Raw genomic sequence first — 115,343 nt, forward strand, 5'->3', positions numbered from 1 at the left:
TATCATGATGAATAATACCTTCAAGTAAGAATTCAAATCGTGAACCGCTTACATATTCTTGCTTTAAAAAGGCATCGTCTTTTTCATTAAGAAGAGTAATTAATTCCTCATTGCTTGATTCAAAAGCGTCCAATAAATTCTTCCATCCAATTGGTTTGAGCAATTCATTTGATTTCCAGTTATCCGGACTTTCCATCGTAAGTGTATTGGAAATCCCCTTTATTGTATTGATTGTGTATTGCCGCCAAGCGAGCATGTGAGAAACGATTTCAGCAATTGAACGCATGTCTTTTACAGGTTGGATAAAGGCATTGGTTTCATTAATTGCAGATACTTTCTCTTTTAGATTTACATCTGCCCACAGCTTGCCATCCCAAATAGCTTTTAGTTGGGCGATAATTCTAGTGAGTTGAATGGTATTGAATTGTTCCATAAACATGAAAGGATGAAAGACAGTTATTTCTGCTGTTGAAATTACATTATTCTTTTTCTTGAAATTATTGATCTGCTCTATTCTTATCTAGCACTAAAGATTTAGTCAGTTATCAAAACGATAATACTTTTGTAATCTTATCAGGAGCTACAATTTTGTTCTTCCATTCCAAATCAGGTCCATATAAGATAGCAGCAACAGCTCCTGTAAGTGCACCAACAGTATCTGTGTCCTCACCAAGATTAATTGCAGTTAACACCGTTGATCTGAAATCAGTACCCTGCAAAGCAGACCAGATAACAGCTTCCAGTGTATGGACTACATAACCTCCTGATTTTATTTGTGTAACCGGAATGGTAGAAAAATCTGCTTCAAGTAGTTGCTGCATCTTGTTAGTCACAAGTTCTTTGTTTGGATCCTGATCCATCGCTGCTATTGTATGCTCCCGTGCAGCAGTAAGTGCCTCCAACAGTGATTGGCCGTTTATTAACTCTTTAATCAACTCCACATACAGGAAACTACAGAAGTGTGGTATTACATGCGCATGCGTAATCGAACCAGCCTTACTGATCTGAGAAAACCTGGTTGGAGTATCGGCCTGAATATAGGAATCGAAAAAAGCATAAGGTAAGATCCTCATTAAACTCCCGTTACCACAGGCAGAACGTTCCTCTGAATTCCCGGATTGAAACCAGGGATCGCCTTCCTGTAAACGCTCCATGGCAAGCCTGGTGGTGATTCCGATGTCAAAAAGCTCCTCATGCGCTGCCAGGTAGCCATCTTGGTACCAACTAAGAAACAAATTGGCCAGGTCGGTCATGCTGCCACCCTTTTTTAAACACTCCAATGTACAAAGCATCATAGAGGTATCATCACTCCAGGTTCCCGGAGGCTGGTGATGTGAACCCCAGCCGGTTAGCTCCTGAACAGGATATTTCTGAAGGAGCTCGCGTGATTCAAATTCAACCGGAACACCGAGGGCATCCCCAATAACAAAGCCCCAAACTGCATCGGATAAAATCTGCTTGTTTTTTTCTTGTATCATCATTTGTTTTTTTCTCTGGCACTTTCAAACATTACAATAAACAGGACCGTGAAGATCCAGATCGTAATGGTAGTAAGGATCGCGATTAGTTTCAAGAGGATAGCAATGGTATGTCGCAGCCAGGGTTTTTGAATGCCAGAAACTCCTTCATTAATCCAGTCGTGCAACTGAGCATAGGCAAACATACAGGCTGCAGTGAAGATCATCACAATCAGAATATACATATTACATTATTTATCCGGTTAAAAATGCCTCAGCTGCATTGGCGATAAGCCTGAAAGCCAATGACAGTCGGCCGGTCGGAACGTTCGCGATAGAGTTCTTCGGCTGCCCATTGGTGTAAGGAATCCGCATCCGGTTGTTTATTACCAACAACCTGCTGGATGGTGAACTTTCTCTGGATATTGCGGATTTGTCCACCCGTAAGGGCGTATTGCTGATCCAGTTCTACGAGGGTTTTGTGATTCACAGCAGGGAACGCTGCTTTCCAGATTTGCAGGCGGGCAGCCTGGGTAGGTTTATCAAAATAGAGCTTATAGAGGAAGCGGCGGTCAAAAGCGGGATCGAGTTGTTTCGGCAGGTTGGTGGTAGCAACCAGGATGCCCTTGAAATCTTCCATCGCCTGCAGCAGGATATTCTGCAGGTTGTTTTGCACCTGGTCAACCGATCTTTCAACCTGTAGCCGGCGACCAAAAAGTGCATCGGCTTCATTGAAAAGCAAAACCGGCAGCTGCGTATACTCACGGCAGGCTCTATCGTAGTCGGAGAAAACACGTCGCATGTTTTTTTCAGAATCGCCCAGCCATTTGCTGCGGATCTGGGAAATCTCTACCTGCAAAACCGTACGACCTGAGCGTTGGGCCCATTGCAGCACAGAAGCCGTTTTACCGGTACCTGGTTGTCCGTGCAGGAGGATGGAAATGCCAGGTTGCAGCCCATTGCTTTTGAGGGCAGCCTGAAGGGAAGCAAGTTGATCCTGTTGAAAAACGCTGCCGATCAGACCCAATTGTTCCTGTTGGGCAGGTTCAAAGAAGAGTGCTTCGGGTGTAATGGCATCCGGTAGGATGACCCGCAGCAAGCTGGATTGGAAAGCAGCGGGAACCGGGATTTCCGGAAGCAATACCTGAAACGCGTAAGCAGTAAGCTTAACGTGTTGTTCATCGGCGATCTCTGGGCTATAGGGCTGGATGAAACCCTCCCGGAAGAGCTGCCATTGCCCCATTCGGAAACGGCAAAGAACTTCATAGGCTTCCAGGCTGTTGGGTGCGCAGTATTTTAAAACATCGGTAAGGTCGATCCATTTGTGGTCCTGCTGAACAGAATGCTCCAGCAAAACGAGCAGGATAAGTCGTTGCTGAAAGTCGGGGATCAGCTGCCTGAGCTGTTGAATGGCAGGCAGGTGTGTGTTGTGGTTTTCTGCCTGAAGCAGGGATTTGTGAAAATTAGCAGCATTCAGCTTGTCGGCTTTCACCAGCCCGATCAATTGAAAGGCGAACTGCAGGTAGGATTGAAAACGGGCCAATTTTACTGGCAGGAGTAAACCTGCATTTTGGTGTAGTGCAGCCAGCAGGACCTGAGTGGGGAGCTTGAATTTGGCGAGCAGGAAGCTGTTATCAGTGGGGTCTACATCAGCCTCCAGGAGATTCATCTGGCAGAGTGCCTGCAAACTGTGCAGGAGCAGATCAACCTGGTGCAGGTCTTTTCCGAAATCATCAATAATATCCTGCAGGATGAATTCGGAAACCTGGATACCCCGGCCAAACGCCCAGGCCAGCAGGACAGCTTCTTCCGGTGTTGTGCAACCGAAGAATTCAATCATAGCCTTCAGGGCGGGTTCTTCCTTGAGTTCCTGCAGTGCCTGCGGGAGGGAATGTCCATCTGAAAGTTCACAGATCAATTGGGCTTTTTGGAGGAGTGAGGTGGATGAATGCATGGTGGGGATGGTATAAGGCAAAACTAGGCGGGAAGTCTGCAGCCTATTTTCAGGGAGGGTTTGCAGATAGGTTGCAGAGGAAGGGGGTATTTTCACCCAAATACATGTATATGTATTTGAATTTCAAATTATTATATATATGTTTAGGCAGGTGATCTTGAAAACTTGTATTAATCATTCAGACGAATTACCTTCGTCTTAACTTATAAGTTAAGTTGCAGCTCGAAATAATTAGCATAGACGGTCTTCAATTTGAAAAAGTGGCATTTTATACTGTCCAGAAAGTTGGCCATCCCAGTTCGGAATTTGCTGATTTTATGAACAGAATGAAACAGGACCCAAAGGATTGGAAACAAGCTGGAGAACTCAACAGATTTATTGAGAATATTGGCAGGCTGTATGGAGCCACTGATCAATGGTTTAAAAGAGAGGGAAATGCAGAGCGGTTACCACCACCGAATTATAGGTTTGTCGACAGTGATGGAGACGCAGACTTTGGACTACGATTGTACTGCATTGTACTTTCAGAAGAAGTGGTGATTTTATTAAACGGTGATAGAAAAACAGCACAAAAGATTAAAGACTGCCCCAACTGTTATCAGCATTTCTTATTGGCAAATGAAGTGTCTGATGCCATATATCAAGCAAAAATAGATGACCAGCTGGAAGTTTCGGGCAAGGATATACTGACAGAAGAAGATTTCATTATAACGATTCCAGATAAAAGCTTTTGAAATGAAAAAGAAAATTGAACGATCTGAGAAAATAGTGGAAATAAATGAATCTGTTACCCAATTGTCAGATGAGGATAAACTCTTTGTTGACAAGTCAATGGAGATCGCGCATTTCATTTCGGTACTGTTAGAAACGAAAAATTTGAAACAGAAAGATCTAGCAGTATTAATGGGAAAGTCGGAAGCTGAAATCAGCAAATTATTAGGAGGGATGCACAATTTCACCCTGAGGACTATTGCCAAAATAGAAGCTGCACTGGGAGAAAAAGTAATATATACACCGAGAGAAAAACTGGTACAGATCAAGTTTACAGAGCATTTCAGTCCTGTTGGAATTACTAAAATGAATATACATGCAACAGTTTCGGAAGGGCTCAACTATTCCAACTGTAAGGTAATCCCAATGATGGGTCAGTTATCCGAAAATGCCGAACAAAAAGTTATATGAAAGAAGGACGTCAAATAGATCCTGAAAAAATTTCAATGCTGAGCCTGAAAACAAAAAAGGGTAGTATTGAAGAAGGTGAAAATCCAATAAGCAGACAAATCAATGGATACACTTTTAATTTTCAGGTCGGAACAGGAATGCGCCTGGAAGAACAAATAATAGGAATTGAATTGGGAATAGAAATTATTGCCATCGATGATTCTAAAAAACCGATAGGGGCGAAAGGTTCATATACGCATGAAATCATTTTCAGAGTAGAGAATCTGGAGGATTTTATTGAAAAATCAGAAGATGGATCTGTTAGAACAGTAGATGTCAATATTATTAGCACTTTAATGGGAGTCTCCTATTCCACAATCAGAGGAATTATTTTTACCAGAACGCAGGGCACTTCTCTGGGCGCTGTACTCTTACCTGTAATCGATCCGAAAAAATTAACCCAGATGGCGAGCAGATAGAATTTCTATGAATTACGAAAAAGCCTTATCCCTCTATCGAAATGATAAAACAAGATTTAATTTAAAGGCTTGAAAGCCCTTTATTTAATAATTGACAAACCAAATAGAATAGTCTTCTAGCAACTGTGCCGCAACAGAATTATTATTAACAGCCTTAAAATCAGCCAGCGGAAGCTCAAATCTCTTTTTGTCTGCTATACGGGTAAAATGACCAAACAATCCATAGTCTATCTCACAATGGGCAGAGAACCTGGTCATTCTTAGAATATCCGTATAAGATGCCCTTGTACGTTTTAACGACTCATATTCTCGTTTATCTCCCGGTCCAAATATGTAAAATTCTTCCCAAGAGAAATCTTCCCGTCCGCACACTTCTATCGGAAACATCAAATGTTCTGACAGGTATGATCTGAAGTATTCCAGCGTTTCCATCCGCTTCGACATATCACTAAACTTCCCATCAAATATTTTTTCTATCCGTATATATGCCTTTTTAAATCTCTTACTCATTTAAGAAAAGATACTTATTTAACTTTATTGTGCTCCCGCTAAGCAACTTTGTAATTTCGTCCCAGCCCTTCGCTTTCATTTCATCGTAAATGGTAGCTGCCCGCAGCATCTTTTGATCTATTTGGAATTGTTCTTCGGGCGTGATTTGCTGAAGCATTTCATCCAACAGCTCGCTGTTGTAATTTTCCGCTTTAGTATTTTTATTGCTCTTCATGCTGCCTGAAAATTAACAATTAATAACCAGCTACGTCCCCCTACCTCAAAAACCGCTGCGTACTGGCCCGGAAATCCTGCTTAAAATGTTCGTCCATGAGCTGTTTGGAGAACTCCAGGTGGAGCTTCCGCAGCGAGAGGGCTACATCGTCGAAGATCTTCTTATAAGCCAGATCACGGGTGTAGGAATCAGGGTTATTGACATACTTAGACTCATAATCCGGGTGGCTCTGGATGCGCTCGGTAAACGTGTAATACAACTGGCGCTTATCATCTGGGGTGGCATTCCAGTTGGAAAACCACTTCTCATTGAAATCGGAAATGATTTTCTCCAGTTCCGCTTTTTCATCATCCGGATGGGCACTACGGGGATTGGAATTCACTCCCTCGAGAGCCGATTCCGCTGGATCCAGTACAATCTTTTCATTCAGATGCACGCGCTCCAACCCATAGGTGGAAAGATCCACGGAATTTAATAGTCCGTCCAGGGCATCCTTTTCCTTGTCTTTGATGACCATCTTGGGTATCAGGAATTTCAGGAACCAGAATAGCTTCTCCCATTTGATATTTTCAAATTCCAGAATAGCCGCAACCTGTCCATATACTTTTACAAAATGTTTGGCCTTGATTTTGAGATCGGCCTTCTCCTCCTCTCCCATCCCCAGCTTAGCATTAAATCTTTCCGCTGCCACATCTATTATTTTACTCAGCTCAGTTGCCGGCAGTTTTTTGAAAAAATGCTCATTCAGCTCATCCACCTCGGCCTGCTCATAAATACCGGAATCATCCAGGGCAGCTTTCAAATCATGCAATACATTCACATCTGTTGCTTCATTCAAAGAAGTTGATGTGTAGAACGGATCGAAGGAAGCTTTGATTTCACTGCTTTCATTGAAGAAATCCAGCACAAATAAATCCTCTGTGCGCTTATTCAATTTCTGTGCGGAACGATTCAACCGCGACAAAGCCTGTACACACATAACCCCCTGCAACTTTTTATCTACATACATGGTGCAGAGTTTGGGTTGGTCGAAACCAGTCAGGTATTTATTTGCTACAACCAGCATCCGGTACTGGTCTTCATCAAATTTGTCCTTGGTATCAGCATCTGAAAAGCCATTCATGCCAGCTTCTGTATATTCAATTCCGGCCAGCATTTTCTTACCCGAAAAAGCAATCAGGATCGCAAAAGGATTGCCTCTTTCCTGCAATAATTTTCGCAATGCCTGGTAGTAGCGGATAGCAGACTCAATACTTTGGGTAACTACCATGGCCTTGCCCTTGCCTTTCAACTTCTTTTTTTCAAACACCTGCCGGATAAAATGATCCAGCATGATATCAGCCTTTGCCTGGATGGTACGTTCATCGCGCTCGACATAGGCTTTTAAAGCCTGTTGTGCTTTTTTGGTATTGAATTCCGGATTATCCTCAATCGATTTTTCTAATTGATAGTAACTGCGATAGGTGGTATAATTCGCAAGTACATCCAGGATAAAGCCTTCCTCGATGGCCTGTTTCATTGAATACAGGTGAAACGGTTTAAAACTACCATCGGGCTGCTTTACACCAAAGCGTTCAAGCGTTGCATTCTTAGGAGTTGCCGTAAATGCAAAATAGGATGCGTTTTTGCGCATCTTGCGACTGTTCATTGCCTTTAGGATAAGATCCTGGGCATCGATTTCGCCTTCTTCATTGGTCTCTATTTTACCAAGCACCTGGTTCATATTATCAGCAGCTGTACCACCCTGACTACTATGCGCCTCATCAATAATAACAGCAAACTGTTTGTCGGCCATTTCACTGATATCCTTAATTACATATGGAAATTTCTGGATGGTGGTAATCACAATGCGTTTACCATTTTCCAGCGCCAGTTTAAGGTCTTCGGAAGTATAGGCAGCGGCGATGATATTCTTTATTTCAGAAAAACTCCTGATATTATCGCGGAGTTGTTTGTCGAGCACCTTTCTATCAGTAACTACCACCACTGAATCGAAAAGATTTTTACCTGACTTATCAGCTACTTCAATAAGCCGGAAAGCTGTCCAGGTAATAGAATTGGATTTCCCCGAACCGGCTGAATGTTGAATCAGGTAGCTTTGTCCCACTCCTTTAGAATAGGTATCGGAGATCAGTTTATTCACCACATCGAGTTGGTGATACCGCGGGAAGATGAAGTACTTTTTAGGAAGCGGATCACTGTCTTTACCTTCCAGCAGTACAAAATGCTGGACAATATTTGCCAGGCTATCTCGCTTAAGAATTTCTTCCCAGAGGTAGGCTGATTTATGGCCATTGGGATTTACGGGATTGCCTTTACCGAAATTATCCCCCTTATTGAAAGGCAGGAAGAACGTATCATCGCCCTGCAATTTAGTGGTCATATACACTTCATCCGTATCCGCGGTGAAATGCACCAGGCAGCGACCAAACTGAAAGAGAGGCTGGTGACTATTGCGTGAAGTCATGTATTGCCTGATACCATGAACCGCAGCCGTTTGACCCGTCCAGATATTCTTGAGTTCCATCGTTGCAACAGGGATCCCATTGATGAAGAAAACCATATCCACTTCTTCCAGGGGATTGTTCTGGTTGTAGCAGAGTTGTCGGGTAACTGAAAAACGATTCTTCTCGAAATTCTCAACAATGCTATTGGCGCTGGAGGCAGTTGGGAGTTCATAAAACAAGGTAAGATGGGCATCATCCACTTCCAGGCCTTTTTTGAGGAGGCGGAGCAGGCCATGTTTTTTAATCAGGCGGTCGTATCGTTCCAGGATTTTCAGTTGCCAGTCGGGACTGCGTTTTAGTTTTTCGAGTTCTTTAGGCTGACTATCCTGGAGGAAGCCCCAGAACATATCGGTATCGAGGGCGTATTTTTTATCAAAAACTTTAGGGTTGCCGGTGAAGTAACCATGACCGGTACGGTAGAGCGCCTGCGATTCCTGGAAGGCGGGAATATCCAGTCCTTCGGCTTTGAGATCTTCCAGGCTTTTGCCGGTGAGTGTTTTTTCAATCAGCGATTCGAGTGCTTGTTCGTTGTACTGTGAGGGCATACGATAAGGTTTATTAGGCCACGCGCACTTTTCCGATTACTACATCATTATCTATAAATTAAATAAATTGGCTCAATTTACTTTTAATAATTATTTGATCGTTTTCAATATTCCGGAGTAATCTTTTTGATCTGTTATGCCCAAATTCAGAATAGTCAAATTCAATAAGTACGATATTGTTTTGTGGAAGTAATACTCTTCTTCGTTCATCATACTTTTTTCTCTGTTCACCCCTTGAAATACCTGATGCAGTTATCCTTTTATCAAAAAATCCTACTGCTTCAGTATGTTGTTTCTCACAGTATTCAACTACTAAATTTAGTCTTTCATAAAAAGCATCTACCGGTAACTTTCTACCAGTATCGCCGGTTAAAAAATCAAAATAATGCTGACGGCTTGCTTTTGCACCTAAAATTTCGTCACACAAATCAATAATATATGCTTCATCACTTAAATCTCTTGGGCGGCTGGCTTTGTTTGAGGTATTTTTTAAGATAGGCTTAGATATAGTTGTTGGTGACCCTCCCTCAACCAATTTTACAGCACGGATAAAATCATCAACCGTATATCCATCACGCAATCCAAAATCTGAAGCATAAAAACCCAGTTTTCGAATTTTTGCTCTGATGCCTTTTTGTTTAACTGTATCAGATTTCAGCTTTTCCTTTATAAGAGCAATAATCATTTCTGATTCATGTTTAGAGAAAACTGCTTTTCCTTTCATAAAATAGTAATTCTAATACACTCTTATTTTTCCAGTAACAACCTCATTAATAAGGGTGTTTTTGTAATGTTTAAGTTGGTCAATTTGTTGCTCTTTGAGGCGGATAGCCTCATCAGTTTTGATATTAATCACTTCCACATGCGCAACAATTTTTGCTTGTTCGGATAGGGGTGGGATTATTGTTTCTAGTTGCTTGAATTCATTCCAATACAATCTCTTTCTAAAATCTGTAATACCTTTTGAAACCCGATTCATTATTTGAATATATCTGATAGTTCTGAACTCATATTCAAGAAAATCTGAATTAACCGATTGAATTGGACGAGCTACTACATATGCTGGGCTTACCATTCCTTTAGTACGAACAACTCCAATTGCTCCTTGCCAAGCACGCATCATATTGAATACTACATCCCTTTTCTTCACTAGCTTATAGTTTGATTTATCTTCAATTCTTATTTTCCCTCTGATATTTTCATCTTCATTAAGTTCATCATTAGAAACGGCAGTATGTATTGAAACCGATAATATTGGTAATTCAGCATTACCAGGTTCATTAATTTCTGTAAAAAGTTCTTTATTTTTCTTCACCTCCCAATGTTCCGGAATTTCCCCAATCCAGTCAATACCAGAGTCTTTCATTTTCACTTGATCATTCAACCCCTTGGTAACAGCCTGGTGGATGGCGATTTGCCGGTATTCTTTGAGTAAATCGATTTGCTTTTCCTTGATACGAACAGCCTGATCGATCCGGGCGCATTTATCATCTAAAAATTGGGCGATGGCTTCTTGTTCGGGGAGAGGGGGGAGAAGAAATATACTATTCTCTAACTCCAAGCTACTGACATGTGGGATGCCCATTCCTACAGTTGACCGCCTTAATTGAAACTCTATAACTCTTGAATATAATTTCCCAAATGATTTAATGATTACCTCATTAAACTTTATGTGAGCCATCGTTGATGATAAAAAACCTCTTTTTGAATTCAAAAATTCACCAGCATTTGCCCCATCCCACAATAACAACAACTCATTATTTTCAACAAAATACAGATCTTTTGTTTCTTTGATATATTGTATAGAATTATTTCGATTGCGTAAATAATCCATACTCAAATAAATATTATCACTTTCACTATCGGAGAATGATTTTGGGTTTCTGCCCTTGGAGTATGTAAAGGCATATTTACTCTTCCTCACCACCCAATGCTCCGGAATCTCCCCAATCCAGTCAATTCCGCTATCCTTATATTTTGAATATCGTTGTGTCATGATTGCTTTCCCTTTTTCAGTGCCTTACTTGTGGTATCCATAAACTTTATGAAATCCTTTTCCACTGCAGACAATTCATTCTTAGTTTTTTCCCGGAATTTGTCATATTCCAATGCCGCCTTCCGCAAGGCCTGCTCGTGACTGATACTGCCAGCATGCTCTAATATATCATTGCCCGTCATCCGCAGGAAATCATCTAACCGGCTGATCCAGTCCTGCATATACATCGCCTTGCGATTCAAGGCCTGCAGTTCAGCCATTTCCAAATAGGCTGTTACCATCCGGTTCAACAAATTCAATTCCTTTTCTGTCAGGTAGTTTTTCGCCGTTTGAACTTCCTGCCTGCTGGGTTTAGCTCCTTTGAAATGGGTAAGTCCCAGATTCGGCTTTTCCGCATCTATGCGTTGATAAATTACCTCTGCTGCAGTATGACCATGCGCGGCCCAATGCATTTTGTTCTGCACGGTTTTAAAAAAGGTCTGTGATAACTCAGACTTAGGGTCATAGTCAATACTCGTGGCATAGATATCCAGCACCTTTCTCCAGAACACTTTCTCCGAAGACCGGATATCCCGGATACGTTCCAATAATTCATCAAAATAATTGCCCCTGCCCCCCTGTTTCAGCAACTCATCATTCATCGTGAAGCCCTTCACAATGTACTCCCGAAGGCGGGCTGTGGCCCATTGCCGGAAACGGGTACCCTGTTGGCTTTTAACCCGATATCCCACCGAAATGATGACATCCAGGTTGTAATACTTAACCGGCTTGTCGGAATTTGCAATGTGCAAATTTTGCACATTGCTATCTGCATCCAGCTCACCCTCCTCGAAAATGTTAGCTATATGTTTGGTAATGACAGACCTGTCTTTCTGAAAGAGTTCGGCCATCTGCGCCTGCGTCAACCAAACCGTTTCCCCCTCCAGACGCGTTTCGACCCGGATTTTCCCATCCTCCGATTGATATAGCAACAAATTAGATTCCTGCTCCATCACTTAAAAATTTAAAATATCGTGCAACAATCCATCTGCCTGCTTCTCCAGGTTCAGCAACTCCTCCTTTACTTCTTCCAGGCTACGCAAGGGCGTATGTTTGTAGAAGTACTTATTAAACGAGATTTCATAGCCAATTTTCACACTATCCAGATTGATCCAGGCCTCTTCCACATGCGGCTTCACTTCCCGCACGAAATAATTGTAAATCGATTCCCGCAAGGGTATCTGTTCCGTATCGCGAAGATCACTCTCCGCTTCATACGTAATGTACTCATCATTCCTAGATGTAGGATAATAACCAAACTCCGGTAATTGTGCCTTCTTGCATCCCAGGTAATCCAACAGTTGATTCAGTTTATCGCCAGATAGTTTTTCTATTTTACGAATCACCTTCTCCGCGGCAGGATCATAGACCGACACTGCATTCAGAATGGCCTTTTTCTCCGCGGCTGAAAGAGACAAATCCAAGGCTTTCGCTTGCTTATCCAGTTCCTCACTAAATGCATTGAAGTCCATATAAACGCGATCCCCCATTTGCTTCCACAATTTAGTAGCCGCGAGGTACAGGTTATAAGGCTTATTCCAGGTTTCAGCATCCAGCAGACGCTGCAACTGTTTTTTATTAAGGTCCCAACCCTCCTGTTCATTTAGGCGGGCAATACCCTCCGCCTTAGCTTCTAGTCCGTCATAGACCAGTTCTCCGTATTCCCGGAACAGGGTCTGCATTGGTTGGAACAGGGATTTCTCAAAACGCAGGGGCTCCAGGGCTTCCTGAGAAAATTGTGATCGCAAGCGCTTAGGCCTTTCAATATTCACCTTGTAATAGCCGAAATCGGAATTATCAAAAACTTTCACCTCCAACTGCGAGCCCTCTGAAGGAGCGGATTGAAAACCAAGATAAGCCTGCACGATCTCCCGGATATGCTCAGGCGCAAATTCGGAGTTCTTGTTTCCGAGATTTTTGCGCAGCTTTCGGAATAAATTATTGGCATCAATCAATTGCACTTTACCCCTGCGATGATCCGGTTTATGGTTGTTCAGTAACCAGATATAGGTAGTAATGCCAGTATTGTAAAACAGGTTGTTCGGCAATTGTACAATCGCATCCAGCCAATCGTTCTCAATGATATATCGACGGATATTACTCTCACCGCCCCCGGCATCCCCGGTAAACAAACTACTGCCATTGTGAACAGAAGCGATCCGGCTGCCGATCCTATTTTTTGAGGCTGGCTTCATCTTGTCCACCATCTCCATGAGGAACAGGAGCTGCCCATCAGAGGAACGAGGTGTAGCATCTTCTACCTGGTCATTTCCCCAGTAGTCCTTCAGGGTAACAAGGAACCGACTATCAATAATTTCCTTGCCATCCTTAATGAATTTTTGTTCCGAAGCCCATGACTTACCATAAGGCGGGTTGGACAACATGAAATCAAATTTCTCCTCCGAGAATTCATTGGTAGACAAGGTAGAACCTACGCGGATATTCCCCGGATTCTTACCCTTGATCATCATATCTGACTTACAGATAGCATAGGTTTCGTCGTTGATTTCTTTACCATACAGGTAAACATCGCCGTTATACTGAAAGCCTTCCTCATCCACCAGGAAGTTTTCACTTTCGGTGAGCATGCCCCCGCTTCCGCAAGCCGGGTCATAAATGGTGATGATATTCGGAAGATTTCCTCTCAGCGGTTCAAAAACCAGGTGTGTCATTAACTGGATTACTTCCCTGGGCGTGAAATGTTCACCCGCCTCTTCGTTGTTTTCTTCATTGAACTTGCGGATCAGTTCCTCAAAAACATAACCCATACCCAGATTGCTGAGGGCAGGCATGGGCCGGCCTTCGGGATCTCTTTTTTCGTGGGGCGTCAGGTTAATATAGGGGGAAGTGAATTTCTCGAGCACATCCAGCAGCACATCTTTGGAAGCCATGTGCCGGATCTGGGCGCGGAGGTTGAATTTATCAATGATCTCCTGGATATTGGCGCTGAAGCCATTGAGGTATTCCTCGAAATTGGCAATCAGTTTTTGTTGGGAGTTGGTAGCAGTACCCTTGAGTTTCTCCATCGTCCAGGTACTGGTATTGTAGAAAACATAACCGGAAGCTTCCTGTAGTCCTTTGGGATCCAGTTCCACCTGTTGGAGGTCGTTACGCTGAAAGCGGACCTCTTCCAGGACAGCCTCTTTAGAAGATTCCAGGAGGGCATCGATGCGCCGGAGCACTACAAACGGCAGGATAACATCGCGGTATTTACCTCTGACATAGACATCCCGGAGGCAGTCGTCGGCGATACTCCAGATAAAACTGACAAGTTTATTGTGAGATTGGTGGTTCATTGTTGGAAATGAGAGATTTAGAGAAGAGCGAATATACAAAATGGGATGGGGAGATGGAAGGGGGGGGATATTTCTATTAAACTCTCGTAATTTTCACCAAGGAAAAAAATAAGAATCGCCTGCAATTATAACAATGAGTGAACAGAAAAATAATATTAATCACCCATTAATTATTACAGCTTTAAATAAACAAAAATAAAACTTGTGATAAATTACATTAAACAATTTTTGAAAATTTGTTTTGGTTATTGTACCTTATTCAATAATGACGGAATTTTCATAAGATCACGAATAAATAAGATTGAGTCATTTTTCGCTGAATTACGACGCATTAAAGACTTAAAAATATTGAAGTTTTTATTCTCTCATTTATTTTGATCATATTATTAAATAATCTATCAACTATCCCCATTAAGTATAAGTTTTAAATATTTTTTAATTGTTGGATTATCGATTCTTTTGATACTACACCAATCTGATTCATAATTGTTGCAAATAATACTAAAAATAATGCTGTAACAACATTATTATTTTTTCGGTCCGAATTATAAAAGGCAACTACAGGGACAAATTCTCCAGAGTACTCTAAAATAGATTTAGATTCAAAATCATAAGGTAAGGATGCAACAACAGTTACAACAAAATTATTTAAACTAACAACAGGGTCATGAGAGTTAAGAATATGTATTAATTCTTTTGACGCTAGTATCTTTGACTCTTTATCTGTAAATGATCCAATTATTTCGTTTAAACAAAAAAATGCAGCCCGATAAATAAGTATGGGATGTTTCATATCAATCAAATAATGATCAAACTCATTAATTCTTGGATTATCGGAATTACATTCATTTCCAGATATTTCGACACAAAATGTAAACTCACTTTTTTGTATCGGATGTTTTGATATACAAGATTTTGGATATGTTGCTCTACCACTTAAAAGTCCAAAGGAAATATTTACAATGCAATTATCGCCATCTATATCTTCAAGGAAGAAATCAGTCAATGGATTGAAATCATTATTCTTTATTATTAGGCGGTCTCCTTTCAGTAATTTATTTTTCATTTGGTGGTTAAGGATTTATTATAGCTTGAAGTTAAATGAATAATCTTTTGCCTCAATAAATAGAACGATTATTCCAGAGATAGATAAATAATTTATTACAAAACTCTTCTTCTCCACATAAATTTAAATTATCAACAATTTCTCGCCGATGTAAATTTTGATCAATAAATTCCAGATCTCTCCGAAGTAAAATCAAGATATTCACAGTATTAAAATCAGGTACGCCAATATTTAGTCTCTCATATATACTTTTACATAAGTTTTTGCAAATAATTCTTGACTCATTATCAACCATTTCGCCACTATAAAACTTACAAATATTTACTTCAACCAGAATAATATTTGATTTAAAAATTGCAAAACCCAGATCAATAGAATCATATTTTAAATATTTGTTTAAATCATCAGAAGGATCGATTTTCAACAAAGACGCTAATTTAAAACGTCTAGTTATATTGAATTTTTCATTAGCTGTTGCTTTCCTCTTATCCTCTAACCAACTCCTGTCTTTCTGGCTCAATCTAGCCTGATCAACATTTCCAAATAAATCAAATTTATTCTTACTTGATAAACACGCATGATTCTGCAAATCAGAATTTTTAGACAATGCGATATAAAACTCATCTGGTCTATTTCTGATCCATTCTGATACTACCATTGAACGTCCATTAAGGACAATTGAAGGATTATTTTGGAAATTATCTGAATAATAATCCAAATAATACATTCTAAGATTTTCCTTTAAAGCTTTATAACACGCTGAATCTATCATAAAACCTATTTGAGATAAATTTCTATGCAATAGAACAGGATCGATTCTAATCCATTCATCTATTTTACGAGTGCTAAATTCATTATCAACAATAAAGGTTAGTTTTTCATCAGCTAAATATGTATGGTTTCTTATAGGTGTAAATTTAGGACTAACATTAGATGTTGTATTATCATGAACATAATCAGTACATGAAATGCCATCAAAAATATTATCGATTTTATTTCCATTTGAAACATAGTTTTGTTTAATGTAATTAAGATCTTTACCTAAAAAATAATCCTCAATAACATTCCACCTATCATAGTCATTAATATTTTCAGTAAAAAAATAATTAAAGAATTCATTAGATGAACAATGACGTTCGTATTGCTTGCTAGCAATTGAATTTTGGTAATTTACTGAAGTTGCTTTCTTATTAAATCGATTAATATCGTTTATATACAACGCTAACACTTGAGACTCGCCCCCCGAAATTTCAACAGTACCAACATCCAATATTTCAAATAACTGCAAAGACAATTTAATCAGTTCTAAACTTGGTTCAGAGTATGAAATAAATATATCGCAACTACTTTTACCGCAGACCAGAAATGAATTATTAAAATGGTTAATAACTGAAATAATATTTTCCTTCAATTTAGAAATACCATTATTAGATTTTTTATATTGAATTTTACCATCAACCTCATTGGAGTAAAATAGGTGAAAATCAGTATTTATTTCAAATCTATAATTATATGAAATTGAAAAACGATTGACCAGAAATGAGGTTAATAAGGAGCTATATTTTGAGTAACCGTTATTAATAAAGCACTGATTCAGGTCACTCCAGAACATCCAGACATCGTCTAAATTTGTGATAATATCGAATAAATTATTAATCTTAATTATTGCCCTATCAAAAGGTACATAGTTCTTAAACGTAAACTTTAACTGTGGGTAGATCGTTGCTTCATTAAGAATAATTTCAGAATTATAAAATTTACTTTTTACTTCATACAAAGACTTATCATGATATTGTTGCTTCCATAATCTATCAAGACTTACCCGTACATAAATCCAATCTTCATCTTTTTTGATAAGTTCAGTAAACTCATTATTTATGCCAAAATAATTTTCGCCATTTCTTATCTTCCCATAAGCCTTTGCATACATTTTTTGAGGTCTTGCTAAAAAGACCGGAAATCCATAATCTTTTATAAAGTCATTTTCAATCATCAGCATAGCAGATAATACTTTATTCTCTGTATTATCTTTTCTATCATTGTTAGTCTTAAATATAAATTCGAAATCATCTGTAGAAATAAATAGTTTCTTACTTGCATAATTATTAAATAGCTTTTTCAATTTGTCCAGGATAATTTGCAATTGCCATTTTTTTATTGACGAAAGCTGGAACAACAATTTTGAATAATATAAATCAGATGATCCAAATTGAATCATAGCATAGCCCTTTTTATCATCGGCTCTTGCTACTCTGCCAATTTCTTGAATATAATCTGAGACACTTCCAGAAGGAGCAAGATGATAAATAATCTCAATGTCACTTATGTCAACTCCCATTCCAAATGCTTTTGTCGCAAGCATTATGGATCCTGGAATATTTTTAAAATTTACATAACTATCATTTTTTTCTTGTGCTAGCATTTTTGAGAAGTACCTGAAAACTTTTGTACCTATATTATTTAAACAATCGTTATTCCTATCAGTAGCAACTAACAAGTTGTATACAGTATCTATATCCTTAGCAAAAGGAAAATAAATTATTGCTTTTTTATTTAAACCAATTGCCTGATTAACAAATTCAATAACCTGATTTCGCTTGAAATCGCTTAATCGTGTCCCTACAACATTTCCATAATTTTCAATTCGAAAATCTATACTTTTCCTTTTTATACTACCTAGGTATATTTCTGGATTGATTAACCTCAAGTAAAGAATGATATCTTCAACCATATCCATTTTTCCACTGAAAATGGCGGTTGCCGTAAGAGTAATTATTGGAAATCGATTAATCTCGTTTCTGATTTTCTTTAAATAATGCCCAAGATACCAATACTCCACTCTAAACTCCTGACCCCATGTTGTAACTGTATGTGCTTCATCAACAACTACCATTGCAATTTTTCGATCACCAACAATTTCCAGAATATTGAGGCTGCCTATTAATTCAGGGGATAAATAGACCAGATCAATATTCCCTAATTTAATATTTTGAAAAATCTTTAATCGTTCATCGTAACTTAATTCACTATTTATATAACAAACTTTATTAAAGCCTCTATCTAATATACCCTGTACCTGATCTTTCATTAAAGCTATAAGAGGGGAAATTACAATTGTAATTCTTTGTTTATTTATTGAATTATAAAAAGAAGGTAGCTGAAAAAGTAAAGATTTACCTGAACCAGTTGATGCAGTAATGAATATATCTCTAAATGATTGTCCTTGTTCAGATTTATCACATTGGTCAATGATGTTTTGTACAATAATTCCTTGATTTATTTCTACCAAATCTTTATTAACATACGCATTCCTATAGCATTCAAATTTTCTAAAATTAGCATCTTCGCCCCAAAATTTTCTTAGCAAATCATATACAGCATCTGAAATATTTTCATCTTTTTTTAATTCATTAAACTCAATAGGTCTAATTCGGATTTCACATCCATATAGTTTCTTTAGAATCCAATTACTGATTTGAGAAAATGGAAATGTTTTTGATAAATCGTTTTGTTCCTGGTAGTTTATAATTATATCAGCCGGGTTCAATTCCTCATTTACTATTTTATAAAAATTTTGATCTAATTCAATTGGAGTACTACAATATAATACATCACCAAAGTTTGGAACCTTTTCTATATTATTTAACACCAATGAATCATTAAATAACTTGACAACCTCTACATTATCGCATAAAGGACTTTCATTATACAGAATAAAAGAATTTGATTCGTTTTGGATAAATTCTTTATACGGAAAATAATTTACATCAAGTGTATTTTCAATATTTTCGTCATCAATTTCAATTTCCCCTCCATTAAATATCAATAGGTTTTCATTCCCTTCATTTGGATAATATTTCCTTGAATTATCTTCTATTATTCGAAAATATTTTCCTGACGACCTTATTTCTAATATCTCAATTAGATACGCAAATTCTTCCCATAATAACACAAGGTTTTGCTCAGAATAAAGTCTGGGTATGATTGTGTTATTACTGCATATCTTCGTATGTGATAATTTATTACCATCAATAATAGTAGGAAAAAATATTCCTAATTCATTAAGTACTTCCAAAGAAATACCTTTCAATACTATCACTACATTATTTTCCCTATCTTCCTTTAGAATCTTAGAAAGTTTTTCCTTTACTAATTCATTGAATCTATTCATCTAAATCAATAATTAAATTCTATACTTTTCTTTCTGTTAGACTAATCTAAAACAACCTATTTAGTCTTTTCTATTTCGTTGTTGTGATTTAGTTTCATACGCCTGCATCCCTTGCTCATACATAGCCTGCATTTCCTTGCGCAGTGATTGAGGTTCCATTACCATTAGTTGTGGCCCCAGCCCCAGCAACTCTGAACGCAACTCATAATTATTCACCACGCAGAGCTCCAGGGTGATGTCTCCGTTAGCGGCAGTTTTGATCAGTTTCTGGGAGGCGTGGATCGGTTTGGTCAGCACATAGGGCGCGAGCTCCTGTTTCACTTTGAGTACAATTTTTTCGGGCTCGGCATCTGTGGGCAGCGTTACACCAACCAGGGAGTCGAAATAGGTATCCGGGTTCAATAGATCATTCTCATGGAATATCCGCGAGCTGGCTTTTAATTTCTGTATCCGGTCCAGCGCCAGGGTGGTTAAACTGTTATGACCATCCTTCCGGCCAATCACAAACCAGCGATTCCTGTATTCCTTCAATAAATAAGGATGGTAATAATATTCCCTCGCCTCCTTGTGGAAGGGCTGGTACCGGATATGCAAAACCGTCCTCCCTTTGATGGCCTGGAAAATATCATCCAGCCAGCTACTGCCAGATGTCAACTCCGTATGTTCAAACTGAATGATTGCATGCCGTTTCTCCGCTGTTGTAGCAAGGGTATTCTCCAGCTTCCCAATTACTGTCTCCATTTCCTGGGTCAACTGAAAGCCATTGATCTGCATCAATACATGCAGGGCATCCCGCAAATAACCTACCTCCTCCTGCTGGAGTGGCAACTGCCGGATGCTGAATTCAGGATTCGAATAACGGTAACATATGATCCTGGCATCCCGATAGGTTTCAATGGGTGCAGCATATTCTGCTTTCAGGGCTTTCAGGTCCGCATATAAGGTTCTTTGCGATACTCTTTGCGCTCCCAATCCCTCCAGCTTCTCATTCACTTCCTGCAATAAAGAATCGATGGTCCACTTGCGCTGCTTCCTGCGCAGACAAGCATCCAACACCTCAATGCGCCGCTGAAATGATTTGTTCAGGGGCATGTTGATTCGGTTTAGGGGTCAGCATTCACTAAAATAGGTGCGCCTTATGCAGCCTATCTGCAATGACTGTAAGACCTTGAGAATGAATATATTTGTTCAACTGAGAAGGACCAACAATCACGTGATGATTTAGGTGATTCAATTGGTGATTTATAGTATCACCAACTTTCAATCTCAGAAACCAATTGTTTTCACCACTAAATCCTTCATATCTACCGGAAATGCTTAGGGTATTTTTTGGAATACTGTTTTTTTACTCAACTGTTCTTCATGCGCAGGTCACCGGCCCTGTACCTGCTATTCTGAAAAAAATGGCGCAACAACCTGGTGCTGTAAATAGCCTTTTCCTCCACAATGAACCCTTTTTTAAGGGATTACCCTATCCCTTCGAGAATGCCGGTTGCAGCTTTGTAAAAACACCTGAAGGGCTCTATGCCCTGGTGAATGGAACCGGCAGGATCTATACACTTGATACCCTTCAGCAGCCTGCCCAATGGACACGTATCGACTCCACCTATTTCACCGGTTATAATCTTGGCTGCCTGAATTTCTATGCCGACAGCACCTTATATAGTTATGGTGGCTATGGTTTATGGAATAATAATGGACATCTTCGCTATTATGCGTCCAATAAGAACGAGTGGGAGATCAGACCCCTGAACAGGGAGATTCCTCATATCTTTCAAACCAAGGATCTGTTTCACCTGGATACAGCCAACGGTTTTTTATACCTTCAGGGGATTCATGCTATCAACGATGCGCTGAAAAGCAATAAAGCACTTGAAGCTGAAATTGGCGGAAGAACCTGGCGACTCAACCTGCACTCCGGCAATTGGGAAGTACTGGGAACCAGTAAGGATACCAGTTTACTGATTCTGGCTGTCAGTCCCTGGGGAGCACTTACACTTGTGAATGGGAAAGCCGGACTGGTTGACTTTGCCCATAACCGGTACCTGCATGCAACTGATCGGGGATTGAAGAAATTCAGTCAATATACCAACAGCACCCGTGATAAAAAACTGGTCTTTTTTGCTGATTCCACTTTGTACTTTGGCGACCTTAATCAATATGTTGACTCCATCCAGCTTAGCATAGCAGATTTTACGGATACAGGAATTGCAGTTTATAATCCTCCCATTCAGCAATCAAAATGGTCGGCCTGGATCTGGTGGTTAGTTGCTGTATTTGGAGTGCTTTCATTACTGGCCTGGTTTTGGCTCCGGCGCAAACCCAAGCCAATTGAAAGCTCCGCAAAAAGTCTGGATTTGGAAGAACGGGATCGGATTTTGTTGCAGACTTTCCTGGATGCTGCAAGAAATGGGAAGCCCTGCGATATTGAAACCCTGAATTCCTTACTAGGCGTAAGTAACAAATCACTGGAAGTGCAAAAACGTCAGCGCAGTGATGCGTTGAATGCCTTTCAGCAGAACCTGAGCATACTGCTGGAAACAGATCAACCATTTATTATCCGCACCCGATCAGAACAAGATCGAAGGAGTTTCTTCTATGAAATCAATCCTGATTTGTTACCGCTGCTGGAACAATTTATGGCTGGCAAGCGCTGATTAAACTAGTCTTCCGACTCATCCTGGTTGAATATCATGGGATCAATACGGATACGGTATTGTTTTCCGGGTACCGCCTGCTCATGCTGCATATCTGTACATTCAAACATATCCAGTACCCGGCCGTCCTTTACTTCAAAAATCATGGCTAAATAATGCGGAGTTGATTCTCCTATAAAGCAATAACCAATCATATCAGGAAGGCAGCCACTGCAGGTATCATTTGCGCAGGTACCAGGATAGACCAGCAATTGCGTATTGCCTTTCTTTTTAAATATTTGAAAGACAGTCCCCAACATGCTCAGAAATTTTTTACGATGCATAGACTGATAGGTACGATGTTCATCCAGGATGAGATCCAACAATACCAGGTCCATCTGCCTGAAATAGTGCAGGACTTGTTCAAATTGAGTGTAACTGGTTTCGCTCATAGAAGCTTAAAATTAGGTGCCAACCCTGCAACCTATTTGCAGAAAAAACCATGGAGGGAGGATCCAGCCATGGTTGTAAAGACAGACACCCACTGCTCATAGAATAAGGCGTCAAAATTTTCAATTAATCAGTTATGATAAAATCAAATCGTTCTAATATCTCTTCTAATTGCTCCACCAGTTCCTTTTCATTCGAACCTCGGAGCAGGTTGGTTACCCTGAGCAAACACTGCAGGTCTTCTTCCAATAACCCGGCTTTTAGAATGGAATATCCAGGTTGTGCATACCGGTAACAGATTTTATTTCCATATTTATATCGTTCTATCGGCGCATTGAATTCATGCCGCATGGAGTGTATATCTGCATATAAGGTTCTTTTTGAAATTCTGGGGATATCCAGGATATGAAGTCTTTCATTAATGGAGTTCAGGAGTGCGTCAATCGTCCATCTTTTGCATTTTCTGCTAAAACATGCATCCAGTACTTCAATTCTTCTTAGAAAAGACTTATTTAATGGCATGATGAATCTTCTTTTATTTCTACCCGAATTCCTACCTCGTATGACATTCCCGGCAGCAATAATAACAGCCATCGGATTTCAGATATTTGTTCTTTGCCGCGGCTACTGCCTCCCGGCAGGAAAAATATTCGCCCAAAGGAATCCTGTTATGCTGAGTGGGAAAAAACCGGCAGTCGGATGTATGTACTTCCCGATAGCCATCAATCTGTGGCACCAGATTCAAATAAAAAAACTGCTTCATAAAACTGGATGATAGACTCAAAACTAATAAGTGCCCTCCAGCCAATTTTCCGGGAAACCGTAAAGCCACATTAAATAATGCCCAACTCCTTGCAGAATCCGATCAGTTGTTCATTGGTGGAGAAAGCATGCTCTTCTCTTAGCAGGCTCAATCTTTTCTCTACGCTGCTCAGGCCGGCCGGACGAATATTTTGCTCCTGCAGATACGCAGGGATATCTTTCTGGCGAACGCCATCCGCCAGTAATTTTAATAGCGCGATATCAAAGCTGCTGAACTCAAAGGTGTTTTTGCTATTCAGTATTTGCCGCAGGTGCCTTGGAAAATAACGCTGGTTATTGGAAAGGCTTTCCATGGCGAGGCGCAGTTCCCTTGCATCACTCCGGGCTTTCCGTACATAACCATCCACCTCGAATTTTTTGAAGAGTTGTTGGATGGTAGCGGGTTTGTTTTCCGCTGAAAATACCAGGATCTTTAAATCAGGCTGAAGCACTCTTGCGGCCGGAATGAGTTGGAGTCCGCCCGTAAGCTGTTGAGGTTGTCCATCGTCCTCGAAATACAAATCCGTAATCAGCAGATCATAAGAGGGTTTGCGTTCAACCGCCTGCCTGATCTGTTTCAGGGCATCATCGCAATAGTATACATAGTCGATCTGATCAATGCCCAACTCCTCCATCACTTTTTGAATGGAAAGATTGGAGGTTTCATGGTCTTCGGCTATTAATACCTTATTTATCATACGCAGGCGTCAATGGTAAGTGAATCTCGATTGTCAGTCCGGTTGGCTGATGTTGCCCAAAACTAATACGTCCGTTTAACTGAAAAATCCGGTTTTCCGTATTCTTCAGGCCATTGCCGAAATGGGGGCTGGCAGGCATCCCGATACCATTGTCTGTATAAATGATGTGCAGGCCATCCGGACCCCTCTCAAATTTCACCACCACCAGAGAAGCCTGGCTGTGTTTGCGCATATTGACCATCAACTCCTGCAGTACCTGGTGCAGGTTGTTTTTCGCAGTTGGATGCATAGTTTCCCAACAGCCGGATTCATTGCCTACAATCACAACTTTGGTGGTTTCAGAGGCGAATCCCTTTAATAATTCGTTTATAGATTGCTGATAGTCGGATACAGGGTGGGATTCCTGCCCTTCATAGGAGATATCCCTCGATTTTTCATACAATTCCTCAATGTTGTCCAGCAGTTCATTTTTATCCAGCTCTTCTTTGTATTCGATGGTGGTCATGATACGATAGAGCCCATTCGCGACTACATCATGTACTTTCTGCGAGGTCTTTAACTGGTTTTCGCGGAGGGATTGTTCATATTGCCATTTAAGTTGTTCTTTCTTTTTGCGTTGCCGGTTTATTCCGAAAACCATCAGTCCAAGCAGGCCCAGCACCAGAACACCGCCAATCAGTTGTTGGCGAAACAGCAATAATTCTTTTTCAGCATTTGCATTTAAGAGTTCCAGATTTTCTGCTTTGCTTTTTGCTGCTTCATAACGGATCAGCGCATATTGGTTTCTGGCGGTGTTGCGCGCAGTTTGCAGGCTGTCCGATAAACGCATGAAGGTTGCCGCATATGACTTTGCCTGATCAGGAGCCGCTAAAGGGATGAGTTTCTGCAGCGCTTGCAGTTGATCATCGGCACTATTCAGCTTTTTGGCTATCGCGTACATACGGGAAGCATAGAACAAAGCAGAATCAGGTCGGGTTGCGGAATAATAATCCGCCAGGTGCGAATAACTTGCATTCAATCCCCATTGATCCTTTTCCCTTGATCTTATACGAAGTGCCGCCCAAAAATCAGGCAATGGATTATAGGCATTGTTTTGCAGCCAGCGGGTTCTGGCCAGGTTGGATTGTACTCTTGCCCTGTTAACCGGATTAGAAGCCGTATCCTTCTGAATGGCAGTGAGTAACTCTATTGCTTTCGCATAATCACTCTGTTTCTGGTAGGCCACAGCCAGGTTATTACGCGCAATATTTTTAAAGTTGGGGTCGGTAGTTAGTTCAATGGTTTGCTGATAATAGAGAATGGCATCCACATAATTGCCCAGAGTGAGGTTGTTAGAGCCCAGCAGGTTATAAACTGCCTGGTAGTAGGGACGTTTGTCTTCGGTTTCTTCGTACAGATAACCCAATGCAGCCAGCAGGGTTTCAATGCTTCCAAAATAATCACCGGCATTGTGCTGGATGATGGCCATATAATTCAGGGCGGAAGCGATTTCCAGGGAATCGGTGGATTGGGTGGCCACTTCATTGAAATAATAAAAGGCGGAATCGGGTTGGGCGTTGAGCAGGTCCATTGCAGTGGAGAAATCTGCATCCTCCTTCGGCGAAAGCGAAGCCGTTGATTGATCTGGTTGATTACAACCAACCAGCACTACGATCAACAGGAAAAGGCATTGAATTCTTGACAGCAACATGGAACAGGAAAAATAAAAAAAATAAGGCAAGCTTGCACTTGCCTTATCGTTTCTTATCCTTTTCCTTTGGGAGGTGGCGGTGGAATATGTCCGGTTTCTCCCCCGGTATCGCTGGTGGTAACTACACCAGGATCTTCGAGGATAGGATCATTGACAGGTTGAGTCGAGGAGGCCAATCCCAAAAAGAGGGATATCAATATGTAAAACATTTTGATTAAATTTTGAAATGATGAGATCTTGCACCGGGAGCTTTTTGATCCGGCGCGGGGTTTTGAAAATGGCCCAGGAAGCGCTTCCTGGAGTTGTTGGGAAGTGGGTGAGAGCAGGAGCAATGGCGACCGGAAACTGCTTCCCAGGTCAATTATCCGATACCACCGATCCGACTCTCTGAAATCAATGCTGTACAGAAATCCAATTAGCCAGAAAGGAATCAATTGATTTCAGGATCGAAAATAATTGGCGATAGCAGGCTGATTATCAAATGATTCCGATAATTCCGGCAATTCCGATGAGATTCCGAAAATTCCAGTTAATCAGTTATTTTTCGATATGTTTCCTGATTACAAAAACCTTATTCTTGACGAGTACTATACCAAACTGGGGCAGAATAAGCTCCCACCGAGTCTGCTGCATCTTCGTCCGGCCAGGTTAAGAGACGAGTGTTTGAAAGTTTGTGAAGAGCGATTTCAACCCCGCGATCTAAAAACACTACGCGATTTTTTCGGCGTATTTGATGGAAAGGAAGAATGCCTTAGAGTTATCGCGAAAGTTGATGTAGATAAGTTCAAACCACTGATCAATTATCTTAACGGAGATACAGAATCCACGAATGAGAGGAATATTGAGTTGCTGGCCTGGTTGATAAATTTTGAGCCGAGGCCATTTGAGTTGGGAAGGAAGTATGGAAGACGAGATAATGGAGGAATGGAGGAGAGAAGAATGGAGGAGGGGGGTATGGAAGATGAAACTAAGGAGACGGGAGACGGGAAGCAGGAGACGAAGGAGAAGGGAGGAAGGGAAGAGGGAGTAAAAGAAGAAGGAGAATTGGAAGAGGGAGCACTGGAGGGTAAACCAGTGGATGCAGTACAACGATTGACAAGCACCCCTCAGATAGAACCTGTGGGTAGTATGCCTAGGAAAAAACAAGGACTCGTAAGGTGGTTGATGCCCGGAGCGATTGCTGTTGCTACTGTTACTGGTTTCTCCATAATGAAACTCAGGGAGAAGCCACCAGCTGAAGTTACCAACCTGGTGCCACTAATTAACTGTATGTACTGGACAGGAGAACAGTACAAAGTTGTACCCTGTAATACACGTCCTGGTTCTATCATCGTCATTGCGCTTGACACCTTTCAACTCAATAACTTTAAAAGAGTACTTCAGATTGATACAATAACCCTAAAATCTACCGGCAAACTCTGGTATTTAAAACGTAATAAATCTTTGGAAATCTTTACTGCTCCGGGTAATCATCCTGAAGAACTGAACAAGCAACTGAGACCGCTTTCGGCTTATATGATTAAGAAATACATTCTTAAAAATGATAAATGAACTTGTCATATCCCTTCGGCCAACAACTGTAGAAGATTTAGAATGGCTCTTCCAATTCCAGTTAGATCCTGAGGCCAACTATTTAGCAGCATTTATTTCAGGTGATCCGGCTGATAAAACTGCCTATATAAATAAGTATCAAAAATTGTTGGCCGACCCTGCCATAAACAATCAAACGATTCTGGTTGGGGAAGTCATTGCCGGCAGTATTGCCAAATTCATGGTGCAGGGAGAGGCAGAAATAACGTACTGGATAGACCGAAAATTTTGGAAACAGGGAATTGCTACTCAGGCATTGCAACAATTCAAACTGCTTGAACCAGCCCGGCCTTTGCATGGAAGAACTGCATTCGATAATATTGGCTCCCAGCTCGTACTGGAGAAATGCGGATTTGTAAAGATTGGAACAGATAAAGGTTATGCGAGAGCCAGAATGGCAGAAATTGAAGAATATATTTATCGGTTGGAATAATATATGTCGCATTGTGCCTATGAGTATGTCGCATTTACCTAAGCTCCTGCCATCAAAAAGTTCTTAATCTTGAGAAACTGTTAGTGAATGTCAATTCCAGCCGATGTTGCAGACTATTTTCTGAAACTACCAGAACCTGAGCGAAAAGCATTAGAAGCCATCAGCCAGCAAATTCAAAAGCTGGTGCCATCCGCTCAACTGCAACTCAGCAGAGGAGTTCCCTTCTTTTATTACAAAGGGAAAAGAGCTGTCGGGTTTCGGTCCAGCAAAACCCATTTGTCTTTTTTTATCATGGAGGGAACGGTGTTGAACCGATTCAGAGAAGAGTTAATAGCGTATGATAATTCAACTACGGTAATCAGGTTCAAGCCGGATAAGCCACTCCATCCAACAATTATTAAAAAACTGGTACTGGCCAGAATTGAAGAAATCGATGCAAAAAACGATTACAAGAAGTGATTCAATTTATAATTTTCAAAAACCAACCGTCATGCGCCTGACAAACCTACTCTTGCTTTTGACATTTACTACACTGTTTAGTTGTAAAACAAGTCTACCCTCTCTGCAAGCAAATCCAGAAAAAGGTATGATAAAGGTTGCTATTCTTTATCCCAATGAAGAAGGAAAATCCTTTGACATGGACTACTATGAAAAAACACATATGCCCATGATGGCCAATTTTCTGGGAAAGAACCTGAAATTTTATGAAATCGATAAGGGCCTAGCTGGAAGAACAGCCAATGACAAGATTCCTTTTATCGCTATTGGTTATTTCTATTGTTACAATATGTCTGAATACAATGAAGCCATTGCAAAATATAGAACTGCTATTGTCAACGATATACCGAAATACACCAATATCCAGCCAATTGTACAGATAAGTGAGATACGATATTTAAGTAAGTAATTAGATTACCTTATAATAATTATAACAAATTGTATTTAGTAAAGCAGTACCGATTGCCGAACTTAGAAGCAATTAATATAATATCGTATGAAGTGTCCATCCTGTAACGTAAGCCTGGTTATGACAGAGCGGAGTGGAATTGAAATTGACTATTGCCCGGAATGTCGCGGGGTATGGCTCGATCGGGGAGAATTGGATAAAATCATTGAGCGTTCTTCACCAACACAAGCTCCAAGTACCAGGCCGCAGGAGCAATACCCGCCAAAGCAGCATTACAAATCTGATAAAGACTATCCATACAAAAAGAAAAAAGGCATTTGGGAAGATTTATTTGATTTCTAATGTTGCAGGGTGCTAGAAGTATGGTAATCCCATAACCTGGCATAGTGACCTTCCTGTTCAAGCAATTCAAAATGCCTTCCCTGTTCAACTAATTTGCCCTTATTCAGCACCAGTATCTGATCACAATTCCTGATGGTGCTAAGTCGGTGTGCAATGAGAATGATGGTTTTACCCTGGGCTTTAAACCAGCTCAGGGTTTCCTGTACTTTTTGCTCACTTGCCGGATCCAGACTGCTAGTTGCTTCATCCAGGATTAAAATCTCCGGATTTCGATAGAGTGCCCGGGCGATGGCCAATCGCTGTTTCTGTCCGCCTGAAAAGTTGGTGCCTTGTTCCACCACTATGCTGTTATATGTATTGGGCAGCTTTTCAATAAACTCATCTATCCCCAATAGTTTGGCCAGGAATAAAATGCGACCCAGGTCAGGTTCCGGATCTCCAATTGCAATATTCTCCAGGATCGTTCCACTGAACAGATCAATTTGTTGAGGCACCACGCCTACCAGCTGCCGAAGGCTCCGGTTACTGATGTATTGCAGATCCAATCCGCCTATGGTAATAGTTCCACCCTGCAATGGATATAAGTTCTGCAGCAGGGAAAGCAGGGTTGATTTGCCACTGCCGCTTTCCCCAACAATGGCGGTACTGGTAGCTTTTTTAATCCGGAGGTTGAGGCCATTAAACACCGAAGTCCGGTTACTATATCGAAAACTGAGCTCATTACATTCAATATCACCTATCTGATCGCGACTGAGCTCCACCTTACTTTCATTCGTCGCTTCTGTTTCCAGATCAATGATTTCAAACAAACGATCCGCAGCAATCAAGGCATCCTGAATACTTCTGTTAGCGGTGATCAGTGAGCTAGCCGGACCAGTAAAATAACCGATCAATGCATAAAAGGACAGGAGTTCACCGGTTGAGAGTTCATTGCTGATAACAAAAAAACTTCCTGCCCATAAGAGAAGGATGGTAAAAAAGCGGGTGACGAATTCCGAGCCTGTTCCTATATACAACGAGTACATGCTCATTTTATAAATGGTTTGCAGGAGAGTCAGAAACCTGTCCTCAGTTTTTTCATTGATGAAGCGCTCCAGGCCAAAACGTTTGATAGTGCCCACTGAATTCAGACTTTCCACCATCTGGCTTTCCAATTCAGCACTTTCTTCCATCAATCGTCTTTGCCATTTCTTGTTCACCCTGTTGGTGATCCAATAGATGGCCAGGTAAAAAGGAAGTATCGCTAACATGATCAAAGCCAGTTTCCAGTAGTAGAAGAACATGAGCAGGATGCTGAAAACAACAATCAATCCATTCACGATAAAACTGAGCGCAACGCTGTTGATAAACTCCCTGATCTTGACAGCATCGTTTACCCTGCTCATAATTTCACCCACCCGCATGGTATCGAAAAAGCGTTGAGGCAGGTTCAGCAAATGTTTGTAATAGCCCATTATCAGTCGCACATCAATCATCTGCCCGGTTTGCAAACCAAATATGGTTTTATACCCGCCGATTACCAACTGAAACAAAAGAATCGCGATCATTGCTACACTCAGGAGATTCAGCAATCGGATATTACCTTCCACCAATACAAAATCAATGATTTTCTGCATATAAATGGAAGTCGACAAACCCAGGATAGTGTATATAACAGCACCAATCAGTGCCTGCAGCATGATGCTAACATGCGGATTTATCAGGTTCCAGAAACGCTGCACATTACTGATCTTGTGTTTGCCTGCAACAAAATCAGTTCCGGGCAAAAGCAATACCAGCACACCGGACCAGATCTCTTTGAATTTATCAAATCCCAGCTTATGAAATTCTCCGTCGCCGGGATCCATGTAGACAACTGTATTTTTTGAAACTTTATAGAGCACCACATAGTGATGCAATCCACTCTTCAGAATAATATGAGCGATAGCAGGAAGTGGTATACTGGAAAGATTCTCCAGTTGGCCTTTTGCGCCTTTAGCCTGAAAACCGAGTCGCTCTGCTGCTTCAAGCAAACCCAGCACATTGGTGCCTCGTTTATCTGTACCCGCATACTGACGGATTCTGCTAATCGGGTACTGCAATTTGTAGTGAATGGAAATCGAAGCCAGGCAAGCTGCTCCACAGTCACTGATATCCCGTTGTTTTATTTTTACCCTTCTCTTCATATTCTCTCTCACTTTTTGACAAAACCGGCGCCGTTGGATTGAGCCAGTCGTCCACTTTATCAAATAACAATTGCCATAAGGAACGTTCTGCCACCACAAACCTGGACTGGAAACTCAGTCCTTTTTTAAGTTCTCCGCTGTATCCATTTTTAAGCACCAACCGGGTAGTATCAAAACTGCACCTGACTTTAAACACCGGACGATTTTCAATAATGGAGAAATCATCTGCGATGTAAACTACCTTACCAGTTAGCATACCAAAATAGTTGTAGTGAAATGCATCAATCTGAAAGCGGGCAGGCAATCCGACTTTCAGAAGTCCCACATCCTTCGCAGTAACAAAACATTCCCCCACCAATCCTCCTATTGGAGAAAGTAAACAAATGGTTTCCCCGCTTGAAATGAATCCACCCTTGTAACGGGTATTGATGTTTTGAACTACACCTGAAACAGGCGCATAAATAAAATGATTATTAGTTTCTGTTTCCAGCTGTTTCTTATGAACAGCATATTGTGCATTCTCCTGTCTGTATCGTTGTAGCTCTAATTGCCAGTTGCTCAGTTGTTCATTTTTAAACGCATTATAGGTTGCGACAAGTGTTTCTGCTTCGATCTCTTTATCGAACTGTTCTTTAGGAGCAATAATCTTGTCTTTTATCAGCTGTTGATTGATTTCCTGTTCGCGGTTGACTTTTCGGATGGCTGCTTCCAATCTTTCTAATTCATATACTACCTTGTTTAATTGTTGCCGGTATAGGGGCGATTGCAAGGAAAGGGTTTTCAGATCCGGTGAGGAAGTCAATCTTTCCAGATCACGTATAAACAGCATTCGCTGGCTGAATTCAAAATCCTGCTGAACTTGTTTAGGCTGGGTGATTTCATTTCTCAGGACGGCAATCAACTGTCCTTTTTGTACTGTTTCACCTTCTTTAACTAAAATTGAATCAATGGTTCCAGAGAGCACAGGCTTCACTTCCGTACGTTCATCTACCGGCCTTACAATTCCCCTGGCTGTAACAGACACGGTGGTTTTAATAAAAGGTAAGATCGCAATTGAAAGGATCACTAACAGCAGGATCAACCGATAGATGGCGGAGCCGGATGGGTTCATGCCAGTCAGTTTAGATGTTATGTACTTAGTTTCAGGAGCGCAGCAGTAGGGTGATGCAGAAACCCAGGCCATTAAAAACAGCATGTGCTATCAAGGTAGCCAGGAAAGCATTTTGATCCTTTTGTTTTACTGATATGTAAAGCGTGCCATATATAAAGCCGGATAAAAAGGTTTTTAGAATATAAGGTATCGAATAATAGTGAAAGGCTGCAAAAACAAGGGAAGAAATCAAACAAGCCATCAACAATTCAGTTGGCCACTTTTTAAGTATATAATTGATAATACCTCTTTGAACAAAATAGGTTTCAAGAAAGGGGGCAAGTATAAAAATTGTCAGAAAAAAGTAGATATCAGGTTCAGTAACAGGACCTGCTTTATGTCCAGGGAATAAGACAAAAGAAAAAAAGGACGTAATCAGCAAATTCACAACTATAGCCAGCAATACCAGGAATACTGTCTGCCAATTGGAAAACTGTTTTGTGAGCTGGGCATAGCCGTTGCTAATGCTTTTTAAACTTGCTACTAACATTTCAGTAAAGATCTAAGTAATAAAAAAATAGCACCTATAAGAACCACCCATTGAAAGGTAGTCAGTTTGGATAATTCCTCTTTCATATCAAATTATTGAAAGGACCGGGCTTGATTCCACCCGGTCCTTTGATTTACTTTTTCAAGTTTGGCGGCAAGGAGCTTTGATAGTCCATTGCAGTTTTTGCAAAGGTGATAATCCCTTTCGCGGTTGCACCAATGGTGTAAAACACATCATACCAGAAGCTTGTACCCTCATCGATACCACCTTCAATACACTGCAGTTGCTCCATAGACAACTCGCTCATCCCCTCAAATCTTGACACATCAATTGCTGTCTGTTTCATAAAAGTTGTTTTTTTATTTGATTGAATTCCATCCATCCACCAGGCCTTTTTTGACATCTTCCCAATTTTCAATGATCTCATTGCCAATGGATACCCATGTCACGCCTTTGAGCCATTTTGGCCAGGCTCCTCCTTCCGTTTCCTGCAGCTCCTGTTCCTCCAGGGAATCAAGTCCCATCTGCATCAATTCTAACGTCTGCATATTTGGATGTTTGTTAATGATCCTCTTCTTTGTTTTTCTTTGGGTCAATCGAGGAAAAATATCCCGCAATTCGTAGCTACTGAATGATACTACTAAACTAGACATTGGAAACTTAGCATTCAACCGTGAAATCACCCTATTTGCCCAGAGGAAAACAACAGACAAAAAAAATCCCCGTGTGAAGTACACACGGGGACCTGCTTACTATTCTACAATCGTACTTTCAGAACAAATAACCTACTGTCAACCCTACTTGCATATGGTTCACATTAGACCGGTAAGGATCATTTGCAGCATCATTACGTCCATTTTTCCATTGGTAATTCAAAGAACGGATGAGTGATAGATTTGCTGTGTACATAATTCGGTTTTTTACCCAGGAACGCGTTCCTGTTAGTCCTATATCCACCCAATGTGAACGATAATCTCCTGAACCACTGAATGCCAGGAAATAAAAATCATTGTTGCGCACAATCCGCTCCAGGCTTACTCCGGTTTTGTTAACCTGCTTATCTATCCAGTTGACTCCGATGGTCTGGCTATTACTCCCTGGCCCAATACCAGCTCCCAATACCTGTCCTCTGTTGGTATATCCATGCTGAACCTGGTAATGCGCATACCAGGGTTGCAAGGCTCTTACCAGTTTGGTAGGTGGTGTTTCCAATTGGGTTAATTCTGTAAAAAATTCCAGCTCCCGGTCTTTTCGTAACTTGAATAATTTCCGGAATCCCAGAATATAAGCCCTGCTATGCTCGGGCTCCATCAGCAGATCACTCAAATTTCCTGAATGATCATTCCTTCCCCATTCACCATAAATTTCCATCTGCTCTTTTGGAAATTTCCATCGGAAGAAGAGAGATAATAACTGGTCTCTGCCAAAACTCATTTCATCCCGTGCATTGCCTTTAAAAAAGGCACTGAACACAGGCAGATATCCATTTAATCCACCAGGTATGTTATCACTGTACTGGAAAAAACTCCGGGCAAAACCAAGGTGCAAGCCCCGAATCCATTTCGGTTGCCAGGTAATAACAACCGCATTGATATACCGGTCGCTGTTTTTCTTTGGTTCATACAAAGGCTGACCATTCAATCGCCTGGAAGTATCTACAGGCAATATGCCTGAATTTTCAAGCTTACCCGCAATCAGTTGCCATTCAAATTTTCCGAGGAAGGTCTTGTGCGGGCGGGTAGAGTTAAAGCTCAGGTGATAAAATCCCGGGGCTGTATTACTCATCAGGAGGGAATTGCGGTACCCAGGTCCCCACCAGAGATTTTCAGAAGATATGCCCAGGGACATGCCTTTATAGTTCAAGCGAACGCTCGACTGACCCGGAAACATACGTGTCAGTGCACCATTCCCAAAACGTTCCGGCATGTCTATATCATTCTGGAATTGATAATAATAATACCAGGTGCTATCAGAATGATACGGGGAAAAACCTTTGAAGGAAGGATTGGCAGCATACACAAATTCCGGTTGGAACTGTACACTCAGTATACCATAACTGGCTGCAATTCCTGCGCTGGCTCTAAGCTGGTATCCCTTGGCGGGAAACAGGCTTCCATCATTCCAGCCATAAGAATGATGCGAATTGTATTGCTGCTGGAAAGAAGCAGGAAGTAATCGCACAGTGCCTTTTCCATTGAAGATGGGATACCTGTTTGCGGATGCCCCACCACTGAAGCGGCTGAGCAAACTATCATAGTCTGAAGCCTTCAGTTGAGTAACCGGACGAATCAGCAAACCTGCTCCATCCCCGGTACTGTCTTTAAGATCTGACCTTCGAATCCATTCTTCAAGCGCCGACTGGCCAACCTGTATGGTTTGAGCCTGCGATACTGAAACTATACAACTAACAAATACCAATAAACGAAAAGCAATGCTGCACATATCCTTAAAACGCATTTTTCTCTCCCTTGACCATATTAACCAGGGTCTGAATAATAATTTGAAGATCTAACCAGAAGGTCCAGTTTTCAAGATACCAGACATCATGCTCAACCCTTTTTTTCATTAAATAGGAATCACGTGTTTCACCACGATATCCGTTTACCTGCGCCCATCCGGTAATACCAGGTTTAACCAAATGCCGCATCATGTAATTTTCAATACTTTCTTTTGACTGCAGGTTCAGCGGAACCGGGTGGGGTCTTGGACCAACAACAGACATGGTACCAATCAATACATTGAAGAATTGCGGTAACTCATCCAGGTTGGTCTTGCGTAGAAATGCACCAATCTTTGTAATCCTGGGATCGTTTCTTTTGGCTTGCTGATAAACACCTTTTTCATCCACATCAGCACTGCTAGGCACCATGGATCTGAATTTGTAACAGATGATGGGTTTATTGTTTAATCCCCATCTTTCCTGGCGAAACAAAGCAGGCCCCTTTGAACTTAAACGAATAAGCAGTGCGATAATCGGAAACAGCCAGCTCAGAACAAATACAATCACCAACGAGGAGAATACTATATCAAAAGCACGTTTGATGATTTTACTATCCATCAAATCCAGGGGCAAGGATCTAAGTGTGATGATAGGCATTGATCCCATCGTGCTTACCCTGATTTTACCTGTACTAAAGCGTTGGTATTGTGGAATGATCTTCACTCTTTTTCCTTCCCGCTCGCCGGCAATAATGATTTTCTCCAGCTGAGAATCATCCTTAAGGGTAGTTGCAACTACGATGTCTTCAAATTCATGACTCGCAATTACTTTATCGATATCAGATGTTTTACCCAGATACTGTCCATTAATAGAGGGATTAACCGTATCATCCACAAACCCTGCTAATGAGTAACCATAGAGGTTGTCTTTTACATAGTTTTTGTAAAACTGTAATCCGGAATCATCAGCGCCCACAATCAATACTTTTCTGCTCATCTGGCTGCTGTTGCGGATCCTTTTCATAAAGAGCCGGATGGCCAGTTTTTGAATCGGGAAACTGATGAAAATAAGCGTGACCTGCGTCAGCAATTGCATCATCCGGAAAGGATAACCATTCACCAATAAGGTTAAAACAAATGAAATGATCAGGGAATACAATAGCAGGCTCTTGACGAAGACCGTCCATTCAATGGAAAATACAATAGCACGAAAGTCTTTGTACAGTCCCATTGATCGTCCGGCTATAAACCAGCTAAACAGACTGAGACCCAAAGCTAACCAGCTGGTGTTTGATAACACATCAATTCCCGGTTGAAAATAGCTGTGGGTAATAAAATAAATGACTGAAAGAAAGCCCAGGTCCGCCGAAATTTTAAGGCGGGTGGAAGGATTGTAAGTACTTGGCATAGGAAGGTTTTTAAGGTTTGTTTTGTGTTAGTCTATAGGACGAATTCTGCTAATAAACAGGCGGATAAAAAACAACGGATTTCCAATGATATACCTCCTGAACAGGCGCCTTGGCTCCTGCAGGAAACGGTACAACCATTCCAGTTTTAACTTGTAAAAAATATCAGGTGTCATCCGGGCATTTCCGGATACATATTCAAATACAGCACCGCCGGTAAGGGCAATATTTGCCTGCACAGCCGGCCAGTTGTTTTGCAACCATTTTTCCTGAACAGGCATACCCATACCAAGGATCAGCACATTTACTTCTTTGCTGTTAATATCCCGGATGGTTTGCTGCACATCTGCTTCATTGGTAAAGAAGCCATTTCGATAGCCAGCGATTTTAAGTGCCGGATATTTTTCCCGCAACCTGCTCACTGCCTGTTCAATCACCGGATCAGTTGAACCCATCAGGTACCAGGATAAGCCATGCTTTTCTGAGAATTCAGCGAAGCTCCAGATCCAGCGGTTATAGGTGATCTTTTCTTTGATTTCCTTTCCAAATAACCTGGCTCCCAATCGCACCCCTTCACCATCACAAAAAACAATGGAGCAGGTATTGAAATAATCGCGCAGCCACTTCAGTTCATAGGCAAGGTTTAAGCCGTGAATATTTACATTCAGGGCCAGCTGCTTTTCTTTTTGATCCACAATCTGCAGCAACGCATTGTTCAATTCATCCACTGTATAGTTGGAAACCCGGACTCCCAGTACTTCTATTTTCTCAGACATAAAAGGATTGCTCAGACTGCGTTTGAAAGTTTTTCTACTTCTTTCACCATTTCATCATGGTTAAAGCGATGAATATGTTTCCATAAGGGAACTTCCGTTTCCAGCACAGCTTTCAGTTTTGTAGGAAACTGTTCGGGCTGTGAAAAATCGAAAATGAAATCCTCCCCTTCCAATTCCTGAAGAATCAGGGCATAGGAATTATTATTATGAGCCAGCACTTTTGATTTGCTGGCAATAGCTTCCAGTAAGGTGATACCAAAACCTTCATAGAGAGATGGCAGGAAAACAATTTCAGCCCTCGACAGCTCTTTTAACAATGCTTCGTCGGACAGTCTGCTGGTCCAGGTTATTTGGTCGGATAACCCATACTGAGTTGCTTTGGCTTTTAATTCCTGCAGGTATTCTTCCTCTCCTGCACCCGCAATGATCAGTTGAAAAGAATGATCAACATGACTCAGGCAACGCAGCAGGTTTTCTATTCCTTTGTTACGGGCGATTCTGCCGTAATACAAATAAATTCCCGCCTGCTGATCTTTCGGGTTGTTTATAAAACGGGAAAGGTTGGTGCGTTCCCTTAATAAAACTGCATTGCGAAAACCAAATCGTTTTGAAATTTCATAATCGTTTTCGGAAATATTTACAACTGCAGCATACCATCGAGACAAAAAACTGAAGTAGCGCAGAAAAAGCGTTTTTATTTTTTTGAAGCGTTCGGAATGATATACGTATCCATGTGAGAAAAGCAGTAACCGGTAGCGGAACAGGATAGATAAAAAGCTAAGAGTATTAGCCATAAATTTCAAATCATGATGATGTACCACATCTGCTTTTCTCAAAGCGTTGAACAATTTCCAGAACTGCTTACCGGGTAGCGGAAAAATAAAACCTGCCAGGTGCAGTGAAGGCATTACGGTGATATCAACTCCATCTTTTTGAAATGTCCTTGGCCCGCCTTTTATGAACTTATCCGAAGTGAATACCTGGATCTTATATTTTGAGTTATCCAGTTTGCTCAGCAGATCTGCCACAAAGGTTTCCACGCCACCAACAGCAGGATAATACGAATGGGTGACCACCACCAGAGATGTTTTCTCCTTTACTTCCTCTATCTTTTGAAGTACCATCCTGTTGAGGGAAACATCTTTCCGGATCCGTGGAAACAAATTGGTTCGCATGAGTTCCTTTGCATTCGCAGCCAGTGAATTTTTTAACGCCTCATCCCTTACTAAAGATTCCATCGCACCAAGTAACTGGCTGACATTGCCGGGTTCCACCAGCAGAGTATGTACTCTGTCTTTTACGAGGTAGGGAACACCCCCTACAGGTGTAAGAATGGTTGGAACATTTAGTGTAAAACATTCATAGGCTACTCTTGGAAAGCCTTCGCTGTAAGAAGGCAGCACAAAAAATGAGGAGCTGCCTAATTCTTTTTTGAGTACTTCTTCTTCTTTGATTTGTCCTGTAAATACAACGCGATCTGCAACCCCACCTTGTTGCGCCAATTCTTTCAACTCCTCCAGCGCCTGGCCACTACCTATGATTTTGAGTTTATGATCGCCCAGGCGATTCTCAGCCACACCCTGAATATAGGCCTGCATCAGATCCACTACACCTTTGGCGTGCCGGAGTTCACCACAGAAACTGATGAATTTATCATCGGCAGGTGGAGTAACAAATGAAAGATCCGCCTCTGTTACATTCATCATGGGTGGGGTAAGAAAAACCTTAGCGCTTGCACGCAGGCGTTCCTGTATTTCATAAGAAGGCGTGATGATATAATCTGCTTTTCTGATAGCGCGATCCACCAGTCGCTCTACAATTTCAGCACCCAGCTTTTTAATTTTTTGCTTGAGCCATCCCTTTCTGAATTCCGATGCCTGTTCCTTTTTATAATAACCGCCAATATAAACGCCAAGTGATTTGTTTCTGCGAAACAGGGTAGTTACCAATACACTCCAGGCGCCAATAGGGGCTGGCAGGAAAACAAAATAATCGGATTTCTTCAGGGAGTACCTGGTAAGCTTGACAAAGAGTCTCAGATTATTAAGCAGAAAAGGAACCAGGCTGGTAGTGGGAGTATTACCCTTTGAAAGCGTCAGTTGAATTTTGGGGTCTAATGGTGATTCGCAGGAAAATTCAAATCCTACTTCGCCCGGATGAATCGAGCCTGCAAAAATAGAAACCTTCGGATTGGAAGCATCATTCGCCAATCCATTAAAGAACCGGGCAAAACTTTTCAGGCTATGTGCCTGTCCATTTTCCGGTACTGCGAAATTTCCGATATAAACAATTCTGACTTCCTTCATAAGTTCAAGAATTTTCAAGCAGCTCCTTTTTGGTTGTGCTGTGAAAATAGGCGGCCAGGTAGGCCATGGGGAACACCAGGGTAGGTGAACTCCAATTGGAGTAGGGTGTAAAAAAACCCTGAAACACGACCAGCAAGAGAATGATCAGAAAGGCCATTCTCATATTGGCTTCCAACCTGTTTTCAGGCTGGTGTTTCCATACTTTTTTAGTCATGATCCATACAGGAACCAGAAACAGCAGGGTTCCAATAATTCCGAATTCCGCCAGCAGTGAACTCCAGGTATTGGTTCGGAACATAAAACCTGCATTGTCAACAGAACCAAAGGTGAACTCAAAATCGAACTGCCTGGAGTGTTTGCGACCGTTTCCTTCTGACACATCCCGGCCGGCGGCAATCCATCCGTATTCTCCTGCTCCGAGTCCTATCAACATGGGCATTGGTCCGCTTTGGATTTCATTAACTGCCATGGGCCAGGCCTGAATGGGTCCTACATTTTCAAGTCCGATATAATTAATAGCCAGATCAGCTCTTGCCCAGATATCCGGCCTGTTTTTAACCAGCGTAAATGTTCCAATTCCCGCTGCCAGCAGTAATGTTCCCACGATGGCCAGTTTCAGGAAGAGCCCTTTTGTTTTCTTCAGAATATGCTGCAGTACAAGAAAGCCTGCTACCAGTATAGTGAAGCCAATCGCTTTTTCATTTCTTGGAAAAACAGTGAGTACCAGGAAGAATAGTGAAAGGGCAAGGCTCGTCAATTTTTTTGTCCGCAGGTAATCATACAGCAACACGATAAAAAACACCAGGAGGTAATTGCAATAGGCGTGCGCATCTTCCATGATACCCGGAATATGATCTTCATGATCTCCATGCAATGGTATCTGGTAAAAAACAGAAACCAGTATGTTAAGCAGCAGTGTGCCAATAAAAAACTGTACGAAGAAGCGCAGTTCTTTTTTATCCGCACGCGATGCCGGAACCAATATGGCAAAAAACAGAAGAGGTGCCAGGCGGATGTATAAATCCTGGATGCTGGCTCCCCGCAAGTTGCCATGCCATACAAGGTTCAAAATGGAAAGCCCGATAAATGCAAGAATGGATACATTGAACAAAAGGATTCGTTTGTTCATTTTCGTGGTAAGCGAAAGCAGGTACAGAAATACCAGCAAGGCCAATTCCACTCCGCGTACAAAAGCCGGAATAGGAAATAAATGCACGAATTTGTAACTGGGTACAAAATCAGACATGCGTGCATTGCTGTACATGATAATCCAGAAAGTAGTAATAAAGAGAATTACTTTCCGCATCACCGGTAAGCCCTGCAACCTTGATCCCGTAACCAGTTCCTGTTGTATAACCTGCATCCGGATTAAATCAGAAAAATTTTGAGGTAACCAACCGAATCACACCTGCAATGCCTTCGGTTCGGTAGGTTCTTTTCAGGCGGCCTGTCTTGTGGTAATAGGACCTTCTGAATTTATTCTGCGTCAGTTCTTTTCGTTTTGCATCAATAAAAGAATGGTCTGTCTGCAATTCGGATTGCTGCATATTGAGTAATGAATTCAATCCGTCTGCAAACGGGGATGGCTGTTCCTGTTTACCAAGCAGGTGGTTCCAGATTTCCACATGTTTGATGGTGTAATCCATCCAGTTCCAGGTAGCAACGGCATCAACCAGTTTCTTTTTTTCATCTTCGAGTTGAAGAAAAATCGCCTCCAGTTCTTCATAGCTGGTATAGGGGTGAACAATACCATTTGGTGCATCCAGGTGATATCCCTGTGCGGTTACGATTGTTTTTACACCAGCTGCCAATGCATCAATAAAGCCCATCTGTCCCTCATCCATACCCATATAGAGATAATAGTCGAGTGTAGGTATTAATTCTACATACTGGTTGTAGATAAAGCGATTGGTATAGTCAACTTCAAAACCATTTTTCTGAAGTGCTGCCACCTGGGGCTCCCAGCTGTCGCCCATGATGACAAATTTGAAATACGCGGGGTCCAGGCGTTTGGCGAGTTTATCTATAAAATATTCTCTTTTCCTGCCATCTTCCTGTACACGGCAACAGATACCGATCCGGTGTTTGCGGATAGCTACAACTCCATCGTGTGCAGGGTTGATATAACAGAGCCTGTTTTTATCGGCACCCAGTTGTGCAAGTTGCTGTTGGGTTTCACGCGACATGCAAACGCCTGCTGCTGCTGTTTTCAGTTGTTCTTTTATAAGCTCCAGTTTCCGGATATCATCCACATGCGTAATCATCAGAGTATGCCGGGAGGAAGGAGCAGAGCCGGGTTCATATCCTTCAAATACAATATGATGATTGATATCCGCAGCCGGATCAGCCTGCATGGCGATATCGACATCAATTTGAAGCTGCTGAAGATTATCGCGCATCCGAAGGGCAAACTTGCCCATGATCCACCTGTCCACTTCCTCGTAACAAACAAGACGCACTTTCATATCAATGTTTTTTTTCGGCTACACAACAAACACCCCAGGTATGATCCGAAGGCTCATTACCTGTCATCCATTCCTTGCAATACTTTAGTGAAAAGCCTGCAACCGCCAGGAATAATTCCATTTCAGGTTTGAAAAAATAGCGCATGGGGTGTAGTTCCTTTACGGTTTCCACCTGATCAGTGGCTTTATCGGTGATCAGCAATTCAAAATGCACATCCACGACATTTTCATTGCATTTCCAAACCGGTTCAGTCAGGCGTGTCACTTTGATTTTCTCATCCTCCAGTCTTTTGATACGAACAGCCGGACGTTCGGTTACTACAGCCGGTCCGTACCAGAAATCAAAAATGAAAAGCCCGCCAGGATCCAGGTGTTCTGCTGCTCTTGCAAATGTTTGTTGTACAGCGAGGTTGGTTGTCTGGTAACTGATCACATGAAAGAGGGAAGTCACGATATCAAAATGGCGTCCCAACTTAAATCTGGTAGCGTCTCCCACCTGGAATTCGGCTCCAGGAATAGCACGTGCTTTGGCGGAATTGATCATCTCCTCAGACTGATCAATTCCTGCAACGCGATACCCGAGTTCTGTCATGCCATGTGCATGGCGACCTGTACCACATCCAATGTCAAGCAAGGTGGAAGCGCCTGGTTTTGAATATTGCCGGATCAATGCATCCACGTGGGCACATTCCGCTGTATACTCTTTGTCTTTGTATAACAGATTGTAGTAGTGCGCGTAATTCTTAAACATGTACAGCGGTTTTGGAAAAAGCAATAATCTCATCGCAGATAAAGCGAATGGTTGCTTCAGATAAATTAGAGGCAGAAGGCAGATACAATCCGGTTTTGGTCAATTGTTCTGTAACCGGATAATAACCTTCAGTATCACATCCATATTTCCGGAGAGATGGCTGATGATTCATACCAACAAATAAGAGGCGGGTGTCAATCCCTTTCTGTTTCAGGTGCTGCATCAATTCATCGCGGGATTTACCAAATGCTGATTCATCTACCAGGATGGCGTTCATCCAAAATACATTTTCTACATCGGGCAGCGTCTGCTGAAACTGAATACCAGGAATATCCTGGAGAAAGGACTGGTACCGCTGTGCATTTTGAATGCGCAGGGATTTATAATAATCAGCTCTTTCCACCTGAGCCAGACCGATAGCTGCCTGGATATTGGTCATGCGATAATTAAACCCGATATCCTCATGCAGGTAATTGCGGGGCCCTTCCAGGGGAAAGCAAAGGTTCTTGTAATACAGAAGTTTTTTATAGATGGATTCATCATTGGTGAGCACCATCCCGCCTTCTCCTGTGGTCAGGTTTTTGTTGGCAAAAAAACTAAAGGTGGTAACATCTGCCAGGTTGCCTGTTTTGCGGCCCTTATAAACCGCGCCGTGCGACTCAGCCGCATCTTCCAAAATCAGCAGTTTATACTTGCTGGCAATTCTTTGAATTGCATCCATATCACATGGCTGACCAAATATGGAAACGGGCAGTATGGCTTTGGTGCGCGGTGTAATTTTTGCTTCAATCAGTGATACATCGATATTCCAGGTATCGGGATCCGCATCAATAAAAACAGGCATGGCACCTGTTTGGCAAACAGCAAAAGCAGTAGCGATCATAGTGAAGTTTGGAATGATCACTTCATCGCCCTTGCCAATCCCCATAGCAACTAATGCGAGATGAAGGGCTACCGTACCATTACAGACACCAACGGCATAAGATGCTCCACAATATGCGGCGAATTCTTTTTCAAAAGCGGTAACGTATTTACCTGCTGAAGAAATCCAGCCTGTTTCCAGGCAATCCATCACGTATTCCTTTTCTTTTCCCGCGAGGTAAGGTTCACAAACCGGAATAAAACTATTCATATTAAAAAACAGGTTGAGGTAAGACAAGTTTGATTTTTCCTTTAGGTTCAAAGCGCGTTTTATCGTTGTCGCCTGCATAGGGACCCTGCTTCACTTCAAACATTTCGAGGTCTTCCAGCACTTCGAAACCATGTCCGCCCTCTGATAAGAGAATGACATCACCTGCTTCCAGGATTCTGCTTTCCAGGTAAACCTGGTCGTTGTCATAGAAATCCACCCGGAGTTTACCTCTTTTCAGGAGGAGCACTTCTTTAGTGAAGTGAACATCCCGTTTAACCGGATTGTGTACATGCGGCTGAATGATTTTACCTGCAGGATGTTTCATGTAAGCGAGCTGCTGGGAAAAATCATCAGGAGTAAAAAAATGAATACCGGGTTTTTCAAAATCGCGATGGATAATGATCGCCAGTGTAACGCCTTCGTGTGAAATGGTTTCAATCATAAGATTTGATTTAATGGTTATGAGAAATAAAGTTTACGTTGAATCTGGTTCAGTTCAGGTGTGCCAACGAGTTTGAGCATGCAGATATACAGTAGCAGATACAGCAGCATAGATGCTGCAACTAAAACTATAGACAGTGAATTAATAGATACAGTCAGCTGTTTTAACAATGTTTGAAGCAGGAGCATCGGTAGTAAAGCTGCAAGCGGGATAAGAACAAAAGATCGGATGAGTTCTTTCAAATCAAATCCCTTTAAAATAAAGTAGAGTGAAATAAAAGATGCTGTGATACTGAGTGCCGCGGTAATGCTGGTAGCAAGTGCCAAACCGTTGTATTGCATTTTTTTAGCCAGACTAACTGCAAGAGCCAGGTAGATCAGTGCAGTAGCTACTTCAATAGCAGAACCCAGCATGGTTTTGCCTGATAGATAATAAATTTTCGCAACCAGGTTCCCCAGGCTATTGGCTAAAAAAGCACCTGTTAAAAAGGCGAAAGTACTGGTCACGGCTACTGTTGCTTCAGGAGTAAAAGCTCCCCGCTCAAAGAGCAGGCGGAAAACCGGTTGGCCCCAGAAAATAAAGACCACGGCAATCGGTACACAGATCAGCAGGATGATGCGAATACCATTTAAGAACTGCTGCTTCAGGGATTCCATATCCCTTTCAATCCAGGAATTGGACAGTTGCGGATAAAGCGTAGTAGCTATTCCACTGGAAGTAACAGTAGCCAGTATGGTCATGATCTGGTTGGCATAACCCAGGTAAGACAAGCTTCCTTCTTCCAGGTAGGAAGCGATACCTCTTTCAAATACAGTGGTGAGCCGGTAAAAAATGCCGGCAGCCAGCAAGGGCAAACTTAAGGCAAGCCATCTTTTTATGTATGGATTATTAAACTTTCCGGTGAACCGAACCTGGTTCTGGCGGATGAGATACATCACATTAAAAAGGAAGGCGATGGCATTTCCTAGCAGTGTGCCATAAGCGAGACTTTGGATACCGATTGATTTACTCAGCAGGGATACCACTACCAATATGATCAGGGTTGAAAGCAGGGGTGTGAAAGCCGGTAATAAAAACTGGCTCCTGGTTTGAAGCACCGATGCAGTAATATGCGACAATACCTGGAACACGATTGTTGGTAACAGGATTCGCTGTAGTTGTCCGGCAAACTGGATCTGTTCAAATGAAAACCCGGGTGCAGTAAGCTGAATCAGTTCATTTGAAAAAACAGTACCGGCAACAACAATCAAAGCGGTTATACCAAAAACAAGTCCGATTGAGTTGCCCAGAAAAGCGCGTGCATCCAGGTTGCCCTTTTTGCTGGTAACATCTACAAAAACCGGCAGATATATTACACCCAGTGAGCCAACCAGTAAAGCTGCCACATAGGTTGGAAGGGCCAGTGCAGCAAAGTAAGCATCCCTGGCAGGAGTAGCACCGAAATAATAAGCCACCAGCAGTTGCGTCAAAAAATTCAACGCAATACCGCCTAATGAAAGTGCGGTTATCTGAAGAGTTGGCTTGAGCAATCCTTTTTTTTCGGCTTTCATTCCTACCAACTTAGCCCTGCTTGAAAAGGAATTTAACAAAGAGCCAACCTACTCCCAGAAAACCACCGGCGGCAATACCAACTATGATCAGGAGGAGCAGGCTTTTTCGTTTATCCTCCAATAATTCGCTTGGTTTATCCAGGATCTGAATGGCAGGGGTCTGCTGAGACAGAAGCATTTTACTGGCTTCCAGGTTTTTCATTACTTCTACGTACACTGTACTGATCACCGTCTTATCCCGCATTGCTATTTCAGTAGGAATACCAGCTACTTTCATACCTGGATTGGCATCCAGCAATTGTGTGGATGCCGCATTGTATGATTTCGAGTTTAGTAATACCAGTAAGGAATCAGCTCGTTTTTGAAGGCGATCGATATTGGCGAGTGCATTACCGGTTCGGATGGATAAAAACATCTTGCTTGCTTCAATTACAAGACGATCCGCCAGCAGTCGGGCAAACACAGGATTACTTGCATTCACCTGTACTTTGATAATAGAACCCTTTTTATTGGCGCGATCCACAGAAAGAGATTTTTTGACCAGGTATTCCCGGATTTCATTGATCACACTGTCCTGCTTCTGGTTAAGGGAGTCGGGATGCTTTAGGTTGGAATAACTGATCTTCTGAACTTCTTCGGGTGACCATTTCTTTTTCCAGTTCCGGAATTCCAGGAACAGATCTGCCAGGGTTTCTGATTCAGGACCTTTTGAAGGATCTACTTTTGAAACCAATACTTTCTGAAGGATGGCTTTGGACTGGAGGATATCCAGGATATTATCTCCGGCAAATACACTCCCGCCTCCAATAAGTCCGCCAATATCAAGTCCGATTTGTGATGCAAGTCCTGACAATCCACCACCACTTGATTTTTCTTCCAGTATGAAAGTGGTTATCGCTTCGTATTTAGGCTTTTGATAAAAGTAGTAGGCGATGGAAAGTGCAATACAGGATATAAAAACCAGTAGTGCTTTTTTCCAGTTGGCCAATGCATAGTTGCGGAACTCCCGGGTCACTCTTGCTATCTCGTGCAGAGAATAGTATTCTTCCATCTTAGATTTTACAGGTTGTTTATCAAAATAAGGCACGGCTTCGCCACCTCAGTCCCATTTTACTTTTTTCGGGACTGAATAAAACAGCCGCCTATGTTGAATGCCTTTCTCTTATCAGCGGGTGATAAGACTGGCGGCGGTAATCAGGGCCGTAATGGCCGAAATGAAGATGCCTGCTTTGCCCACATCAAACCCTTCTCTTTTAGGTCGTTGCGGAACGAATATGCTGGCACCGGGCATCACTTTTGGATAGCGTCTGAAAATTCCAAGGGGGCGCTGGATTTTGGCAGCACTTCCGTTGGCATAAATTAAAAATGCTCTTCTTCGGCTACCCTGGGGGGTTACCCCGCCTGCATCATTGATATAGTTGCGCATTGACTTCCCCTTTTCATACATGATATCAAGGGGTTTGAACACTTCACCATTGATGCTGACAGTATTATTGATTCTGGGAATTACCAGTTCATCTTCATCTTCCAGTGTGATGTCATCTGCTGAGCCTGGATGTTTGAGAATATAGTCGAGGTCTATGGCTACGTCCCGCGTATCTTTCAGCAGGCTGATGCTGTCTTTATAAGAAATAGTAGTATCCCGTTGTACGCTGGTAATAAGACGTTTTACCTCTGTTGAATCGAGCAGTTCTTTTTTCTTCCGGATCAGTTTGGCACCGCGTATATCGGCCGTGTAAAGAAGTCCGCCGGATCGCCTGATAATTGAACTCAATCTTTCTTCCCGGCTTTGCAGTGTATAAACAGAAGGCATCAAAACTTCACCGGTGATCTTGATCGAGATTTGTTTTTTGTAATAGGGACTCTCTTTAATGCTGATAATATCAAAAGGTTTAAGTATGATATTGGTTGCGCTCCCATTTAATTGAGCCGAATCATTAATGGTGATCAGGTCTACAATTTCACTTTCGGGTTTATTGACTTCAATATTTCTTTTACGGCGGGAGATTTCAATGCCCATCCCAGTAGCATTATCGGCATATCCTCCGGCTTTCATAATGAGTGTCTTGAGCGAAAGGCTGTCTTCAAACCGAAATACACCAGGTTTACGAACAGCGCCATTAATAGAAACAGTGATACTATCGCGCAGGTCAAATATTGATGCGATATGTATGCTGTCATCTTTCAATAGAGCAATGCCGGGATCAGACCCTTCCAGTACTTTTTTAATTTCAGCGTTGATGTATTCTTTCGTCAGGTTAGGGCGAGTACGAACAAGAATAGCGGAACCATCGAAAACGTCTTCTTTTACACCCTGTGCTTTGCGGATAAGACTACCAAGGGTCATATTAGGTTCGAGGGCATAGGAACCAGGTTTGAAAATAGCACCGGTAATCATCACGCGGTTGGTAAACCGGTTGATAACTGAATCAATGATGTATTCATCACCGTTTTTAGGAATGAAGGAGGCAATAGAATCGCCTGAAACATCTACAATGCTGCGATTGAAATCCAGGATACGGGTACCCGTGATACGACCTCTGAACGCTTTACTGGTAAAGCCACCTGCATAATTGATGGCATCTTCCAGTTTATCGGAAGGCAGCAGTTCAAAAATACCAGGCCGGTTCAATTGGCCCTTCATAGTGATGAGGTTACTGGTGAATGGAATACGAATTACATCATTGTCCTGAAGTCTGATATTGGAACCCAAATCACCACGCACCAGGAAATCATAGAGATCAGCTACCTGAATCACTTTGTTATTTCGGATCAGTTCAATGCGGCGGAAAGAACCATTTTGTTTAGGACCACCACTTACATAGAGCGCATTAAATAATGTTGCCAGTGAAGGCAGCGTATAGGTACCGGGACGTTCAATTGCACCAATAAGAATAACCCGAATGCTCCGGATATTACCGAGGGAAAGTTGCAGTTTGGTTTGACCATTAGAGAGTGAGGGATAAAATTTAAGCAACCTGGAACGAATCAATGAAGTAGCTGCTTCAATGCTCAGGCCGTTTACGGCAATAACTCCGGCATATTTTACAGTCACAGTTCCTTCCGGACTAACACGCAGAGTTTGCTGGCTAACATTGAGACCGTAGATATTGAGCAGCAGTTCATCATCCGGGCCAATAATATAACCCGGAGGTGTTGCCATGCGCAAATCTGGTTCAAAGCTCAGGTTGGTATTCGAGAAAAGTTCAGATCCGAACAGGGTGAGTTCTTCCACTTCTTTGAAGAGTGGCTGAAAGACTTTTGTTGGTTTATTAACTTTTCTTGAGGATGCAGGTCCTCTATCAGTGGAAACACTATCTGTAGTTGATGCAGCACTGTTATAAGACAGGCCAAGCGCTTCTACTCTTTGTTTCAGAAGTAAAACTTCGGATCCCGGCATTCCTCTGCGGGAAAGTTCTGATTCTACATCTGAAATACTAAGACCATTTGATTTAGCCTGAGCAACCAGCCTTTCCAACTGCGTGTCAGAAATTTGGCTGGCTTTTACTGAACTAAGATCAGCCGGCAGTTGTTGAGCATGCGAAGAAGTTGCTACCAGGATAGCAAGTAGTGCAAATAGAATAAGTTTTAGTCTCATCTTTGTTAAATCCGATATTGGTATTTTAAACAATCAACACAAAACGGTGCATCCTCGACTGTGCAGCATAAAAAAGCACAGCGAGTCAAACATGACTAACAAGAACAGGTCAATAATTAAATGGAAATCCCCACTTTAAAACTTGTCTTGACAATAATGGCGCGGTTACCGTTGCATTATTTCATTAAATTTTACTCGTACAATTTTTCATAGTTTAACAAAGGTTATAAATCATCAAATCGCGTGATGGGGTGATGAAATTGCGAATTGACTGTGCAAAGAAAGTGAATATATAAATACATACTACCCGTGAAAACACCGGGTTTTCAAAAAATTAATGGTAGAAATAAAATAGTGTTATGGTAATTATATCAGAAAGCATAATTGGCCATAAAAAAAACTCCATTCATGCCCACAATGACATTGAATGGAGATGTAAGAGGTTAAATACTTTCGACTACTTCCGATATTCCAGCTTGAAACAGTTATGACATTGTGCATCGATTACTGGTTGAAAATCGAAAACATAACTATTAACAAAGGGTTCATCAGTATTCCAACGTCTTAACTTTAAAGGCTGTCCTTCATAGGTTGCTGATACCCGGTATCTTCCAATGGGAAGATCTTTTACTGTATCACTGTCAGGAGATTTGGTTGTTATGGTGGGACCTGTAGAGCCATCAATCAAATTACCAACCGGTTCAAACTTCCAAAGGATTTCCCGCTCATTTTCTACAAATTCTCCAGGGAAATTATCAAAAGTTACCAGTCCGCCAAATGTACCCGACAGTGGTTCTGGCATTGTACCAGTCAGCACCCAGGTAAAATTTCGAACGCCCCCCTCTCTTCCAAATCCCTGCTCTTTATCCGGCTTCAGGTAAATGGTATATTCAAGATTATTGTATCGAACCTTGTGCTGCGCAAATGCGAACCAGGAACCGATCGGAACATCTACAGCGTAACGTCCTTCTGCATTGGTTTTGGTATTAATATTGGAATTGAACAGAATACTGTTATCTACAATGATCGTCACATTGTTTAGCGGAGTACCATCACTCTTTTTAACAACTCCGGTAAGTTTACCACTGGTTGAACCAGGTTCTTCAGTTTCTTTTTCAGTACAGGAGATATTAGCTGTGATCAATAAACACGCGATAAATAATTGCGCAGCGAACTTGTTATACATAGTATTTGATTATCTGTTGGGTAATTCATTCAGGTATTGAATATCTTTCTCTCTCAGACCATTGCCATCGGTGAGTTGCCATATGGCATCCTGAATTTTTTCCTGGTTCTCAAACCATACAGGATCACCATCTGCAAACTCGCGGTAATTGATTTTTTTACCCTTTAACCGGTTGATTAAATCCTTCAGGAGTTTGGAAGAAGTAACCGGACCAAACTTATACCTCGCTGTTGCATCGGAGGTGCGTTTGGCACTGTTCAGGCAAAACAGCAGCAGGCTGACCTGGCATTCATTACCTCCTGATCCGGGTTGTATGGGAGGAATAGTAACTACCATTCGTTCCACCAATAATCCATGCTGAAAACCTTCTGCAGTGGAAGTAATAACCAAACCGGGAGGAAATTCAACCGTCAGGGGGCCAGAAACGGATGAATCTCTTTTCAGTTTCATCTTGACCATCACATTAAATCCCTGGCCATCAAACAGACAATCGCGGGAAGAGGAGCCATCTTCCTGGCCTTCAATTTCACCAATAAGCCGGACACCTGCAGGTAAGTTGAACTGGGTTCCTTCCGGCTCTCCAGGCATTTCTCCTAATCCGGGTATTTTACCAGGAGTCTCCTGACCATCACCAGTTCCCAGTTTTTCAGTATCGTCTTTTTTACATGCATGCAATGCAACAAGGTAACTACACAGCACCAGGAGCAGTATCCATCTACTTAAACGAATTGATATCATAAGAACAGAACTTTGAATACGAATTGTATTCAAAGTTGGGCCGAATTGAGTGCGGGGGATAATATTATCGATCAGTTGCCATAAGCAACGACCAATGAAAATTCAAGATAAATAGGCAACTTATTTTTTCATGATCTCTTGAGGGGATGTAATTCCCAGTTTCAGTTTTTCGGCAATTAATAAAGAGCGCTCAATCTTTTTATCGCTTGATTTGACCATTTGAACCAGGGCCATTAGTCCGCGTTTGTTGCCATCAGTTAATCCGGTAAAAATCTGATTAGCCGCATCATCTGTTGCAAGCACCTCCGTCAATTCCTCCGGCAGATCGAACTGAAACTCAGTGGTATCAATAGTAATGGAAGCTTTAACAGAAGCATTAGCCTTTATACCGAGAGTCTTGAGGTGTTTAGATCCAATCATAAGGTAATGTAATCCATCCCGGGTTTTCTGAATGGCTGCATGAATCCTCAGCTTTCCATTCAGGATACACAGAACCCGTTTGTTTCCTGCTTTCGAGAGTCGCTTTACATCCTGTTCACCCAGTTCAATATAATGCATGGAAGCGCCTTCAAATTTTTGAATCTTGTATATTTTTTGCATAATCCGGTATACTAAAATTCATCGTTTTTCGTTCCAAATTTCAATCATCCTGTTATATGAAAACTGCTTTTTATTGTCTTATAGGGCTTCTCCTTGTTTTCTCCTCCTGCAAAAAGCTGGCGGAACTCACCCAATTTAACCTGAATTACAATACTGAAACTACCATTCAGGCGGGACCCGCATCAAATCTTCCATTTGATGTGTTTACCCCGGAAATTACAACTGCTTCAGAATCAGAATATGAAGGGAAGAAGACCAGTAAAAACCTGGTTCAATCAATTTTACTTCGTAAACTGGTGTTGAAAACAGATCCAACCTCCGGAAGAACCTTCGACTTTCTAAACAGCATCAAAATCTATATTGCTGCAAACGGAAAACCTGAATTGCTGATCGCCTCGAAAGAAGGCATTCCTGATACGATTGGAAATGAGCTGGCATTGGAATGTACCACAGAAGAGTTAAAGGACTACCTAGTACAGGATAAGTACAAACTCCGTTTGGAAGTAAAAACAGATAAAATCGTTAACCAGGATATAAAAATCCGCATAGAATCATTGTTTCGGGTTGATGCCAAGATTCTCGGATTGTAAGTATTTTACAGTCCATGAAAATTGAACACATTGCCATCTGGACACACAATCTGGAAGGCCTTAAAGACTATTATTGCCAGTTTTTCGGTGGCAGTTCGAATAAGAAATACATCAATGAAAAAAAGCAGTTCCAGAGTTATTTTATCAGTTTTGAAAGCGGCGCCCGGCTTGAGTTAATGTCCCGGGCCGACATTCTTGAACAGCCCAAAAACAGCAATGACCCCATGCAAACAGGGTATACCCATTTTGCATTTGGTGTTGAAACCATGGCGGAAGTGGATAGTAAAGCCCGGGAACTGGCTGAACATGGCTTCCCGATTCTGAGTGGGCCCCGCGTTACCGGGGATGGTTACTATGAATTTGAAACATTGGATCCGGATGGCAACAGGTTAGAAGTAGCTACTGTATATGTAAAACGATGACCCCTTACTTTGGCTTCCTCCAGTTCCAGGGCGCGGTTGGATTAGGGTCTCTCCATAAACCAACTTTCATAACTCTGGCCCTTTTTTCAAGGGCAGCATATTCCTGGCTCGAAGAATATTTAATGAAGTGCCAGGCCAATCCGGCTTTAACCAATGCTTTGTTTACATTGAGGCCTTCTGCGTTTACCACCTCCCCGATGAGGCGCTTGTTTCTGTCCACCTCATTTTTGTGCAGCACCCGGACAGTCTGCCCGAAACATTTTTCCGAAGTGAACTTTTTTGCTTGAGCTCCGAAGGGTTGTTGCTTTCGGATTTCCGGGCAATCAATATGTTCCAGCCTTATCCGCAGTGGTTTGTTATTGTATAAAATATCAATCATATCACCATCCGTTACGCTAATCACTTTTCCGGTAAGATAGGTTGGGTATTGCTCCTGTGCAGCTGGAAAGCTCAGCAAGCAAGATAGTAAAGTCAATAGGAGATAAGCGAACTGCATGTATAGTTATCTAGCGTCCTGACCGAAATTAATCAAGAATCCCGACCTTTAAGGAACTTGTTCTTTTACTGCTAAAATCACCAGACATGGCTACCAATAAGAAATCAGCTCAATTGATCTTCTGGGGAATGGTTTTGTTTTTCCTTGGTTTGATCACTGGATTACTAATACCTGCCATGACCAATCAGAGAATGGGCCTGAGTGCACATCTGGAGGGAATACTAAATGGTTTATTCCTGATGCTATTGGGTCTGATCTGGCCGAAAATCAAGTGCCCTTCGAGAATGCTGAATCTGATTTATCTACTGGTACTCTATGCAGGTTTTGCCAATTTCGCTGCAGTGTTGCTGGCGGGATTTACAGGTGCGGGTAAAATGATGCCAATTGCAGGTGGGGCTAAGGGAGCTCCTGCACTCGAATTAGTGATTAGTTTTTTACTGGTAAGCCTGACTATTGCCATTATTGCTGCAGCTGTATTGCTTTTATACGGGTTGTATCAAACTGCATTTGAAGCAACAGAATGAACGTACACATTGTGATAGGTATACATTTATTTGTGTATTGCTTTTATCCAGTTTTTAATTTCACCTATCACCACCGGAGCAATAGTTTCCTCCAACTCCTGATATTCCGAAACAGTACAGGTGGTGCAGGTTTGAAACAGGTGATTCAGGGAAGGGTACTTTACAAGCCTTGTGGATGCTGGCTTTTGAGCCGGCAGGGATTGTAAGATCGCATCTGCATTATCCGGTAATACCTGGATGTCTTTCTCTCCCTGCAGGATTAATACGGGCTGCCGGATTTTTGAGATGCTGGTTTTGGGATCATAAAACAGATCAAATCTCATGACATCGGACAATAAATTAGAAAAACTTCTGGCAGTTACTGGATACTTCGTTTCGATCAATGCCTGCTGCTCTTCACCGATAGCCTTGAGCTTTTCATTGAGGGGCTCAAGAGCATTGGTAAGTTTCTCTACCGCAGCTTCCCGGCCGGAACTCTCCTGTATGGAGGAAAATACAGTTTTTAAAATCTCCGAGTTCAGCGCAATTGCTTCCGGCGATGCGCCTTTCTGTTGGTAAATAGCTTCTGTTTGACGCAGTATAGTTTGTGATAATGTCTCTGCACTACCTGCCATCAATATCACAAAGTTCAGATTCGAAGAACGGGCAGCCAGGTACTGCGCAATATCAGCACCTAAACTATGTCCCAATACACCTACTCTTGAAGTATTTACCTCCTTTCGATTTTGTAAATAATAAAGGCAGATCTGCGCATCTACTGCAAAGTCTTTGATAGTAGCAGTTGCATAGTTGCCGGTTGAATATCCGGTTCCGCGATCATCCATCCTTAGCACAACATAACCGCTTCTGGTTAACTGATCAGCCAGCACCAGAAAGTTTTTATGGCCAAAAATGCTCTGGTCACGATCACTTGGTCCACTGCCTGGAATTAGCAGGATAGCAGTTTTGTTTCTTGCTTTCCGGGGATAGGTAATGGTACCCGCCAGCGATATGCCCTCCTTTTGATTTTCAATTGTAACTTCTTCTTCTACATAGGGCAGCGGGTAGGCAGGCTCCTGTGGTCGCCGTGGTTTATTCAAAGGCTGATCCGATCTTTTCAATACCAATGGGAATCGCATGGAGCGCTGGATAAAAAAACCCACTGCTGCAGTATCATTCACTGAAATAACCATGTCAGCATTGATTGATCCAATACGAAGCCGAAGGCTGTCACCCGCCTGCTCTACTTTGCGTATGGCAAAATTGTAACTGTTCTGATCAATGCTGTGGAAGAAATAACGGTTGCCATTTTTGTTTCCCAGTTTTTCAAGTGCAATGGCAAAATTTCTACCCGGACTAATCTCCACAGCACCCTTCCATACACCAGCCTTCAGTATATTTTCACCAGCCACCTGGCACCAGCCAGAAAAGGAAAACAGGATCAGCAATCCTGCAAAATAAATTCTGTTCATACAAGAGGGATTAGGCATCCAGCCAATATTTAAACTCTGTGATACGGTCCTTGCTTATTGAGATGGAACCCTCGGCCGGCAAGGGCGATAAATAAACAACGATATTCCTCCCGGCATGATTTTCAATTTTATCAATGGACCGGTGATGAATAATATAATTTCGATTGGCTCTGAAGAAATGCGTTGGGTTCAATAAATTATACAAACTGTCCAGGCTTTCCGAATAGGGATATTTTTGTCCGTCCATTTGAACAAGATGGGTGGTCCGGTTCGCATAAAAGAAATAGGCAACATCCTGTACAGGAACTGATACAATCCTGCTTCCAAGTGTAATTGCAAATCGTTCTTTGAAACTGGAGCCCGGAGCCGGCAACTTTACCTGTTGCAGCATGTCTTTCAGGTTCTGAATGAATTCCGGGTGTGCCATCCGCCGGAATTTTTCCAATGCCTGGCTCAATTCCTCCTCATCATACGGCTTCAGCAGGTAATCAATTCCATTCACCTTGAAGGCACGTATGGCATAAGAATCATAGGCCGTTACAAAGATTACCGGCTTAGTCCAGTTAAGTGTTTCAAAGATTTGAAAGGAAATCCCATCTTCCAACTGAATATCTGCCAGAACCAAATCCGGATTTAATGCCGGTAATTTTTTAATTGCATCCGATACATTCTCCAGCACAGCAACAACCTGCATGTCGGGAGCCAGTTTTTCCAGTAGCTCCTTCAGATAAACTGCGGCATATTTTTCATCTTCAATTATGACTACCTGTTGCATAGTTTAACTTCCGATTTTTTTTAGCAAGCTTACCTCCACCATAAACCAATTGTCTTCAATGTATTTTACAGGTGCTTTTGCTTCCAGGTATTTGTACCGGCTTTCAATATTAAACCAACCAATACCCAGACTGTTATCTACGCCCTGTTTTGGTAAATAGCTGTTCTTAATAAGCAAGGTTTCATCGTCTTTGTTGGTGATTTCTATTACAAGTGGATTGGCTTTGCTAAAGGAATTGTGTTTAATAGCATTTTCAACAATAGGTTGCAAAACAAAATCGGGTATGGAACAATTGTTTTTTACGAATTCTGAAACCTGAATGGTAAAGGATATTTTTTCCTCAAAGCGCACACTCAACATATAGAGGTAGGCCTCAATCGTACTTAGTTCATCTTTTACCAATACCCATCCTGCATTTTCTGCTTCCAATACTTTCCTGTAAAAGGAAGCCATGCTCCTGGTGAAATCATAGGCAAGTTTCGGATTACTGTTAATCGTAGATGCGATTATATTCAGGTTATTAAAAAGGAAATGTGGATTCAACTGCTGGCGAAGCATATTCAGCTGGGCTGATAAAAAAGATTTTTCCGCATAATGTTTAGCATCTTTTTCTTTTATATACAGTCTGTATAATCTGAGGGCCACCCCGGTAACATAGACCACTGAATGAATAAAAAAGAAATAAACAAAAATGAACCTCAACTCTACAATATCCTTCAACCGGATATTTATTTTTCCATGCAGCAATGCAGTAAACAGGATGCTGAAGCCCATCAACAAAACAAAGCCAGCTACCTGCAGTATAAAAAAATAGCGGGTTAATAAGGGAACCGATTTTTCTGCTTTTTTGAAGGCTGATGTGAAGGAACTTAATATTTTCCTTTGCATCTGAATATACAGGAAGATATAAATAGAACTACCCAGCCACTCCTCCCAGAAATAATTATCAAACCGGAGCGGGAAACCCTTCAGAACAATTTGCTGTAATACACTGATAATAAAACCCAGGGTGACATAAAACAAAAAGTAAAATATCATTTTTTTAGTCCTATGCACAACCTGCAGTTTACCATTTAAAGATAAACTGCAGGTTTATTTTTGAAAAATTATTTGTTCAGCACCCATTGGATTCCCTGCTTTACCAATAAAGGTTCCTCCAACTGAATGTAGTGTCCGCTTTTACTGGTTTCCACAAATTTTCCCTTGCTGCCTGCCTGTGCCGCCCACTCCTGGTGAAGGGCTTTCTGGATGTTTACTACAAAGCCAGGAGTTTCGGGGGTTTCTTTTGTGCTGGTTATTACATACACAGGAATTCCGGTAATGGGAGGAAAGGATTTGATTTGTTCATAGTTGGTAATAAAATTGGCTTTAAACTCTTCCTTTAAGGAACCGGCTGGAAGGGTTGCCACTACACTATCATTGATCGCTTTCATTTCTGCCCGGGCGAGTTCCCGATCCCCTGGAGGAAGCTGGCTCAATAATGAGTCCAGCTGTCTCTCATGGGTACCATCCACCAACACGATTCCTTTTACCAGGTTTGGATACAATTGATAGAATATCCGGGCATATATTCCTCCCATGGAATGCGCTACCAGCACATAGGGAGGCTGTACACTGCAATACTCCAGAATGGTTTTCATTTCCCGGGCAATGGTCAGCGCATCCCGGCTTCCGGTTACATCGGCTGAAGCTCCCACTCCTGCCCGATTATAGGTAAACACGCTGGTGTTTTCCGGTAATTGCTGGTATACTTTCTGCCAGGTTGTAAAGGGTGAGGCAAAACCGTTCACCAAAACAATGGAGGGTGTTTGCCCCTTACTGATACTCAGCTCTGTTTTATTTCCCTTTATGGTGAGCTGGGATACCGGCATCTGATCTTTGTTGTCCTCCACCAGTAGCTTGCGACAGGACCCGGCTCCTAAAGAAAGAACTAGCGCGCATGCGAGAATTTTTTTCATCGTGGCAGGTTTGAAACTGTCTTATTAGAAAGAACCGAATACCAGGCCTACACCTGTACCAACCCCATTGAAATTACTCTTCTCGTAATAGGCGCTGTTAGTATTTCCGGTAAACCGATAATTTGCATACGCCTGTACCTGCATAAAACGGGTGATCTTAATGTTTACACCAAGTTTAGGTTGTACTACCCAGGTATAATCGCCATCTCTTCTGGCAGTTTTCGAATCATTTTTGATATCATTTTCAGCCCAGCCCATAGCTCCTGTAAGACCAACTGAAAAATGAACCGGCTTTTCAGGCATGAAACGATATTCTGAATAAAGACCATAATAGTTAAACTGCATTTTCTCCTCTTTGCCATTTACTTTATGCCGGAAGAATGCATTATTACCGGCTGCCCCGATCAGGAATTTGTGGTTGATCAGTACTCCGCCGTATCCACCCAGATTCAGGGATGGTTTTCCATTAATAGTGGTTAGTTCCGCTATACCGGCTCCATATGCCCGAATAGATCTTTGATTGGATTGGGCCATTGCCCCGATTGACAGTGCTGTAAAGGCCAGCAGTACCAGTAACTTTTTCATTTTACGTCGTGATTTTGATTTGATGGTTATTGTTTGACGATGTAAAATTGTTGCTAAGGCATTGGTTGATGGCAAGGCTATTGACTGAATGACCAGTTCAAGCGCCTGAATGACCATTTTGCTGTTTGAGTCAAAGAAAAATCCACCCCAAAAGAGGTGGACTAGTTCAATGGGATCCTACTATTTCCCTAAAAAGCAGCTGGGAAAACCGGTTGTTCGATTATTTGGAGGGCTTCCTGGTCCTCATACCGCCTGATCATTCCCGACAACTCCTTCTTGAGTTTGCGGGAGATTTTTTCATAACCTGCCTTACCATACAAGTTGTTCATTTCAGAACTGTCAGTTTGCATGTCATACAACTCCCAGCCTTCTACCCGCTTGTAAAACCGGATCAGCTTATATCTTCCATTACTTATTCCAAAATGCGGCGATACGGCATGCTCCCCATTTTCATAATAATGGTAATAGAGATTTTTACGTCCCTTATAATTTGACTCTTTAAGTAAGGGAAGCAGTGATTGTCCCTGTAGTTTTTCTGTTGACTTTACCCCGGCCAGTTCCAGCATGGTAGGTGCGAGATCCAGGTTCATTACCAGGCTGCTATCCACTCTGCCTGGCTGTATCATCTTTGGAAAGCGCATGACCATTGGTGTACGGAAGGATTCTTCATACATGAAACGCTTATCGAACCAGCCATGCTCTCCCATATAAAATCCCTGGTCTGATAAATAAACCACCAGGGTATTTTCTGTAAGCTTGTGACGGTCCAGGTAATCCAGCGCCCTGCCTATATTTCTATCTAAGGAAGCCGCAGTTGCCAGGTAATCCCGCATATATCGTTGATACTTCCATTCCACGAGTTCTTTTCCAGTTAATCCACGCCTATCAAGATCTTGTTTGATTGCACCATAATAGGCATCAAATGCAGCTCTTTGTTCAGGAGTCATTCTGCGAATGCTGCCTTCTTTGTCTGCCGCCTCTTTTGATGGAAACATTTTCAGATCATAACCCATGATCATGGTCTTGTCCACCGTCATATCCTGAACCGCTGCTGCTCTCCGACCCTGGTATTGATCATAAAAATTGGAGGGCAGTGGAAAGTTAACTGTATCAAATCGCCCTATGTCCTGAATATCCGGCATCCAGGTGCGATGCGTTGCTTTATGACCGATCACCAGGCAGAAAGGCTTGCTGGTATCTCTGCCATCCAGCCAGTTTTCGGCAATGTCTTCAATGATCGTGGTGGCATACCCGTTAATTCTTTCCCGGCTGTTATCCATTTTAATAAAATCAGGGTTGAAATAGGATCCCTGTCCGGGTAATACCTTCCAGTAACTGAATCCCTGCGGTGCACTTTCCAAATGCCATTTACCAATCCAGGCAGTCTGGTACCCCGATCTTGTCAGGTCTTTAATAAAGGTATGTTGTGAACTGTCGAACCGCCCGCTGACATTGTCCTTGAATCCATTTTTATGACTGTATCGGCCGGTTAATAAAACAGCGCGACTCGGCCCACATATAGAATTGGTAACATAAGCCCTATTGAAAAGCATGCCCTCTTTTGCGATACGATCGATGGCAGGTGTTTGAGTTAGCTTACTGCCATAGGCACTGATGGTTTGAAAAGCATGATCATCTGAAATGATAATCAAAATATTCGGACGCTTTTGTTGCGCAACTGCAAAACCCGCAACCAGGATTGCCAATCCTGTTAAAATTTGCTTTACCATATGGCATTCTCTTTGGTTAAAAGTAAAACAAACAGGCAAACTGGCGTACCTTCAATCTATGTTATCCAGAATGTTTATCGCACTTGGTCTATTTCTTTTTTCTTTAAACCTCTTTGCCCAGGAATCAAAAGCAGATAAGTTGTCCTGGACCGCCAATCAAAAATTACAATTATCAGATTTCAGTATAAAAACTGCCGCGCCAAACGAACCTTCTTCTCATGCGGAATTCTCCATCACTTATAAAGCAGGCGGGAAAGAATTGCTCTCTTCCAATCTGAATAAACGCGTGCTGAATGAATTCATCCGGTCGGGGTCCTGGATTGATACCACCCAGGATGTGCTGCAGGCGCTAAGATATCAGCAGGCTTCCTTCGATCTCTGTGAAGTATATGTACGTCAATTCAGAAAAGCCTTGTACGATAACAAACCCAAAATCAAGCGGCTCTCTTTTGTGGATGAGCTCAATGAAACCTACACCAATGCCTATTCGAAACGCAGGTTGGAATACGACCTGGAAACCAAAGCAGGTACAGATCTGGCAGCACAGGAAAAATGGGAAGCTCTTATAAAAAATGAACTCGATCAATTGAAAGAATACGCTGTAGAAAAATAATCAGTATGTTTTCTGCTTTATTTAAGTATAGCGCACAACTGGTGTCTTTCACAAGGGAAGAGCAGCAAATAATTGAAAGTTATTTTAGTGTCAGGCAGGTACCTAAAAAATTCACGCTCATCCAAAATGGAAAAATAGCCCGTGAACTTTATTTTATTAACAAGGGCTTGCTTCGCTTGTATTATTCCAAAGACACGGAAGATATCACCGCTTTCATTTTTCGTGAGCACCTCTTTGCCAGTTCGTACGATAGTTTTCTACGGCAGGCTCCCAGTATACAGGGATTAGACACACTGGAAGATTCAGAATTGCTGGTGATCACCTATGACGATCTCAATACACTCTACAAGAAAGTACCCCGCATGGAAACACTGGCAAGGAAGATTGCAGAACAGCGATTTATCAATGCTCAACAAATTTTATCTTCTTATATACTTGACAGTCCGGAAGAACGCTGGAAAAAATTTGAAGCTATCAATGGGGATCTTCTGCTTCGCGTGCCGCATCATATGATCGCATCCTTCCTGGGAATTACCCCGGTTTCCCTTAGCCGCATCCGGAAGCGCTTACAAGGCTCCTGAAATTTTCTTTACAAAAGTTAATGAAAACCCGGTTGGGTTGGTGATAGCTTTGCTTCAGCAAATCAAACAACATGAACAAAGAAATCAAAACCGAAATCATTATCAATGCCAGCAGGGAAAAGATCTGGAAAGTATTAACCGACTTTGAGCAGTACCCTCAATGGAATCCATTTATTGTCAGGATTGAAGGCAAGCCCATTAAAGGCACCCGCCTGAAAAATACACTGCAAAATGGCGACAAACAATTTCAATTCAAACCAGTCGTAACAGCAGCAGAGCCTGGTAAGTATTTCGCCTGGCTAGGCTCCGTACTGGTGAAAGGAATATTCGACGGGCATCATTACTTTGAATTGGAAGATGTTGGTAACGGCCAGGTGAAGCTCATCCATTCAGAAAAATTCAGCGGGATACTTAGTGGCATTCTTCTTAAAAAAATTGGCGCAGACACAAAACAGAATTTTGTTAAATTCAATGAAGCACTAAAGAACAGAGTAGAATCATAGAGCGCCCCACATGAAGCCCAACCGCATCGCGTACATTGACAATATCAAAGTATTTCTGACCTGCCTGGTAGTTGCCCACCATGCAGCCCAGGCATACGGACCAACAGGTGGTATATGGGTGGTGGATGACCCTTTTAAAGCACAATGGCTTGGGAAATTCTTCTTCGTCAATGCTTCCTATATGATGGGTTTGTATTTTTTTATTTCAGGATACTTTATGGTATTTAGTATCCGGAATAAATCCGCGACTGTCTTTCTAAAGGATCGATTAAAAAGACTGGGCATACCCTTGTTGTTTTTTACATTCCTGGTATTTCTTCCTTTCAATTACCTGGGCGCAGATAAACCCGGCAACCTGGTGAGTTTTTTCCTGGACACCTATTTCAACAAGCCTCCTATTGCAACGGGACATTTATGGTTTGTTGCATCACTGCTTGCCTATTCTATTCTCTACCTGGTATGCTGCCATAAGCTGTTTATTAAATGGGCCTCGGGCAATCAGCCGTTGAAAGTCTGGTACTTACTGGTATTTGCAGCAATCATTATACTATTCGGCGCCCTGATCCGGACCTGGTACCCGATTGATGCCTGGCGCACCTGGATCATTCCAATTGAACCGGCACACCTGCCCCAGTATTTATTACTCTTCCTCGGGGGCACTTATTTTCATCATGCGAACTGGTTGAAAGAATTGAATTGGAAGCACGCTTTGCCCTTTATCGTATTCACTGTTATCGGGTACAGTACCAGCAACTACTGGATTGGGTCAGCTTTCAGCCAATGGATTTCAGAGTCGTTGCTGGAAACTCTGCTCTGCTTCAGTATCAGCATCAGTCTGCTAGTGGGCTTTCGGCAAATCTTCAATCAAAGCAATTCATTGATGAGGAGCCTTTCCGACAATTCTTATGGAATTTACCTTGTTCACTTGCTACTTGTAATTGCGCTGCAAATGCAGGTGCTTGATCTTAACTGGAACCCGAATTTGAAGTTTATTCTAGTTACGGTTGCCGGGATTGGCAGTTCATTACTTGTCTCCCACCTGTTGCGAAAGATCCCTGTAGTTAAAAGAATAATCTAGCCCATTTGGTTTTCATCGTGCTTCCATCAGTCGGTTCAACGCAGCGATCACGGTCTGCGGTTTTTCATTCTGTATGAAATGACCGCTTTCCACCAGCTCAAAGCGACTGTTTTTATTTTTTCCAGACCAGCTGCGAAGTTCATTGATCCAGATTTTCTTTAATGGCACTTCGGCCTCAGACCATTCTTTAAAACTTCCGGCAGCCAGCACTTCTATCTTTCCTTTATACTGCTGATCTGAAATGGAAGCCTGCATCATGGTGGGCGACATCGCATCGAACTCATCCTCCGCTGCCTGGTTGTTGGCAAATCGGGTGGTAAAAATTCCGGTGTAGATATCCGGATATTCTTTTGCCATCCGGTCATAACTTTCTTTAGTTGCAGGATCTACCAATAATAATCCTTTTGTTTCGGTTGGATACTTCCCTGCAAATGTCCTGGCAAAAGCACCTCCCCAACTCCAGCCTCCAATTATATAAGGTCCCTTTATTCCTGCCTTTTTAAGTGCACCATATAATTCTCCTGCCACCCGGTCAGCAGTTCTTGGCTGTGAACAGGGAACTGACTGCCTATAACCCGGACGGTCATACGTAATTACAATAGCTTTTTTTGCCAGCTCCGGAACAATCATACTCCAACTGGTATGGTCACTGTTACCTCCGGCTTCCAACACAATAACCGGACCTGTGTTACCAGATTTATACAAGACCATCTCGTGCCCATCAACCAATACACGGATCGTATCTGGTCGGTTCGAAAAAGCAGCAATTCTAACCGAGGTTCGTCTGTAGCGACTGGAATCCAATTGCACAGATTTCTGATAATTCGCTACCGCCTGATCATATTTTCCAGCGTTCGCCAATGCTTCTCCATAACTGTCATATACATTCGAAGAGTTGGGAAATAATTTCGTATTCAACTCAAATAGTTTCAATGCACCTGGTAAATCGGTTTGCTCATTCATACACTCATAACCCCATCTATTGATAGCTCTTTCTGTACCTGCCAGCGTATATTGTTTCTTTTCCACTTCAGGAATTGTCGCAAAATAATCAGCCGCTTCAGCAATAGAGCTGCTCTCTATCTTTTTGCGAATGGCATGGGCCAGCGTTGGCTTTTTTGGCTGCATGGGTAATTTAAATACGGTGGCGATTATATCCCTAAACAACAATGCAGTATTATTGGAAGCATTGTCCAGTACTACAATAAAGATTTTCTCTTCCGGAAACCTGGCTAACTCAGATCTGAACCCGTTTATTCCACCACTGTGCCAGATCATGCTAATCATCCTGGTACTATCCGGTGTTGGAATTTTTTCATTAAACCAGCCATAGCCTGCCCTCATATTTTTATCCATTTCCAGGTAGCCATCAAACATTTTTCTCTTCAGGGAGTCAGCCAATAGCCTGTTCCCATACAATGCCTGGTTCCAGATCATCAGATCCTCAACGCTTGAATACATAGAACCTGCTGAATACGGCAGGCCCATATTCAGGTAAGTCGCATGTTGATAACCGGATAATTTTCTTTCATAACCGGCAGCCCTTCCCGGTATAATATATTCATGCATATCATACCCCGTTTGCTTCATGCCAAGCGGCTCCAGAATTCTTTCCTTCAATATTTGCTCATAGGTTTTTCCAGTCATTTTTTCAAGAATGGCTCCCAGAATAAAATATCCTGAATTGCTATAGGAAAATTGAGCCCCTGGCTTAAATTCCAGGTCACCACTGCAATAGATACGAACAAAATCTGCTACACTATAGGGCTTGACAGCGTTGGGAAAAAAAGATTCATTATCGGTATAATTGGGAATACCGGAACTATGGGTTAACAAATGATGGATGCTTACCTTGGCTGCCTGTTTCTTTTCTGTAATTGGTAAGATAATCGGTGATTTTTCCATTGAGATTCAGTTTGCCCTCCTGTACCAATTGAAGAATCAGGGTTGCCGTGAATTGTTTGGTCACCGACCCTAATCGAAACCTGGTTTGTGTAGTGTTGGGTAGCTGCCATTCCTGATTGGCCATCCCGACTGCACCCTTATACACAATAGTATTTCCATTCGCCACCAGCACTGCCCCGCTGAACATCCCGTTATCATTATAATACTTCACCAGATTGGCAATACTATCTGATACCGATTGAGTTTTTGCTGTCATTACAGTAACTGTAAAGCACAGCAGCAGCAGGCTTTGTTTCATAATACTCATAAGGTAACCAAAAACCATGAGTATTATAATTATATATCATATTTTAATCTCCATTTGCACTTACCTTCGGGAATATGTCAGCTATTTTACCAGGCGGATTTGGAAATTTCAGTCACTCAGAAATGGACCTGCTGCAATCCGTTTTATTGTCAAAAGAAATTACAAAGGGAGCCAGTTTGCTGAAACCTGGACAAATCTGCCAGTCGCTGTATTTTATCGGCTCAGGCTCTTTCATTCAGTTTAAAGAGAAGGATGAAATCGATCAGCAGGTAATTGACCTGCACGTGGAACAGGAATGGATGCTCAACCAGCAAAGTTTTGTAAGGCAACAACCTTCTGAAACCTTTATCCAGGCGTATACAGATAGCAGGGTGCATGAATTAACCATTGCTGCCTTGCATGAGCTGATCAGGCTGTCGCCGGTTTTCTTTCAACTGGCACGCTTACTCGATCCAACACCATCCCGAATAAAACTTTTTGATGATCAGTTGAGTCCGGCTGAAAAATACCAGTTTATACTGGAGCATCGGCCTGCCTTATTACAGGCATTCCCATTAAAAGTAATCGCCTCTTATCTGAAGATGACACCCGAGACCTTGAGTCGGGTTCGTGAAAAATTATCCAAAGCCTGAAGGTTCTTGATTTGAATCAAGTGACTGCCTGAAGTCAACCCGGTAGTTTTGGTTTCAAATCATACATCATGGCTCCTGCTTTCAGAAAATTATCAGGTTATTCATTGCTGATTGGCTCTTTATTGATGGTGCTTACGATGCTCCTGCATCCTTCCGGTGGAGATATAGAGCACATTTTGCAAATTTCCCGGGTCGCTATTATCTCACACTCACTAGGCATACTAAGCACCGTGTTTACAGCATATGGATTTTACGGACTGGCGAGCGCAATTATGACGCAGAGTAGAATTTCCTTTCTAGGATTAAGTTTTGCAGGATTTGCCCTTGTGGCAGTACTACTGGCTGCTTTATTAAACGGGCTTGTTCTCCCTATGTATGTTATGCAACAGTCAGGAATAGCCGAAGAAAACCTAGAGACGGTAAAACTCATTATCAATTATGGAATTACCATCAACGCCGCACTTGATTATGTTTTCATTACAGGTTATTCTATTGCCATGCTGATCTGGTCATTTGGTATGCTCCGTGCTGGGAAATTCTCTAACTGGCTGGGGATTTGGGGTATTACTTTAGTTGGAATATCTGTGGCAGCTGCTTTATTTCAGCTTAATTTTATCAGCGTAACAGGTTTTACTGTATATGTAATCGGTATTGTGAGCTGGATTGTTTCAGCAGCAATCATTTTACTTAAAAATCCACTTCAATAGTCAAAATATGACAGACAAAGTCCTTAGCATTCGCCCCTTTATTGGCGCCAAAAACTTTGAACGTTCCCGTGAATTTTACCGGGATCTTGGTTTTGAAGAAATGGTGCTGGAAAAAAATCTCTGCGTGTATAAACTGGGCAACCTGTCTTTTTACCTGCAGAATGCCTACGTGAAAGACTGGATAGACAACACCATGGTTTTTATGGAAGTAGCAGATGTGGAATCCTTCTACCAGGAACTCAGCCAGCTAAACCTGCCCTCCAAATATCCGGAAGTTCGCCTGGTACCCATCCGCTACAACCACTGGGGAGATGAATGTTTTCTCCACGACCCGTCAGGTATATTATGGCATTTCGGAACCTTCAAGACTACTTCTTAAACAGGGAGTCTGCAATGCGCAAACTTTCCAAAATAGCATTCTTCACTTTATCTACTTTTTCCTGCTCGGTTTTGAGATAGGTAAGGCGTACTTCTGTATTGTCACGGGCAGAGTCTACATTGAACTCTTCCATCCAGGTATTCATGCCGTATTCCGCATAATTCAGGTCTTCCTGTAAGTCCATCAGTGCCTGTTGCAGGTTTTCTTTTCCAGCACCGGATGTTTTGTTCAGACTATCCAGCGCTGCCTGGGCTAATTTCTGGGCTTCTTTGATCTTACCCATTTTCGCCATACCCACATCATGTCCCTCCATTACCAGTTTGAACAGGCTGTCTTCAGGAGTTTTGGCCACATCCGAAAAGCCATCTGTACGATGTCCTGCATGCTCATCTGCATTATTGCAGGCTGTTAACAACATAATACCGGCGGCCAAAAGGAGGGATGCTTTCATAATTTGTGGTTTTCAATAGTGCAAATATGCAAGGTTTTAGCATTTCATCCCAGCCTAATCCTTGCATTATGAACTATTTTGCATTTTCAAATGCTTGCTATGAATAAATTGGAAAACTTTGTTACCGGTAGATGGGTCACTGGCGATGGAGAAGGCCAGGCCCTGTTTAATGCTGTTACCGGTGAAACACTAGCCCATGCCAGTTCAAAAGGGCTCGACTTCAAAGCGATGACAGATTATGCCCGCACGGTCGGGAATCCTGCCCTACGCAAAATGACGTTTCACGAAAGAGGACGCATGCTTCGCGCGCTGGCACTGCACCTTCAGAAAGAATTACCCCGCTTTTATGAAATTTCTTACCAGACCGGCGCCACCAGGGCAGATAGCTGGATCGATATTGAAGGCGGGATTGGCAACCTGTTTTCTTATGCTTCCCTGCGAAGAAAGTTCCCCAACCAGCCTTATACCATGGATGGTGAAAGCCATAACCTGAGCAAGGCCTCCACTTTTATGGGTACCCACCTCCTGGTTCCGAAAGAAGGGGTGGCCATCCATATTAATGCATTCAATTTCCCGGTTTGGGGTATGCTCGAAAAAGTAGCTGTGAACTGGCTGGCTGGTATGCCTGCAATTGTAAAACCCGCCACCGTTACCTGTTTTCTGACAGAGGCAGTTGTGCGCTCTATTGTAGATTCCGGCATCCTGCCCCCCGGTGCCCTTCAACTAATCTGCGGTTCCGCAGGCGATCTGCTGGACCATGTCCAAAGCCAGGATGTGATCACATTTACCGGATCTGCCTCCACCGGTTTGAAACTCAAATCGCACCCGGTTATTCTGCGTGAATCAGTGCCTTTTAATATGGAAGCCGATTCCCTGAACTGTATCATCCTGGGTGAAGATGTGGAGCCCGGATCACCTGATTGGGATGTCTTTATTAAAGAGGTACGCAAGGAAATGACAGTGAAAGCGGGACAAAAATGTACTGCCATCCGTCGTGTTTTTGTACCTGAGAATAAGATGGAAGCAGTCTGGAAAGCAGTTGCTAACGCTCTCGAACAAACGACAATCGGCAATCCGAAAAATGAAAAAGTAAGGATGGGGGCGCTGGCCGGACAAACACAAAAATCTGAAGTGCTGGAACAGGTGAGCAAACTGCTGGCGGGTTCCCAGCTTGTATATGGCTCACTTGACAGTGTGCAGCTGATTGATGCAGATCCTGCCAAAGGGGCATTTATCAGTCCGCTTTTATTGGTGAATGATAAACCCTTCCAACAGTCAGCCTCACACGAAGTGGAAGCATTCGGCCCGGTTAGTACCATCATGCCTTATAAATCTGCTGATGAAGCCATTGTGTTATCAAGATTGGGTAAAGGATCGCTGGTGAGTTCTATTGTAACAAGTGATCCCAGCCTGGCCCGCGATTATGTATTGGGTGCAGGGCCCTGGCATGGCCGCATCCTGGTATTGAACCAGGCCTGCGCGAAAGAGTCAACCGGACATGGATCACCCCTGCCCTTATTGGTGCATGGCGGTCCGGGTCGTGCAGGAGGTGGAGAAGAGATGGGCGGTATCAGAGGAGTCAAACATTATATGCAGCGCCTGGCCATCCAGGGTAGCCCTGAAATGATTACCGCCATCACGCAGGTGTATCAACCAGGGGCAGGTGGCCGTGAAGACCGGATCCATCCTTTCCGGAAATACTTTGAGGAACTGCAGGTGGGAGATCAGCTGCTAACAGGAAAACGCACCATCACTGAAACCGATATCGTAAATTTTGCTAACTTAAGTTGGGATCATTTCTACGCCCATACCGATCATACTTCCCTTGAAGGAACCCTGTTCGAAAAACCGGTAGCCCATGGATACCTGATACTGAGTGCCGCAGCCGGACTCTTTGTAGACAGCAGTGCCAAAGGGCCCGTACTCCTGAATTATGGAATTGACGAATTGCGCTTTGTGAAGCCTGTGTATGCCGGTTCAACCATCCAGGTGCGCTTCACCTGCAAGGAAAAAATCGACCAGGAAAAAAAACTGGATACCGATTTGCCAAAAGGAATCGTTAAATGGTTGGTGGAAGTGATGGACGAGACAGGTGAGCAGGTTGCGATCGCCACCATTTTAACAATGGTACAGAAGCAAAAGGATGAACCAAGTAAATAAGCAAGCGTTTTAAAAAATAGTAAAATAGAAACCTATGATCCATGAAGTTCAAGGCGGCCACGTACAGGCCGAAATACATAAAGGCATAGCAACCATCGAATTCTTCCATCCCCAGGGAAATTCACTGCCGGGTAAATTATTGAATGAATTGGCAAAAGAAATTCATTCTGCAGGTCATAATAAAGAAGTGCGTGTGATTGTGTTGCGATCGGCAGGAGAGAAAGCGTTTTGTGGCGGAGCTTCTTTTGATGAATTAATGGCGATTACCACCCCGGAAGAAGGACAGGCATTCTTTAATGGATTTGCCCAGGTGATCAATGCCATGCGCAAGGTTCCGGTGCTGATCATCGGCCGGATTCATGGAAAATGTGTAGGTGGTGGAGTCGGTTTGGCAGCTGCCTGTGATTATGCCATCGCTGTGGAAGGGGCTGAAATAAAACTGAGCGAACTGGCAGTTGGAATCGGACCATTTGTTGTAGGACCAGCAGTTGAAAGAAAAATAGGAACTTCTGCATTTTCACAGTTGGCCATTGATGCCGCGATGTGGAGAAATGGTGACTGGGCCCGCAGAAAAGGTCTCTTCGCTGAACTGCATCCGAATCTGGATAGTATGGATGAATCCATCCTCCGGCTCTCAACTACCCTTGCTGCTTCTTCACCAGAAGCGATGCAGGAAATGAAAAAAATGTTCTGGAAAGGCACGGATCACTGGGACCAGCTCCTGACGGAGCGGGCTGCCATCAGCGGCCGCCTGGTGCTGAGTTCCTTTACCCGGACAGCCATTCAGAAATTCAAAGAAAAGGCAGTAAAAGCCTGATCTTTTTTACCATCGATCTTCTTCATTCTCCGGCGGCGGTTGTTGAAACTGCTGCCGGGTTTTTATTTTCTGGAGTTGTCGTTCGATGATCAGGTCGGCAATAATTAATGCTGCATCCTCTCCAACTTTTTCGCGAAGCAGGAATTTCAATTTGTTTTCACTGATATCCACGCGGTACAAGACCCGGATCAGCTCTGTAAGATTGTGTTGAATAAGGTCATTCACCCAAACGGCGAGAGCAGTCCGAAGTTCTGACCATCCATCGGTCTTGTGAACCAGCTCCTGCCTGGTAAGTTTTACCAGCTCCTGCTGCACTACAGAAATATCGTCTGATGAATTTTCCATTTAATTTACTCCGCCACGGCGGATGGCACCCGACCGGTGAGGAAAGTTAGAATTTTTCGATGACGCCCAGAGCAAAAAGAGCGTAGTCGTATTTGACTGGGTCAGTAGGATCAAGGCGACGCAGCCAGGCTGTGAGCTCAAGGGCTGCCTGCCAGTCGAGGGCCTCGCGCTGCAGCAGGCCAAATCGCCGGGCCACCCGGGCTACATGCAGATCAATCGGGATCACCAGCTGAGCAGGAGAAATACCTTTCCACAATCCAAAATCCACTCCTCCATCTGCCGGCCGAACCATCCAGCGCAGGTACATATTCAGGCGCTTGCAGGTGGAGCCGCGAAAAGGAGCTGCAATATGTTTTCGGGTGCGGGCAGGAATTTCAACCCCTTCCACCTTTTCCCAAACGCCTCCAAAAAAATAACTGTAAAACCCATTCAGGCTTCCTGTCATATCCTTATCGCGACTGCCCATGCCCGTTAGAAAGGCTGCTTCCAGTGAATCATGCCTGGAATAATGCTGCTTCAGAACCTCCACGAAATACAGCAGGTCGGTGGCAGTAAAGGTTCTGTGTTTGAAAGAAAGCAATCCGCGTAAATCATCTTCCCCATGGTTGAGTACAAACTCATACGGACGCATATCCATCCGTTGCATCAGCTCCCGGCTCTTGGCGATGATGGAAGTTCGATTTCCCCAGGCAAATACTGCCGCAAACAAACCGGCTATTTCAATATCCGGCCGGGCAGTAAATAAATGAGGAATACAAACCGGGTCTGCCTCAATAAACGAAGGCCGGTTGTATTCCTCTACTTTTCTATTCAGAAAGTCTATCAGATTTTTTTTCACCCAATCGCTCTTGCCAGGTCTTCAATCAGATCATCTGCATCTTCTACCCCCACGCTCAACCGGATCAATGAATCCGATAAACCATTTTTAATACGCTCTTCCCGAGGGATGGAGGCATGGGTCATGGAAGCCGGATGATTGATCAGCGACTCTACCCCACCGAGGCTCTCCGCCAGTGAAAACAAATGGGTGGATGACAATACTTTTTTCGCGACCTCTACTGAATTGTCTTTCAGTTCAAAACTCATCATACCACCAAACCCGCGCATCTGTTTTTTCGCCACCGCATATCCGGGATGATCTTCAAAACCACACCAGTACACTTTTCCCACCTTAGGATGATTGCGCAACCAATGTGCAATTTTCTCTCCATTTTCACAATGCCGCTGCATGCGAAGGTGCAGGGTCTTGATGCCGCGGAGCACAAGGAAACAATCCATCGGTCCGGGAACCGCGCCACAACTTTTCTGGATAAAATACAGCTGATCGTACAATCCCTTTTCATTCACTACCAGGGCACCCTGGATCACATCACTATGTCCTCCGAGGTATTTGGTGGAAGAATGCATCACGATATCCGCCCCATTATCCAAGGGGTTTTGTAAATAGGGAGAAGCAAAAGTGTTGTCCACACAGAGCAATGCTCCCCGGCTTTTCGCGAGATTTGAAATCGCCGCGATATCACCAATATTCATCAAAGGATTGGTAGGTGTTTCCAGCCAAATCAGCTTGGTAGCTGCACTCATGGCTGCTTCTACCGCCTCCAGCGAACCCATATCCACATACTTGAACTTAATCCCGAAGCGCTCAAATACTTTGGTAAAAAGGCGATAGGTACCTCCATACAAATCATTCCCCGTTACCACTTCATCTCCCGGAGCCAGTAGTTTCAAAACTGCATCGGTTGCTGCTACGCCACTTGAAAAAGCCAATCCATACTGACCATTTTCAATAGTAGCCAACGCTTCTTCCAGCGCTTTACGGGTCGGGTTTTGGGATCGCGCATATTCAAATCCCTTGTTCACACCCGGGGCCTCCTGCACATAGGTGGAGGTCATGTATACCGGGGTCATGATCGCACCGGTTGATGGATCCGGCTCCATGCCGGCATGAATAAATTTGGTACCAATTTTCATTGAGCAATAATTTTTTATGTAGCGAATAAAGTCCCGAGTACCAGTACCCTCCAATCGTAAACCTGATTGGTACCAGTGTCTCCAATGGGCCGGTCAAGATAGCGCTTTTGGAAGATTCCCCGATCAACCAGCAGTTCCCGGGCAGCAAAGATCTTTTGCTTCATACGCGCATCCTGCATCCAGCTTGCCTGGGGAGGTTCATAGCCGATTTTTCGTTTTTGCCAGGCGATGGAGGCGGGCAGTTGTTCTTTCATGGAATCGCGCAGCACCCACTTGGTATAACCATGCTGCATCTTTTGCCCGGAGGGAAGACCTGCCGCCAATTCCATTAAGTTGGGTTGCAGATAAGGCAGGCGGATTTCCCTCCCAAAGGCCATGCTGTTGCGATCCGCATAGCGTAGTAATTCAGGCAGCCGGCCCATGGTCAGATCAAAGTATAAAATATCCTGCAGGGATGTTACAAGTGGCTTATAAAGCTGCTCCTTGCGGAAACCTGCTTCCAGATAGTTGACATTTATATAAGGTATGCGTTCAACAGCATTAGCCTGTTTTTTAATCAGTTGCTCCTGCGCCACCTGTGGAAACCAGGCAGCAAAGCGATTTCTCCATCCCCAGCCTCCCGTCCAGCCATGTGCTGTAAAGGCTTTCAGTTCTTTTTTGAACTCAGATCGGGGCCCGGTTCTCCAAAGCTCCTGCAGGAACCAATGAATATAGGAGTCGTATCCACCCAGCAGTTCATCTGCGCCCTGGCCATCTAATAAAACAGTCACGCCTTCGCTGGCCGCCAATTCCATCACCTTAAACTGTACCAGTGCACTAGCCGATTCCACAGGCACTTCCTGGTGATAGAGCATGCGATCCAGGTTGCTTAAAAGATCTTCTACTGTTGGCGTACAGGTAACAGAGCGGATGCCTAACTGACTAGTGAATTCCATAATCAATCCGGATTCATCTTTCTCGAATCCTGGAAACAGGGCTGAAAAACCGGTCCAGTTTTCGGCACCCAATTCCTTCACCAGGCAGGCTATGGAAGAGCTGTCTACTCCTCCACTCAGGGAGGATCCTACTGGTACATCCGACCTTAATCGTTTCCGGATGGATTCCTTCAACAGGGCACGAAATTCATCGGTCGGGTGCCACCGGTCGGGTGCCACCGGTCGGGTGGAGTTAAGATCCCAGTACCGTTCAGATTCAAGTTGCCCCCATATCCCGTTACCAATTTTCAGCAGGGCCCGATGGGCCGGTGGTAGTTGAAAAATATCCTGGTAAAAGCTTTGTTCCGGATGAAGTGAGATACCTGTAACACCAGCACCTAAATAGAGTAATACCTGGTGTGGGTCTGGTTTTTTTGGTACGCCAACTGCCCATAGCGCTTTCATTTCAGAGGCGAAAAGAAACCGCCTTTCCTGCCAGGTAAAAAACAAGGGCTTTTCTCCCATCCGGTCGCGGGCCAGGAACAATTCAGCCTTTTCCGCATCCCAAATGGCGAAGGCAAACATGCCATCAAACTGTTCCACACAGGATACTCCATATTCCTGGTAGGCCGCCAGTATCACTTCTGTATCAGAGGCTGTCGCAAAGCGGTAACCGGTTGCCAGCAAGGATTCCCGCAACTCTTTAAAGTTGTAAATCTCTCCATTATAGATGATGGTAAACCGGTTGCCATACTGCATCGGCTGAGCAGCGGCTGGAGAAACATCAATTATTGATAAGCGTCTGTGGCCAAAATAAACCTGGTTGCTTTCATCTTTCCAAAAGCCTTCACCATCCGGACCACGATGTGCCAGGGCACCTGTCATTGCCTGAATCTCGCGGATCTGTTTGTCCGGCTCTGCAGAGCAAGTTGCTGTTATGATGCCGGCTATTCCACACATGATGTAAAAATCAGAAAAAGCTGATGGGTACGCGCACCATTTCGGTGTCCCATCCAATGAAAAGGCTCACATTGCCATTGGTTTTGTCAAAATACATACTGAAGCATTCCAAAGCATCGGTATTGTGCTGAACAGGAACTTCCATGCGAACCACATCTTTCTTCGGGTCATATAAAAAAGCACCCCAAACATCGGTATCCTTATTCAGGATGATGGTCCACTTATCTGTGGTTGGGATGGCATATAGCGTATAGCGGCCTTTTTTCACTCTCGCGGAACCAATCTTTGCATCGCGGTACAATTCAATTTCTGTGGCCTCATTGGCTCCCAATCGCCAGATACTTCCGTATTCCACCAGTTCTCCAAACACCTTTCTTCCATTTTTCTGAGGGCGACTATACGTTACTCTTGCCATCAGGGGTTCTTTAGCCTTTTCCTGGATTCGCAGAATCGGATAATTGACCGGATAATAACTGAAGTCCAGGGGAGATTTATCTACTGGTGGAAATTTGGATTGGGCATTGAGATGCAGCTGCATACAGCAAATGAATCCTAACAATATTCCTGTCTTGCGTACTTGAGCAATAGTAATCATGCAATTCTTCCTTTTCAGCTTCAAAAATAAGGATGCGATCCAACAATGTGAGTCGGTTTTTTATGACAAGAATCAGGAATCCCCCGGTTTTCGTCTTATATTTTTGCAAAAAAATTCGAATGCGACCTCCTATCCACTATGTATCTGCTGAAGAAGCCCTTTCGGTTGTGCAATCCGGTAATCGTGTATTTGTGCAGGGCAGTGCTCAAACCCCCTCGTACATGATGAAGAAACTGGCGGAGCAAAAGGACCGGCTGCAGGATGTAGAATTAGTCAATATTTCTGTTTACGGCGATATGGTAGTGGACAAGCCGGAATACCAGGGTCATTTTCATATCAATTCACTGTTTGTATCAGCCAGTATCCGCGAAGCAGTGCAGGCTGGTCGAGCTGATTATGTTCCTGTATTCCTAAGCGAAATTCCGGAGCTGTTCAAGCAGGGCATCCTTCCTATTGATGTTGCTATTGTGCATGTATCCGTGCCGGATGCGCATGGATATTGCTCATTGGGTGTTTCTGTGGACATCGCACGTTCAGCGGTTAATACTGCCCGTTATGTTATTGCCCAGGTGAATCCAAATGTACCACGTACCCATGGAGATGGCCTGATTCACGTGAATCGTTTCCACGCGATGGTATACCAGGAAGCACCTCTTCATGAAGCAAGATTCGGAGAAAAATCAGGTGAAGCAGAAAACAAGATCGGAGCGTATATAGCCGGAATGATTGAAGACCGCAGCACCTTACAAATGGGCATAGGTGCCATTCCGGATGCCGTATTGCGCTGCCTGGGAAATCATAAAGACCTGGGTGTGCATACTGAAATGTTCAGCGATGGTATCATTGACCTCGTGGAAAACGATATCATCAATAATAAATACAAAGCCATCCACCCGAATAAATCAGTGGTAGGGTTTGCGCTGGGAACAAAGCGTTTATACGACTACGTGAATGATAATCCGGCTTTTGCTTTCCTGGATATTGATTATGTAAACGAGAGTTCAGTTATCAGACGCAATCCCAAAATGGTAGCCATCAATAGTGCGGTAGAAATTGATTTAACCGGACAGGTATGCGCAGATAGTATCGGAACCTTTCAATATTCGGGTATAGGCGGACAAATGGATTTCATGAGAGGAGCAGCCTTGAGTCCGGGTGGAAAACCCATTATTGCACTGCCAGCACGTACCGCCAAAGGAATATCAAGAATAGTTCCTTTTCTTAAAACTGGAGCCGGGGTTGTAACTACGCGTGGCCATATTCACTATGTGGTAACTGAATATGGCATTGCTTATTTATATGGAAAGAATCTACGGCAGCGGGCGAAGGCATTGATTGATATTGCTCATCCGGATGATCGCGAACTGCTGGAGAAAGCAGCCCATGAGCGATTTAAGATATTTCCGGTCGAGTAAGCTGGCGCCGGTATTCATCACCCACATGCAGCAACAATTCGGGGAAAAAGCGTTGGAAGCAGGATTGCAGTAATTCATATTCCGCTTCAAAGGCTTCAAAGGCAGGCTGGAAGTTATCAAGATACTTCGCCCTGCGAACCAGTCCTTCCATGCTTCTTTCGATGCCCCATTTCTCTTTATAATTGAGCAACCAGTTCTGTTCTTTCATGTAAGGAAACATACGGCTGAACTGATCCGGGAAATGAACCGCTTGTCCTTCCAATTCACCGTACACCCACTGACTAAAATCATGCAGGCTGTTTCCTGGAAACACCAATTCATCAGTTGCGAGGAAATGATCGTAAACAACATCCACAAATGCGGATGCGTATAAGCCAACAGCAGGTTTAAAAACCTTTTTGGCGATTGCATTTACCGGATGGTCATCTGTAAACGTATCGATAGCTCTATGCAATTCGATCCCTCTGAGTATGGCAGAAGGGTATTCAAACTTCTTTTTACCTTTCACGAAATCGCTGATCAGGTTTCCTAACAGCAGCTCCGGCTGGCGAAAAGAAAGATAGGCATGTGCTAAAAAGTTCATTCTTAAATATAGGCAGTTTCCACTTCTCTAAATTAACCATGGGTTAACCTCGATTTACTTTTTATTTAACAAATTTTATCAACTGCCCGTCCAGCCTAGATTTCAGCGGTTTTTTCACTACCCGGAATAGCTAATCTTTTCAGGTACTTATCAAATATTTACTTCAAGTAACCACCAATCACTATTTGCTTGACACGGGTCTGTAACCTTTCTACTTTTACATCGTCAAACTAATCAGACAGACATTAATCATTAAACCTTTCAAATTTTATTGTATGAAAAAGTTCATCTTAATCGCCGCTACAGCTTTTGTTAGCATGGCCAGTTTCGCAAGTGTTGATCCTATTACAGGAAAAGTTCTGGAAGCATTCCGCACTGAGTTTGCTTCAGCAAAAAATGTTCAGTGGAAATCCCTGGATGATGCCGGATTGTATCAGGCAACCTTTTCTTTCCGCAACACTGAACTGAGTGCATTCTATGACGCAGAGGGATCCCTGGTAGCGACTGCACGTTACATTGATAAAGCAAGTTTACCTATTATGGTAGCAAAAGCTATCCAGGAAAAATATCCTGAGCATGTAATGAAGAATGTGATTGAGCACATTGCAAACGGAAGCACTACTTATCATGTAACCTTACATGGTGTGAAGTCAAGCATGATCGTATCTGCTTCACCTGCAGGAAATCTCAGTGTATTCAAAAAAATTAAAAACAAACTGTAACCTTTATTGACGTTCCGCGTCAAATAAGTATCACTCAAATATTTAAACCTTAAGCAATGAAAAAGTTCATGACTACTCTGGTAGTAGTAACACTCAGCCTCACCAGCCTCTTCGCAAACAACAGTAAGAATCGCAACAACGTTGACGAGCGTGTAGAGAAAAGTTTCAAAAAAGAATTCGCATCTGCACAACAGGAAAGCTGGAGCCGCGTAAACAACCTGAACAAAGTTCAGTTCACGATGAATGGCCAGGTATTATTTGCCTACCTCGATGATGAAGGCACCCTGGTTGGTGTATACCGTAACATTCTTTCTACGCAGCTTCCTATTTCCCTGATGACAGAAATTAAAGAAGAGTATTCCAACTACTGGATCTCTACCCTTTTCGAAGTAGCCAATGAAGGTGTAACAACCTATTATATTACCCTGGAAAATGCAGACCATCAACTGGTTCTCAAAAGCGAGAACAGTGCCAGTTGGACAACATTCTCCAAAACAAGAAAGTAAACAGGACGGTTTTTTCTCTGAGGTTTTGTTGGAAAGTCAGCCCCACCCCATAAGGTGGGGTTTTTTATTTTACCTTTGGCCTCGAATAAATTTTAGAAAACATGAGTAAAGGTCCCGTTTCTCAATTCATCCAGCATCATTACCGGCATTTTAATGCAGCAGCCCTGGTGGATGCTGCCAAAGGTTATGAACAGCATTTGCTGGATGGAGGAAAAATGATGATTACCCTGGCGGGGGCGATGAGTACCGCAGAGCTGGGTGTTTCACTGGCTGAAATGATCCGCCAGGATAAAGTGCACATCATCTCCTGTACCGGTGCCAACCTGGAAGAAGATATTATGAACCTGGTTGCACACAGTCACTATAGAAGAATTCCCAATTACCGCGATCTGACTCCGCAGCAGGAATGGGATTTGCTGGAGCAGGGATTAAACCGTGTAACTGATACCTGCATTCCGGAGGAAGAAGCTTTCCGTAAGATCCAGCATCATATTGCCAAACTCTGGAAAGATGCCGATGCCGCCGGTGAACGCTATTTCCCGCACGAATACATGTATAAACTCCTGAACAGCGGAGTAATGAAGGACGATTATGAGATTGATCCCAAAGACAGCTGGATGATCGCTGCCGCGGAGAAAAATCTGCCCATTATTGTAGGTGGCTGGGAAGATTCCACTATGGGTAACATCTTCGCTTCCTATGTGATTAAAAATGAGGTGAAGGCTTCCACCATGAAAAGTGGAATTGAATACATGGTATGGCTGGCCGACTGGTATCGTCACAATTCAGGAGGAAAGGGTGTAGGCTTTTTCCAGTTGGGTGGTGGTATTGCAGGTGATTTCCCCATCTGTGTAGTGCCTATGATGTACCAGGACCTGGAATGGCATGATGTTCCTTTCTGGAGCTATTTCTGCCAGGTGAGTGATTCCACCACCTCTTATGGATCCTATTCCGGTGCAGTTCCCAATGAAAAAATTACCTGGGGTAAACTGGGTATCGACACGCCTAAATTCATAGTAGAAAGTGATGCTACGATAGTAGCGCCGCTGATATTTGCGTATATATTAGGAATGTGAGACGTCAGACGTGAGAAGTGAGACGAAGAAACCTCCTTCTCACATCTCACTTTTGACATCTCACGTCTGACGTCTCACCTAAAAAAAACCGCTCGCAATTGCGAGCGGTTTTTTTAATTCTTTCTGTCTCTCCGGTTTTCCCGGCGATCGCGGCGGTTTTCTTTACGATCCCGCACATCTTCCTTGCGGTCTCTTACATCTTCCCGACGGTCGCGGACATCTTCTTTCTTATCGCGGCGGTCTTCCAGTTTGTCAAGGGCGCCTCCATCATGACGGGCATCTCTGACATCCTCCCGCTTATCGCGTACATCTTCTCTTTTATCACGTCGGTCTTCTCTGCGATCACGGCGATTTTCTTTACGATCTGCAACATCTTCCCGGCGGTCCACAACATCTTCAGCACGATCCAGTTTTTTGCGGGTCGACTGAGCCGCAGCATCATTGGAAATTCCGGCAAACAGGGCTACCGCAGCAGCTAATACAATTGTTTTAAAGGTGGTTTTAGTGTTCATGGCGAATGTTTTCTAAGGTGGTTATTATACTATTTACGTATATATTGACTGCCTATTGTTCGCCAGGTTTAAAATCCACCAAAAAAATTTTTACCGGGTCATGGTTGGAATCTCCAGGTCGCGTTTCATCATCTGCTCGCGATTGGCCATTTCCCAGGCAGTATAAAATACCAGCTGTGCCCTTTTCTTCAGCAGGGTATAATTGATCTTGTCGGGGGTATCGGTTGGTTTGTGATAATCCGCCTGTAACATACCATCGTAATAGAAAATAACAGGAACACCTTTGCGGGCAAAATTGTAATGGTCGCTGCGGAAATAAATCCGGTTGCGGTCATTGGGGTCATTGAACTTGTAATCCAGCACCATTTTGCTGTATTTTTTATTCATTCCCTCGCTCAGTGGTTTCAATTCGGTACTTAGTTTGTCATCACCCACCACATACACATAATTCAGGGTGTCAGCAGTTTTCCGCTCGGTATCCACGCGTCCGATCATGTCAATATTCAGGTTCGCGGTAGTTTTTTCCAACGGTACGGCTGGATGATCACCATACCAGGCAGAACCCCAAAGTCCTTTTTCCTCACCACTAACTGCCATGAACAGGATGCTTCTGCGCGGACCGTGACCAGCTGCTTTTGCTTTCGCGAAGGCCTCTGCCATTTCTACGATACCCACTGTTCCGGAACCATCATCATCTGCACCATAGTAAATGACATTGCCTCTTTTACCAAGGTGATCATAGTGCGCGGTAACAACCAGCCATTCATCTTTTTTATCGCTGCCCTCTACATACCCCAGCACATTGGTGCTTTCCAGAAACTGTACTTTCTTGCTCATCTGGAGCATCAGGTTAGCCTTGTAAACTTTGGCGGGAGATGCAGTATTTTTTGCGTTGGCGGTAATGCCGGACCAATCGCTACCGATCAGTTGTTCAGCAACTTTGGAGGAAACATTATAGAGTGCTGCATTTTGCTCGGCTGCATACAGGTTCACATACATATTGGCCGGGGCAGCACCCACTTTACGTGGAAAATCATTGGAAACGATCAATACTGCAGCAGCTCCTTTTTCAACGGCTTTCTGGTATTTTCCAAACATACCCGAGGGGGCCATCATGCCTTTCTGTTCTGATTTATAATCAGCAGGAGCTCCGTCGAGGATCAATACTGCCTTGCCTTTAACATTCAGTCCATTGTAGTCATCGCGACTTCCATCCACCAGTCCGTGACCAGCAAACACAAACTCAGAGAAATAATAATCTCCGTTTCTGGTCATGCGAGGGTTGGGTTGAAAATCCTGGTAAAGGCTGAAATCCTGCCCATTTACTTTCATGGCGGCGCCAATCAGGGAGTCTTTATAAACGGGGAAACTCATCTGGTAGGAACCATTGTTTCCAGGCAGGAGCCCCAGTTTTTTAAACTGCTCTTCCAGGTAGGCGGCAGCTTTCCGCTGACCTTCAGTAGCAGTTTCACGGCCTTCCATTTCTGGTCCGGCAATGATGTACAAATGTGTTTTCAGATCCTCTTCCGTAATGGTAGCCGCATATTTCTGCGGGTTGGCTTTTTTCTGTGCGAAGCCAATCGTCGCCGGGAACAATCCCAGTACTAATAAGATTTTTCTCATTTCTTAAAACTGTTGAGGGGGCAATATAGGGAGAATGGAAGAGGGAACAAAGGAGAATGGAGAAAGGAGACAAAGGAGACGGGAGGCAGGGAAGAAGGAACTCCGGAGGAAAGGAAGAACAGAACCTGAAAACAAAGGAGACGGGAGACAAAGGAGAAGGGAGACAAAGGAGAAGGGAGGCAGGGAAGAGGAAACAGGGGGCAAGAAAGGAAAGAATAGCAAACCAGGTAAATGAGAAACTGAACTCCAGAAAGGGAAGCAGGCAGGGAAGAAAAAGATTGGATGAAAGTCAGAAATGGGAATGATAATGGGAATGGAATTCACAATAATGAACCGATTCTTTGGCAGATTGAGCCAATTAGCAGTAAAAATGAGCCAATTATTGCCTTTTTGAGCCAAATTTTAAAGAAAATGAGCCAATTATCAGATAGGATGAGCCAAACCAAAAAATTACAAAAATTTATAAATCAATTAGTTATGAATATTTTTGAACAATAATAATGCGCTGATCCTCTTTGATCCTCCCTAATCCTTCGCCATCCTTTGTTATCCTACGTTTATCCTTCAGCCCCGGTCTAACCCAGATTCGTCCCAGATTCGAAGATGAAACACCTGAAGGGAGACAAAGGAACAGGAGACAAAGGAAACGGGAGACAAAGGAGGAGGGAGGCAGATAAGCGGGAACACCGTAGGAAAGGAGGCATGGAAGAAGAAACAATGGAGACGGGAGACGGAACATGGAAGAGGAAGAGGGAGGCAAAGGAGAATGGAGGAGGGAGGAGAGGAAGAGGAAGAGGATTCTTCTCACGTCTCACGTCTGACGTTTCACCTTTCTTTCACCTTTCACCTTTCACTTTTCACCATAAAAAAGTCCCGCTGGACTAGCGGGACAAGTTCTTTGAGACGATACATCAACTGGTGATTGTTTTCACTGGTATCGGATTGGACGGTTTGCTTAAAAGACTGGACTTGCTTTTTTCAATGGATAGATTTCAGGTTTTCAAGGTTTGGGTTCGATTCTTCAAAGGGTTGGATTAGGATACTACGTGTTCAGGGCGGGGCTTCAATAGGGATTGGTTGGTTTAGAGCTTAGGGGCTAACCCCGTTTGCTGATGTAAAGATGCACCCGGATTTTCGCGTTGGAAAATCATTTCGCCCCATATGCAAAAACCGTCGATAAACAGGCGTTTATGACGGTTTTTTGGAAAATCAGGAACCTGCAGATCGACTAGCTGCAGGCAATTTTATTCACCCGGTTGCCATGACGGCCTCCTTCAAAAGCAGTGGTGTAAAAGGTTTCAATCATCTGGATTGCATAGGCAAGGGCCACAAAACGTGCAGGCAGACAGATGATGTTCGCATCATTGTGTCGGCGAACCAGCTTCGCCACTTCATTATCCCAACAGAGCCCGGCTCTAACCTGCTGGTGTTTATTTGCCGTGATAGCAACCCCATTGGCAGAACCACAAATCAATACCCCAAAAGCAGCTTTTCCTTCCTCCACAAAAGAGGCAGTAGGGTGTGCGAAATCAGGATAGTCAACAGAATTCGGGGTGGTTGTGCCAAAATCCTTCACTGTAAAGCCCTGGCTTTCCAGATATGTTTTGATCGCTTCTTTGTATTCATAGCCGGCATGATCACATCCAATCGCAACCGGTAAAGATTTATCAAAAACTGTCATATACGTTCAGTTTAAATTATTCGCGAATCCTCCCTTCCTCCCTTCTCCTTTCTTCCTTTCCTCCGGTCTTCTTTCTTCCCCGCCTCACGTCTCCTTTGTCCCCTTTGTCTCCCTTGGCTCCTGTTCCCTTTGTCTCCTGGTCCATGCCTCAACTCCACTCATCCGTAGGCTTCACCAAAAACTCATCCTTCTTATTTACCCGCGCCGCAATACTGATGCTTATTTCATATAAAAACCACAAAGGCACTGTTACAATCAATTGGCTCAATACGTCTGGTGGTGTAATGACCGCTGCAAGAATCAGAATTACCACTACAGCGAATTTACGATAGGTTCTAAGAAACTGTGCCGTAACAAGGCCAATCTTCGCCAGAAAATACACAGCCAGAGGCAATTGAAATAACACGCCTGCACCCACTACCAATGAAACAATATTATCAATGTAATCCGCTACCGTAAAGGTATTGGCGATCATCGGGCTCAGGGTATAGGATGCAAAAAAGTTTACTGTGTATGGTGCAATCAGGTAATAGCCAAAGGCAACACCGGTGAAAAACAGCAGGGAAACCCAGAAGATCATACCGCCTGTTTTTTTAATCTCCTTTTCAGTCAAGGCAGGCCGGATAAATTTCCAGAACTCCCAGAATACGTAGGGAAAAGCAATAATAAATCCACCTACAAAAGCAATGGTAAAACTCATCATGAACTGGCTGCTCATCTGGGTACTGATCAGTTTAAGATTGATCTCGTCCATACACATAGCATCCCCCATTCCAACCCAGTGACTGAATTTGCAAAGCACACGATAGGTAATGAAATCCTTATTGGCTGGCCCCATCACTACTTTTCCAAAGAAAAAATCCATTTTGACAAAAACAACAACTGCACCGATTAGGATAGCCATCAAAGCCCGCATGATATGCCACCGGAGTGCTTCCAGGTGGTCAATGAACGACATCTCAGCACCTGTTTCAGACCTTCTCTTAAAGATTGATTTTGCCATAAGTTTATAAGGAGCCCGCTAAATTAAGGAATCAAAGCCTGCATATTACATGAATCCGAGTTACATGCAATAAATTCGGAACATATTCGTTTTTTTGTGATAAATCACCCAAAACCAATTGACCTATGGATAGAAAAGCCATGTACTACAGTACACACGCCATTAAGATCAACAAGGACAGTTATCGCCACAATCTGCAGATTTTACATTTTTTCCGATACCTGGTTTGTGTTTTATTGAAAGGTGAATCACCCATCGAACACCGCCCGGGATATGCCCGCAGATCGCGCCGGTTCTGAATTTTTTACTAACCCATCCCCCATATTCGAAGCAAAGCTCCGCGGAAAGCGGGGCTTTTTTTGTGAGACGTCAGACGTCAGATGTGAGAAAAAAAACCGAATTCCTCGTCTCACGTCTGACATCTCACATCTCACATCTGACGTCTCACATCTGACGTCTCACCTTTCACATTTCACTTCCTATGAGAACAGATACTCCACATCCTCCCTTGTCAGATTCTTCACGAATCCTTCATCATCGGCGATGAGATCACGCGCCAGTACTCTTTTCCGCTCCTGCAATTGCAGGATCTTATCCTCAATGGTATCCTTACAGATCATGCGATAGGCAAATATGTTCTTGGTCTGACCAATCCGGTGCGTCCGGTCAATGGCCTGTTGCTCCACAGCCGGATTCCACCAGGGATCGACAATATATACGTAATCCGCAGCCGTCAGGTTCAGACCCACACCACCTGCTTTTAAAGAAATCAGGAAAATCCGGCATTTGTCGTCGTTCTGGAAACGCTGGATGGCTTTCTCCCTATCAATAGCAGAGGTACTTCCATCAAAATATTCATAATCCACATCCAATTCCTTCAGTTTCTGCCGGATCAATGCAAGCATTCCCAGGAACTGAGAGAAGACCAGTGCCTTGTGGTTACTGATGTTTTCCGTGATCTCGCGACCCAGTTCTTCCAGCTTGATAGAATGATTCTCAAATTTCTCCTGCTCATTCAAAATTGCCGGCGAATCACAGATCTGACGGAGTTTCATCAATCCCTGCAGGATGGTCAGCTGCGATTTCTGCATACCCTGCGACTCAATCGTACCCAGGATCTTATCGCGGAAATCATTCCGGTACGCATCATAAATCCGCCTTTGTTCATCTTCCATTTCACACCAGAGTATGGTTTCGGTTTTTTCCGGAAGATCTTTGGCTACCTGCTCCTTGGTTCTGCGCAGGATAAAAGGAAAAAGAATTTTGCGCAGGTGGTCTTTCCGGTCCTGCTCCCCAAACTTATCAATCGGGATAGCAAACTCCTGGCGGAAAAATTCCATGCTGCCCAGCATGCCCGGATTCAGGAAGTTCATCTGGGCATATATATCAAATGTATTATTCTGCAAGGGAGTACCGCTCATGCACAACCGATGACGGGCCCTCAACAGAGAGGCTGCTTTTGTCACCTTGCTGGATGGGTTCTTGATTGCCTGGGATTCATCCAGTACTACCGCATCAAACTCCATGTCTACCAGCATTTTGATATCGCTGCGCAGAGTGCCATAGGTAGTGATGATCACATTCTTGTTTTCCAGCAAGGCCTTGTTCCGCGTACGCTCTCCGCCATGATGAATGTGATAGGTCAGCGTTGGAGTGAATTTTTTGATCTCGTTTTCCCAGTTGAACATCAGGGTAGTCGGACAAACAACCAGTGCTTTCAGACGGTGATGCGTATCGCGGTAATGTTGTAAAAAACTCAGGGCCTGGATGGTTTTACCCAAACCCATATCATCCGCCAGGATGCCACCCCAGTTCACTTCACTCAGGTAATTCAACCATTGGAAACCAAATGCCTGGTAGGGGCGTAGAATTGGTTCCAGGTGCGCAGGCGGATCCACTTCGCGGATGCTTTTGAACCCACGCAGGCGATCGTATTTTTCTTCCAACTGTACAAACAGTTCCTCCTCATTCCGCTCATTGTATAATTCGTCGATCACACTCATGTGGTATTTCGACAACCGCAGGTTCTGGGCCTTGCCTTCCCCTATTCTGAACAGGAGTGAATAGCGCTTGATCCATTCTTCAGGAAGAATACCCAATGAACCATCATCCAGTTGTACAAATTGCTGCTTGTTGGCGAGTGCACGCTTTACTTCCGCCACCGTCACTTTCTGATCGCCAAATAATATATCCACTTTCGCATCAAACCAATCGGTATTGCTGCTGATCTGAATCCGGGTCTGTGGCTTGGCGGTATTGAACCGGAAATTCTTTAATGCTTCAAATCCATACACCGGAATTTTCATCTCATTCATGGCATCCACGAAGAGGAAGAACCAGTTGTTGCGCAACACATCGGCGCCTTTGAGTACCAGGTTCTGGGAGCCATCCGGACGAATAAAATTGGAGTGAAGCGCTTCGAGCTTGGAAAGAAACTGCTGCTCCACTTCCTTGTTACGATGTACGATCATCACCTTATCGCCATCCGGCACCACGATTTCATCCTTATCTCCGGGCTTGGTTTCATACCCCTTATAACTGAAAATAGGCTGGAACACCAGGTACTCTCCCTTCTCCTGCAGCATCAGGCGACGCTCAGGATCTCCATCTTTATAGGAAGAAATCAGGGAAGGATCAAACTCGACATGGTATTGTTTGGCCAGTGGCAGCACCATCTGTTTCAATTGCACGGGCCATACGGATTTGGCAATCGTGATGGTTCCTTTCGGCATGAAGGTCTCCACCACATTTACATCCTCTTCACTGCGCCAGGTGTAAATATGATCGTTGTGAAGGAACAACAGGTTGCTGTTGATTTTATTATCCGTGAGTTTTAATTCCGCTCCATTGATCTTTACCCAGCAACTCAGTTCATACTGACGGTTTTTCAACTGAACCTTGAAATAGGGCACCAACGGCTCGGTAACAATCCCGATTGATAACAGGCTTTCCGTTTTGAAGGTTTTGCCGGAAGGCAGGAGGTAAACAAAGGGGCTATCTGCAACATCGTTCACCAGCTTTCGCAACTTGGGCTGCAGGTACTCCACCACCAGGTGTTTGGTTTCTGCAGGCAATTCTTCACTTTCGTGATGAATGATATTTTCCCAGATACCGCTAAAGGGTGAGTTTCGGTTAAGGTACTTCGTTAGTTCGGATTCCTGCATTCTGCGCAGTGCCGGAATCAAGGGGCGATCTGCTTCCGGATACAATTCCAGGTTTACATATTTGGAAAGATCCAGTTTCTCAACTTTTCCAAGGAAACGCTGCTGTGATTCTTCAGTTTCTCCCTGTATGGCATCAACACTGAAACCAGGATAGGCTTTCTGGTGCAGGTTGATAACTACTCCAATCCGCATGGCAGCGCCTGGTTCAACCTCTTCTGTTTCAATAGCTGATACTTCAGCTGCCGGCACCACCTGTTCCTGTGGTTTGGGGCGAAGCCCTGTCTGCAAAGGATTGATCCGCTTAATGGAAATATCCAGTACACGTAAGAAAGGTTTGCCTTCTTTATAGGCGAATTCGAATTTGCCCTTCAAATCATCATTCAGACTGTAGCCGTAGGCTTCGAGCAGTTTATTTTTTTCTTTATCCCAGTTGCGTATGGAGTCGAAGTAATTGGGACCATAGGCATTCAGCAACTGAAGGAAAACAATCACTTTGGGAAGGCAAAGAGGATGTTTGGTATCTACATAATCACAACTGGTATCAAAATTCCGCTCTTCATTTTTGCGGATTACAACTTTGTAGGTAGTGCCATCCAGGTCCACGGTAGCTTTCACCACTTCATCTGCTGCTGATTCAATATTGGCCTTATTGGTTCGCAGGTATTGTTCAGCAGCGGTGTAGGTTTCCGGGCCACTCAGGAGTTTGATCGTTTTCAGATCAATATTTTTCATCTTGATGACCGTATGCCGCTGGTCGTATTCTACTTCTTCAGCCTGAAGCAGGTTTTTATCGAGCAGTTCCTGCAATTGAATCAGGGCGGCTGCTTCGTGCCTGCAGATATCGCCCAGGTTATAAGGACAACTGCATCGTACGGAAAGTGCTTTCGGATCAGCAAATTTTTGAACATATACTTTATAGAAAGTACTGTAGCTATCATCTTTTACGCGAAATGTAACGGAACCCAGCAATTCATCATATTCAACAAGCTCCACATATCCGATGGCATGAATCTTTTTTCCTCTGCGGATCACTTCATCAGTACCATTCGTATAAACATATTTGATAAGGTGCGGTAAAGCCATTCATCGTTTTTTAAGTTACCTGCTTGCGAACAGGCCAATCTGCAAAAGTAACGGAAACTAGATCAGATATCCATATTAAATATTCCCTTTTACGGCACGGTATTCGCACTGGCATAGATAACTTTGTGCATTAAAGACTGAATTGATATGAACTGGTTTCCCCGAATGCTGCTGACTGCAGGCCTGATCAGCACCCTTCCTGCCTTTAGCCAACGACTGAAAAAAGCCGAAAAAGTAGTGGTGGCTCAATTGAAAGAGCATGTGTATTTCCTGGCAGATGACCGCCTGGAGGGTAGAAGAGCTGGCTCAAAAGGAGAACAACTCGCGGCTGATTATATCAAAAAACAGTTCACCAGCATCGGGCTTACACCCAAGGGAAGCCAGGGGAATTGGTTCCAGGAGTTTCCCATTTATGACGGCAAGGATTACAGCCAGGCTTCCTACCTGTTTATCAATGGCAATGAAATCAACAAAAAGAATTATTTCCCTCATCCGCTTTCTCCGGAGCGAATGCTGGAAGCAATGCCTTCCATCGCACTGAAAGAAGCCGGAGTTCCCTGGTTTCTGGATTTTGGAGCTGAACTGGAAGCCAATAAATCAAATCCCCACTTCGACCGGGAAGCAGCCCTGCTGGCAAAAGTCAAACAGGCTGCAGGAAACGGGGCTACCGCGCTCATTGTTTACAATGATCCGGAAATGAAATATCAGCCTAAACAACGTGGCGATGAGTTGCCCATCCCTGTATTCTTCCTGAATAAAACAGAGTCTGACAAATTCCTTCACGATGAAACCGATATGCTGGAAATCAAACTCAAAACCGGTTTCACCAAACTGGAGCGAACAGGCCGCAACGTAGTTGGATTTATGGATAATGGGGCTGCGCATACCGTGGTAATCGGGGCTCACTTTGATCACCTCGGTTATGGAGAAGATGGCAATTCGATGCTTCGCCAGGAAAACCCCGGCCTGCACAATGGAGCTGATGATAATGCCAGTGGCACCGCTGCCCTGATTGAACTGGCCCGGATGCTGAAAAAAGAAAAGAAAAATTCGTTCAATTACCTGTTCATTGCGTTTTCCGCTGAAGAGCTGGGCTTGTTTGGATCGAAGTATTTTACAGAGAATGCCACTATTCCGCTTACCAGCATCAATTATATGGTGAATATGGATATGGTAGGCCGCCTGAATGACAGCAGTAAAACGCTGACAGTTGGCGGATACGGAACTTCTCCAACCTGGGGAAATACTTTCACCTCGATTAGTGATAACCGTTACCTGAACATTAAATTCGACAGCAGCGGAACCGGTCCCAGTGATCATTCATCCTTTTACAGAAAGGATATTCCGGTTCTGTTTTTCTTTACAGGATTACACACCGACTACCATAAACCTTCTGATGATGCGGATAAAATCAACTATACGGGTCAGCTAAGAATCATTCAACTGATCCGCAATCTGATTCAGGCTACCGGGGATCAACCCAAGCTCGCGTTTACGAAAACAAGAGAGCAGCAGATGGGCACTTCAACAAGATTTACTGTTAGCCTTGGTATCATGCCTGATTATGCCTTCAGCGGAAATGGTGTTAAGGTGGATGGTGTAACCGATGGCCGGCCGGCACAGAAAGCAGGTATCAAAGCTGGCGATATCATCACCAAATTGGGAGATATCACGATTGCCTCTATGGAACAGTATATGAAAGCGCTGGGAAGTTTCAAGAAAGGAGATAAAACAACAATAATCTACCAACGAGACTCAACAGAATATTCAGCATCTGTAGAATTTTAATACATTACACATGAAATTAAAGCTGGATGTTGCCGAAATGACCGAAGATTTTTTCGGTGACGCCCATTTACTCGGTATAGTAGCACCAGTCAGAGATTATCAGTTTTGCTGGCAACTCAACCGTCAATTTCATTTTAATTTCAGGATCAATATCGGGCTGGAGATCCAGCTGAATAAAAAAAACCGGAACTATTATTTTCCGGTTTACGAACACAAGGAACCTCAATTCTATCGAAATCATTACATCTACAAAAATCAGCACGATGGAGAATACTTGCTGCCGGAGTTCAGGCATCTTGATTTTCTCTGGCTGATCAAAGGAGATGAAGTGCCTTCTCAACTGATTGCAGACATACAGCAGGGCATCCGGACCATATCCGGTGTTCAACTGGTGGTGGAACTAACCAATGAAAAAATAAAACACAAAGAACACCTGATATTTTAATATGGCCATCATCAGCCAACTCAAGAGTGCCTTAAAGCAATACGGATTCTTCAACGTACTCAACCTTGGTTTCACCAAAGTAGTAGAGAAGTTTGGTTATTACAGAGACACCTATACGCTGTTTGAAAAAGAGTTGGTCCAGTTTGAACTGGTTAAGCCATTAGCAGCCGGTTATTTTTATAAAGAATTGTCGGGCGAGCTACTGAATAACCTGAATGCCCCCTGGGTCAGTGCCGAACAAGTATCCATATTTAAGTCGCGCTTAACAAAACCCGGTTACTTCGGCTTGGGTATTTTCAAAGAAGGAACTTCAGAACTGGTATATTATTTCTGGCTCAATTTTGAAAGAATTGAAATGCCGGAATACTTTGATAATTGTCATAGTCTCTCCCTTGGTACTAATGAGGCTTATCTCTATGATGGATACTGTCATCCGGAACATCGCGGAAGAGGATTTCATGGTTTTGCAGCCCAAACGCTGATGAACCTTGCAAGAGAAGCTGGTAAATCAAAAATGGTGACAATCATCCGCTCCATCAACAAGGCTGCTATAGTTTCCCAGGAGAAAGTAGGTTTCCGGCCGGTCAAAGAAATCCGGTTTGCCGGCTTCCGTTCCAACATATCCTGTACAGTCAGGAATCTGTAACTTTCAGCAACAAAAAATCTCGGTTATGTGGCAGGAAAAAGACAACACCCTCTACCAAAAATTCAGTTTCGCCGATTTTTCTGAAGCCTTTGCTTTCATGACCCGGGTTGCCCTGCTCGCTGAATCCATGAACCATCATCCCAGGTGGAGCAATGTCTGGAATACTGTGGAGATCTGGCTAAATACGCACGATGCAGGCAATATCATTACCGATAAGGATCGCAAACTGGCAGCAGCCATTGATAAACTGGTAGCCTGATCAGATCAGGTTCACGCGCTTCTCACCAGCTTCTGTAAGCATCCCGATTGGTTCGAGGTAGTTACCCAGGCCATATTGTGCCAACATATCCTGAACCCGGCTTTTCTCATCCGGAGCAGCAGCAATTAATAACCCTCCATTGGTTTGAGGATCTGCCAATAACCCGGTTATATAATCATCCGGATGTCCGGTTGAGTTTTTCACTTTATGGTAATAGCTTGCGGCATTTCGTTTGGTTGCTCCCGGCTGAATGCCCTGCTCCAGGTAGAAGGTGGTTCCATCCAGTAAGGGGATATCCTTCAGACGGATTTCAGCAGATAGTCCGGCTCCTTCAGCCACTTCAATTAAGTGACCGAGTAATCCGAAACCGGTAACATCGGTCATTGCATGAACACCCTCCAGATCTCCCAGTGCAGCGCCCACTTTATTCAACTGGATGAGCTGATTCAATAATCCTGCATAATGTACCGGGGAGAGTTTCTTTCTTTTCTGCGCAGTGGACAGGATACCTGTTCCGATAGATTTGGTTAAAAACAATAAATCGCCGGGTTTGCCAGTATTATTCTGCTTGAGATTTTGAATATTGACCAGGCCGTTTACTGCCAGTCCGAATATAGGCTCCGGTGAATCAATACTATGTCCACCTGCCAATGGAATTCCTGCCTCTTCACAGATTGCTCTCGCGCCTTCCAGCACTTTATTTGCCAATTCGGCGGGTAGCTTTTCAACCGGCCAACCCAGAATAGCTATAGCCAGTACCGGTTTTCCTCCCATCGCATATACATCACTGATAGCATTGGCAGAGGCAATTTTACCAAAGTCAACCGCATCATCTACAATCGGCATGAAAAAATCGGTAGTAGAAATCAATGCCTGGCCATTGCCAAGATTGTAAACAGCTGCATCATCCCTGCTCTGGTTTCCCACCAACAGGTTGGCGTTTGGCTGAGCAGGTCTGGCCTGGTGAAGAATGGTGTCCAAAACACTGGGAGCAATCTTACAACCGCAACCGCCTCCGTGAGAGTAGGCTGTTAATGCATAATCCGACAAATTCATGATGCTTTACTGATTGGTTAATAGTAATTGTGTAATTCTGTCCGGGTCTGCTTTTGCAGCTTCCAAATTTATTATGGGTGGTGCATCAGCAGGACGACTCAACAATCCCTTACGGTAAAATTTATCGTAATACTGAAGCAGGATCCGGAATGCTTCTTTTATATTATTTTCTACCAGGAAACCTATGGCTGTTTTAGTTTCCAATCCACCCAGTCGTTTCTGGATCTTAAGTACGGCCTGGATCAGCTCCTCTTTAGTAGCAGTTCCATAGTCCAGCATAATATAATTCAGTCGCTCTTCAAATGGAATATCAACAAAATAACAGGGAGCCATACGCATTTGTTGATAGTAGGGCTGAGGAATTAACACGGATCCGATCCGCCAGCTTTCATCTTCCAGCCAGCAGGTGGAACTGCCGATGGACCGAATAGCAGTACCCAACAAGTTTTCAAACATTTCCTGGCTGGGTTGAGTGGGAAGTCCTATATGTCCGAAAGCTGATCCTTTATGATTCGCCAGTTTTTCCAGGTTGATAACGGGTTCGCCTAAGCGCTGCAATTTCTCCAGCACAGCCGTTTTAGCGCTACCGGTATACCCTGCCAGAATTTTGATGCTGGCGGGGAGCTGAAAGCTTTCAGCAATATATTGGCGATAGGATTTATATCCTCCCTGCAGCGTGAATACCCTGAATCCATAGAGATCCAGTAACCAGGCTACTCCAGCTGAACGCATGCCTCCTCTCCAGCAATGAACCAGAACGGTATCGGACTTTAATGCCTCAACCTGTTCCACCATTGCGCGCATTTTCGGGCCGAAAAAATCCAGGCCGATTTTGATGGCCTGTTCCCGGCTTTGCTGCTTGTAAGCAGTACCTACCTGGGCGCGTTCTTCATCCGTAAATAACGGCAAGGAAAAGGCACCTGGGATATGCGCATGGGCATATTCACCCGGACTGCGAACATCCAGTACAGGAAACCTGGCAGACAGCTCGAGGAAGTTGGAAAGTTCAATGGATTGAACCGCCATGGTGTTTACCCATTCATGCTGGCAAGAAATTCTTCATTGCTTTTTGTTCCGCGCATACGCTTCAGCAACTCAGACATAGCTTCTTCTGTATTCATATCGTTGAGGTACAAACGAAGCAGGTTCATGCGCTGCAGCACATCGCGGTCGAGCAACAGATCATCCCGGCGGGTTGAAGAGGATACCAGGTCAATAGCCGGGTACACTCTGCGATTGGCCAAACGGCGATCCAGCTGCAATTCCATATTACCGGTTCCTTTGAATTCTTCAAAGATTACTTCATCCATTTTGGAGCCGGTATCGATAAGTGCAGTTGCAAGAATGGTCAGCGATCCGCCATTTTCAATTTTACGCGCGGCACCAAAGAACTGCTTGGGTTTTTGCATTGCATTGGCTTCCACACCACCACTGAGTACCTTACCGGAGGAAGGTGCTACGGTATTGTGAGCACGTGCCAAACGGGTAATAGAGTCGAGCAGGATCACCACATCATGTCCACATTCAACCAGGCGCTTGGCCTTTTGAAGTGCCATTGTTGAAACCTTTACGTGTTTTTCAGCAGGTTCATCAAAGGTGGAGGCAATCACTTCTGCTTTTACACTGCGTTCCATATCGGTAACTTCTTCCGGACGCTCATCAATCAATACCACCATCAGGTAACATTCCGGATGGTTGGCAGAAATTGCATTGGCAACTTCCTTCAGCAAAACTGTTTTACCGGTTTTGGGCTGTGCTACGATGAGTCCGCGCTGACCTTTACCAATCGGAGCAAACAGATCGATGATCCGGGTGCTGTAACCATTGGGCTCAGTGAATAGGTTCAGTTTTTCGAATGGGAAAAGGGGAGTCAGGTAATCAAAAGGAACCCGGTCGCGCACATCTTCCGGTGAGCGACCATTGATGGTATCCACCTTCAGCAGGGCAAAATATTTTTCCCCTTCTTTGGGAGGACGAACCGATCCATTAACAGTATCCCCGGTTTTTAATCCGAATAATTTTATCTGGGAGGGAGATACATATACATCATCAGGAGAAGAGAGATAGTTGTAATCACTGCTGCGCAGGAAACCATATCCGTCCGGCATCATTTCCAGAACACCTTCAGCGGGAATGATACCATCGAATTCAATATTGAAGATATCACGCTGTTCTCTTCTGGGTTGTTGCTGGTAAGTTGGTTGTTGACGAGGAGCTGGTGGGGCCTGGGCCGGACCCGTCTGAACCGGAGCTTGGGCAGGTTCAGCTACTGGTTCATTTATTACGCTTGTAGTAAGCTCTTCATCAGCAGGCTGAGATTCATTCAACACTTCTTGCGGAAGATCTAACTGCGGAGCAGGCTGTTTGTCTTCCTGCTTTTTTCTACCCCGTTTCACGGCCTGCTTATCCTGCGTGCCACCTGCTGCTTCTTTCTGCTCTTCAGCACGGGCGGGAGCCTCTTCTTTTTTAGCTATGGGCTTGCGGGCATCGGCTTTCCGGGGCTTTTCAGGCTCCGATTCTACGATTGCTTCTTCGGTAGAATTACCGGTAGTAGCTTTTACAATGCGTTTACGCTTTCCTTTATCAGACGATTCAGCGCCTTTGTTTTCACTGGCCATAACTGCTTGCCTGTCGAGAATCTTGTAAATTAATTCCTGTTTGTCAAGTTTTTTCGCATTGGGTATTTTGAGTTGCTCTGCAATATCGAGCAACTCCGGAACGAGCATGTCGTTCAGTTGCAGAATGTCATACATACTAAGACTTGTGCGTTTTGTGAGATTTCAATCAGCCTTACTTACTTGTTGAAAAAATCGAAAATTGATGATTGGTTGGGCGTACTACAAGTGAGAAGTTGGTGAGCTGGAGAAGAACTAATCAGCTTGTTTCCGTCTGCAATTTTATGCTAAAAAGGGCAGAATCAAAAAAAATATGGTCGTTTTTTTCGTCAGTCATTGAAATTCAGTGCCTCCAACAGGCTCTTACCTATCGCCAAACACTGATTCGGCGTATCTTTGCCGACCTTAAATATGTGAATATGTTCAACAATCGTGTAAAAATCAGCCAGCTGCTGACCTGGGAACCGGCACAGCAGGAAGTTACGGTAATGGGATGGGTACGTACTTTTCGCAATAATCAGTTTATCGCGCTGAATGATGGCTCCACGAATACCAATCTGCAGGTAGTTGTTGAACTGGGCAAGTTCGATGAGGCCCTGCTAAAGCGTATTACAACCAGTGCAGCGCTGAAGATCCGTGGTGTGGTAATTCCTTCACTTGGAAAAGGCCAGAAGCTGGAAGTAAAGGCTGACAGCATTGAAATCCTGGGAGATTCCGATCCTGAGAAATATCCTCTACAGCCGAAAAAGCATAGCCTTGAATTTCTGCGTGATATCGCACACCTGCGATTCAGAACCAACACCTTTGCTTCAGTTTTCCGGATTCGCCACAGCCTGGCTTTTGCGGTGCATAAATTTTTCCATGAACGCGGATTTTTATACCTGCATACGCCCATTGTTACTGCATCGGATGCGGAAGGTGCAGGTGAAATGTTCCGGGTTACAACCCTGCCTTTTGATAACCCTCCCCGCAATGAAGATGGCAGCATCAACTTCAAAGAAGATTTTTTTGGTCGCAGCACCAACTTAACGGTAAGCGGTCAATTGGAGGGAGAACTGGGTGCAACTGCGCTGGGTGAGATTTATACTTTTGGTCCGACCTTCCGGGCAGAAAACTCCAATACTACCCGGCACCTGGCTGAATTCTGGATGATAGAACCGGAAATGGCTTTCTGTGATCTGGAAGATAACATGAACCTCGCAGAGGCATTCATCAAGTATATCATCCGGTATGCAATGGAGCATAACAAAGAGGATATTGAATTTTTAGCTTCCCGTCTTGCTGAAGAGGAAAAACAATTGCCGGCAGACAAACGCAGTGAAATGGGACTGGTGGAGAAACTGGAATTTGTTGTCAACAATGATTTCGAAAGAATTACCTATACCGAAGCAATCGATATTCTTTTGCAGTCAACGCCGTATAAGAAGAAAAAATTCCAATACGAAGTAAAATGGGGCGTTGATATGCAAAGTGAGCATGAGCGTTACCTCGTAGAGAAGCATTTTAAAAAACCGGTGATCGTTACCAACTATCCCAAAGAATTCAAGGCATTTTACATGCGCCTGAATGATGATAATAAAACAGTAGCTGCGATGGATATCCTGGCTCCTGGTATCGGAGAAATTGTTGGTGGCAGCCAGCGGGAAGAGCGCTTATCTGTATTAGAAGCCCGCATGAAGGAAATGAATATTCCGGCAGAAGAATTGTGGTGGTACCTGGATACCCGTCGCTTCGGTACGGTTCCGCATGCAGGATTTGGTTTAGGATTTGAACGCATGGTTCAGTTTGTTACCGGCATGGGAAACATCCGGGATGTGATTGCCTTTCCAAGAGCACCCAAAACTGCGGAGTTCTGATTTATTAGAACCATCTATAGTTGACTATTCAGCCTTCTTCTGCTTCCCGGAAGAAGGCTGAATTTTTTTATGGATTCCAATCGTTATAGCATCCCAGTAGAAACCACATCATATGGCTGAAATGCAAACCAACGCTGTGCAAAACAGCAAGCGGGCAGGTGTTGCCCGAAGTAAAAAATTATCAACGCGGGTTGACTTAACTCCGATGGTTGATCTTGGTTTTCTTTTGATTACTTTTTTCATTTTCACCACTGCGCTTTCCAAACCTACTGCAATGGGTCTTAAATTACCTGCTGCTGGTCCCCCTACCAATGTTGCTAACAGCACAACACTAACTCTGATACCAACTGATAATAATGAGATCTACTATTTTCATGGACAATTAACAGAAGCGCTTCAGAATGGTCTGTTTGGTAAAACGGGTTTTCAGCCGGCCGGTGGAATTGGTGATCTGCTTCGTGAAAAAAGAAAGCAGCTAACGGCGATGGATAAGGTAAAAGATTTTACGGTGCTGGTTTATCCGGACAAATCAGCTTCGTATAAAAACATTGTTGATCTGATGGATGAGCTAGTCATAAATGGAGTACCGGTGCAGTGTTTGGCAGATGATCCCGCAACCATAGAAAAATTGAAAATCTCACTTATGAACCATCGGTAAGCAATCAGCCTTCTGTATTTTTATTTTTAAACGCCCGCACCCTTGCCCTTAAATTTTCCCGGATATTCAGGTAAAACAGGTTGATGTCTCCAATATGATAATTCCTGGATTTATAGAGTCTGCTCCCGGGAAATTTAGGGCGACTGATCCATAGCAGATCCTCATGTACCTGTGCATCACTTACCTTGTAATAGACCTTATTGAAATTACGCAGAATGGCTCCTTTGTGCAGTTGAACAGGTGCATAACTTGTATCTGCCTTCCAGTTAAGGGGGTTCACCACAACAGACTTTCGAAAAGATGAATCATAATCCGGCTCAAAATCGCGACGAAACGTACGCCATCCCAGGTAACAACCTGTTTGAAGTGAATCTTCGCATAAGGGTAATTGTGAAAAAAATCCTGGTTCCACCTGGAGTCCGATGATATAGGCTGCCACCAGCTTTTCCTGCAACGGCTTGCCTTCAAAAAATTCTCTCAGCAGGTATTTTGCATGGAGGGCCCCCTGGCTATGAGCAGCCAGTATGATGGGCTTCCCATTGTTCCAGTTTTCGAGGTAATAGAGAAATGCTGACCGAACATCTTTATAGGCTGCTTTCTGCGCAGCTTCTCCTCTTTGCTTTTCCTCAGTATAAAAGCTTTGTATATGTGCCTGCTGGTATCGTGGCGCATACACATTGAACTCATTAAACACACTCGCCTGGTAACGAATGCTTGATTCATCCGTTTTGGTATTCAGTTTTTCATCATTCAGGTCGGCCATCCATCGTCCGTTCAACTTTCCCGTATAAGTAGTCGGATGAATGAAAAATACATCTACCGAACTGTCCTTAATATAAATACCTGATAAAGGTGCCGGCACCTCGTCTGATGGGTCTTCATGTTGAGGGAGCGCCGCCCAATTAGCTAAAACCTGGTAATCTGTCACCTTAAATACCGATATGTTCGGATCAGCCACTTTTTTTGTGCCAGTGCAGGATATTAACCCCAAAAAAATCAAGCCAATCCAGGTAAGTCGAGTTGCGTAAATAATTCGTTTCACGCATCCAAAATAACAATACTTATTCGATTCTTTATAAAGAATGACTGGATTGTTCTACAGCTAATTGAAACGCCCGAAGGGGAAATTGAGTGCTGGTAAGCTGGTTGTACTCCCGAACCAATTGCATCGCTTTATCCGCCTCCCGCTCACCAGTGAAACTGAAAAGAAACAGGGAATCATATTGTTCTTCCCCACTGCTAAACCAGCTTTCCATCAAATCCGGTTGATGTCCGTCTTTGAATCCAACGGTCTCGGTTACACTAAACACTCGAATTCCTGCTTCCCTGAAGATAGATGAAACATCCTTCTGGTTTTCTTTCAGACAGGTAACAATTAAAAGTTTCATGATAAAATCATTTAAATTTTTTCCTCATCATTCTCCAATATATCAAAGGCACTACCAATAAAGTAAGGAAGGTGGAAGTAATAGTACCTCCCATCAGGGATATCGCCAGGCCCTGAAATATTGGATCAAAAAGAATTACCACTGCACCCAGTACAACAGCACCTGCTGTTAATAGTATAGGGGTAGTACGTACAGCTCCTGCTTCAATAATGGATTGCTTTAGCGGAATACCCTCTTTCAACCGGATATTAATAAAATCTATAAGCAGTACGGAGTTACGCACCATAACACCGGCCAGTGCAATAAATCCAATCATGGAAGTCGCGCTAAAATAAGCTCCCATCATCCAGTGGCCGATTACGATTCCCACCAGGGATAGTGGAATGGCTGCAAGCATTACAATGGGTACTGTAAAATTTTGAAACCAGCCTACAATCAGCATGTAAATAAGAATTATTACGATTACAAATGCAGCACCAAGGTCTCTGAATACCTCGTAGGTAATCTGCCATTCTCCATCCCATTTCAAACTGAAATTATCTTCCAATTCAGGTTGTTTACTATATTCTTCCTGGATGGTATACCCTGCAGGCAACTGGATTTCTTTTACCTTTTCCGAGATACGGTTCATTGCATAAAAGGGGCTCTCCAATTCGCCTGCCATATCAGCCAGCACATAAACCACCCGCTTCTGGTTTTTACGATAAATACTTTTCTCCCGTACTCCTTTGGTTATATCCACTAAATCTCCCACTTTCATAACATTCCCCTGTTGTCCCAACACAACTAGATTCCTGATTTCTTCAAGGCCACTCTTGTCCTTGTCTTCCAACTGGAGCACTATCGATACAGGATTATAGGAAGAAGGAAGATGCAGGGTACCGGCAGGCTGGCCGGATAGGGCGGCTGCTATCGTAGCTGATACCTGGGCAGGAGCTATTCCATTTCGTACGGCTTTTTCCTTGTCAACAGTAAAATTATACTGCGGCTGATCTGCTTCCACCATCCAGTCAACATCTACAACATCTGCTGTGGAATCAAATAATAAACGAACCTGCTCAGCTACTTTTACCTGTTGCTCATAATCCGGTCCGTATATTTCGGCAACCATGGTTGATAAAACCGGTGGACCGGGTGGCACTTCTACCAGTTTCACATTTGCATTGTATTTAGCAGCAATCTTTTGAATAGCTGGCCGCATTTCTTTTACTATATCATGACTTTGTTTCTTTCGATCCTTTTTATCCACCAGGTTAACCTGTATATCTGCTATGTTTTCGCCTCTGCGAAGGTCATAATGCCGAACCAATCCATTAAAACTAATAGGACCGGCAGTCCCGATATAGTTCTGGTAGTTTTTTACCAATGGCTGTTCTGAAATATAAGTTGCGATATCCCGGGTTACTGCGGCAGTTTTTTCGAGTGTAGTACCCTCTGGCATATCAATTATTACCTGGAATTCATTTTTATTGTCAAATGGCAGCATTTTTACTGCTACAGCCCTGGTATAGAACATAAATAAGGAGCCTAACAAAATGACAACAATTCCTCCTACAAAGGTCCAGCGCTTCCATTTAGATTCCAGCATCGGTTCAATAGCCTTTCTGTATATCCTGTAAATACCGGTTGCTTCCATTTCCTTGTGCTGATGCGACTTCCCGTGCTTTTCTTTCTCCCGCAGGAAAATATATCCAAGGTAGGGTGTTAATGTAAGGGCAACGATCAAAGACAATAACATTGCAATAGATGCCCCGATGGGCATTGGACTCATATAGGGTCCCATCATACCGGAAACAAATGCCATAGGCAACACTGCTGCTATAACTGTAAACGTTGCAAGAATGGTCGGGTTTCCCACCTCATTGATAGCATAAATAGCTGCCTGGTGAAACGGCAATCGCTTCATTTTGAAATGCCGGTGCATGTTTTCCGCAATAATGATGGAATCATCTACTACAATACCGGTAATAAACACTAATGCAAACAAGGTTATGCGATTTAGTGTATAATCCATAAAATAATAGCTGAATAAAGTAAGCGCAAACGTTACTGGAACAGATAAAAACACAACCAGGCCCCCACGCCATCCCATTGCAAGCATCACAAACAATGTAACCACCACAATTGCCACAAAAAGATGGAGGAGCAATTCTCCCACTTTTTCAGATGCTGTTTCACCGAAGTTCCGGGTTGTAGATACCTGTACTTCTGCCGGTATCAGATCTTTCTTCAGATGATTGGCTTTTTCAAGGATCTGCTCACTCAGCTTCATCGCGTCTGCACCTTTCTTTTTTGCTATGGAAAGTGTTACGGCATTATACTCGCTGCCAAAATTTTGTTTTGTAGTATCTGCTCTCCCATAACCGAAATAAACATATTGATTGGCAACCTGAGGGCCATCCTCAATTTTTGCAACCTGTCTTAGATAAACGGGTTGCTGCTGATTCAACCCTACCACCAAATTTCCCACTTCTTCGGCTGTATACAGAAAGTTGCCTGTCTGAATTGAAAACGATGTATCTGCCTGCAACAAACTGCCAGCCTGCAGTTCCAGGTTACTTCCCTGCATCAGCCTGCTGATGCTCAGAAAATCCACTTTGTTTTCTGCCATCCTGTCTTTGTCCAAAACCACTCGAATCTCCCTGCTTCTGCCACCAATAATATTCACTGTGGCGACATCCGGAATTTTTTTAATTTCTCCGGTAATTACCTCTCCCAACTGCTTCAGGTCATAATCATTGTAGCGTTCACTCCAGATTGTCAGCCCAAGTACAGGAACATCATCAATCGCCCTGGTTTTAATAAGTGGTAAGCTTACACCCTGTGGCATCTGATCCATATTCTTCATAATCTCACTATACAGCTTAACCAGAGATCGCTCAATATCTTCACCAACATAAAACTGAACAATCAGCATAGCCTGCCCGTTCATGGAAGTGGAGTATACATATTCAACTCCTTTTACGTTGGAAACAATTTTTTCAAGTGGTGCTGCAATTTTGGTTTCTATTTCCTTTGGAGAAGCTCCCGGAAAGGCAACATAAATATCTGCTAATGGAACCTGTATCTGAGGCTCCTCCTCTCTCGGCATCAACATTGTACTGTAAGCGCCGATCAGCAGAAATGCTATCATTAGAAGTATGGTCAGTTTGGAAGTGATAAACGCATTGGCTATCCTTCCTGAAATTCCTTCTTTCATACGTTGAATTTGTAGTTTGGATAATTTCCCTGCTTATTGTTTTTTTACCGGAGCTCCGTTATATAATTTCCCATCTGCTTTCAGAATAAAAGTTTCTTCACTTCCCAATCCTGATATTATTTCTACCTGATCCCCAACCGTTTTCCCTAACCGCACCTGGCGCAATAAGGCCGTACTATTATTACTGATGGTATAAATACCATAAAGCTGATCCCGTTCAACCAAGCTGGATTTAGGCACCAGTATAGCCCCGGTTTTACCTGCATCTGAAGTCTTCAGCGGAATATTCACATTCACATACATTCCTGAATAAACACCTTTTTGTTCCCCTTCAGGTATACTGATTTTGACCAGATACTGCCCGCCTGTAAACTGAGAGGAAGGGTTTATTTCGGATATTTTACCCGAAAAAATTTTGTCACTGGATTTGATTTCAATCCTTGCCGTCGCGCCCTTTTCAACCCGTTTGATTTCAGATTCCGGAATAGCTGCAACAATCTGCATTGCTGATCCCTGTTCAATAGCAAGCAATGGCATACCCGGACTTGCCATTGAACCTGCCTCTGCATTTTTTTGTGTTACTATTCCAGAAAATGGTGCTTTTAATGTGGCGTATCCCATCAAGGCTGTTACTTCGTTTTTCATCTGGCGCGCTGCTTCTGCTCTTGCCCTTGCAGCATTATATTGCAGGGTGATATTTTCAAGCTCTTTGGCGGAAGCACTTTGTTTTTGATGTAAAACAGTAAATCTTTCCAGGTCACGGGCAGCATTCTCCAAGTTGGCTTCTGCTTCGCTAATCATCGCATCTGTCTGTGCCCTTTTTGCTTTCAAATCATCGCTGCTGATAACCGCCAGAACCTGACCCTTCTGAACACGATCTCCCAATTTTACAGGCAAACTGGTAATGACACCCATCAAACGGGTACTTATGTAAGCAGTTTGTATGGCTTCAACTTTTCCGCTTGCAACTATATTTCCTGTCCCACTAACTACTGGAGATGAAAGTTCAACCGCAATAGGTGCCGGCTTTTTTTCCACAGCCTGCTGATGCTCGTCAGAAGAACAGGCAGCTAACAATAACATGCTGCCAGTTAATAATATTGAGTATAAAAATCCCTGAGTCATAGTGCTGAATATTTAATTTGAGGTAGTAGTGAGTAACTTAATTTGTGCCCTGGTAACCTGCAGCTTATACTGCGCCTGTACAAGTTGTAATTTTTGCTGCGACAACTGGGTTTGTGCAAGCAAAAGATCTGTAGTGTTGGCAAGCCCTTGCCCGTAACGATCCCTAAGAATCCGAACGGCTTCTGCAGCCTGTTCTACTGCTGCTTCCTGCTGCCGGATGCGATATTCATGATCTGAAACATCACGGATTGCTTTTTGCAACTCCAGCTGGCTTTGTGCGACTTGTTCGCTGAGCTGTTGCTCCAGCTTGCTTTTTTCTGCAAGCTGGGTGGCAATCATATTTTTGGTGCGAAATCCTTTAAAGATATCCCAGGATAATTGCACTCCTGCGAAATATGCATTTGATCCGAACCCAAACATTGATCTGTCATTCAACTGGTATGTACCAAAGGCATTCAATTTGGGTAAATAACTTTTTTTACTCGAACTAATCATCAGGCTACTTGCCTCTATTGCTTTTTTCATGGCCAAAAAATCGGTTCTTTCGAGTGGAACCGATAAGGAGGTCTCCGGTTGATTTACAGAAGATACATACGCTGTTTGGTATTGTATACCAGGCTCACTGCCCATTAAAAATCCAAGATAATCCGAGGCATTTCGGATATTATTTTTTGCCGTTGCAAGATTTGCTTCCATTGTTACAACCTGCACCTGAACATTTAGCAGGTCAGCTTTTTGCATAAGCCCCTGATCATAACGATCCTTTGTAAAACGATAAACCTCCCGGGCTGTTTGTAATGCTTCTTCTACAACTCTTACAGATTCATAAACCAATTGCAACTGCAGGTAGGCCTTCTCCGTTTCAAATTGAACGATTTCCTTTCCCCGTCTCGTTTGCAATCGCATCATTTCAACCTGCTTTTGTGCCCCCTTTCGCATATACCATTGCTCCGGATTTATCAGCGGCTGCTGCAAATCAATCCTTGTCATAAAATCTCCTGTATTGGATGGGTTATTTAGTAAATCAGGATTGAAATCGGCCTGTCGGATCGCCTGTTGCTGTAGTTTGAATCCAAAACTATTCAATGGATTGTTGGTCGTTAATGCTGAATATGATACTGATAACTGAGGCAGGTAAACCGCATCACTCTGCCGGTACCTGGCCATTGCAATTTCTTCATCGGTTGCGGCTATTCTTAACCGGGCATTATTTTCAATTGCAGTTGATACAGCTTGCTCCAGTGACAGTACCTTTACAGAATCCTGTGCCCATATTTGTGTAACTGTCAAAAATAATAGAAGAGAAAAAATTCCTGATAAACGTGGTTGTGTCATCTAATCTGAATTTGATGACAAAACTATTTTTGAAGCGCTGGTTTTACAGTGACAGTAATCACTTATAAACCAACCTGTGCAATTGTTGTATGTAACAATTATCACGGATTTTTTAGTCTCTGTATTTAAAAACAGTTTTATTACATTCAATACTCCAATTGTCAATAATTAAAACACACTGTTATGCCCATTCCTGTTGTAAACCTCGCCGATTTCCTGAGTGGAGATGCCTCCCTTAAACAACAATTTGTACAGCAACTTGGTAAAGCGTACGAAGAGGTAGGATTCGTGGCTGTCAAAAATCACGGCATCCCGGATGAACTCATCAAACGGATGTACCAGCAGGTACAGGAATTTTTTTCACTGCCGGCTGAGAAAAAAAAGAAATATGAAATTCCGGAGCTGGCCGGACAAAGAGGTTATACTTCCTTTGGTAAGGAACACGCCAAAGGCAGTGATGCACCTGATCTCAAAGAATTTTATCAGCACGGACAAACAGTAATTGGAGATGTTCCGGAAAAAGCAGAATACCCGGATAATGTTCAAATTGATGAAGTTCCCGGTTTTACGGAAACATTCAACCAGGCTTACCGTGCTTTCGAAACCTCGGGAAAAGCCCTGTTGCAGGCTATTGCAATCTACCTCGGCCTTGATGAGCATTATTTTGATGAACATATCCACAATGGCAATTCCATATTGAGAGCAATTCATTATCCTCCCATTCAGGAAGAACCGAAATCAGCCATCCGCGCGGAACAACATGAAGATATCAATCTGATTACCCTGCTGGTTGGTGCCAGCGCTGATGGACTTCAGATTCTCACCAAACAAAATGAATGGGTAGCGGTTACCTCCCTGCCGGAACAGATTGTTGTAAATGTGGGGGATATGCTGCAGCGTTTAACCAATAATAAATTACGTTCCACCACCCACCGGGTAGTAAATCCACCCCGCGAATTGTGGGGTACCAGTCGATATTCCATCCCCTTTTTCCTCCATCCGAAAAGCAAGATGAGCCTTGCCTGCCTGGATTCCTGTGTAGACGCCAACCATCCAAAAGCCTATCCGGATGCAACCGCCGGCGAATACCTGGATGAACGCCTGCGCGAAATAGGGCTGAAAAAATAAAATTTCTTTCCTCCAGTTACATGAAGGGTAAGCTCTAAATGGTTTTTAATCCTTAATTTCTGGGATTAAATTCCCCTTTATGTGTTTGATCAAATTGTTGACCGCTGGTCCGGTCTGCTTGACCCTGTTGTTGGGTGCCAAAACCGTATCCGCCGATCCCGGCCGGCCTTTTCAAAACAGGCAGGCTATCACCGATACCACAAAAAAAGACAGCCTGCTGTACACTCCTTTTAAAAATCTACCCCTCAAAACAGCGCGCAATATTCCGGTGTCAACCAGCGAAGGCACCTGGATTTCGGTTGATATGAGTCCGGATGGCAAAACAATTGTTTTTGACTTGCTCGGTGATCTATACACCATTCCTTCCACCGGCGGTAAAGCTACCCAGCTCACCCGAGGCATGGCCTTTGATACGCATCCGAGATACAGTCCGGATGGCAAACGTATCCTATTCACATCCGATCGAAGCGGTGCTGAAAACCTCTGGTATATTGACCTGGAGAAAAAGGATACGGTTCAGCTTACCAAAGACAGGAACATGAATTTTCCAAGTGCTGCCTGGACTCCTGATGGAGAATACATTGTTTTCTCAAAAGGCCGTATCAATGTGCAACTCTACATGATACATAAAAATGGAGGAGGCGGTGTTCAACTGATTGACGCCCCGGCTACTCTTAAAACCATCGACCCTGCTGTAAGTGCTGATGGTAATACCATCTATTTTTCTACCCGTAATGGAGGCTGGAGTTACAATGCACCTTTGCCGCAATACCAAATTGGGGTGTATGATCGCCAGAAAGCCCGACACCATACTATCACAGATCGCTATGGTTCAGCCTTCAGTCCTGTTCTTTCAAAAGATGGTAACTGGATGGTGTATGGAACACGCTATGAAGAGAATACCGGACTTATATTGAAAAACCTTAAAACCGGAAAGGAATCCTGGTTACTCTATCCTTTTCAAAGAGATGAACAGGAAAGTATTGCCACTATGGGTGTTTTGCCGGGCATGTGTTTTACACCTGACAGCAAAGCCCTTATCGCTTCAACCGGTGGAAAAATCAAACGTATTCCCCTGGATGGTTCCAAACCCACAGATATTCCTTTCCAGGTGGAAACCATACTGGAACTGGGACCTCAGCTTGATTTTCAGTTTCCCATCACAGATACATCTCATGCACTTGTAACACAAATCCGGCAGGCAGTTCCATCACCGGATGGGAAAAAGCTAGCCTTCACTGCATTGAACAGACTCTATGTGATGGATTACCCCAATGGACAACCGAAAAGAATAACTTCGAATGATTTCACAGAAGCCATGCCTGCCTGGTCACCGGACGGAAACAGCCTGGTATTCAGTACCTGGACACCCGCAGGCGGACATATATTCAAAGCCACGATTGTTGGCAAGCCAGCTGTTCAGCAATTGACCCGGGAACCCGGCCTTTATCAGTTCCTGGAAGTTTCACCCAAAGGCGACCGCATCATATTTCAGCGGGCATCAACAGAAACATATAAGAAGTCTGCGGGTCCAGGTTACAATAATGCCGAAGAAGAGCTGGCCTGGATTCCCGCAACCGGAGGAGAGATCACTGTAATAGATAAGGTAATGGGGCGTTACCAGCCACATTTCACAACAATGGACAACCGAATTTACCTCAACAACAACGGACAGCTGGTTTCCATTCAATGGGATGGAAGCGATGAAAAGATCCATGCAAAAATTACCGGGATCACTACCTATGGAATGAGTCATTTTCAAAATGGCAACCCGGGTGTAGATGCCTGTATCCTTACATCAGCCAATGCGGAGGCGATGGAAATGCAGTTGCCATCCAATGCTTCCCGGATAAAAATTGCTCCCGATGGAAAAAGCGCGCTGGCACAAATTAATAATGAAATCTATTGGCTCACCCTGCCGCAAACCGGTAAAACAGTTACCATCAACCTGGCAGATGCAGAGAACGCCAACTTCCCTGCTAAAAAGCTGACAACTATTGGAGGCGAGTTCCCGGCATGGGGTAAGAATGGTAAGCTGATTCATTGGAGCCTGGGAAATGCGCATTTTGTGTACGACCTGGAGGAAGCTCGTCGAATAGAAGACAGTATTGCTGCTGCCAAAAAGCTGGCAGCAACCAAACCCGCCAGTGATAGCACACGCAAAGACAGCAGTCTGGTTGCCAAAAAGGATTCCACCAAAAAAGAATCCGGCTACCAGCCAATTGAAACAGCTATTAAAATTTATTATCAGCGGGATCTGCCTCAGGGTGCTATTGTATTTCGCAATGCCCGTATCATCACTATGAAAGGAGATGAGATCTATGAAAAAGGAGATTTGCTCGTAGTGAACAACCGCATCAAGGCGGTAGGTCCTGCCGGAAGCCTGGTAATCCCGAAGGGAACCAAAGAAATGGACGCCAGCGGAAAGACGATTGTCCCGGGATTCATAGACACCCATGCCCATATGTGGCCAAACTGGACCATGCATAAAAACCAAATCTGGATTTATGCAGCGAACCTGGCTTATGGTGTAACCACTACCATGGATCCCCAAACCGGAACCACGGATGTGCTTACCTATTCTGACCTGGTGGAATCAGGGCAAATGGTGGGCCCCAGGGTTTATTCAACAGGTCCCGGTGTTGGGTTCTGGTCTTATAATGTAAAAGACTCCGCCCAGGCAGAAAGCATCCTGCAGCAGTATTCCAGGTATTACCATACCAATTATATAAAGATGTACCTGACAGGTAATCGCCAGCAGCGCCAGTGGATTCTGAATGCAGCACGCAACCAGGGTTTACATCCCACCACAGAAGGCGGATTGAATTTTAAACTGAATATGACCAATCTGATTGATGGCTATCCAGGTCATGAACATTCCCTCCCGATTTATCCTTTATACAAGGACGTTACTTCTACGATTGCAAAAGCCCAGATGGCGGTGACACCCACCCTGTTAGTTGCCTATGGTGGTCCCTGGGCGGAAAACTATTATTTCCAGACAGAGAATCCTTATCACAATAAAAAGATGCAGCATTTCATGCCGTATGAAGAACTCGCATCCAAAACCAGGCGGGTGCAGGGCTGGTTCCTTCCGGAAGAACATGTATTTAAGAAACATGCGGAGAGTATGAAAGCCATGGTGGAGCAAGGTGCATTGGCAGGCATTGGTAGTCATGGGGAGTTCCAGGGATTGGGCTACCACTGGGAACTCTGGTCTATGCAAAGTGGCGGAATGAGCAATCACAATGCGCTGAAGACCGCAACCATCCTGGGTGCCAAAACCCTGGGCCTGGATGCCAACCTGGGCAGCATTGAGCCTGGAAAAATTGCGGACCTGGTGATACTCGACGCCAACCCCCTTGAAAATATCCGGCATTCTGACTCCGTACGTTGGGTGATGAAAAATGGCCGGCTCTATGAGGGTGATACCGCGAATGAAATTCATCCCCGCGCCAAAGCGCTCAACCGGGATGAGTTTTCCTACCCCAAACCGCTGAACTGATTTTTTTCCTCACCGGTCGGGTGGCATCCGCCAAAGGCGGTTGAAATAAGAAAAGGCTGTATCCATTCCAGGGTACAGCCTTTTTTCTTCCCACCAAAGTCCACTTATGGATCAAAAAAGCAACCATTCAACCCAAAAATAGACCGCTCATCGAATGGCATAAAAATTCTTTGTCGGTCCTTAAATTCATAAAACCCTTATCCAGACTGCATTTCGCTTTAAACAAGGTAGAATCTTATCAAAATTACCTTCCTTAATCCGGTACTTTATTTTGCATAGTACTGAAACTTTCTATAGATTTGTGTTGTCAAAGGTATAGAACAGGGCTGGTGGCCGATGGCGAACGAACCTTATCCTAACAATTTTAAACCTTATCCCCTCGCCTCTCTGCCACCAGCCCCTTAAACAAAAAATGCCATGAACATAGAAAACACTCAAAGCCAAATGCGGAAAGGGATACTGGAGTTCTGTATCCTGTCCATCATCCGCCGCGGCGAAGCCTATCCAAGTGATATTGTGGATGAGATGCGGGCAGCCAACCTTCAAATTTTGGAAGGCACGCTCTATCCATTGCTGACCCGCCTTAAAAATGCAGACATGCTCACCTACCGTTGGGTAGAAAGCAATTCCGGTCCTCCCCGGAAATATTTCTCCCTGACTGAAAAAGGGGAGGCCTTCTACCAGGAACTGGAAGCGACCTGGAAAGAACTGGCAAACGGAGTGAAAGCACTCACCAGCAAGTCCGAATCGCTACCAAATATTCCTGAGAATCCAACAACCAACTAATACTTCAACCTGCTAATACTTATCAATTATGAAAAAGGTCATCAATATAAACTTCCACGGTCGGGTGATTCCTATAGAGGAAACCGCTTTCGATCTGTTGAAGCAATATACCGAGAGCCTGCGTCGCTACTTCGCTAATGAAGAGGGGCGTGACGAGATCATCAATGATATCGAAGGCCGGATCGCCGAATTGTTTTCTGACCGCCTGAAAAAAGGTGCCGTGTGCATTACCGATGAGGATGTTAACTCCATCATCGCCGGTATGGGCCGCCCGGAAGAACTGGAAGCTGCTGAAGCAGATGCTTTCACTGCTACCGGAATGGGCAGCAGCACCGGATCAGCTCCCAACCAATCTGCTGGTTACCAGGGTAGCAGCTCCTCCTCCGGCACCTATAACACTGGTACTTTCCGCAGAGGAAACCTGTACCGCAATGCGGATGACAAAATCATCGGTGGTGTGTGTAGCGGCCTGGCCAACTACCTGGGCATCGACCCGGTGATCATGCGGATCATCTTTGTCCTGCTCTTCGGTGCACTCTTCTGGGTATATATCCTGCTGTGGATTATTGTACCCTCTCAATCACTCAGTTCTAATATCACCAAGCGCCTGTACCGTAACCCCGATGATAAAGTCATCGCCGGTGTAGCCGGAGGCCTGGCAGTCTATTTCAATATTGCTACCTGGATTCCTCGATTGATCTTTGCCCTCCCCCTCATACTGGGTATTGTGGGTAGCGGATTCAATGCCTTCTTCTGGGACTGGGATTTTATGATGGGTCCGCGGATCATCTCCGGCGGTTTGGGATCTACCCTCTTTGTAGTGTACCTGGTCCTCTGGATCGCAGTGCCTTATGCCACCACTGCAGCTGAAAAGCTGGAAATGAAAGGTGAGCGTATTGACCTGAACTCCATCCGCGATACGGTTAAAGGTGATCTGGAGTCTTTTAAGACCCGTGCCCAGAACTGGGGAGCCGAAGTAAAACAAACTGCTCAGCAATTCAGTGCCCACGGAAAAACCTTCGCAGAAGAAGCCGCGCCGGTTGCCCGTAAAGCCGGATCCGGTTTGGGTAATGTAATCGGAATATTGTTCAAAGCTTTCTTCCTGTTCATTGCAGCCATCATTGCCATCTCCCTGTTTGCTGCCCTGCTTGGTATCCTGTTCAGTGGTATGGCGATCTTCCCCATCAAGGATTTCTTCCTGGAAGGTTTCTGGCAGAATAGTCTGGCCTGGTCCAGTCTGATCCTCTTCATGGGCGTACCTATCATCGCACTGATTACCTGGCTGGTACGCCGCATCATGGGAGTGAAAAGCACTAATAATTACCTGGGATATACCTTCGGTGGTTTGTGGGTAATCGGATTGTTCAGCTTTATTTTCCTGGCCGGATTGATGGCCCGCAATTTCAAAAACCGTGCTGGCGTGGAAGATACCGTTAGCATCAACCAGCCAAGCAAAGACAAACTCTATGTGGAGGCAGTGGGTAATAATATCCGCTACTATGGCGACGACTTGTTTGGTATCGAATGGGATGAAGATGCTCCATTTTATGGCATCAGCCGCGATAGTCTTATGCTGAAAACAGTTCGGGTGAATGTGGTAAAAAGCAACGATAGTAACTATCATGTATACACGATCCGCTTCAGTCGCAGTAACACCAATAACAAAGCCAGGGAATTGGCTGAGCATATAAAATTCCCGATCAATCAGCAGGACAGCGTGCTGCAGTTACCCAAAGGTTTTGTGATCACTGCCGACGATAAATTCCGCAACCAACAGGTACTGGTGGTAGTAGAAGTTCCTATCGGCAAAAAGGTTGAAATCGACCGCTCCGTGGAAGACTTCGACTGGTTCAATGTAAATGTAAATCGCAGAAGAGGATTTAATGTGAGTTGGGACAATAACTGGGATGATTCCTATTCCTGGGATAATAATGTCGAATACATCATGACCCGCGATGGCCTGAAACGCACCAGCGAGAAGGCCGAGAAGGAAATCAAAGAAGGAAAATTCAAGATTGAAAGTGATGGTGTAATCATCGAAGGTGAAATAAAAGATGGTGAGAAGAAATATGAATACAAAGGACCGGATAAAAACCAGCCTGAAAAAAAGGACACCATTAAAGTGAAAGCAGAAGCTACAGTAATGAACGAGGAGGATACTGATAACAGTTCGCGCCTTTTGCCCTCCGTGAAAGCATTGCCTTCCTTACCAGCTACCGACCTTGATGCCAGTCCGCTGGTAATCCTGACCTCTCTGTTGCGATAACACCCTTGCTCTATATACCAACCCGGCCGCCGCATCGATGAGATGGAAGGCGGGGTTGAAGTTGGAACTCCCCGCCTTTTCCAGGCGGGGATTTTTTTACGCTATCCTTTCCAAGTACAATATTTGCTTTTTACTTAGATATTTTCATTGACATTTGCCTTCTATGAATCACCTTGAACCTCCTGTGAATCTTCAGATTGCGATGATCGACGACCATGTCCTGCTCCGCAATGGACTTGCCAAAATCATCAACGAATTCAAAGGCTTTGAAGTCACCCTCCAGGCCAATAACGGAAAAGAATTTATTGAACTGATCTCCACCCGCAAAAAACCAGACATCGTTTTATTGGATGTAAACATGCCCGTCATGAATGGATATGAAACAGCCAAATGGATCCATTCTCACCTGCCGGGAACAAAAATGCTGGTATTGAGTATGCTAGATGCCGATTATGTGTTCATTCGCATGCTGCGACTGGGAGCAAGGGGTTTTATGATCAAAGACAGCCATCCCGAACAATTTTACCAGGCACTGGTTCAGATCCGGGATCAGGGCTATTATATGAATGAAAGTTTTTCGCCAAGGATGGCACAGCGTTTAAAAAATGATCCGGGACAGACCAGCAGCATATCCCCACTGGATCCTCCCAAACTTTCTGATAAGGAACTCGAATTCCTCAAGCTGGCCTGTACGGAGATGACCTACCGTGAAATTGCAGATGCATTGGGGGTCAGCATCCGTACAGTGGACAGCTATCGGGATGTACTGTTCGACAAACTGGGTGTTTCAACCCGTATCGGACTGGTACTGTATGCTATTAAAAATGGTATTGTAATGATTTGATGGATTCCATTTCCTGCATGAAATCATTACTCCAGTAACCAATATCATAATAATTTACGGTATCGAATAACCGGGACATGCGCATATCTCTTTCTTCCGGTTCCATCAATATGGCTTGTAAGAGCACATCTTTCAGGGAACGTTTATCATAAGGATTCGTCCGGAGTGCATAGCCCATTTCAACCGAAACACCGGCAAATTCAGAAATGATAACCACTCCTTTGTTTTCTTCCTTGAGTCCCTGTACTGCCACATACTCTTTTGCTACCAGGTTGAGGCCATCTCGCAGGGGGGTAATCCAGGCAATATCTGAAACCGCATAATAGGCAACCAGCTCTTCAAAAGGAAAAGACCGGAAGAAAAAATGAATTGGGGTCCAGCCAATGCGACTGTATTTGCCATTTATTTTTCCAACCGCCTGTTCCAGCTCCTGCTGCACTTTTTCATAAATCTTCATGCCTTTTGCAGGTGGCGTACAGATATTGATCAGCTCTACTTTTCCATGAAACTCCGGATACTCTTCCAGGAATTCCTGGAATGCGTAAATTTTTTCAAGCGGGCCCTTTACATAATCCAGTCGCTCTACACTCAATACGATCTTTTTATTCTCACCTACCTGATCCCGGAGTTGCTGCACCAACTTCCTGCGTTGTGCTTTTTCATAACACTCCTTGATATAACCGGTATGTACACCAATAGGATGAGCGCCCAGCTTCACTTTGCGGGATCCTGCCTCAATGAGTCGCGGCATTTTTTCAACACCTAACGGGCAGCTATAGCTGAGGAATCGTTCGGTGCAGTTCTGCTCCTCCAAAACCGTAACAGGCAACAAACTTCTTACTACATCCACAAAGTTTTCTGCATAGCGGGGAATATGGAATCCGATATAATCACATTGGAGCAGACTTCCAATAATATCACCTCTCCAGGGGATGATGTTGAAAATATCAGCCGGCGGGAAACTGGTATGATGGAAAAACGCAATATTAAGATCAGGTCTTAACTGGCGTAATATTCCCGGTACCATCCATAAGTTGTAATCGTGAATCCAGACATTGGCGCCATAGTCTGCTTCTTTGGCTGTCTTTTCTGCAAAGAGCCGGTTGATGCGAACATAATGATCCCAGTGGTCGTGGTTAAAACTGGCTTTATCAATGAAAGAGAAAATGGTAGGCCAGAAAGCTTCTTTTGAAAACACCTTGTAAAAAAGTTCCACTTCCTTTTTAGTAAGCCCGATTCTACCTGCTAACAGGTTGGGATATTTTTCTTCATCGATGTAGATATTCCGCAATTGCGAGCCGGTTTTTTCAACTTCCTCCCAGGCAATCCAGGTACCGGACCGGCCTTCGCGGAAAAAACCCATCAAGGAGGGAATGATACCATTGGGGCTGGTTGGCGGCACATGTTTACGTTCGCCATTCACTTCCCTGATTTCATAAGGCAGGCGATGATATACCATCAGCAGCTGGTTTTCACCGGCAGCAGGCA

At 43.5% G+C, this 115,343-nt stretch carries 110 protein-coding genes and 1 pseudogene (2 of these 111 cut by a window edge); 40 read left to right on the forward strand and 71 right to left on the reverse strand.

Features of this window, described 5'->3' with window-relative positions; translation table 11 throughout:
• From L0U88_RS11400 to L0U88_RS11415, 4 genes are all read right to left on the reverse strand, one after another.
• Positions 1-433: the 5' portion of a DinB family protein gene (locus L0U88_RS11400; RefSeq protein WP_234866187.1), read on the reverse strand. It extends 56 nt beyond the left edge of the window; the window shows 433 of its 489 coding nt (coding positions 1-433); its start codon is at positions 431-433; its stop codon lies beyond the left edge, outside the window.
• Positions 434-545: 112 nt separating this feature from the next.
• Positions 546-1,481 carry an ADP-ribosylglycohydrolase family protein gene (locus L0U88_RS11405; RefSeq protein WP_234866188.1) on the reverse strand — a complete coding sequence of 312 codons (936 nt, stop codon included), beginning with the start codon at positions 1,479-1,481 and terminating at the stop codon, positions 546-548.
• Complete coding sequence (locus L0U88_RS11410) at positions 1,478-1,702, reverse strand: hypothetical protein (RefSeq protein WP_234866189.1); 225 nt, start codon at positions 1,700-1,702, stop codon at positions 1,478-1,480. Before L0U88_RS11410 ends, L0U88_RS11405 begins: the two co-directional genes overlap by 4 nt.
• A gap of 29 nt (positions 1,703-1,731) precedes the next feature.
• Positions 1,732-3,411 (reverse strand): ATP-binding protein, encoded by a 1,680-nt coding sequence (locus L0U88_RS11415; protein ID WP_234866190.1) that lies wholly within the window; start codon positions 3,409-3,411, stop codon positions 1,732-1,734.
• 317 nt (positions 3,412-3,728) lie between these two features.
• Here L0U88_RS11415 and L0U88_RS11420 point away from each other — a divergent pair, with 317 nt between their 5' ends.
• The 3 genes from L0U88_RS11420 to L0U88_RS11430 are packed head-to-tail and all read left to right on the forward strand — an operon-like array spanning position 3,729 to position 5,051.
• Positions 3,729-4,145: a hypothetical protein gene (locus L0U88_RS11420; RefSeq protein ID WP_234866191.1), complete on the forward strand. Its 417-nt coding sequence runs from the start codon at positions 3,729-3,731 to the stop codon at positions 4,143-4,145.
• A gap of 1 nt (position 4,146) precedes the next feature.
• Entirely contained in the window at positions 4,147-4,593 is a 447-nt protein-coding gene (locus L0U88_RS11425) for a helix-turn-helix domain-containing protein (protein WP_234866192.1), read from the forward strand.
• Positions 4,590-5,051, forward strand: coding sequence for a hypothetical protein (locus L0U88_RS11430; protein ID WP_234866193.1), 462 nt, complete (start codon positions 4,590-4,592; stop codon positions 5,049-5,051). The genes L0U88_RS11425 and L0U88_RS11430 overlap by 4 nt, the downstream gene beginning before the upstream one ends.
• A gap of 84 nt (positions 5,052-5,135) precedes the next feature.
• Here the strand turns inward: L0U88_RS11430 and L0U88_RS11435 are convergent, their stop codons facing one another.
• From L0U88_RS11435 to L0U88_RS11480, 10 genes are all read right to left on the reverse strand, one after another.
• Positions 5,136-5,561, reverse strand: a complete 426-nt coding sequence (locus tag L0U88_RS11435) for a hypothetical protein (protein ID WP_234866194.1) — start codon at positions 5,559-5,561, stop codon at positions 5,136-5,138.
• The gene (locus tag L0U88_RS11440) at positions 5,554-5,775 is read right to left on the reverse strand and encodes a hypothetical protein (protein ID WP_234866195.1); all 222 of its coding nucleotides are present in this window, start codon (positions 5,773-5,775) and stop codon (positions 5,554-5,556) included. Before L0U88_RS11440 ends, L0U88_RS11435 begins: the two co-directional genes overlap by 8 nt.
• Positions 5,776-5,815: 40 nt before the next feature.
• Positions 5,816-8,827, reverse strand: a complete 3,012-nt coding sequence (locus L0U88_RS11445) for a type I restriction endonuclease subunit R (RefSeq protein WP_234866196.1) — start codon at positions 8,825-8,827, stop codon at positions 5,816-5,818.
• A 58-nt stretch (positions 8,828-8,885) separates the two neighbouring features.
• Positions 8,886-9,551, reverse strand: coding sequence for a hypothetical protein (locus L0U88_RS11450; RefSeq protein ID WP_234866197.1), 666 nt, complete (start codon positions 9,549-9,551; stop codon positions 8,886-8,888).
• A gap of 12 nt (positions 9,552-9,563) precedes the next feature.
• Positions 9,564-10,823, reverse strand: a complete 1,260-nt coding sequence (locus tag L0U88_RS11455; protein WP_234866198.1) for a restriction endonuclease subunit S — start codon at positions 10,821-10,823, stop codon at positions 9,564-9,566.
• The gene (locus tag L0U88_RS11460) at positions 10,820-11,815 is read right to left on the reverse strand and encodes a virulence RhuM family protein (protein ID WP_234866199.1); all 996 of its coding nucleotides are present in this window, start codon (positions 11,813-11,815) and stop codon (positions 10,820-10,822) included. The genes L0U88_RS11455 and L0U88_RS11460 overlap by 4 nt, the downstream gene beginning before the upstream one ends.
• A 3-nt stretch (positions 11,816-11,818) precedes the next feature.
• Positions 11,819-14,158, reverse strand: coding sequence for a type I restriction-modification system subunit M (locus tag L0U88_RS11465; protein ID WP_234866200.1), 2,340 nt, complete (start codon positions 14,156-14,158; stop codon positions 11,819-11,821).
• Positions 14,159-14,582: 424 nt separating this feature from the next.
• Positions 14,583-15,224, reverse strand: coding sequence for a hypothetical protein (locus L0U88_RS11470; protein WP_234866201.1), 642 nt, complete (start codon positions 15,222-15,224; stop codon positions 14,583-14,585).
• A gap of 52 nt (positions 15,225-15,276) precedes the next feature.
• A complete protein-coding gene (locus L0U88_RS11475; RefSeq protein ID WP_234866202.1) occupies positions 15,277-19,395 on the reverse strand; it encodes a DEAD/DEAH box helicase in 4,119 nt (1,372 codons plus the stop codon).
• A 60-nt stretch (positions 19,396-19,455) separates the two neighbouring features.
• Positions 19,456-20,487 carry a helix-turn-helix transcriptional regulator gene (locus L0U88_RS11480; protein WP_234866203.1) on the reverse strand — a complete coding sequence of 344 codons (1,032 nt, stop codon included), beginning with the start codon at positions 20,485-20,487 and terminating at the stop codon, positions 19,456-19,458.
• 221 nt (positions 20,488-20,708) lie between these two features.
• On the opposite strand from L0U88_RS11480, the gene L0U88_RS11485 reads away from it, so the two are divergent.
• Complete coding sequence (locus L0U88_RS11485) at positions 20,709-22,052, forward strand: hypothetical protein (protein WP_234866204.1); 1,344 nt, start codon at positions 20,709-20,711, stop codon at positions 22,050-22,052.
• 5 nt (positions 22,053-22,057) lie between these two features.
• Here L0U88_RS11485 and L0U88_RS11490 read toward each other — a convergent pair whose 3' ends face one another.
• The 6 genes from L0U88_RS11490 to L0U88_RS11515 all read right to left on the reverse strand — a co-directional run bounded on the left by L0U88_RS11490 (position 22,058) and on the right by L0U88_RS11515 (position 25,879).
• On the reverse strand, positions 22,058-22,483 hold the full coding sequence (locus L0U88_RS11490) for a hypothetical protein (RefSeq protein WP_234866205.1): 426 nt from the start codon (positions 22,481-22,483) through the stop codon (positions 22,058-22,060).
• Between the two features lie 124 nt (positions 22,484-22,607).
• Positions 22,608-23,003 carry a hypothetical protein gene (locus L0U88_RS11495; RefSeq protein ID WP_234866206.1) on the reverse strand — a complete coding sequence of 132 codons (396 nt, stop codon included), beginning with the start codon at positions 23,001-23,003 and terminating at the stop codon, positions 22,608-22,610.
• 31 nt (positions 23,004-23,034) lie between these two features.
• Entirely contained in the window at positions 23,035-23,244 is a 210-nt protein-coding gene (locus L0U88_RS11500; RefSeq protein WP_234866207.1) for a hypothetical protein, read from the reverse strand.
• 70 nt (positions 23,245-23,314) lie between these two features.
• Positions 23,315-23,980: a response regulator gene (locus L0U88_RS11505; protein ID WP_234866208.1), complete on the reverse strand. Its 666-nt coding sequence runs from the start codon at positions 23,978-23,980 to the stop codon at positions 23,315-23,317.
• A complete protein-coding gene (locus L0U88_RS11510) occupies positions 23,970-25,670 on the reverse strand; it encodes a tetratricopeptide repeat-containing sensor histidine kinase (protein ID WP_234866209.1) in 1,701 nt (566 codons plus the stop codon). The genes L0U88_RS11505 and L0U88_RS11510 overlap by 11 nt, the downstream gene beginning before the upstream one ends.
• Before the next feature lie 53 nt (positions 25,671-25,723).
• Entirely contained in the window at positions 25,724-25,879 is a 156-nt protein-coding gene (locus L0U88_RS11515; protein ID WP_234866210.1) for a hypothetical protein, read from the reverse strand.
• A 340-nt stretch (positions 25,880-26,219) separates the two neighbouring features.
• Between L0U88_RS11515 and L0U88_RS11520 the strand changes: the two genes are divergently transcribed.
• The 5 genes from L0U88_RS11520 to L0U88_RS11540 all read left to right on the forward strand — a co-directional run bounded on the left by L0U88_RS11520 (position 26,220) and on the right by L0U88_RS11540 (position 28,942).
• The gene (locus L0U88_RS11520) at positions 26,220-27,221 is read left to right on the forward strand and encodes a hypothetical protein (protein ID WP_234866211.1); all 1,002 of its coding nucleotides are present in this window, start codon (positions 26,220-26,222) and stop codon (positions 27,219-27,221) included.
• A complete protein-coding gene (locus L0U88_RS11525; protein WP_234866212.1) occupies positions 27,211-27,693 on the forward strand; it encodes a GNAT family N-acetyltransferase in 483 nt (160 codons plus the stop codon). Before L0U88_RS11520 ends, L0U88_RS11525 begins: the two co-directional genes overlap by 11 nt.
• A gap of 87 nt (positions 27,694-27,780) precedes the next feature.
• A complete protein-coding gene (locus tag L0U88_RS11530; protein WP_234866213.1) occupies positions 27,781-28,152 on the forward strand; it encodes an iron chaperone in 372 nt (123 codons plus the stop codon).
• Positions 28,153-28,279: 127 nt separating this feature from the next.
• A complete protein-coding gene (locus L0U88_RS11535) occupies positions 28,280-28,600 on the forward strand; it encodes an EthD family reductase (protein ID WP_234866214.1) in 321 nt (106 codons plus the stop codon).
• 87 nt (positions 28,601-28,687) lie between these two features.
• Complete coding sequence (locus L0U88_RS11540; protein WP_234866215.1) at positions 28,688-28,942, forward strand: TFIIB-type zinc ribbon-containing protein; 255 nt, start codon at positions 28,688-28,690, stop codon at positions 28,940-28,942.
• On the opposite strand, the gene L0U88_RS11545 is transcribed toward L0U88_RS11540, so the two are convergent.
• From L0U88_RS11545 to L0U88_RS11640, 20 genes are all read right to left on the reverse strand, one after another.
• Entirely contained in the window at positions 28,939-31,107 is a 2,169-nt protein-coding gene (locus tag L0U88_RS11545) for a peptidase domain-containing ABC transporter (protein ID WP_234866216.1), read from the reverse strand. The genes L0U88_RS11540 and L0U88_RS11545 overlap by 4 nt on opposite strands.
• Entirely contained in the window at positions 31,067-32,218 is a 1,152-nt protein-coding gene (locus L0U88_RS11550) for an HlyD family secretion protein (RefSeq protein WP_234866217.1), read from the reverse strand. Before L0U88_RS11550 ends, L0U88_RS11545 begins: the two co-directional genes overlap by 41 nt.
• 31 nt (positions 32,219-32,249) lie before the next feature.
• Positions 32,250-32,747 (reverse strand): CPBP family intramembrane glutamic endopeptidase, encoded by a 498-nt coding sequence (locus tag L0U88_RS11555; RefSeq protein WP_234866218.1) that lies wholly within the window; start codon positions 32,745-32,747, stop codon positions 32,250-32,252.
• Positions 32,748-32,880: 133 nt separating this feature from the next.
• The gene (locus L0U88_RS11560) at positions 32,881-33,093 is read right to left on the reverse strand and encodes a hypothetical protein (protein ID WP_234866219.1); all 213 of its coding nucleotides are present in this window, start codon (positions 33,091-33,093) and stop codon (positions 32,881-32,883) included.
• 13 nt (positions 33,094-33,106) lie between these two features.
• A complete protein-coding gene (locus L0U88_RS11565; protein WP_234866220.1) occupies positions 33,107-33,295 on the reverse strand; it encodes a hypothetical protein in 189 nt (62 codons plus the stop codon).
• Between the two features lie 223 nt (positions 33,296-33,518).
• Positions 33,519-35,189 carry a capsule assembly Wzi family protein gene (locus L0U88_RS11570; RefSeq protein ID WP_234866221.1) on the reverse strand — a complete coding sequence of 557 codons (1,671 nt, stop codon included), beginning with the start codon at positions 35,187-35,189 and terminating at the stop codon, positions 33,519-33,521.
• 4 nt (positions 35,190-35,193) lie between these two features.
• Positions 35,194-36,594 carry an undecaprenyl-phosphate glucose phosphotransferase gene (locus tag L0U88_RS11575; protein ID WP_234866222.1) on the reverse strand — a complete coding sequence of 467 codons (1,401 nt, stop codon included), beginning with the start codon at positions 36,592-36,594 and terminating at the stop codon, positions 35,194-35,196.
• Between the two features lie 27 nt (positions 36,595-36,621).
• Positions 36,622-37,368, reverse strand: coding sequence for a WecB/TagA/CpsF family glycosyltransferase (locus L0U88_RS11580; protein ID WP_234866223.1), 747 nt, complete (start codon positions 37,366-37,368; stop codon positions 36,622-36,624).
• 11 nt (positions 37,369-37,379) lie between these two features.
• Positions 37,380-39,674: a glycosyltransferase gene (locus tag L0U88_RS11585; RefSeq protein WP_234866224.1), complete on the reverse strand. Its 2,295-nt coding sequence runs from the start codon at positions 39,672-39,674 to the stop codon at positions 37,380-37,382.
• A gap of 4 nt (positions 39,675-39,678) precedes the next feature.
• The gene (locus L0U88_RS11590) at positions 39,679-41,037 is read right to left on the reverse strand and encodes a hypothetical protein (RefSeq protein ID WP_234866225.1); all 1,359 of its coding nucleotides are present in this window, start codon (positions 41,035-41,037) and stop codon (positions 39,679-39,681) included.
• A gap of 10 nt (positions 41,038-41,047) precedes the next feature.
• Positions 41,048-42,139 (reverse strand): hypothetical protein, encoded by a 1,092-nt coding sequence (locus L0U88_RS11595; RefSeq protein ID WP_234866226.1) that lies wholly within the window; start codon positions 42,137-42,139, stop codon positions 41,048-41,050.
• Position 42,140: 1 nt separating this feature from the next.
• Positions 42,141-42,890 carry a class I SAM-dependent DNA methyltransferase gene (locus L0U88_RS11600; RefSeq protein ID WP_234866227.1) on the reverse strand — a complete coding sequence of 250 codons (750 nt, stop codon included), beginning with the start codon at positions 42,888-42,890 and terminating at the stop codon, positions 42,141-42,143.
• Positions 42,883-44,022, reverse strand: coding sequence for a DegT/DnrJ/EryC1/StrS family aminotransferase (locus tag L0U88_RS11605; RefSeq protein WP_234866228.1), 1,140 nt, complete (start codon positions 44,020-44,022; stop codon positions 42,883-42,885). Before L0U88_RS11605 ends, L0U88_RS11600 begins: the two co-directional genes overlap by 8 nt.
• 1 nt (position 44,023) lies before the next feature.
• Positions 44,024-44,464 carry a cupin domain-containing protein gene (locus L0U88_RS11610; RefSeq protein WP_234866229.1) on the reverse strand — a complete coding sequence of 147 codons (441 nt, stop codon included), beginning with the start codon at positions 44,462-44,464 and terminating at the stop codon, positions 44,024-44,026.
• Between the two features lie 17 nt (positions 44,465-44,481).
• Positions 44,482-46,014 (reverse strand): murein biosynthesis integral membrane protein MurJ, encoded by a 1,533-nt coding sequence (gene murJ, locus L0U88_RS11615; RefSeq protein WP_234866230.1) that lies wholly within the window; start codon positions 46,012-46,014, stop codon positions 44,482-44,484.
• Positions 46,015-46,024: 10 nt separating this feature from the next.
• Complete coding sequence (locus tag L0U88_RS11620; protein WP_234866231.1) at positions 46,025-47,065, reverse strand: GumC domain-containing protein; 1,041 nt, start codon at positions 47,063-47,065, stop codon at positions 46,025-46,027.
• A gap of 114 nt (positions 47,066-47,179) precedes the next feature.
• Positions 47,180-49,612 (reverse strand): SLBB domain-containing protein, encoded by a 2,433-nt coding sequence (locus L0U88_RS11625; RefSeq protein ID WP_234866232.1) that lies wholly within the window; start codon positions 49,610-49,612, stop codon positions 47,180-47,182.
• Positions 49,613-50,069: 457 nt separating this feature from the next.
• Positions 50,070-50,798, reverse strand: coding sequence for a carboxypeptidase-like regulatory domain-containing protein (locus L0U88_RS11630; RefSeq protein ID WP_234866233.1), 729 nt, complete (start codon positions 50,796-50,798; stop codon positions 50,070-50,072).
• Between the two features lie 9 nt (positions 50,799-50,807).
• Positions 50,808-51,536 carry a hypothetical protein gene (locus L0U88_RS11635; protein ID WP_234866234.1) on the reverse strand — a complete coding sequence of 243 codons (729 nt, stop codon included), beginning with the start codon at positions 51,534-51,536 and terminating at the stop codon, positions 50,808-50,810.
• 120 nt (positions 51,537-51,656) lie between these two features.
• Positions 51,657-52,136: a YdeI/OmpD-associated family protein gene (locus tag L0U88_RS11640; RefSeq protein WP_234866235.1), complete on the reverse strand. Its 480-nt coding sequence runs from the start codon at positions 52,134-52,136 to the stop codon at positions 51,657-51,659.
• A gap of 56 nt (positions 52,137-52,192) precedes the next feature.
• Here L0U88_RS11640 and L0U88_RS11645 point away from each other — a divergent pair, with 56 nt between their 5' ends.
• Both L0U88_RS11645 and L0U88_RS11650 read left to right on the forward strand, forming a co-directional pair.
• Positions 52,193-52,726, forward strand: a complete 534-nt coding sequence (locus L0U88_RS11645) for a hypothetical protein (protein ID WP_234866236.1) — start codon at positions 52,193-52,195, stop codon at positions 52,724-52,726.
• A 14-nt stretch (positions 52,727-52,740) separates the two neighbouring features.
• On the forward strand, positions 52,741-53,148 hold the full coding sequence (locus L0U88_RS11650) for a VOC family protein (RefSeq protein ID WP_234866237.1): 408 nt from the start codon (positions 52,741-52,743) through the stop codon (positions 53,146-53,148).
• 4 nt (positions 53,149-53,152) lie between these two features.
• On the opposite strand, the gene L0U88_RS11655 is transcribed toward L0U88_RS11650, so the two are convergent.
• Positions 53,153-53,605 carry a thermonuclease family protein gene (locus L0U88_RS11655; RefSeq protein WP_234866238.1) on the reverse strand — a complete coding sequence of 151 codons (453 nt, stop codon included), beginning with the start codon at positions 53,603-53,605 and terminating at the stop codon, positions 53,153-53,155.
• A 125-nt stretch (positions 53,606-53,730) separates the two neighbouring features.
• Between L0U88_RS11655 and L0U88_RS11660 the strand changes: the two genes are divergently transcribed.
• On the forward strand, positions 53,731-54,168 hold the full coding sequence (locus tag L0U88_RS11660) for a styrene oxide isomerase (RefSeq protein ID WP_234866239.1): 438 nt from the start codon (positions 53,731-53,733) through the stop codon (positions 54,166-54,168).
• Between the two features lie 26 nt (positions 54,169-54,194).
• Here the strand turns inward: L0U88_RS11660 and L0U88_RS11665 are convergent, their stop codons facing one another.
• The 6 genes from L0U88_RS11665 to L0U88_RS11690 all read right to left on the reverse strand — a co-directional run bounded on the left by L0U88_RS11665 (position 54,195) and on the right by L0U88_RS11690 (position 60,667).
• Positions 54,195-55,619 (reverse strand): alpha/beta hydrolase family protein, encoded by a 1,425-nt coding sequence (locus tag L0U88_RS11665; RefSeq protein WP_234866240.1) that lies wholly within the window; start codon positions 55,617-55,619, stop codon positions 54,195-54,197.
• 10 nt (positions 55,620-55,629) lie between these two features.
• On the reverse strand, positions 55,630-56,394 hold the full coding sequence (locus L0U88_RS11670; protein ID WP_234866241.1) for a LytR/AlgR family response regulator transcription factor: 765 nt from the start codon (positions 56,392-56,394) through the stop codon (positions 55,630-55,632).
• A gap of 3 nt (positions 56,395-56,397) precedes the next feature.
• Positions 56,398-57,432 carry a sensor histidine kinase gene (locus L0U88_RS11675; protein ID WP_234866242.1) on the reverse strand — a complete coding sequence of 345 codons (1,035 nt, stop codon included), beginning with the start codon at positions 57,430-57,432 and terminating at the stop codon, positions 56,398-56,400.
• 68 nt (positions 57,433-57,500) lie between these two features.
• A complete protein-coding gene (locus tag L0U88_RS11680; protein WP_234866243.1) occupies positions 57,501-58,352 on the reverse strand; it encodes an alpha/beta fold hydrolase in 852 nt (283 codons plus the stop codon).
• A gap of 24 nt (positions 58,353-58,376) precedes the next feature.
• A complete protein-coding gene (locus tag L0U88_RS11685; protein ID WP_234866244.1) occupies positions 58,377-58,937 on the reverse strand; it encodes a putative outer membrane beta-barrel protein in 561 nt (186 codons plus the stop codon).
• Positions 58,938-59,125: 188 nt separating this feature from the next.
• The gene (locus tag L0U88_RS11690) at positions 59,126-60,667 is read right to left on the reverse strand and encodes a sulfatase family protein (RefSeq protein ID WP_234866245.1); all 1,542 of its coding nucleotides are present in this window, start codon (positions 60,665-60,667) and stop codon (positions 59,126-59,128) included.
• Between the two features lie 58 nt (positions 60,668-60,725).
• On the opposite strand from L0U88_RS11690, the gene L0U88_RS11695 reads away from it, so the two are divergent.
• The 4 genes from L0U88_RS11695 (at position 60,726) to L0U88_RS11710 (ending at position 63,442) form a co-directional block, all read left to right on the forward strand.
• Positions 60,726-61,280, forward strand: coding sequence for a hypothetical protein (locus L0U88_RS11695; protein ID WP_234866246.1), 555 nt, complete (start codon positions 60,726-60,728; stop codon positions 61,278-61,280).
• A gap of 5 nt (positions 61,281-61,285) precedes the next feature.
• Positions 61,286-61,861: a Crp/Fnr family transcriptional regulator gene (locus L0U88_RS11700; RefSeq protein WP_234866247.1), complete on the forward strand. Its 576-nt coding sequence runs from the start codon at positions 61,286-61,288 to the stop codon at positions 61,859-61,861.
• A gap of 71 nt (positions 61,862-61,932) precedes the next feature.
• Positions 61,933-62,364 carry an SRPBCC domain-containing protein gene (locus L0U88_RS11705; protein ID WP_234866248.1) on the forward strand — a complete coding sequence of 144 codons (432 nt, stop codon included), beginning with the start codon at positions 61,933-61,935 and terminating at the stop codon, positions 62,362-62,364.
• A gap of 10 nt (positions 62,365-62,374) precedes the next feature.
• Positions 62,375-63,442, forward strand: coding sequence for an acyltransferase (locus L0U88_RS11710; protein ID WP_234866249.1), 1,068 nt, complete (start codon positions 62,375-62,377; stop codon positions 63,440-63,442).
• A gap of 12 nt (positions 63,443-63,454) precedes the next feature.
• On the opposite strand, the gene L0U88_RS21070 is transcribed toward L0U88_RS11710, so the two are convergent.
• Both L0U88_RS21070 and L0U88_RS21075 read right to left on the reverse strand, forming a co-directional pair.
• Entirely contained in the window at positions 63,455-64,570 is a 1,116-nt protein-coding gene (locus L0U88_RS21070; protein ID WP_353620664.1) for an alpha/beta fold hydrolase, read from the reverse strand.
• Between the two features lie 108 nt (positions 64,571-64,678).
• Positions 64,679-65,672 (reverse strand): annotated as a pseudogene (locus L0U88_RS21075) (serine hydrolase domain-containing protein); the annotation flags it as partial.
• Between the two features lie 56 nt (positions 65,673-65,728).
• On the opposite strand from L0U88_RS21075, the gene L0U88_RS11725 reads away from it, so the two are divergent.
• From L0U88_RS11725 to L0U88_RS11735, 3 genes are all read left to right on the forward strand, one after another.
• The gene (locus L0U88_RS11725; RefSeq protein WP_234866252.1) at positions 65,729-66,286 is read left to right on the forward strand and encodes a Crp/Fnr family transcriptional regulator; all 558 of its coding nucleotides are present in this window, start codon (positions 65,729-65,731) and stop codon (positions 66,284-66,286) included.
• A gap of 68 nt (positions 66,287-66,354) precedes the next feature.
• Positions 66,355-66,993, forward strand: a complete 639-nt coding sequence (locus tag L0U88_RS11730) for a hypothetical protein (protein WP_234866253.1) — start codon at positions 66,355-66,357, stop codon at positions 66,991-66,993.
• Between the two features lie 7 nt (positions 66,994-67,000).
• Complete coding sequence (locus L0U88_RS11735) at positions 67,001-67,372, forward strand: VOC family protein (RefSeq protein ID WP_234866254.1); 372 nt, start codon at positions 67,001-67,003, stop codon at positions 67,370-67,372.
• Here the strand turns inward: L0U88_RS11735 and L0U88_RS11740 are convergent.
• Positions 67,362-67,823, reverse strand: coding sequence for a hypothetical protein (locus tag L0U88_RS11740; protein ID WP_234866255.1), 462 nt, complete (start codon positions 67,821-67,823; stop codon positions 67,362-67,364). The genes L0U88_RS11735 and L0U88_RS11740 overlap by 11 nt on opposite strands.
• 99 nt (positions 67,824-67,922) lie before the next feature.
• Here L0U88_RS11740 and paaZ point away from each other — a divergent pair, with 99 nt between their 5' ends.
• Together paaZ and L0U88_RS11750 are read left to right on the forward strand one after the other, a co-directional pair.
• A complete protein-coding gene (paaZ, locus tag L0U88_RS11745; protein WP_234866256.1) occupies positions 67,923-69,983 on the forward strand; it encodes a phenylacetic acid degradation bifunctional protein PaaZ in 2,061 nt (686 codons plus the stop codon).
• A gap of 34 nt (positions 69,984-70,017) precedes the next feature.
• Entirely contained in the window at positions 70,018-70,800 is a 783-nt protein-coding gene (locus L0U88_RS11750) for an enoyl-CoA hydratase/isomerase family protein (protein WP_234866257.1), read from the forward strand.
• Between the two features lie 6 nt (positions 70,801-70,806).
• Here L0U88_RS11750 and L0U88_RS11755 read toward each other — a convergent pair whose 3' ends face one another.
• The 5 genes from L0U88_RS11755 to L0U88_RS11775 are packed head-to-tail and all read right to left on the reverse strand — an operon-like array spanning position 70,807 to position 75,531.
• Entirely contained in the window at positions 70,807-71,145 is a 339-nt protein-coding gene (locus L0U88_RS11755) for a hypothetical protein (protein WP_234866258.1), read from the reverse strand.
• 46 nt (positions 71,146-71,191) lie between these two features.
• Positions 71,192-71,983 (reverse strand): TIGR02757 family protein, encoded by a 792-nt coding sequence (locus L0U88_RS11760; RefSeq protein ID WP_234866259.1) that lies wholly within the window; start codon positions 71,981-71,983, stop codon positions 71,192-71,194.
• Entirely contained in the window at positions 71,980-73,119 is a 1,140-nt protein-coding gene (locus L0U88_RS11765) for a cystathionine gamma-synthase (RefSeq protein WP_234866260.1), read from the reverse strand. The genes L0U88_RS11760 and L0U88_RS11765 overlap by 4 nt, the downstream gene beginning before the upstream one ends.
• 14 nt (positions 73,120-73,133) lie before the next feature.
• Positions 73,134-74,993 carry an asparagine synthase (glutamine-hydrolyzing) gene (gene asnB / locus L0U88_RS11770; RefSeq protein WP_234866261.1) on the reverse strand — a complete coding sequence of 620 codons (1,860 nt, stop codon included), beginning with the start codon at positions 74,991-74,993 and terminating at the stop codon, positions 73,134-73,136.
• Between the two features lie 10 nt (positions 74,994-75,003).
• Positions 75,004-75,531 carry a DUF2911 domain-containing protein gene (locus L0U88_RS11775; RefSeq protein WP_234866262.1) on the reverse strand — a complete coding sequence of 176 codons (528 nt, stop codon included), beginning with the start codon at positions 75,529-75,531 and terminating at the stop codon, positions 75,004-75,006.
• A 176-nt stretch (positions 75,532-75,707) separates the two neighbouring features.
• On the opposite strand from L0U88_RS11775, the gene L0U88_RS11780 reads away from it, so the two are divergent.
• Positions 75,708-77,003, forward strand: coding sequence for an acetyl-CoA hydrolase/transferase family protein (locus L0U88_RS11780; RefSeq protein ID WP_234866263.1), 1,296 nt, complete (start codon positions 75,708-75,710; stop codon positions 77,001-77,003).
• Here L0U88_RS11780 and L0U88_RS11785 read toward each other — a convergent pair.
• Positions 76,981-77,586 carry an acyl carrier protein phosphodiesterase gene (locus L0U88_RS11785; RefSeq protein ID WP_234866264.1) on the reverse strand — a complete coding sequence of 202 codons (606 nt, stop codon included), beginning with the start codon at positions 77,584-77,586 and terminating at the stop codon, positions 76,981-76,983. The genes L0U88_RS11780 and L0U88_RS11785 overlap by 23 nt on opposite strands.
• Positions 77,587-77,861: 275 nt before the next feature.
• Here L0U88_RS11785 and L0U88_RS11790 point away from each other — a divergent pair, with 275 nt between their 5' ends.
• The 3 genes from L0U88_RS11790 to L0U88_RS11800 all read left to right on the forward strand — a co-directional run bounded on the left by L0U88_RS11790 (position 77,862) and on the right by L0U88_RS11800 (position 79,890).
• Positions 77,862-78,308: a hypothetical protein gene (locus L0U88_RS11790; RefSeq protein ID WP_234866265.1), complete on the forward strand. Its 447-nt coding sequence runs from the start codon at positions 77,862-77,864 to the stop codon at positions 78,306-78,308.
• 56 nt (positions 78,309-78,364) lie between these two features.
• Complete coding sequence (locus L0U88_RS11795; protein WP_234866266.1) at positions 78,365-78,814, forward strand: hypothetical protein; 450 nt, start codon at positions 78,365-78,367, stop codon at positions 78,812-78,814.
• Positions 78,815-78,915: 101 nt separating this feature from the next.
• Positions 78,916-79,890 (forward strand): deoxyhypusine synthase family protein, encoded by a 975-nt coding sequence (locus tag L0U88_RS11800; protein WP_234866267.1) that lies wholly within the window; start codon positions 78,916-78,918, stop codon positions 79,888-79,890.
• Between the two features lie 113 nt (positions 79,891-80,003).
• Here the strand turns inward: L0U88_RS11800 and L0U88_RS11805 are convergent, their stop codons facing one another.
• Both L0U88_RS11805 and L0U88_RS11810 read right to left on the reverse strand, forming a co-directional pair.
• Positions 80,004-80,402: a hypothetical protein gene (locus tag L0U88_RS11805; RefSeq protein WP_234866268.1), complete on the reverse strand. Its 399-nt coding sequence runs from the start codon at positions 80,400-80,402 to the stop codon at positions 80,004-80,006.
• A gap of 90 nt (positions 80,403-80,492) precedes the next feature.
• Entirely contained in the window at positions 80,493-82,025 is a 1,533-nt protein-coding gene (locus tag L0U88_RS11810) for a M28 family peptidase (protein ID WP_234866269.1), read from the reverse strand.
• A gap of 34 nt (positions 82,026-82,059) precedes the next feature.
• Between L0U88_RS11810 and L0U88_RS11815 the strand changes: the two genes are divergently transcribed.
• The 3 genes from L0U88_RS11815 (at position 82,060) to L0U88_RS11825 (ending at position 82,910) form a co-directional block, all read left to right on the forward strand.
• Positions 82,060-82,260, forward strand: a complete 201-nt coding sequence (locus L0U88_RS11815; RefSeq protein ID WP_234866270.1) for a hypothetical protein — start codon at positions 82,060-82,062, stop codon at positions 82,258-82,260.
• Between the two features lie 47 nt (positions 82,261-82,307).
• Positions 82,308-82,523 (forward strand): hypothetical protein, encoded by a 216-nt coding sequence (locus L0U88_RS11820; RefSeq protein ID WP_234866271.1) that lies wholly within the window; start codon positions 82,308-82,310, stop codon positions 82,521-82,523.
• Between the two features lie 105 nt (positions 82,524-82,628).
• Positions 82,629-82,910 (forward strand): hypothetical protein, encoded by a 282-nt coding sequence (locus tag L0U88_RS11825; protein ID WP_234866272.1) that lies wholly within the window; start codon positions 82,629-82,631, stop codon positions 82,908-82,910.
• Between the two features lie 343 nt (positions 82,911-83,253).
• On the opposite strand, the gene rpiB is transcribed toward L0U88_RS11825, so the two are convergent.
• From rpiB to tatC, 3 genes are read right to left on the reverse strand one after another with little or no spacing between them, the layout of a single operon-like run.
• A complete protein-coding gene (rpiB, locus tag L0U88_RS11830) occupies positions 83,254-83,706 on the reverse strand; it encodes a ribose 5-phosphate isomerase B (protein ID WP_234866273.1) in 453 nt (150 codons plus the stop codon).
• Positions 83,707-83,722: 16 nt separating this feature from the next.
• Positions 83,723-83,851, reverse strand: coding sequence for a hypothetical protein (locus tag L0U88_RS20915; RefSeq protein WP_255723088.1), 129 nt, complete (start codon positions 83,849-83,851; stop codon positions 83,723-83,725).
• 3 nt (positions 83,852-83,854) lie between these two features.
• Positions 83,855-84,709 (reverse strand): twin-arginine translocase subunit TatC, encoded by an 855-nt coding sequence (gene tatC, locus L0U88_RS11835; RefSeq protein ID WP_234866274.1) that lies wholly within the window; start codon positions 84,707-84,709, stop codon positions 83,855-83,857.
• Between the two features lie 125 nt (positions 84,710-84,834).
• Here tatC and L0U88_RS11840 point away from each other — a divergent pair, with 125 nt between their 5' ends.
• Complete coding sequence (locus L0U88_RS11840) at positions 84,835-85,008, forward strand: hypothetical protein (RefSeq protein ID WP_234866275.1); 174 nt, start codon at positions 84,835-84,837, stop codon at positions 85,006-85,008.
• Between the two features lie 180 nt (positions 85,009-85,188).
• On the opposite strand, the gene L0U88_RS11845 is transcribed toward L0U88_RS11840, so the two are convergent.
• A complete protein-coding gene (locus L0U88_RS11845; protein WP_234866276.1) occupies positions 85,189-88,956 on the reverse strand; it encodes a DEAD/DEAH box helicase in 3,768 nt (1,255 codons plus the stop codon).
• A 147-nt stretch (positions 88,957-89,103) separates the two neighbouring features.
• On the opposite strand from L0U88_RS11845, the gene L0U88_RS11850 reads away from it, so the two are divergent.
• The 4 genes from L0U88_RS11850 to L0U88_RS11865 are packed head-to-tail and all read left to right on the forward strand — an operon-like array spanning position 89,104 to position 92,094.
• Positions 89,104-90,744 (forward strand): M20/M25/M40 family metallo-hydrolase, encoded by a 1,641-nt coding sequence (locus L0U88_RS11850; protein ID WP_234866277.1) that lies wholly within the window; start codon positions 89,104-89,106, stop codon positions 90,742-90,744.
• A gap of 10 nt (positions 90,745-90,754) precedes the next feature.
• Positions 90,755-91,189 carry an IPExxxVDY family protein gene (locus L0U88_RS11855; RefSeq protein ID WP_234866278.1) on the forward strand — a complete coding sequence of 145 codons (435 nt, stop codon included), beginning with the start codon at positions 90,755-90,757 and terminating at the stop codon, positions 91,187-91,189.
• A 1-nt stretch (position 91,190) separates the two neighbouring features.
• Positions 91,191-91,835, forward strand: a complete 645-nt coding sequence (locus L0U88_RS11860) for a GNAT family N-acetyltransferase (RefSeq protein WP_234866279.1) — start codon at positions 91,191-91,193, stop codon at positions 91,833-91,835.
• Positions 91,836-91,860: 25 nt separating this feature from the next.
• Complete coding sequence (locus tag L0U88_RS11865; RefSeq protein ID WP_234866280.1) at positions 91,861-92,094, forward strand: 4a-hydroxytetrahydrobiopterin dehydratase; 234 nt, start codon at positions 91,861-91,863, stop codon at positions 92,092-92,094.
• Here the strand turns inward: L0U88_RS11865 and selD are convergent, their stop codons facing one another.
• The 3 genes from selD to rho are packed head-to-tail and all read right to left on the reverse strand — an operon-like array spanning position 92,095 to position 95,903.
• Positions 92,095-93,150, reverse strand: coding sequence for a selenide, water dikinase SelD (gene selD / locus L0U88_RS11870; RefSeq protein ID WP_234866281.1), 1,056 nt, complete (start codon positions 93,148-93,150; stop codon positions 92,095-92,097). It lies immediately after the preceding gene.
• Between the two features lie 6 nt (positions 93,151-93,156).
• Positions 93,157-94,176, reverse strand: coding sequence for a tRNA 2-selenouridine(34) synthase MnmH (gene mnmH, locus L0U88_RS11875; protein WP_234866282.1), 1,020 nt, complete (start codon positions 94,174-94,176; stop codon positions 93,157-93,159).
• 5 nt (positions 94,177-94,181) lie between these two features.
• Complete coding sequence (gene rho, locus L0U88_RS11880) at positions 94,182-95,903, reverse strand: transcription termination factor Rho (protein ID WP_255723089.1); 1,722 nt, start codon at positions 95,901-95,903, stop codon at positions 94,182-94,184.
• Positions 95,904-96,184: 281 nt separating this feature from the next.
• Between rho and asnS the strand changes: the two genes are divergently transcribed.
• Entirely contained in the window at positions 96,185-97,621 is a 1,437-nt protein-coding gene (gene asnS, locus L0U88_RS11885; protein WP_234866283.1) for an asparagine--tRNA ligase, read from the forward strand.
• A gap of 112 nt (positions 97,622-97,733) precedes the next feature.
• A complete protein-coding gene (locus L0U88_RS11890) occupies positions 97,734-98,279 on the forward strand; it encodes an ExbD/TolR family protein (RefSeq protein WP_234866284.1) in 546 nt (181 codons plus the stop codon).
• A 4-nt stretch (positions 98,280-98,283) separates the two neighbouring features.
• Here L0U88_RS11890 and L0U88_RS11895 read toward each other — a convergent pair whose 3' ends face one another.
• The 5 genes from L0U88_RS11895 to L0U88_RS11915 are packed head-to-tail and all read right to left on the reverse strand — an operon-like array spanning position 98,284 to position 105,326.
• Entirely contained in the window at positions 98,284-99,321 is a 1,038-nt protein-coding gene (locus tag L0U88_RS11895) for a DUF3089 domain-containing protein (protein ID WP_234866285.1), read from the reverse strand.
• Between the two features lie 31 nt (positions 99,322-99,352).
• A complete protein-coding gene (locus L0U88_RS11900; RefSeq protein ID WP_234866286.1) occupies positions 99,353-99,667 on the reverse strand; it encodes a hypothetical protein in 315 nt (104 codons plus the stop codon).
• A gap of 7 nt (positions 99,668-99,674) precedes the next feature.
• Positions 99,675-102,866 (reverse strand): efflux RND transporter permease subunit, encoded by a 3,192-nt coding sequence (locus L0U88_RS11905; protein ID WP_234866287.1) that lies wholly within the window; start codon positions 102,864-102,866, stop codon positions 99,675-99,677.
• A 33-nt stretch (positions 102,867-102,899) separates the two neighbouring features.
• Positions 102,900-103,949 carry an efflux RND transporter periplasmic adaptor subunit gene (locus tag L0U88_RS11910; RefSeq protein ID WP_234866288.1) on the reverse strand — a complete coding sequence of 350 codons (1,050 nt, stop codon included), beginning with the start codon at positions 103,947-103,949 and terminating at the stop codon, positions 102,900-102,902.
• Positions 103,950-104,003: 54 nt separating this feature from the next.
• On the reverse strand, positions 104,004-105,326 hold the full coding sequence (locus L0U88_RS11915; protein WP_234866289.1) for a TolC family protein: 1,323 nt from the start codon (positions 105,324-105,326) through the stop codon (positions 104,004-104,006).
• 183 nt (positions 105,327-105,509) lie between these two features.
• Here L0U88_RS11915 and L0U88_RS11920 point away from each other — a divergent pair, with 183 nt between their 5' ends.
• From L0U88_RS11920 to L0U88_RS11940, 5 genes are all read left to right on the forward strand, one after another.
• Positions 105,510-106,454, forward strand: coding sequence for an isopenicillin N synthase family dioxygenase (locus L0U88_RS11920; protein WP_234866290.1), 945 nt, complete (start codon positions 105,510-105,512; stop codon positions 106,452-106,454).
• Between the two features lie 79 nt (positions 106,455-106,533).
• Positions 106,534-109,959, forward strand: a complete 3,426-nt coding sequence (locus tag L0U88_RS11925) for an amidohydrolase family protein (protein ID WP_234866291.1) — start codon at positions 106,534-106,536, stop codon at positions 109,957-109,959.
• Positions 109,960-110,376: 417 nt separating this feature from the next.
• Entirely contained in the window at positions 110,377-110,745 is a 369-nt protein-coding gene (locus L0U88_RS11930) for a PadR family transcriptional regulator (RefSeq protein ID WP_234866292.1), read from the forward strand.
• A gap of 28 nt (positions 110,746-110,773) precedes the next feature.
• Positions 110,774-113,011 (forward strand): PspC domain-containing protein, encoded by a 2,238-nt coding sequence (locus tag L0U88_RS11935; protein WP_234866293.1) that lies wholly within the window; start codon positions 110,774-110,776, stop codon positions 113,009-113,011.
• A 163-nt stretch (positions 113,012-113,174) separates the two neighbouring features.
• Complete coding sequence (locus tag L0U88_RS11940) at positions 113,175-113,855, forward strand: response regulator transcription factor (RefSeq protein ID WP_234866294.1); 681 nt, start codon at positions 113,175-113,177, stop codon at positions 113,853-113,855.
• On the opposite strand, the gene ggpS is transcribed toward L0U88_RS11940, so the two are convergent.
• On the reverse strand, positions 113,830-115,343 hold the 3' portion of the coding sequence (ggpS, locus tag L0U88_RS11945; protein ID WP_234866295.1) for a glucosylglycerol-phosphate synthase. 742 nt of this gene lie beyond the right edge of the window; only the last 1,514 of its 2,256 coding nucleotides appear in the window; its start codon lies off the right edge, out of view; its stop codon occupies positions 113,830-113,832. The two genes, L0U88_RS11940 and ggpS, sit on opposite strands and share 26 nt — an antisense overlap.

Source organism: Flavihumibacter fluminis, assembly GCF_021491375.1.
In the GTDB taxonomy this organism is placed as follows: domain Bacteria; phylum Bacteroidota; class Bacteroidia; order Chitinophagales; family Chitinophagaceae; genus Flavihumibacter; species Flavihumibacter fluminis.

Excerpts from the sequence above, each read along its gene's own strand:
- L0U88_RS11405 (WP_234866188.1), bottom strand. The coding sequence starts at position 1,481 with ATGATGATACAAGAAAAAAACAAGCAGATTTTATCCGATGCAGTTTGG.
- L0U88_RS11410 (WP_234866189.1), bottom strand. The coding sequence starts at position 1,702 with ATGTATATTCTGATTGTGATGATCTTCACTGCAGCCTGTATGTTTGCC.
- L0U88_RS11415 (WP_234866190.1), bottom strand. The coding sequence starts at position 3,411 with ATGCATTCATCCACCTCACTCCTCCAAAAAGCCCAATTGATCTGTGAA.
- L0U88_RS11420 (WP_234866191.1), top strand. The coding sequence starts at position 3,729 with ATGAACAGAATGAAACAGGACCCAAAGGATTGGAAACAAGCTGGAGAA.
- L0U88_RS11425 (WP_234866192.1), top strand. The coding sequence starts at position 4,147 with ATGAAAAAGAAAATTGAACGATCTGAGAAAATAGTGGAAATAAATGAA.
- L0U88_RS11430 (WP_234866193.1), top strand. The coding sequence starts at position 4,590 with ATGAAAGAAGGACGTCAAATAGATCCTGAAAAAATTTCAATGCTGAGC.
- L0U88_RS11435 (WP_234866194.1), bottom strand. The coding sequence starts at position 5,561 with ATGAGTAAGAGATTTAAAAAGGCATATATACGGATAGAAAAAATATTT.
- L0U88_RS11440 (WP_234866195.1), bottom strand. The coding sequence starts at position 5,775 with ATGAAGAGCAATAAAAATACTAAAGCGGAAAATTACAACAGCGAGCTG.
- L0U88_RS11445 (WP_234866196.1), bottom strand. The coding sequence starts at position 8,827 with ATGCCCTCACAGTACAACGAACAAGCACTCGAATCGCTGATTGAAAAA.
- L0U88_RS11450 (WP_234866197.1), bottom strand. The coding sequence starts at position 9,551 with ATGAAAGGAAAAGCAGTTTTCTCTAAACATGAATCAGAAATGATTATT.
- L0U88_RS11455 (WP_234866198.1), bottom strand. The coding sequence starts at position 10,823 with ATGACACAACGATATTCAAAATATAAGGATAGCGGAATTGACTGGATT.
- L0U88_RS11460 (WP_234866199.1), bottom strand. The coding sequence starts at position 11,815 with ATGGAGCAGGAATCTAATTTGTTGCTATATCAATCGGAGGATGGGAAA.
- L0U88_RS11465 (WP_234866200.1), bottom strand. The coding sequence starts at position 14,158 with ATGAACCACCAATCTCACAATAAACTTGTCAGTTTTATCTGGAGTATC.
- L0U88_RS11470 (WP_234866201.1), bottom strand. The coding sequence starts at position 15,224 with ATGAAAAATAAATTACTGAAAGGAGACCGCCTAATAATAAAGAATAAT.
- L0U88_RS11475 (WP_234866202.1), bottom strand. The coding sequence starts at position 19,395 with ATGAATAGATTCAATGAATTAGTAAAGGAAAAACTTTCTAAGATTCTA.
- L0U88_RS11480 (WP_234866203.1), bottom strand. The coding sequence starts at position 20,487 with ATGCCCCTGAACAAATCATTTCAGCGGCGCATTGAGGTGTTGGATGCT.
- L0U88_RS11485 (WP_234866204.1), top strand. The coding sequence starts at position 20,709 with ATGCTTAGGGTATTTTTTGGAATACTGTTTTTTTACTCAACTGTTCTT.
- L0U88_RS11490 (WP_234866205.1), bottom strand. The coding sequence starts at position 22,483 with ATGAGCGAAACCAGTTACACTCAATTTGAACAAGTCCTGCACTATTTC.
- L0U88_RS11495 (WP_234866206.1), bottom strand. The coding sequence starts at position 23,003 with ATGCCATTAAATAAGTCTTTTCTAAGAAGAATTGAAGTACTGGATGCA.
- L0U88_RS11500 (WP_234866207.1), bottom strand. The coding sequence starts at position 23,244 with ATGAAGCAGTTTTTTTATTTGAATCTGGTGCCACAGATTGATGGCTAT.
- L0U88_RS11505 (WP_234866208.1), bottom strand. The coding sequence starts at position 23,980 with ATGATAAATAAGGTATTAATAGCCGAAGACCATGAAACCTCCAATCTT.
- L0U88_RS11510 (WP_234866209.1), bottom strand. The coding sequence starts at position 25,670 with ATGTTGCTGTCAAGAATTCAATGCCTTTTCCTGTTGATCGTAGTGCTG.
- L0U88_RS11515 (WP_234866210.1), bottom strand. The coding sequence starts at position 25,879 with ATGTTTTACATATTGATATCCCTCTTTTTGGGATTGGCCTCCTCGACT.
- L0U88_RS11520 (WP_234866211.1), top strand. The coding sequence starts at position 26,220 with ATGTTTCCTGATTACAAAAACCTTATTCTTGACGAGTACTATACCAAA.
- L0U88_RS11525 (WP_234866212.1), top strand. The coding sequence starts at position 27,211 with ATGATAAATGAACTTGTCATATCCCTTCGGCCAACAACTGTAGAAGAT.
- L0U88_RS11530 (WP_234866213.1), top strand. The coding sequence starts at position 27,781 with ATGTCAATTCCAGCCGATGTTGCAGACTATTTTCTGAAACTACCAGAA.
- L0U88_RS11535 (WP_234866214.1), top strand. The coding sequence starts at position 28,280 with ATGATAAAGGTTGCTATTCTTTATCCCAATGAAGAAGGAAAATCCTTT.
- L0U88_RS11540 (WP_234866215.1), top strand. The coding sequence starts at position 28,688 with ATGAAGTGTCCATCCTGTAACGTAAGCCTGGTTATGACAGAGCGGAGT.
- L0U88_RS11545 (WP_234866216.1), bottom strand. The coding sequence starts at position 31,107 with ATGAAGAGAAGGGTAAAAATAAAACAACGGGATATCAGTGACTGTGGA.
- L0U88_RS11550 (WP_234866217.1), bottom strand. The coding sequence starts at position 32,218 with ATGAACCCATCCGGCTCCGCCATCTATCGGTTGATCCTGCTGTTAGTG.
- L0U88_RS11555 (WP_234866218.1), bottom strand. The coding sequence starts at position 32,747 with ATGTTAGTAGCAAGTTTAAAAAGCATTAGCAACGGCTATGCCCAGCTC.
- L0U88_RS11560 (WP_234866219.1), bottom strand. The coding sequence starts at position 33,093 with ATGAAACAGACAGCAATTGATGTGTCAAGATTTGAGGGGATGAGCGAG.
- L0U88_RS11565 (WP_234866220.1), bottom strand. The coding sequence starts at position 33,295 with ATGCAGACGTTAGAATTGATGCAGATGGGACTTGATTCCCTGGAGGAA.
- L0U88_RS11570 (WP_234866221.1), bottom strand. The coding sequence starts at position 35,189 with ATGTGCAGCATTGCTTTTCGTTTATTGGTATTTGTTAGTTGTATAGTT.
- L0U88_RS11575 (WP_234866222.1), bottom strand. The coding sequence starts at position 36,594 with ATGCCAAGTACTTACAATCCTTCCACCCGCCTTAAAATTTCGGCGGAC.
- L0U88_RS11580 (WP_234866223.1), bottom strand. The coding sequence starts at position 37,368 with ATGTCTGAGAAAATAGAAGTACTGGGAGTCCGGGTTTCCAACTATACA.
- L0U88_RS11585 (WP_234866224.1), bottom strand. The coding sequence starts at position 39,674 with ATGAAGGAAGTCAGAATTGTTTATATCGGAAATTTCGCAGTACCGGAA.
- L0U88_RS11590 (WP_234866225.1), bottom strand. The coding sequence starts at position 41,037 with ATGCAGGTTATACAACAGGAACTGGTTACGGGATCAAGGTTGCAGGGC.
- L0U88_RS11595 (WP_234866226.1), bottom strand. The coding sequence starts at position 42,139 with ATGAAAGTGCGTCTTGTTTGTTACGAGGAAGTGGACAGGTGGATCATG.
- L0U88_RS11600 (WP_234866227.1), bottom strand. The coding sequence starts at position 42,890 with ATGTTTAAGAATTACGCGCACTACTACAATCTGTTATACAAAGACAAA.
- L0U88_RS11605 (WP_234866228.1), bottom strand. The coding sequence starts at position 44,022 with ATGAATAGTTTTATTCCGGTTTGTGAACCTTACCTCGCGGGAAAAGAA.
- L0U88_RS11610 (WP_234866229.1), bottom strand. The coding sequence starts at position 44,464 with ATGATTGAAACCATTTCACACGAAGGCGTTACACTGGCGATCATTATC.
- murJ (WP_234866230.1), bottom strand. The coding sequence starts at position 46,014 with ATGAAAGCCGAAAAAAAAGGATTGCTCAAGCCAACTCTTCAGATAACC.
- L0U88_RS11620 (WP_234866231.1), bottom strand. The coding sequence starts at position 47,065 with ATGGAAGAATACTATTCTCTGCACGAGATAGCAAGAGTGACCCGGGAG.
- L0U88_RS11625 (WP_234866232.1), bottom strand. The coding sequence starts at position 49,612 with ATGAGACTAAAACTTATTCTATTTGCACTACTTGCTATCCTGGTAGCA.
- L0U88_RS11630 (WP_234866233.1), bottom strand. The coding sequence starts at position 50,798 with ATGTATAACAAGTTCGCTGCGCAATTATTTATCGCGTGTTTATTGATC.
- L0U88_RS11635 (WP_234866234.1), bottom strand. The coding sequence starts at position 51,536 with ATGATATCAATTCGTTTAAGTAGATGGATACTGCTCCTGGTGCTGTGT.
- L0U88_RS11640 (WP_234866235.1), bottom strand. The coding sequence starts at position 52,136 with ATGCAAAAAATATACAAGATTCAAAAATTTGAAGGCGCTTCCATGCAT.
- L0U88_RS11645 (WP_234866236.1), top strand. The coding sequence starts at position 52,193 with ATGAAAACTGCTTTTTATTGTCTTATAGGGCTTCTCCTTGTTTTCTCC.
- L0U88_RS11650 (WP_234866237.1), top strand. The coding sequence starts at position 52,741 with ATGAAAATTGAACACATTGCCATCTGGACACACAATCTGGAAGGCCTT.
- L0U88_RS11660 (WP_234866239.1), top strand. The coding sequence starts at position 53,731 with ATGGCTACCAATAAGAAATCAGCTCAATTGATCTTCTGGGGAATGGTT.
- L0U88_RS11665 (WP_234866240.1), bottom strand. The coding sequence starts at position 55,619 with ATGAACAGAATTTATTTTGCAGGATTGCTGATCCTGTTTTCCTTTTCT.
- L0U88_RS11670 (WP_234866241.1), bottom strand. The coding sequence starts at position 56,394 with ATGCAACAGGTAGTCATAATTGAAGATGAAAAATATGCCGCAGTTTAT.
- L0U88_RS11675 (WP_234866242.1), bottom strand. The coding sequence starts at position 57,432 with ATGATATTTTACTTTTTGTTTTATGTCACCCTGGGTTTTATTATCAGT.
- L0U88_RS11680 (WP_234866243.1), bottom strand. The coding sequence starts at position 58,352 with ATGAAAAAAATTCTCGCATGCGCGCTAGTTCTTTCTTTAGGAGCCGGG.
- L0U88_RS11685 (WP_234866244.1), bottom strand. The coding sequence starts at position 58,937 with ATGAAAAAGTTACTGGTACTGCTGGCCTTTACAGCACTGTCAATCGGG.
- L0U88_RS11690 (WP_234866245.1), bottom strand. The coding sequence starts at position 60,667 with ATGGTAAAGCAAATTTTAACAGGATTGGCAATCCTGGTTGCGGGTTTT.
- L0U88_RS11695 (WP_234866246.1), top strand. The coding sequence starts at position 60,726 with ATGTTATCCAGAATGTTTATCGCACTTGGTCTATTTCTTTTTTCTTTA.
- L0U88_RS11700 (WP_234866247.1), top strand. The coding sequence starts at position 61,286 with ATGTTTTCTGCTTTATTTAAGTATAGCGCACAACTGGTGTCTTTCACA.
- L0U88_RS11705 (WP_234866248.1), top strand. The coding sequence starts at position 61,933 with ATGAACAAAGAAATCAAAACCGAAATCATTATCAATGCCAGCAGGGAA.
- L0U88_RS11710 (WP_234866249.1), top strand. The coding sequence starts at position 62,375 with ATGAAGCCCAACCGCATCGCGTACATTGACAATATCAAAGTATTTCTG.
- L0U88_RS21070 (WP_353620664.1), bottom strand. The coding sequence starts at position 64,570 with ATGCAGCCAAAAAAGCCAACGCTGGCCCATGCCATTCGCAAAAAGATA.
- L0U88_RS11725 (WP_234866252.1), top strand. The coding sequence starts at position 65,729 with ATGTCAGCTATTTTACCAGGCGGATTTGGAAATTTCAGTCACTCAGAA.
- L0U88_RS11730 (WP_234866253.1), top strand. The coding sequence starts at position 66,355 with ATGGCTCCTGCTTTCAGAAAATTATCAGGTTATTCATTGCTGATTGGC.
- L0U88_RS11735 (WP_234866254.1), top strand. The coding sequence starts at position 67,001 with ATGACAGACAAAGTCCTTAGCATTCGCCCCTTTATTGGCGCCAAAAAC.
- L0U88_RS11740 (WP_234866255.1), bottom strand. The coding sequence starts at position 67,823 with ATGAAAGCATCCCTCCTTTTGGCCGCCGGTATTATGTTGTTAACAGCC.
- paaZ (WP_234866256.1), top strand. The coding sequence starts at position 67,923 with ATGAATAAATTGGAAAACTTTGTTACCGGTAGATGGGTCACTGGCGAT.
- L0U88_RS11750 (WP_234866257.1), top strand. The coding sequence starts at position 70,018 with ATGATCCATGAAGTTCAAGGCGGCCACGTACAGGCCGAAATACATAAA.
- L0U88_RS11755 (WP_234866258.1), bottom strand. The coding sequence starts at position 71,145 with ATGGAAAATTCATCAGACGATATTTCTGTAGTGCAGCAGGAGCTGGTA.
- L0U88_RS11765 (WP_234866260.1), bottom strand. The coding sequence starts at position 73,119 with ATGAAAATTGGTACCAAATTTATTCATGCCGGCATGGAGCCGGATCCA.
- asnB (WP_234866261.1), bottom strand. The coding sequence starts at position 74,993 with ATGTGTGGAATAGCCGGCATCATAACAGCAACTTGCTCTGCAGAGCCG.
- L0U88_RS11775 (WP_234866262.1), bottom strand. The coding sequence starts at position 75,531 with ATGCAGCTGCATCTCAATGCCCAATCCAAATTTCCACCAGTAGATAAA.
- L0U88_RS11780 (WP_234866263.1), top strand. The coding sequence starts at position 75,708 with ATGCGACCTCCTATCCACTATGTATCTGCTGAAGAAGCCCTTTCGGTT.
- L0U88_RS11785 (WP_234866264.1), bottom strand. The coding sequence starts at position 77,586 with ATGAACTTTTTAGCACATGCCTATCTTTCTTTTCGCCAGCCGGAGCTG.
- L0U88_RS11790 (WP_234866265.1), top strand. The coding sequence starts at position 77,862 with ATGAAAAAGTTCATCTTAATCGCCGCTACAGCTTTTGTTAGCATGGCC.
- L0U88_RS11795 (WP_234866266.1), top strand. The coding sequence starts at position 78,365 with ATGAAAAAGTTCATGACTACTCTGGTAGTAGTAACACTCAGCCTCACC.
- L0U88_RS11800 (WP_234866267.1), top strand. The coding sequence starts at position 78,916 with ATGAGTAAAGGTCCCGTTTCTCAATTCATCCAGCATCATTACCGGCAT.
- L0U88_RS11805 (WP_234866268.1), bottom strand. The coding sequence starts at position 80,402 with ATGAACACTAAAACCACCTTTAAAACAATTGTATTAGCTGCTGCGGTA.
- L0U88_RS11810 (WP_234866269.1), bottom strand. The coding sequence starts at position 82,025 with ATGAGAAAAATCTTATTAGTACTGGGATTGTTCCCGGCGACGATTGGC.
- L0U88_RS11815 (WP_234866270.1), top strand. The coding sequence starts at position 82,060 with ATGGAAGAGGGAACAAAGGAGAATGGAGAAAGGAGACAAAGGAGACGG.
- L0U88_RS11820 (WP_234866271.1), top strand. The coding sequence starts at position 82,308 with ATGAAAGTCAGAAATGGGAATGATAATGGGAATGGAATTCACAATAAT.
- L0U88_RS11825 (WP_234866272.1), top strand. The coding sequence starts at position 82,629 with ATGAAACACCTGAAGGGAGACAAAGGAACAGGAGACAAAGGAAACGGG.
- rpiB (WP_234866273.1), bottom strand. The coding sequence starts at position 83,706 with ATGACAGTTTTTGATAAATCTTTACCGGTTGCGATTGGATGTGATCAT.
- L0U88_RS20915 (WP_255723088.1), bottom strand. The coding sequence starts at position 83,851 with ATGGACCAGGAGACAAAGGGAACAGGAGCCAAGGGAGACAAAGGGGAC.
- tatC (WP_234866274.1), bottom strand. The coding sequence starts at position 84,709 with ATGGCAAAATCAATCTTTAAGAGAAGGTCTGAAACAGGTGCTGAGATG.
- L0U88_RS11840 (WP_234866275.1), top strand. The coding sequence starts at position 84,835 with ATGGATAGAAAAGCCATGTACTACAGTACACACGCCATTAAGATCAAC.
- L0U88_RS11845 (WP_234866276.1), bottom strand. The coding sequence starts at position 88,956 with ATGGCTTTACCGCACCTTATCAAATATGTTTATACGAATGGTACTGAT.
- L0U88_RS11850 (WP_234866277.1), top strand. The coding sequence starts at position 89,104 with ATGAACTGGTTTCCCCGAATGCTGCTGACTGCAGGCCTGATCAGCACC.
- L0U88_RS11855 (WP_234866278.1), top strand. The coding sequence starts at position 90,755 with ATGAAATTAAAGCTGGATGTTGCCGAAATGACCGAAGATTTTTTCGGT.
- L0U88_RS11860 (WP_234866279.1), top strand. The coding sequence starts at position 91,191 with ATGGCCATCATCAGCCAACTCAAGAGTGCCTTAAAGCAATACGGATTC.
- L0U88_RS11865 (WP_234866280.1), top strand. The coding sequence starts at position 91,861 with ATGTGGCAGGAAAAAGACAACACCCTCTACCAAAAATTCAGTTTCGCC.
- selD (WP_234866281.1), bottom strand. The coding sequence starts at position 93,150 with ATGAATTTGTCGGATTATGCATTAACAGCCTACTCTCACGGAGGCGGT.
- mnmH (WP_234866282.1), bottom strand. The coding sequence starts at position 94,176 with ATGGCGGTTCAATCCATTGAACTTTCCAACTTCCTCGAGCTGTCTGCC.
- rho (WP_255723089.1), bottom strand. The coding sequence starts at position 95,903 with ATGTATGACATTCTGCAACTGAACGACATGCTCGTTCCGGAGTTGCTC.
- asnS (WP_234866283.1), top strand. The coding sequence starts at position 96,185 with ATGTTCAACAATCGTGTAAAAATCAGCCAGCTGCTGACCTGGGAACCG.
- L0U88_RS11890 (WP_234866284.1), top strand. The coding sequence starts at position 97,734 with ATGGCTGAAATGCAAACCAACGCTGTGCAAAACAGCAAGCGGGCAGGT.
- L0U88_RS11900 (WP_234866286.1), bottom strand. The coding sequence starts at position 99,667 with ATGAAACTTTTAATTGTTACCTGTCTGAAAGAAAACCAGAAGGATGTT.
- L0U88_RS11905 (WP_234866287.1), bottom strand. The coding sequence starts at position 102,866 with ATGAAAGAAGGAATTTCAGGAAGGATAGCCAATGCGTTTATCACTTCC.
- L0U88_RS11910 (WP_234866288.1), bottom strand. The coding sequence starts at position 103,949 with ATGTTATTGTTAGCTGCCTGTTCTTCTGACGAGCATCAGCAGGCTGTG.
- L0U88_RS11915 (WP_234866289.1), bottom strand. The coding sequence starts at position 105,326 with ATGACACAACCACGTTTATCAGGAATTTTTTCTCTTCTATTATTTTTG.
- L0U88_RS11920 (WP_234866290.1), top strand. The coding sequence starts at position 105,510 with ATGCCCATTCCTGTTGTAAACCTCGCCGATTTCCTGAGTGGAGATGCC.
- L0U88_RS11925 (WP_234866291.1), top strand. The coding sequence starts at position 106,534 with ATGTGTTTGATCAAATTGTTGACCGCTGGTCCGGTCTGCTTGACCCTG.
- L0U88_RS11930 (WP_234866292.1), top strand. The coding sequence starts at position 110,377 with ATGAACATAGAAAACACTCAAAGCCAAATGCGGAAAGGGATACTGGAG.
- L0U88_RS11935 (WP_234866293.1), top strand. The coding sequence starts at position 110,774 with ATGAAAAAGGTCATCAATATAAACTTCCACGGTCGGGTGATTCCTATA.
- L0U88_RS11940 (WP_234866294.1), top strand. The coding sequence starts at position 113,175 with ATGAATCACCTTGAACCTCCTGTGAATCTTCAGATTGCGATGATCGAC.